The sequence below is a fragment of the Streptomyces sp. NBC_00005 genome (genome assembly GCF_045160215.1).
GTDB lineage: Bacteria > Actinomycetota > Actinomycetes > Streptomycetales > Streptomycetaceae > Streptomyces.
In genome coordinates, this window is sequence record NZ_CP108316.1 from 10,390,626 (window position 1) to 10,501,951 (window position 111,326).

The window sequence follows — 111,326 nt, forward strand, 5'->3', positions numbered from 1 at the left end:
ACCGCCGCCCTCGGCGCGGGCCTCGAAGCGTGGCTGCACGACCTGAAGACCACCGCCGAAGCCCACACCAGCGACCCGCCGCGCTCCCACTGACCGGCGACCACCAGGCCGTGTTCCTGCGTGGCGGCATTCAACTCCTCGTGCCGAAAGCTTGGTTGGGGCGGCCTTCTCTCGGGTGCCTCGTGGACGAAGGAGTGCCCGGCACCGGCGGGCGGACACTCGCAGAGGCCGGCTTCATGAGAGAGATGCGCGGGGTGCGGCCCGCGATCAGGCGGTTTTCACTGAGCTTCGGTCATGACTCGAGAATCCTGCGCTTCTGGTCCTCGAACTCGCTGTCGGTGAGTACGCCCTGGTCCTTGAGCTCGCCGAGCTGCTTGAGCTGTTCGATCTTGCTCGTCATGTCGGGGGCCGGGGGAGCGGTCGGCGGCTCGGCGGAGGGCGCCGGGGCCTCGGACTGCTGCTGGGCCGCCCAGCGTCCCTGCTGGCGGCGACTCACACGGTTCGACACGGCGGTCGCCGTTCCGGCGACGACGGCCGTGCGCGCGACTCCACGGAGGAGGCCTGGCATGGCGGTTTCCCTTCTGCTCGTCTGCTGCCGTCCGGCGCTGCTCAGTGAGCGGCTTCGCTGCTGTCGAGCGCGGCCAGGAGGGCAGGCACCGGGATCCGCCCGGAGGCGACCATCCTGGCGCCGCCACGACTCAGGGCGGCGGCGAAGGGCGCGGCCCAGCGGTTCTCGTAGACCAGGACGCCGGCGGAACTGCCGGGCTCCAGGGCGCGTGCGGCCTCCTCGACGTCGTCCTGGCCCAGGAGGCCGGAGGAAGCGCCTTCGAAGACGGCCAGGTCGAGTTGGCCGTCGCCGGTGAGGTCGGCGATCTCCATGCCGCTCACGGTGCCGTCCTCCTCCTTCCTGACGAACGTCAGGTCGAGGATGCGGATGAGGCCGCGGTCCACGAGATCGACCAGGAGGGGCAAGCCCTCGCCCGTCATTCGGTTGCCGGGGAACTCCACGACGAGGTAGTCGATCGGTCCCAGTTCTTCGACTTCGTCGCTCACGGCGTCACCTCTAGTGCTCGTGACCCTCCCCGTACACCCATTGCATCATCGGACCACTGCGCTCGCACGTCAGTGCGCGTGCGCGTTCACCCGCCTGGTCCGGTCGAGGCGAGCGCCGATGGCGTCGGCCATTGCGGCGCAATCCATCTGACGGTGTCAGCACGGACTCCGTCTCGCTGCGGCACTCGAACGCGGCCACGATCAGGCAGAGCGCGAAGGCGGTGAACGCGATCGACTGACCGGTCTCGACGCTGCCGAAGTGGGCCTGGCCGAGTTTGATCAGGCCGAGCAGACCGCACGTGATCGCCAGCCCGCCGAGCCCGCCGAGCCCGCCGAGCCCGACCGTGACCAGCACGGGCCGGGTGAGCACCGACTCCCCGTGCGGACGCGGCCTGCGGCTCATGAGGCCGGGGCTCTCCCGGTCGAAGCCGAGCGCGAAGCCGAAGGAGGCGTTGACCACGAAGTGGATCCACAGCACCTGCGTCGAGCGCCTGCAGGCACAGCAGCACGCCGTACCTGTCCTGGGCGGCGAGCCGTTGCTGATACTCCGCCGGCAACTCCACCCCGTTGCGCAGCAGTTCGGCCCCGCCCCGCTTCTTCAGACCGGCCTTGTCGCGAGGATCGAAGTCCCGGCCCAGACGGACCTTGGACCCCGGCTCCACCCTCAGCAGCTCGATGAAATCCGCGATGCGCTCGGCTCGCTCGTCCGGCATCACCGATCACTTCCTCCCGCCGGCGAGCCCTCGGCGGCAGCGCGGAGCACCTTCCGGGCCCGGCGTTCGACCAGGATCGGGACGTAGGCCCTGACTCTGGCCTGACGGAAGGAGTCGTACGCGGACCTGACCGTGGCCTCGATGACGGCCTCGGCGACCGACGGCCAGGTGCTCATCAGCCGCGTCACCATGTCGCGGACGGCCAGGATCTCTTCGGGTGAGGCGGGTGGGGGCGGCTCCGGCGGCCCTTCGGGATCCGCGTGCACCACGGGAGCGGGAGAGCGGTCTTCGACGTCGGCGGGACTCAACGTGCCGATCGAGGGCATCCCCTCGTCGACGGTCATGGCCGCACGTTCCGGCACGTCAGACCGTGCATGCCCGACGACTTCCATACCGAGCAACCTCACTTCGCACCGTCGTCTCCGAGTGGGTACCCAGACTCATTCTCGGGTTGTCCGGACAAGATCGCCCCCTGAAGCCGGTCCCGGGATCTCACAGGATCGTGGCCCTCGCGTACCGCCGTCCGCCTAGTCCGAAGCGCCCTCGGGGCGTTCGACGCACAGCGCCCAGATGACGAACCCGGAGAAGGCGATCATCACGACCGACCACAGCGGGTAGTACGGCAGCGAGAGGAAGTTGGCGATGATGATGAGCCCGGCGATGGCCACGCCCCCGATCCGGGCCCACAGCGCCGACTGGAACAGCCCCATGCTCACGATCACCGCGACGACTCCCAGGGCCAGATGGACCCAGCCCCAGCCGGTGAGGTCGAACTCGAAGACGTAACCGCGCGTCGAGACGAAGACGTCGTCCTCGGCGATCGCCATGATCCCCTGCAGGATGTCCAGCAGCCCGGCGACCATGAGTACGACGGCGGCGAAGACCGTCAGGCCCTCGGCCCAGTGCTGCTTGGCGGCATGCGGTTCAGGATGTGCGTGAGTGGCGTGTGATGCGGTCATGCCCTTGCCTCGATTCGCTGTCCTCGGTGTCGTGGGGTCGGCTCAGTGGCGTACCGGGGGGCCGTAGTCGCTCAGGACCAGTTCCTTGGCCCGCTGGAACTCCTCTTCCGTGATGTCGCCATGGGCCTTGATCTCCGACAGCCTCGCGAGCTCGTCCACACTGCTGGGCGGGCCGCCGGAACCCTTCGCCGTCTTCCGGATGTAGTCGTCGAACTCCTTCTGCTGATCCCGTGCCTGCCTGATCTCGCGCCGGCCCATGTGCTTCCCGCGGGCGATCACGTAGACGAACACGCCCAGGAAAGGCAGGACGAGGCAGAACACGAGCCAGCCCGCCTTGGCCCAGCCGCCGAGATCGTCGTCGCGGAAGATGTCGACGATGATCCGGAACAGCAGGACGAACCACATGACCCACAGGAAGAACACCAGCATCGTCCAGAAGGCACCCATCAGTGGATAGTCGTACGCGAGAGTCTCCCCACTCATCTCTCTCCTCCGTTCCGGGACGCGCCCGAACTCCGTCCCGCCCGAACTCCGTCCCGGGCGGATGCCCGGTCCGTGCCCTCTTCAGCGTGCACACGGCAATCAGCGCGCGCTTCACCCTCGGAGGGTGAGACCGGGCGGCTCGCTCAGCGGCGCGGGCCGCGGCCGTACGGCGGAGTGGTGACCGCCTCGTACCAGGCGCCGGCGGCGATCGCCGAGTAGAGCGCCAGGCCCGCCACGGCCACCAGGAAGACCGCGATGAGCCAGGACAGGAAGGTGAAGACCGGTCCGAGTGCGCCGAACCCCGACAGGCTGCGGTCCATGGCCGTGGGCATCACCGCCTGGGCGGCCCTGCTCAGCGTGGCCGTGCCGATCCCCGCGAGCAGCGCTCGGGCAGCGCGTCGCGCCGGCCGATCCGTCCGCCCAGCAACAGGTGCTGGCACCACAAGCCACAGCCCCACCGACGACAGCAGGGCCAGCGCCGGCCCGAGCACCGGGCCGAGGCCGAAGCCGTCCCGTAGCGGCGCCTGGATGAGCATGAGGGCGAGTCAGACGAGCAGCCACAGCAGCCGGCGCCAGACCAGCGCGCCGCGCAGCGGTTCCCGCGGCAGCCGCCGGCACCGTGCGCTGAACTGCGCGAATGATCCAGTTCCATGCCCTCCGCGCACTATGCGCTGACTTCCTCGTTTACGCGTACAGTCAAATTCGGATAAGTTCGTCGGTTTCATTGGCGGGCTGGCGCCCGTCGGGCGCGCTGCCCCGGACTTCGGCAGTCTCATCAGGCACGGCCGAATCTGGAGGCGGACGGCCATGACCGTACCGAGTTATCCCGTGCGCGTGGACGCGCGCCTGGATCCGCACTTGTCGCGTTGGCTGTGGCTGTTCAAGTGGGTCCTGGCCATTCCGCACTTCATCGTGCTGGTCTTCTTGTGGATCGCGTTCGCCGTACTGTCCGTGGTGGCGTTCTTCGCGATCCTGTTCACCGGTCGGTACCCGCGGCCGATCTTCGAGTTCAACCTCGGCGTGATGCGGTGGACCTGGCGGGTCAACTACTACTCCTACAGCGCGTTGGGCACCGACCGGTATCCGCCGTTCACCCTCGCCGAAGTCCCCGACTATCCGGCGCAGCTGCAAGTGCCGTACCCCGACCATCTGTCCCGCGGGCTGGTGCTGGTGAAGTGGTGGCTGCTGGCCATTCCGCACTATCTGATCGTCGGCGTGTTCGTGGGCGGCGGTGTCTGGCTCGCCGGGCGTTCCGAGACGCTCTACTACAGTTGGGCCGGCGGCGGCCTGATCGGGCTCCTGGTGCTGATCGCCGCGATCATTCTGGCGGTGACCGGTAGCTACCCAAGTGGCCTGTACAACCTGATTCTCGGCCTGAACCGGTGGGTGCTCCGGGTGGCCGCCTACACGTCGCTGATGACCGACGCCTACCCTCCGTTCCGCTTGGACTCCGGCGGTGACGATCCCGCCAACGCCGGGATCGCTGCGACCACCTCCGGGGGCGGGCCGTGACGTAGGTCCGGCTCGACCGGCGTATTCGACGCAGGCTGCGGTTCGGCCGGGACAGGACTTCAGCTTCGACGGCACCGCGTGTTCATGAGTGTTCTTCCGCTGAGTTCGCCGTCGGGACCGGCCGATCGTGACCTGGCCGGGCTGCTCGGCAGCACCGGCTGGGGATGGTGGGTGGCCGCCATCGGCGTGACCTTCCAGTGGCGTGCGATCGGCAAACAGGTCTGCCCTGTCACTGACACCGCGGGCATCCCTTTCACGTGCGCCCACCGCAAACCAGCCGGCCACCGCTGCCGTCGGCCGGGTCGACAGCCCGCTGGCGGCACTGTGCAGCGTGCGCCAAGGGCCGGAGTCGCGTGGCGCGGACGGGCGAGTTTCACAGCGGTGCCCATGTCGTCGTACAGAGGCGGTGTCACGCTTCTCTCAGTGGGTGGGGCAGGCGGGATCAACAACCAGCGCACACAAAGACCCCGTGCCGGCCTCGCGATCGCGTTCGCCGAGCGTCCGGAGCGCTCCCCGCGTGTGACACCTGCCCGTCTGTGCTGCCGGTCCACCAGACGTTCAAGCCGCTCGTGACCGGACTGTGAGCCAGTTCTCGCCTTCTCTGTGCCGCTGATCACATCGGCCGTCCCGATCCCCGGCAATTTACTAGGACGTCCTAGTATTTATTTCGTCAGTGCTCTTCTGACCCGTCCGGGAAGGCCCCCATGAGCGATCTGCATCGTCCCGTGCACCCCGTCCGTATGGTCACGGCTTCGGCCCTGTTCGACGGGCACGACGCGTCGATCAACATCATGCGGCGGATCTTCCAGTCCCAGGGCGCCGAGGTGATCCATCTCGGACACAACCGATCGGTACGAGAGGTCGTGGACGCCGCGCTGGAGGAGGACGCGCACGGCGTGGCCGTCTCCTCCTACCAGGGCGGACACGTCGAGTACTTCGAGTACCTGGTCGAGTCACTGCGCGCACAGGGAGCCGACCACGTGCGTGTGGTGGGCGGTGGCGGCGGCGTCATCGTGCCGGAGGAGATCGCCCGGCTGCGGGGGAGCGGGGTGACCATCTTCTCCCCGGAGGACGGGCAGCGGATGGGTCTGGCCGGGATGGTCAACTCGGTCGTGCGGGACTGCGACTTCGATCTGTGGGACAGCAAGCAGACCGACGCCGACGCCGTCCTCGCGGGTGACACGTTCGCGGTCGCGCGCGCGATCACCGGCGCCGAACTCGGCAAGCTGCCCGTGGAGTTCCTGGACCGGTTGCGGACCGCGGCCGCGGCGCGGACCATGCCGGTGCTGGGCATCACCGGCACCGGCGGCTCGGGGAAGTCGTCGCTCACCGACGAGTTGGTGCGCCGCTTCCGGGTGGACCAGCAGGACAAGCTGCGGATCGCGGTGATCGCGGTCGACCCGACCCGTCGCCGTGGCGGCGGTGCGCTGCTCGGCGACCGGATCCGGATGAACTCCCTGGACGGCAACCGGGTGTTCTTCCGCAGCCTCGCCACCCGAGGCAGCCGCGAGCTGCCGGAGCACCTGTCCGACGTGATCGACGTGGTCAAGGCCGCCGGTTTCGACCTGGTGATCGTGGAGACGCCGGGCATCGGACAGGGCGACGCGGCGATCGTGCCGTTCGTCGACACCTCGCTGTACGTGATGACGCCGGAGTTCGGCGCCGCCTCGCAGTTGGAGAAGATCGACATGCTCGACTTCGCCGACGTCGTGGCGATCAACAAGTTCGAACGGCGCGGCGCCAAGGACGCGTTGCGCGACGTGGGCCGTCAACTGGTCCGCAACCGCGAGGCGTTCGGCATGCGGCCGGAGGACATGCCGGTGTACGGCACCTCGGCGGCCACCTTCAACGACGACGGAGTCACCGCGCTCTACCAGCACTTGAGGACCGGCTTGGCCGGGAAGGGGCTGTCGCTGTCCGAGGGTGCGTTGGCACCGGTCGAGGTGCGCCACTCCTCCGGCATCCGGCAGGTGGTTCCCGCGGACCGGGTGCGCTACCTCGCCGAGATCACGGACACCGTCCGCGGCTACCACGCCGACACCGACCGCCTGGCCGAGGCGGCCCGGCGGGTGCAGCGCCTGGACCTGGTCAACGGTGAACTCGTAGCAGCGGGTTCGGATGCCGGGAACGTTCAGTCACTGCTGGACGACGCGCGCAAACAGCTCCCGCACCACATCTCCGAACAGATCGCCAACTGGCCCGCCGTCATGGCCTCCTACTCCGGCGACGAGCAGGTGGTGAAGGTCCGCGACAAGGAGATCCGCACCAAGCTGACCCGTGAATCCCTGTCCGGCAACAAGATCCCCCGCGTCGCCCTGCCCCGCTTCACCGACCACGGGGAGCTGGTGAACTTCTGGCGCCGGGACAACCTGCCCGGCCATTTCCCCTTCACCGCCGGGGTGTTCCCCTTCAAACGCGACGGCGAGGACCCGGCCCGCATGTTCGCCGGCGAGGGCGACCCGTTCCGCACCAACCGACGCTTCAAGCTGCTCTCCGAGGGACAGCCGGCCACGCGCCTGTCCACCGCCTTCGACTCCGTCACCCTCTACGGCCGCGACCCCGACGAACGTCCCGACATCTACGGCAAGATCGGCACCTCGGGCGTCTCCGTCGCCACGCTGGAGGACATGAAGGAGGTCTACGGAGGCTTCGATCTGGTCGCGCCGACGACCTCGGTCTCCATGACGATCAACGGGCCCGCGCCGACCGTCCTGGCGTTCTTCCTGAACACCGCCATCGACCAACAGGTCGAAAGGTTCCGCACCGCCGAGGGGCGCGAGCCGTCGACCGAAGAGGCGGCCGGCTTGCGTGCGCACGCTCTGGCCAGCGTGCGCGGCACGGTGCAGGCCGACATCCTCAAGGAGGACCAGGGCCAGAACACCTGCCTGTTCTCCACCGAGTTCAGCCTGCGCATGATGGCGGACATCCAGGAATGGTTCATCGCCCACAAGGTCCGCAACTTCTACTCGGTCTCGATCTCCGGCTACCACATCGCCGAAGCCGGGGCGAACCCCATCAGCCAGCTCGCCTTCACCCTCGCCAACGGCTTCACCTACGTCGAGGCCTACCTCGCCCGGGGGATGAGCATCGACGACTTCGCCCCCAACCTGTCCTTCTTCTTCTCCAACGGCATGGACCCCGAGTACTCGGTACTCGGCCGCGTCGCCCGCCGTATCTGGGCCGTGGCGATGCAGGAGAAGTACGGCGCGGGCGAGCGCAGCCAGAAGCTGAAGTACCACGTCCAGACCTCCGGACGCTCCCTGCACGCCCAGGAGATGGACTTCAACGACATCCGCACCACCCTGCAGGCGCTCATCGCGATCTACGACAACTGCAACAGCCTGCACACGAACGCCTACGACGAGGCGGTCACCACCCCCACCGAGGACTCCGTCCGCCGGGCCCTGGCCATCCAGTTGATCATCAACCGGGAGTGGGGCCTGGCCATGAACGAGAACCCCCTCCAGGGGTCGTTCATCATCGACGAACTCACCGACCTGGTCGAGGAAGCCGTCCTTCAGGAGTTCGAGCGGATCAGCGAGCGTGGCGGTGTGCTCGGTGCGATGGAGACCGGCTACCAACGCGGCCGTATCCAGGACGAGTCGATGCTGTACGAGCAGCGCAAGCACGACGGCACCCTGCCGATCATCGGCGTCAACACCTTCCGCAACCCCTACGCGGACACCGCCGAGCCCGGCGCCATCGAGCTCGCGCGGGCCACGGAGGAGGAGAAGCGGTCCCAGCTGGGTCGGGTGCGTTCCTTCCAGGACGGCCACCGCGACCCGGCCCACGCCGCCCTTGCCGCTCTCAAGGACGCGGCGGTGAGCGGCCGCAACGTCTTCGCCGTCCTCATGGACGCCGCGCGGGTCTGCTCCCTGCAGCAGATCACCGACGCCTTCTTCGAGGTCGGGGGCCAGTACCGCCGCAACGTCTGAGCCAACCACCACCGACGGCCACAGCACAGCCACCTCTTCAGATAGGACCTCAGATGGACCCCGTTACCCGTCTCGGCGTCGTCGGCTGCGGCCTCATGGGCTCCGGCATCGCCGAAGTCGCCGCCCGCAGCGGCATCGACGTCCGTGTCGCCGAAGCCACGCCCGACGCCGTCGAGGCCGGCCGGCGCCGTATCACCGGCTCCCTCGACCGGGCGGTACGGCGCGGCAAGCTCAGCGAGGACGAGCGCGATCAGGCCCTGGCCCGGCTCTCCTTCACCCATGATCTCGGTGATCTGGCCGACCGCCAGTTCGTTGTCGAGGCCGTCGCCGAGAACCGCGACATCAAGACCGACGTGCTGCGCGCCCTGGACAAGACGATCGAGGATCCGGCGGCCATCCTGGCCACCAACACTTCCTCCATCCCCATCGTCGACCTCGCCGTCGCCACCGAACGGCCCGGTCAGGTCATCGGCATGCACTTCTTCAACCCCGTGCCCGTGCAGCAACTGGTAGAGCTCATCCCCGCCCTGACCACCAGCCAGGAGACCGTGCAGCGCACCCGCGCCTTCGCCGAACAGGTGGGAAAGCAGGCCATCCAGGCGCCCGACCGCTCCGGCTTCGTCGTCAACGCCCTGCTCGTGCCCTACCTGCTCAGCGCGGTACGGATGGTGGAGTCGGGCAGCGCCCGCCCCGACGACATCGACCAGGGCATGGAGCTCGGCTGCGCCCACCCCATGGGCCCGCTGCGCCTGCTGGACCTCATCGGCCTCGATACCGCCCAGGCCGTGGCCGAGTCCATGTACGAGGAGTTCAAGGAGCCCCTGTACGCACCGCCCGCCCTCCTGCGCCGCATGGTCGCCGCAGGCCATCTCGGTCGCAAGAGCGGCCGCGGCTTCTACGCTTACGACGCCTGAACACCGCGGGACGGTGCGGGGCACTCCCGGAGCCGCTGTCTGCTGCCCTCTGTCGTACGTGTGGGCGCGCTCGACAGGGCCTGAGATCGCCGGCGTGGCCGAGTTCGGTGACCAGGGATGCGCCAGTGCGGACGTCTCTGGTTCACGGATGCCCGGGTCAAAGGTCATGTCCGCTGGGCGAGTTGGAGTCGTCATGGAGAGGAGCCGGGGCGACGGGCGGCCTTTGGTCTTCAGTGTCTGTCCGGCGGGACAGCTGATCACCTAGTTCCTGGATCATTGGTGTGCCAGTGGGGGCGGGGCGACCCGACGAACGACGGGTGGACACGGCTGGCACCGCGTCTGCCGAAGTCCGGCCGCAGAGGCTGGCGTTGGAGCGACCACCGCATGGAGATCAACGGGCCCGAGAGGGGGATACCTTCCACGCTCCGCGAGGAGTAGGGGTTCGACGAAGCGCAGCGTGATCCGTCCACTCTGGTGCTTCCCGAGGCGGTGGTGAACCGTTGTCCTTGGCCTCGCAGGGATTGCGGGCGCCCTCGCGTCGCCGGCCGTCGCGGGATCCGAAGTGAGCCGTGGGCCCTGGGAAGGGGCGACGCTCGCCGCTGACCCCGAGGTGAAGGTTGACGTCCGGTCTGAGGCAGGCCATCGACCGGTTCCCTCTGTTCGCCGATGGGGCACCTGCTCGCCGCCCAGGGCGCAGAACGAGCCACCGCGGACCCTGACCTCGTAAGCAGCCCATGGCCCGGGCCTTCGAGCCGGCCGGCTACGACAGCTTCGCCCGGCGCATCGACAGGTCCTGGGGCTGATCGCCCGCCTCCGTGAAGATGCGACCCTGGGAACGGAATGCGACCCTCCGGACGTCTCACCCAGGACTCCCGTGCTCGCGGCGGGTGTCGATCTCCCCATGAACCGAGTTTGGGCGAAAGGCGCATCCGATGACCGCACCCTCCCCGCACAGCACACCGGGCCCGTTCCCGGCCGCGTCGGTTCCGTCTGGGCTCGCCCAGCGGCTGCGGGACCAACTCCCCCTAGTGGCCGCAGAGGTGGAGGAGGAAGTGCGAAGACAGGTGCCTGAGTACGCGCAGCCCGCAGGGGCTTTGGAAGGCAGGCTGCGTACAGGTGTGGTGCAGGCTTTGACGCTCTTCGTCGATCATGTCGCCGACCCGGGAGGTCAGGGCGACGCGATCGCGTGTACCTACTACGAGTTGGGGTGGAACACGGCTCTGGCGGGCCGGAGCCTGGAGGCGTTCCAGTCCGCGCTGCGCGTCGGTGGACTGCATGCGTGGCGCCTGATGGGGCAGATCGCGGAGGAACTCGGGCTGGACTCGGCCGTCGTGTCGGCGTTGGGGGAGCTGGCCTTCCGTTCCGTTCACGAGGTGGCGGAGGCCGCCGCGGCGGGGTATGCCGAGGCCCGGCTGCGTGACGCCGACGAGTTGGAGCGCCGTCGGCTGCGGTTGCTCGATCTGCTCCTCGGTGAGAAGACCGCTCCGCCCAAGGCCGTCGAGGAACTGGCCCGCGGTGCGCGATGGGTCGTACCGGAGCAGGTTGCCGTGCTGGTGCTCGCGGGTGATTCGGGTGATTCACGCGGTTCGGGTGGTGGTGGCGCGGAGAGCGCGGAGTCACTTCCCGTGCCGGTGGGGGCCCTTGCCGACACGGATGCCCATCCGCCGCGGATGCTCCTTTCCGATCCCGACGGGTCCGGTCGCTTCGGGGACCGGGCGCTGGCCCTCGCGTTGGGCGGCCGACCGGCGGTGCTCGGGCCGACCGTGCCGCTCGGCGAGGCCGGGCAGTCGCTGCGGTGGGCGACGCGTGCCCTTCGCCTCGTGGAGCGCGGCGTTCTGCCCCGGCAAGGGCTGCTTCGGTGCGCCGATCACCTCCCGGCCCTGCTGCTGCACAGTGACGAGCAGTTGTTGGCCCACCTCGCGGCCCGCGCCCTCGCTCCGCTGGAGGCGGTGCCGGAGGCGCAGCGCGCACGGCTTCGCGAGACGCTGCTGGTCTGGTTGCTCGACGGGGGCAACGTTCCCGACACGGCCGCCCGTCTGCACGTCCACGCGCAGACGGTCCGCTACCGGCTGCGACAGCTGCAGAAACTCTTCGGCGACGACGCCCTGTGCGACCCCGGCACACGGCTGGAGCTGATACTCGCCCTCCAGGCGTCTGCCACCGGCTGACTCACTTCCGTTCAAGTGACGTGCCGGAGTTTGTGCCCGGATGACAAACGGGCACGGCACGCCCCTCTCACCTCGCCGCAAAGTACGACGACATTTCCTTTGCCTGCGCCCATAACACCCCAACACAGGTGGCTCATAGATTCAAAGCACCCCCTGCACAGGTGCACCATGCGCCCCACAGCAAAGGAACCACCCATGTCGAACTCCGCACAGCAGCCCGCTCGTCACCGCCGCACCGGTGGGCGTCGCACCAGGTGGGCGGTCGCGACGGTCGCGGCAGCCGGGCTCACCGTCGGAGGCACGCTGTACGCGCAGGCCGCCACCGTGACCGCCGCCGCGGCGTCATGTTCCGACGTCGACGTGTCCTTCGCCCGGGGCACGGGCGAACTGTCCGGCGTCGGCATCGTCGGCTCCCCGTTCACCAAGGCCGTGGCCTCCGCCCTGCCCGGCAAGACCGTGACGACCTACGCCGTCGACTACCCCGCCGACCACGCCCAGGCCACGGCCGGAACGGGCGCGACGGACATGAGCAAGCACGTCACCTCGCTGGCCGCGCAGTGCCCCAACACGCTCTTCGTCATCGGCGGATACTCCCAGGGCGCCAGCGTCACGGACATCGCCACCGGTATGAAGACCAGCCTCGGCTCCGGTACGGCAATCCCGGCCGAGCTCGCCCCGCGCGTCGCCGCCGTTGTCACTTTCGGCAACCCGATCCACCTCACCGGCCAGAGCATCGAGTCCGGCGCTCCGACCTACGCACCCAAGTGGGCCGACTTCTGCGCCTCCGGCGACCCGGTCTGCGGCGGTGGCGCCGGTGCGTCCCACCTCGCCTACATCTCCAACGGTGACACCGACAAGGGCGCCAAGTTCGCCGCCGAGCACGTCCTGGCGGCCAAGGGCTGACCTCCCATGCCGTGCCGCCGGCCCGGAACCCCCTCCGGGCCGGCGGCGCAACGGGCTTTCAGCTCAGGCGACCACCGCAGGTCGAGTACCTCGAAGAGGACCGTGTCGACGGACTCATGCTCCTCAGCCCAACAGCGCCTGGCTGGTACCGCCTTCGCCGCTACGCGGCGCAGCACCAGGGTGACCGGGCGCCGTGCTTCCGCCTCCTTCATCCTCTCGCTCTTGAACTCGGTGGCCAGATAGCGCACACCGGCCGTGGTCAGGGCGGCCTCGCCGATCAACACCCCGTGCGTGTCGTGTTCGGCCACCGCCGTCAGGACCTGCCGACGACTCGACCCCGGCAGATCGAGCGGGCCGGGAGACGCGTTGGCGTCGGAGCGGGCCACCGCGAGGGCGGTCTCCCCATGCCCCAGGTCGAACCCCACGACCACTGTGTCGCGCGGCCTGTTCTCAGTCGGCTTGCTCATCGGATCCCCCGTATCTGGTCGTCCGAGGCACCACGCGGCCCTGGCGCAGCACCTCCTGGTCATCACTGACGAGTGCCGGAGCTACGGTCCTGACGCTGTCCGGTGGTGCCACCGGACCGTCCGGGAGATCGAAGAGGGCTTCCGGGCCGAACTCGCCGTGCTCGCCGCGTTCGCTGTATTCCACGACGCGGATGCCGTGGCGCAACGGCAGGTCCTCGCGGAGCGCGGCGATGCGCGCGAGCGCGTACCGCCCGTCCTGCCGCAGCTGGGCGGCGAGCAGGTCGAGCAGTTCCTTGTCGTGCTCCATGGCAGGGTGCGTGGCGCGGGCCGCTCGATGCCGGCCAGGGCTCGATCGACCTCGCCCAGCGCGTCCTCAACGGCGTTGAGCAGCCGGTCCGTTCGGATCTCCACGGAGGAGCTCCGACGTACGAGCCGTCGCTCCAAGTCCCCCCGTGCGGAGGCGAACTGCGCGGCGATCCGCGGCGTGTCCATGGCTCTCCCCGCTGTCAACGGCTCGATCACGAACATGGGGCTGACGCCGATGCCGACGTCGGGATGGGTGATGCCGACGAGGAGGTACGCGTACACCTGGCAGAGGTGCCCGACACGTCCGGTCAGCTCGGTCGGCTCGACGTGGTAGACGAACTTCTGGTCCTCCTGCGGCCAGTTGGTGTCGCCGAAGGAGCCGTTGGTGGGGCCCGCCACCTTGAAGGGAATGTTGTTGTTCGCGGTGATGTCACGCACGACGATCTCCGCCTGGTACTTGCCGCCGGTCCCGAAGAGCGCCGTGCCGCACTCCGCCTCGAGGACGACCTCGAACTCGCTGGACGCCTCGACCGTTATGTCGGCGATGGTGCCCTTCGGTCGACGGGTGAACACCCGCACCAGCTCGACATCGTTCGGTCCCGTGATCTTCTCCCCTGTTTCCCCGCAGACGGCAACTGGCCCGTGGAAAGGGCGGGTTCACCGTCACTTGCCGAGGGACTCGAGGAAGGACACGCGGCGTCCGCCCAGAGGCGGGGTCAGGGTTAACCCTGGCGTGCGGGCCCCAAGGGAGGGGCCGTCCGGACGTCGGCGGATACGCTCCTTGAGTCCTTGGGCGGGAGGAGTTGCCGGGGTGCCTGGTCGAGTGAACTGGTTCTGTGCACCTTCTGTGAGCAGAACTGCAGCGTCTCATTGCTGCCTCACGTCTTAGTGAGCAGCGCGTTTACGCGTTACAGCCGCCTGAGTCGCATGGGTACTGTCCCTAGTGAGTGGCCGCACCGCCGGTTCGAGCAGCGACAGCGTTCGTTGCTGCGCGTCGAGGGCGACGCGGATACCGACCGGCATCGGCAGATTCGGGCCGGCGTGTCCGAACTCGACGTTGCCCAGGACCGGGATGTCACGGTCTCCGAGGACGTCGAGGACGATCTCGGACAGGGTTGGGGAGCCGTCGGGCGAGTCGAGCCCGTCGATCGCCTCCGGAACGCCCACGACCATGCCGGCGATCCGATCAAGAATGCCGCTGTGCCGCAGTACCTGCAGATAGTTCCACACGTACGATGCCTGGCCGCCCGCCTCCTCCCAGAACAGCACCGCGCCGTCGAAGCATTCGAGCGGTAGCGCGAAGGGCGTCGCCTGCGCCAGCGCAATGCGATTGATGACCCCGCCGACCAGCGGACCTTCGGCACGCCCGGCACGCCAGCACTCCCACGACGGACCGGCGGGCAGCACACCGATCGGCTCCGTGCCGGTCAGCAGCGTCGCGTACAGCTTCCCCAGCTCCTCCCGGCGGGCCGCGGACGCTCTCTGCCAGTGCCCACCGAGACCGGGCGTGGCCAGGTCGGCATGGAACCCGACGAGACCGGTGCGTGCGTAAAGCACCAGGTGCAGCAGCGATATGTCGCTGAAGCCGAGGATCGGCTTGGGATCGGCTCTGACCGCGTCGAAGTCGATCAGGTCGAGATATCCGAACACCGTCTGGCCACCGTCGTGCGCGACGATCGCGCGCACCTCGGGATCACGCAGCAGACCGTTGAACTCCTCCGCCATCTCGTCCGGCCGCGCAGCGCTCCACCAACGGTGCTGCCCTGCTTCGAGGAGCGGCGCGAGACGCACACGGAATCCCATCCCCTCGAGCTCGGCCGCCGCCTGCTGGAGATCGGGCGCGTATCTGGAATGGAGAGGTCCGGACAGCGCCGCGATGACGACGAGGTCTCCGGGCTCCAGAGCACGAGGCCGCAGCAGTTGAGGCAGTTCAGTAAGGGTCACCGCGGCAGTATCCCGACGCCCTCAGCAACAGGCTACGCATTTTCGATCAACTGACCTCTCCACGGAAGGATCCCTGTGCTCAATGCCGGCACGAGCCGAAGGCCGAGACCCGGTGAAAAGCGACACAGCCTGCGGGGGACACGGTCTCTGCCGACACAAGGGCCCCGGAGGCTGGGGCTGGGGCCGATCCGCCTCGCGGACAGTCGGTTGGAACGCTGACTCCGAAGACACCGAACCGACCCCACGAGGTCAAGAGGGTGGAGTTGTGCCAAGGGAGTGGCTACGCCAAGTGCCCTTTCCCTAGGATGTGTTGTCTGGCGCGCCGCCCCACGTGGTGCGGCTTGGAACTGGGGGAGACGATGGAGTCCGGAAAGAAGTTGTCCACCAAGATCGACGCTACGGTTCCGACCGCCGCACGTATGTACGACCACTACCTGGGCGGCAAGGACAACTACGCCGTCGACCGGGCCGCCTGCGAGGAACTGGACAAGGTGGTGCCCAGCACGAGGGCGCTGGCGCTGAACAACCGTCGCTTCCTGCAGCGGGTGGTCGCCACGCTGGCCCAGGACTACGGGATCAGGCAGTTTCTCGACCACGGATCCGGTCTGCCCACGCAGAACAACGTGCATCAGGTGTCGCAGCGGATCGATCCGGCCTCGCGTGTGGTGTACGTCGACAACGACCCGATGGTCCTGGTGCACGGCCGGGCTCTGCTGGACCAGAACGAGCGCACGGCCGTCATCCAGGCCGACCTGCGAGAGACCGATGAGATCTTCTCCCACCCGGACACCCAGCGTCTGATCGACTTCTCGCAGCCGGTGGCACTGCTGTTCAACTCGGTCTTCCACTGTATTCCGGACAGCGACACCGACGGACCGCTCGCGGTGGTGCAACGGGTGACCGAACGGCTCGTGCCCGGCAGCTGCCTGGTGATGTGCCAACTGGTCAGCGACGACCCGGAGGTGCGGGCGTTCGTGACCAACTTCATGGATCAGGCGACGCAGGGGCACTGGGGCCGGGTGCGCGAGGAGAAGGACGTCGCGCAGTGGTTCGAGGGGATGGACATCCTCGAGCCGGGCCTGGTCGAGGTCTCCACATGGCGGCCGGACAACGAGGTGGCGCCGCGTCAGCTCACGCAGGAGTGGACGGAGTTCGGAGGGGCGGGACGGATCCGCTGACATCGTGACGACCGTCTGCGTCTGACGGGGGCGGTTCCTGACTGTCCCTGTCACGCCGTTGGCTGCTGCTGGGCGCCGGTCTTTGCGCGACTTGAAGCGGGCGGCCCCGTCCGGGGCCGCTTGCTCTTGAAGCTGTCAAAACAAGTTCCGCTGCGCGCTGTCCGTCCGGGTCCCGAAAGGCTCAAGGTGGAGGGCCGCGGGTCAGGCCACCCCGTACCGTCCTTCGGCGGTCTCGCGGAGGCGGGTCAGGGAGTCACGAGGGTTGAGGGCTTCGTCGGCCAGCCGGTCCAGGGCCACCCGGTACTCCTCGGTCTCGTCCCGGTCCTCGAGGAACGTGGCGCTTCTGATGGCTTCGAGGTAGACGACGTCCGGCAGGTCGAGGCCGCCGAAGCGCAGATAGGTGACGGGGATGGCGGGCGCGGAGGCGTTCGTCACGTCCAGGGGCACGATCTGGAGGGTCACATGGGGCAGTTGAGCCATCGTGATCAGGTGTTGGATCTGGTCGCGCATCACCTCGCGGCTGCCCAGGACGCGCAGCAGCACCGACTCGTCGAGGATCGCCCAGAGCTGGGGCGGATCCGTGCGCTGGAGCAACTCGCTTCGCCGGGTGCGTAGTTCGACGCGGCGGTTGACCTCACGGGCGGGCGCGGAAGGCAGTCCACGCTCCACGACCGCGCGGGTGTATTCGGGAGTCTGGAGCAGTCCGGGAACGTACTGGATCTCGAAGGTACGGATGGCGTGAGCCGCTTCCTGCAGGCCGACCAGCCGGTCGAACCACTCCGGCATCAGCCGCTTGTCGAAGCGCTGCCACCACCCCGGCTCTCCCGCGCGCCGCAACAGCTGCAGCAGTACCGACGTCTCGTAGTCCTCCGCCTTGTACAGCTCCAGGAGTGCGCGGACGTCGCTCTCGGTGGGTGGCCGACGCCCCTTGCCCGCCTCGATGCGTGACAGCTTCGCCGGGCTGAACCCCACGGCGCGGGCCGCCTGTTCCTGAGCGAGGCCGGCGTCGTCGCGGATGCCCGCCAGTTGGACCCCGACCAGCATCTTCAGCAGGGTCGGGGCGGGTTCCGTGCGGTGCAGATACGGTTCGAGGCGGGAGACGCGGGGCGACTCGGAGGGCATCCTGACTCCCGGTAGGCAGGGGACGACAGGCTGCATTATCGCACTTTGACGCCTGCTGCCGCAGCTGCCGGTCGGAGCAAAGTGCCGCGGGCATCCGGCTCCTGTCACAACAGGTGGTCGAACTCGCCGTCTTTCGCACCGGCCAGGAAGGCGGCCACCTCGGCCGACGTGTAGATCAGCGCCGGCCCGTGCGGGTCACGGGAGTTGCGCATCGCCACACCTCCTTCGGCCAGGGCGGCGACCTCGACGCAGTTGCCCTCGGCATTGCTGTGTCGGCTCTTGATCCAGCGGATGCCCAGTGAACTCGCCTGCACCCCGTTGGGAATTGATGGCACTGCACTCTCCTCGTACGTGTTCCGCCACGCCGGCGACCGTCCGGCGACCCGCCCGGTAATCGTGCAGGCCCGCCTGCCTCACATGGCGCCGACTGGCTCGATCTGCATGCAATTTCCCGTGAAATTGCACGAAGTTGTCGTCGGCGTGGATAATAGCCAAGGCGTCAAGCTCCGTGCTGGCGCCCTGTCCTGACGGTCACTTCAGGAGACGCCGTGTCGTTGTCTGCGCACCCAGCACCCCGGTTCGGCCCGACTGCGCTCCCGGTGGAGCGGGCTGGGCGCGGCCCCCGGCGCACCGCGCCCAGGACCGCCAGCCTGCGGCTGTCCGGCACCGGCAGGGGATGTGCCCAGGCACGGGAGTTCACCGACCGCACCCTCGGCCACTGGGAGTTGGACCAGTGCCGTGACGACGCCCTGACCGTCATCTCCGAACTGGCCGCCAACGCCATGCTGCACGCCCGGCTGTGCGACGCGACCGATGACGACGAAGCCGTGTCCGAGGTGTGGGTGAAGCTCACCCTCCGCTCCGCGCACCTGGTCTGCGCCGTCACCGACCAGAGCGACAGCCTTCCCCGGTGCCCGGACACGGTCGGCCCGCTCCAGGAGCACGGCCGCGGCCTCCTCATCGTCGAGGCCCTGTCCCAGCACTGGGGCTGGACCCGGTACACGCCCAGGGGCAAGACGGTCTGGGCCATGCTGCCCACGGGGCTGTCCGCTGAGGCGTGCACCTGACGTGACGCCACGGCCGAGGTCCGACGCGGTCGGTGCCGGCGTGGGGGAGGGGAAGCGGGCTGTGACGCTCAGGGATGACGAGTTCGTGGCCTGGCGGGTGTCCTGGCGTGATTGGCATGTTGTTGTGGGCATCGCGCATGAGCCGGCCGTCCGAGCCGCCTACGGGTGCTCGTAGAGCTGTCCGGTGACAGCTCGCGCCTTGGCGGCTTGCTGTCCAGCCGGATGCGGGCGGTTGACACGGGTTCCTCGATCGGCCCGTCCTGAAGGGACGCCAGGGGACGCCAGGGGACGCCAGGGGACGCCAGGGGACGCCAAGAGCCGGTGGCTGCTCCGCTCATTCGCTGTCCCGGTTGATCTCGATCCGGCGAAGTGACGGCACCAGCAAGGGCACCAGCATCGCCACTGCCGCCACCGTGCCGCCGGTGACGGCGACCGCGACCGTTCCGAACGTCGCGGCGAGGAGAGGCGTGGAGAGCTGGCCGATGGGGATGGGCACGAAGGACCAGAACTCGTCGTGGGCGCCGACCCGGGAGATCAGCCGCTGCGGGACGTGGGTGTTGTGCACTGTCTCCCACACGACGGTGAAGAATTCGGAGGCCACTCCTGCCGCGAACGCCGTGGCAGCGAGCCAGAATGTGTTCGCGCCTGTGCCGAGCAGGATCAGCGGAACGGCGCCCAGCGTCATCGCGGACAGCGCGGGCACCATCGGCCGCCGTACCGTCAGCTTCACCATCACCACGCCGGCCAGCAGCGCTCCGACGCCACGCGTGCTCAGCACCAGCCCCCAGCCCTCAGCGCCGATCGTGTCGTTCGCCATCACGGGACCCAGGATCTGCCAGACGCCCATGTTGACGGCGTTGAAGACGGCGAAGGCCGAGGTCACCGTCCAGATCCAGGGCGTAGAGCTGAAGTAGCCCCAGCCCTCCCGCAGTTCACCGATCATCGTCGGGGCGCCGTCGCTGCGCGGTGGCAGGTCCGGCAGCGACATCCGGGCGAAGAACGCGGCCGCCAGGAGGAAGGACGCGGCGTCCGCGGCGATCGCCCAGCCGCCTCCGACGGAAGCGGTCAGCAGGCCGGCCGCGGTCGGGCCGAGAATGCGGGTGGCGTTCCTGACGGACGCCAGCAGGGAACTGGCCTGCTGGATCCCGCGTCCCGCCGCGAGATTCGAGACGATGCCGCGCAGCGCGGGCTTGGTCAGTCCCTGGAAGATGCCGTTGAGGGCGGACAGCGGCAGCAGGAACATCGGGTTCTGGTGGGCCAGAAGGAGGAAGGCGACGCCGGCCTGGGTGAGGCCGGCGCCCAGGCTGGTGAGGCGCAGCACGGTGTCGCGCCGGTGGCGGTCGGCGATACCGCCGCCGAGGAGGAGCGTCGCGACCATCGGAACCAGCGCCGCAGTGCTGACCGCGGACAGCCAGGCCGCACTGCCGGTGACCTGCAGGACGCCGAAGGCCAGGGCGAGCGGCGACATGGCACTGCCGGCCATGGAGATCGACTGGCCGGCAAGGAACCATCGGAAGGCAGCGGAACGTAGCGGCTGCCGGGACGCGGGGCCGGTCGTGGATACCGGTGATGCGTCGCCGTCAGGTTGCTCGGGATCTCGGTCTTCGGACGCGTCCGATGCAGGCACAAGGGGTCACCGTGTCAGCGCGTGCAGGACGCCTCAAGTGGTTTTCGCAGGGGCGGCCGTACCGCTTCGGGGGCGGCCCAGCGTGCGGGCCGCCGGCAGGCCGGGGGAGCGGACTCCATCCCTCTCTTCGGAGGGAATCCCCGCCTTTAGGCGGGGAGGGAATCCGATCTCAGGACTGCTCTGACAGTGAGAATTGGCCGTGGCATCGCCCGGAGGTTACGAAGGACGTTTTTGCTGCTGGATGTACTGACGGACGATCGACAGCGGAGCCCCGCCACATGATCCGGCGAAGTAGGAGCCAGACCAGAACCGGCCGTGCAGGATGAAGCGGTTGACGCGGCCGGTGAACTCCTGGCGCAGGTAGCGCGAGGACACGCCCTTGAGCGAGTTGACCAGGTTCGAGAGGGCGACCTTGGGCGGGTAGTGCACCAGGAGGTGCACGTGATCCTCTTCGCCGTTGAAGTCGATCAGGTCCGCGCCGAAGTCGGTGCACACGTTCCGCATGATCTCTTCGCAGCGCGTCAGCATGTCGTCGTTGAAGACTTCACGCCGGTACTTGGTCACGAAAACCAAGTGGACATGAAGGTTGTAGACGACGTGACGGCCCCGGCGGATATCGGTGTTTGGTTCCCAGCGCGGTGACATACACCAAGCGTAGTATGATCGACGGACTCGACCGGAAGGGGGTGGGCTGGATGATCCGCGCGTACACGTTCCTCATGCGGCCCACCGTGGGCCAGGCCGCTGCGCTCGCCGTGATGCTGGCCGATCACTGCTCCCTCTACAACGGAGCCTTGCAAGAACGTCGCGACGCCTACCGACACGCCTCGAAGACGAGCGTGAAGTACGGGCAGCAGTCCGGACAGCTCAAGGACATCCGGGCTTTCGACCCCGAGCGGCAGGGCCGCTGGTCCTTCTCCTCGCAGCAGGCGACACTTCGCCGTCTGGACAAGGCGTTCGCCGCGTTCTTCCGCCGGATCAAGTCCGGTGATACGCCGGGCTACCCGCGCTTTCGGGGTGTGAACTGGTTCGACACGGTGGACTTCCCCAAGGACGGGGACGGCTGCCGGTGGGATGCCACCCCGCACGACCCCGTCACCCGCGTCCGCCTCCAGGGTGTCGGGCACGTCAAGGTCAACCAGCACCGGCCGGTGGTCGGCAAGGTCAAGACCGTGTCCGTCAAGCGCGAAGGCAAGCGCTGGTACGTCGTCCTGACCGCCGAGCAGCCGCAGCCCGAGCCGCTGACCCCGACCGGCAGCTTGGTCGGCATCGACATGGGCATAGCGTCGTTCCTCACCACGTCCAACGGTGAGCACGTCGACAACCCGCGCCACGCCCGCAAGGCTGCCGCCAAGCTGGAGGCCGCACAGTGGGCACTGTCCCGGTATCCGAGCCGCAAGGCGAAGAACCGCACCAACAACCACCAGCGGGCCGTAGAGCGCGTCGCGGCCCTGCACGGCAAGGTGCGACGTCAGCGCCTCGACCACGCACACAAGACCGCGCACGCCCTGGTCGCCGAGCACGATTTCATCGCGCACGAAGACCTCAAGATCCGCAACATGAGCAAGACCGTCACACCGAAGCCCGACCCCGACAAGCCGGGCGCGTTCCTGCCCAACGGGGCCGCCGCCAAGACAGGTCTGAACCGCTCGATCGCTGACGCCGGTTGGGGGGTGTTCCTGACGATCCTGCACGCCAAGGCTGAAAGCGCCGGACGAGACGTGATCGCCGTGGACCCCCGCAACACCTCCCGCCAGTGCCCCGAATGCGGGCACACCGCGAAGGAGAACCGGCCCACACAGGAGAAGTTCCACTGCATCTCGTGCGACCACCGGGCGCACGCCGACGTCGTGGGAGCAACCAACGTTCTACGGGCCGGGCTGGTCCGTCGCGACGCCAACCCGGCTTAGCGAGAAGCCACCCCGTTTACGGGGTGGAGGAGTCACGATCGTGCTGCCGGGATTGCACGCCGGCGGTGTGTGATGCTGCGACGCGCGCCTTCCTGAGCGAGGGCGGAGTGAAGTCGGCGGGCGGAAGACTGGTGTTGGGCGTGTTGCTGTGCGCACCGGCCAGTGTCCCCGGCTGCCGGCCTGCAGCGGTGTGGCCCCATCTGCGTTGCACCTTGACGCGCTCTGAACGCGGGAGGCGACGATGCCGTACCCCTCACCGTCTGCTACCTGGCGGTGCGCACCGAGTTTTGAGGCACGCTTTACTGGGCCGCACGCAACTGCGGCCCATGCCATGACCGTCTGACAGCCAGTCGGGCCCGTCGGGGCCGTGGAGCAAGAGAGTGGGGCAGGTTGTGGGACGGCGCAAGGGCGGTATAGGGATCGCACTCGTCACGGTCGCGATGCTGGTGGGCGTGACTGCCTGCGGCGGGGGCGGCAGTGACAAGGCGAGCGGCAACGACGCAAAGGCGTCGGGAAAGCCGGCTGCGAGCGCCTCGCCCAAGCCGACAAAGCCTGCGGGCCCGCCGATGCTGCTGGATACGATCACTCCGCAGACGGGAACCACGGTCGGCGTGGCCATGCCGATCTCGGTGATCTTCACCAACCCCGTGGCGGCCAAGGCACGGGCCACGGTCGAGAAGCACATGAAGGTGAGCGCCTCGCAGCCGGTGGCCGGCGCCTGGCACTGGATGGGCGACAAGCGCGCCGACTGGCGGCCGAAGACGTACTGGCCCGCCGGTACCAAGGTGAAGATCGACGCTGACATGACGGGCGTCAGCAACGGCAACGGACGCTACGGCGTGCACAGCTACACCCACACCTTCGCGATCGGCGACGACGTGCGCGCGGATGTGTCGGTGACCGGCCACACCATGAAGGTGACACGCAACGGCAGGCCTGTGCGCACCCTGTCGATCAATGCGGGCAGTGCCGAGTATCCGACGTGGAACGGGACGATGGCCGTCATCGACAAGCAGGAGAAGGTCCACATGACCTCCTGCAGCGTCGGTATCAGTTGCGACAAGTCCAGCCCCAACTACTACGACCTGACGCTGCCCTGGGACGTCCACCTGACCCAGTCCGGCACCTACGTGCACTACTCGACGGGCGATCCCACGCCGGGCAGCGGCAGCGCCCGCGGCTCGCACGGCTGCGTCCACCTGTCCATGTCGGACGCCAAGTGGTTCTACGGCCAGGTCAAGCAGGGCGATCCCGTCACCATCACCGGCTCGTCCCGTGCCAAGGCCCCGGCCGACAACGGCTACGCCGACTTCAACCTGGGATGGGCCCAGTGGCTCGCGGGCAGCGCATCCGGAGAGGGTACGACCGCGACCCTGTGACGCACTGCGGCGGCGCCGGTCGGCCCACGATGATGGTGATCGTGAGGCCACCGGCGTTCTCGCCCTTCGAGCTGAGTCGGACGGCGACCTTGCCGATGTCGACGCCGACGGGCTGCTGGATCGCGTAGCCGATCGCGGCTGCGATTGCGGAGGACGGAATGGCCATCGCCTCGCGCCGATCGGGCGCCGCCGGTGCTTGCGGAACAACCGCTGCTACGTCGGGGAAGCGGATGTGTGGTGGCGCGATTGCCGGGGCGAAGGGCAGGGTGCGCCGGCTGCCGCACCACGATCACGGTCGTGCCTGATTGTCGAAACCACCGGCGCCCGCGCTGCCTCCGGCATCCGCCGTGGTGCCCAGCGCTCGTGCTCATCGTCCCCCGTCGCGCTGCGCTCATCAATCGGCCCTACGTCCGCCCATAGCCGAAGGCCTGACAGGCCCAACCGGGCGGCCCTCCAACCTTGCCGGCCCCGGGCTCGAAGAGATACGGCCCGCTGCGGCGGTAGCCGCGCCGTCTTCGGCGAGGCGGCTGCGCCGCTGCGCTGTGCCTGTCCAATGCCGCCAGACCTGGAAAGCGGGGTGTGAGTACCGACTTCCCCCGCGATGGAGACGGGGGTGCCAAGCGGGCGATGGTGTGGTGCCGGCCGCCCGATTGCCGTCCTGGCAAGATAGCGGCATGGAACGTGTGCTTGGAATCGGTGGATACTTCATGCGTGCCGCCGACCCGGCGGCCCTGAGCGCGTGGTACCGCGATTGCCTGGGCCTGGACGCCGATGAGAACGGCCTGTGGCGTCAGGGAGCGGGGCCGACGGTGTTCGCGACGTTCGAGTCCGAGACAGAGTACTTCGGGTCCCGCGCCCAGCAATCGATGCTCAACTTCCGGGTCGGCGACCTGGATGCGATGCTCGCGCAATTGCGCGCCAAGGGTGCGGACGTCGCCGAAGAAACTCAGGACATGGAGGCTGTCGGTCGGTTCGGCTGGGTCACCGATCCCGAGGGCAATCGCATCGAGCTGTGGCAGCCCGCCTGACCGTCTTCACGCAGGCGGTGACGTGACGGCGGACCACCAGGCCCAGTTCGCGCGCATGGCGGCCGTTGAGACGGAGGCGTCCGTGAGGCGTGCGACGAGTGACCGGTCAAGCGTGGTACCACGATGATCGACGTCGACGTCGCTGCCGGGGCGAGGCGCGCCCACTCGCGGGAGAGGGTGCCGTTGAAGCGTTCGGCCTTCCCGTTCGTTCTGGGGGTGTAAGGGCGCGTGCGCCTGTGTTTCGTGCTGGTCGCGGCGATAGCGGCGGCCCAGATCTGTGATCGGTAGCAGGTGCCCGTTGTCCGTGTGTCTGGGTCAACGAGCGAACTTCTCGATGGCGGCCGGGGTGACCGGGGTGAAGAAGTTGACGAGGTTGCCGTCGGGGTCGCGGAAGAGCAGCGACCGGTTGCCCCAGGGCATCGTGGTGGGCTCGTTGACGAAGTCGGCGACAAAGCCGGTCAGGTTCCCGTGCACGCGGTCCACGTCGTCGACGAGGAACTCGATGATCACGCTGTGGTTGTCCGCCGGGCGGGCGGAATCCGGAGCGAACAGGGGGACGGTGCGGGTGCCGGCGATCGCGAGAGTGGCGCTGGGGGTTTTGAGTTCGGCAAAGTCCTCGGTGGCCCAGGTCGCCGGCACCCCTGTGGCCTTCTCGTAGAACTCGACGAGGCGCGCGACGTCGCTGGTGATGATGCGGATCGAGGCGAAGTCCATGATGTTCTCCCAGGTTGTTGGAGCCGCTTGCACTCCGCAGGCTAGGACGAATAGTGGACAGAATCGGTCCGGTATTGCCGTTAGGCTTTGAAACATGTCTCGACCTACCGGGCGCGTGCTGACTCTCTTGGAGCTGCTGCAGTCGGGCGGCATCCGGACGGTGGCCGAACTCGCCGACCGGCTCGGCGTCGACGGGCGGACCGTGCGGCGGTATGTGGACCAGCTGATCGACCTCGACGTGCCGGTGGAGGCGGTGCGGGGCCGCTACGGCGGGTACCGACTCGCCTCCGGATACCGCTTGCCTCCGCTCATGCTCAGCGACGACGAGGCGCTCGCGGTGCTGCTCGGCTTGGTCGCCGGCCGCCGAGGTGGGCTGATGACGACGTCGGACACGGCGAGCGAGACGGCGGCGGCCAAGATCCGCAGGGTGCTGCCCGAGCGCTTGGCCCGCAGGCTCGACACGCTCCTGGAATCCCTCGCATTCACAGCTCCGCCCGGCCAGTTCGCACACCCGGACGCCGAGGTCCTGCTCACCGTCGCCGATGCGGTGCGCCACCGACGACCGGTCTCGATCAGATACACCGACCGCGACGGCCGCCGCAGCGAACGCCCGCTGCACGCGTACGGGATCGTCGCCCATTCGGGCCGGTGGTACGTCACGGGCACGGACCCCGAGATCGGCGAGGACCGGACCTTCCGGCTCGATCGCATCGCGGCCGCAAGGACCCTGCCCGGATCGTTCGAGGTACCCGCCGGACTTGATCCGGCACAGCGTGTGTTGTCAGGGTTCGCCACGGCTGAGTACCGGTATGAGGTGACCTTGCGGATCCACGGGACGGTCGACCAGATTCGCGCCCGCCTTCCGGCCAGCGTTGCGAGCCTGGAGGAACCTGCGGCCGCGGCAGGCACGGATCCGGCGACCGAACGTTGGCTGCGAGTCGAGCTACGGGCGGAAAAGCTCGACTGGTTGCCGCCGGTACTCGCCTCACTTGACCGGCCGTTCGTCATCGAGCGCCCGGATGAACTGCGCGACCTCGTCATGGCGCTCGCCGACCGCCTTGGGTCCTGCGCCCGTCAAGCCTGACAGGCCAATAGGCTCAGGGGCGATGGGGACCAATGCGCGTGTACGTTTCCGCAGTACCGCCACCGTCACCGTTGCCGCGTTCCGACTGTGGCCCAGGACGTCATCGGACGGCCGGGCTTCAAAGCCATCGCTTTGCCGCCTCGACGCTGTCCCCACCACTGGTGTTGAACGCGATGGCGGCCTGTGGCGCATGGAGGCGGATCAGGTTCACGATCTGCTCGAAGAGCGGAAGCAACTGCTCGGCCTTGCGGATCCCGCCGCCGACGACCACGACATCCCACCGGTGCTTGGTCAGGCCCGCGACGAGGGTGGATTCGGCCGATTCACCGAACACGACCAGCGTCATGGCTGCGTCGATTCCGTGCTCGCCGAACCGAGCCAGCTCCGCATCGAGAGCCGAGCGAAGGGCCTCCCCGTCGACGCCGGGTATGGCTTGCGGGTCGTAACCAACGACAAGTGCAGAAGACATACGGGCAACCTATCGGGCCCGCACCTCGGTGGCGTCTGGCGTGGAGATCAGGAAGGCTCGCGCGCATGGTCTCGGTATTGCAGAACGTGGCGATTGACTGTGCGGATCCCTATGAGCTGGCTCGGTTCTGGAGCAGTGTGACAGGCCGTCCGCTGCATCCGGAGGACAGGCCGGGTGACCCGGAGACTCAGGTGTTGCTGGCGGACGGCCCGGTGTTGCACTTCAATCAGGTACCCGAGGCCAAGACGATCAAGAACCGGATTCATCTGTGTTTGCGCCCTGAGACCTCGCGCGATCAGGAAGTGGACCGGCTGCTGGGGCTTGGTGCCACCTTTGTCACCGATCACCGGAATCCCGATGGTTCAGGCTGGGCAATCCTTGCTGATCCTGAAGGCAACGAATTCTGCGTTCTGCGCAGCGAGTCCGATCGAGCGACCATGAATTCCTGACGCTCACGCGCCGCCCGGGTCGGTTTGGTATGACAGCTTGTCACAGCCATTCGTTGATGGCCGCGACGAAGAACGGTTGCTTCGTGGCGGACAGCGAGCTTGTCGTCCCGGGCGGCCACCGCTCGGTGCCTCTTGAGGCGTTTGATGCCTCATTCGACTGCGCGGCGCTCGCGGTAGTCGGACTTGTCGAACCTCGGCGCGCGGCCACCGTGAGCGCTGAATACGCCTTGTCCGCGCGGACTTTGCGCGGCCGGGTGCGGGGCCGGCTCACCCGCGGGCGAGGTACCCGGATGCGGCTGAGCACCGCCTCGAACCGCGGGGAGTCACCCCGCTCCCCCCGGCCGCAACGGGCGAGCCACAGGGGTGTCGAGCCAGGCGGTCCGTCGGCGTCAGAGAGCGGTCGGGGCTGCGTCCAACGCCACTTCTGCCCAGATGGTCTTGCCGTGACCCGTGTAGCGCGCTCCCCAGCCGCGGGTCAGTTGGGCCACCAGAAGCAAACCGCGGCCCCCCTCGTCGTAGGTGCGGGCTCGACGTAGGTGCGGGGCGGTACTGCTGGCGTCGGAGACCTCGCAGATGAGGTGGCGGTCGTGGATCAGACGCAACTGAATGGGCGGGTGTGCGTAGCGGATCGCGTTGGTGACCAGTTCACTCACCACGAGCTCGGTGACGAAGCTTGCCTCCTCCAGGTCCCAAGCGTCGAGCTGCGTGGTGACGAGCTTGCGGGCCTGGGCCACGATGACAGGGTCGGACGGCAAGTCCCAGGTGGAGACGTGCTGGGTGTCGAGCGCCTGGGTGCGCGCGATCAGTAGCGCGACGTCGTCGGTGGGACGCGAGGTGGAGAGGGTGGCGAGCACTGTGTCGCAGACATCGTCCAGGGATTGGTCGGGATGGTCGAGCGCCCTGCACAGGCGAGCAATGCCTTCGTCGATGTCCCAGTCGCGGGATTCGATCAGGCCATCGGTATAAAGAGCAAGCTGACTGCCCTCGGGAAGGACGACCTGGGCTGCTTCGAAGGGCAGGCCACCCACTCCGAGCGGCGGGCCGGCAGGCACGTCCATGAGTTCTACGGCGCCATGCGGGCTGACCAGCACTGGGGCGGGATGGCCGGCGCGGGCCACCGTGCAGACACGCGAGAGCGGGTCGTAGACGGCGTAGAGGCAGGTGGCGCCCAGGCCTCCGGCGATCTCGGCGGCCTGGGCGGGGGCCGCGGGTCCGTCGGCTTCTGCCTCCGCTGAAAGGCGGAGGACCAGGTCGTCGAGGTGGGTCAACAGCTCGTCGGGCGGCAGGTCGATGTCGGCGAGGGTGCGGACGGCGGTCCGTAGCCACCCCATGATCGCCGAAGCCTGGACCCCGTGCCCGACCACGTCGCCGACGACCAGGGCGACCCTGGCGCTGGACAACGGGATCACGTCGAACCAGTCGCCGCCCACCTGGGCCAATGTGCCCGCAGGCAGGTAGCGGCAGGCCACCTCCACGGCGCTCTGATGGGGGAGGCGTTGCGGCAACAGGGTCTGCTGCAGCGCCACCGCGGTGTCCCGCTCACGGGTGTACTGCCGCGCGTTGTCGATGGCGACCGCCGCGCGGGCCGTGATCTCTTCGGCGAGCAGGAGATCGTCCGCTCCGAACGGCTCCGGCCGCTGGTGGCGGAGAAAGACGGCCACCCCCAGCGTGTTGCCGCGGGCCCGCAACGGCACAGCCAGGACCGAGTGGATACCGAAGACGCGGATCATTTCCTGTCGCCGAGGGTTCGCCATCGACCAGTCGGCGGCTTGCAGCTCGTTCTCGCCATGCAACACGGCGCGGCCTGTGGCCAGGCACTCGACGGTCGGGGAGTTTGCGACGTATCTGTCGATCTCACCGAGGGAGACCGCAGCCTCGGGCACACCCGGAAGCACGGACTGATGAGCGATACGACGCAGCGCTGCCGTGGACGGTATGGGGCCGGTGTCCGGCAGACGCGTCTCCTGGGGAGCCTGTGAGTCAAGAAGTAGGTCCACGGTGGCGAAGTCGGCGAATCCGGGGACGGCGACGTCTGCCAGTTCCTGCGCCGTTTGCGCCACGTTCAGAGTGGTCCCGATACGGGCGCTGGCGTCGTTCAGCAGTTGCAGTCGTTGGTGCGCCCAATACCGCTCGGTCATGTCGTGAGCCGACAGCCCCACGCCACGTATGTCGCCGCGCTCGTCGCATATCGGATTGAGCACGAGCGTCCAGGCTTGCTTGTGGGTTTCACCGGCGACCTTCACCTGGACGTCCACGCGCTCCGGTTCACCGGTGGCCAGCACTCGATGCATGCACCGTTCGACCCGGTCGAACTCCGGGTGGGCCACGATCTCCGAGTGCCGAAGCCCGCGCATGTCGTCTTCGGTGAGATCCAGGGCGCGCTGCGCGAAGTGGTTGGCCAAGCGCAGGCGGAGACGCGTGTCGTACACCTCCATCGAGCAGCATTCCGCCTGTTGGAAGGCCCAGGTGGCAAGCTTGTCGTCCTCGGGCGCGGGAGTCGTCCCGGTCACCGCGGAGACGATCAACCAGTCAGAACCGGATGCCCTTCCCAACCGGTGGTGGGCGATGAGACGGGCCCCCACTCGGTGCCCGTCCCGATGCCGCAGTCCCACGCTTCCGGTCCACCTCGGCAGAGTCGGTAGCCGATGCAGTGTCTCGACTGCGGCCTCTTCATCGAGCAGGCGGGCGGCCGAGCGGCCTACGATCTCCGCCGACGGGTAACCCAGCAGCTGCCGCGCGCCCTCGCTCCACTCGGTGACCATGCCTTCCTCGTCCACGACGGCTCTGGCCGTGAGGGCGTCGTTGATCATGCTGTCGGCCGATTCATACGGCGCGACACCCGGGGTACGTCGCTGTGCGGTCATCGTCTCGCCTCTGCCGGTGTCCCACGGATCGGCGCCGACCTCCGTCGCCTCGAGAGGTCTCCGGACCCGGCCCGATACGTCCATACTGCTACGGCGCACCCGCACATGCCCTGTGTCCTGTGCTGCTGCGTCAGAGCCCCGAGGAGCGCCGGGGCCCTGGCGTCGATGCCTCCATCGTCGGTGAACTGCGCGAGACAGGCATCGAGGCCGCGGACCGCCCCGTCGGTGATCCGGTGATCAGATGCCACCCCTTGGTGGTGCTGGCCTGCGCCGAGGCACTGGCCGCTGATCCCGACGAGTGGCACGCCGCTGCGGGACGAGGAGCCGGCGCCGCCTCAGCGAGCACATGCGTGACTGTGCCGGCGTAGTGAGCCACGACGAGGTCTGAGGCCGACTGTCGGCCCCTCACCACCTATGGGAAGGCTATCGGACACCCTATCGTTGCAGGTCAGCGGTGTTTCTCTCCTCGTGGGGCACGTTCGGGTGACCGCGTCGGTGGAGGCATGGGGGTGCTGTGCCCTTCGGGCCGATTGGCTCAGGCACGGCGAGCCTCGGTGGTGCGGGCCGCTACCGATGGACGATCGGCAGGGTGGCGATCTCGGTTCGGGCCGCCCAGCTTGTCTCATCGCGTGAAGAGGTCTGGTCATGAATGCGCTCGACGACCCGCTGTTGCAGGTTCTCGCCTCCTGGGCGAGAGATGTTTTCGAGGACGACACCGTCGGCGTCCTGTCGAGCGCGACGTGAGCGGCGCTCGGCGCGGGGAGGCGCCGGGGGACGGCCGCTACGGCGAGGCCGTCTTCCGTCCGGAACAGACGGGCGAGGGCGAGCGCATCGACTTCGGCGCCCTTGCCTACGACGACTTCACCATGGCGCGGCTGCGGGCACTCGGGGTCGGCCCGGGGTGGCGATGCCTCGACCTGGGTGCCGGCACGGGCACGGTCTCCCGCCGGCTGCTGGAAGAGGCTGGGGTGGCGAGTGTGCTCGCTGTGGATCGCGACGCGCGTTTTCTCAACGCGCGGTCCATGCCTGGGCTCGAGGTGCTGGAGGCCGACATCACTGCCCCGGACGTCGTCCCCGGCCGGTTCCGGCTCGTTCACGCGCGCTTCGTGCTGATGCACCTGCCCGAGCGCGACCGTCTGATCACAGCGTTGGCCGAACTCGTCGAGCCCGGCGGGGTGCTGGTGCTCAGCGACGCGGTCGACCTGACGAGCGACCGGACGCCCGGTACGCCGTACAACGCGGCGATGCGGGCGATGTGGCAGGGGCTGCGGGCCACTGTCGGCACCGATGTCTCCTGGGTGCCGTCGTACCCGCACCTGGTGCGTGCGGCGGGGCTCGTGTCCGTCGCTGCCGAGATCCATGTGCCGCCGCTGCTGCCGGGCAGTCCCATCAGCCGTTTCTGGGCGGACACGTGGGAGCGGAGCAGAGCAGCGATGGTCGCCACCGGCCTGGTCGACGACATGGGCGTCGACGCGGCGGTCCGTTACCTGGGCTCCGACGAATGCGCCGCCCTGTCGGCCGGCATGCTCACCGTCTGGGGATGCAAGCCCCTGGAGGGCCAGTGATGACCCGCTCCTGACCAACCCTGCAGTGACGCTCAAGGTGCCGGCGCAGGTCCGCAGGCTTGTGTCTGTAGGGATTGAGGTGTGGGCGGACCACGCCGGCGGGGACGGGCGGTCGGTGCTCAGGTGGGCTGGCGCTCGTGCCGCTGCCGGGCGGCACCTTGAGGGAGAAGGGCGTCCGACTGCCGTCCCCTTTTGTCAGGCCGCGGCGTCAGGCCGCGGCCTCACGGTCGACGGGGATGCCGAGTTGGTCGGCCACGGCGGTGAGGGCTGTTCCCAGGGGGAGCGCGACCCGGGTGAGGGCGTGCTGGTCGCCCCGGGTCGGGTCCCGGTTGACGATCAGCACCGGCTTCCCGATCTGGGCGGCTTGGCGAACGAACCGAAGCCCTGACATCACCGTCAGTGAGGAGCCCAGGACCAGCAGCGAGGCTGCCTCATGAACCAGCTTGCGACAGTGCTCGACCCGCTGTGGTGGAACGGCTTCGCCGAAGAACACCACGTCCGGTTTGAGGATGCCGCCGCAGACCGTGCAGGGCAGCACGCGGAAGTCGCCGACCTGTTCGTCGGTGAGGTCGGCGTCTCCGTCCGGGTTGATTCCGGCGGCCACCGGCTCGAAGTCCACGTTGGCCGCCTCCAGCCGCTGGGCGAGTTCGTGGCGTGGGCAGAGGGTGCCGCAGGAAAGGCAGAGGACCCGGTCCAGGCTTCCGTGGAGTTCTACGACGCCCTCGCTGCCGGCGGCCTGGTGCAGACCGTCGACGTTCTGGGTGATCACACCCGAGAGCAGGCCGTGCCGCCCGAACGCGGCCACGGCCTGGTGTCCGGCGTTGGGCCGGGCGCGGCCGAAGGTGCGCCAGCCGAGGTGGCTGCGCGCCCAGTACCGGCGCCGGGCGTGGGCGCCGGCGGTGAATTCCTGGTAGGTCATCGGGGTGTGCCGGCTCAGGCTTCCGCCCTCGCCCCGATAGTCGGGGATGCCCGACTCCGTGGAGATGCCGGCCCCGCTGAGCACCAGCACACCGCCGGTGCTGAGTGCATCGGCGACCGGCTGCAGATCCGTGGTGCCCGCAGGAAGGTCTTTGCCAGGGGTCCAACTCAGGGTGGGGCGCATGCGCATGCCGCCAGGGTACGGAACAGGCTGCCTCGCGTCGTTCTTCGCACTGCGTAGGAAGCTTGGCAGGTCCTCGAGTTGTACATGATCTGCCCTGTGGAGGTCCTCCGGAGAGGGCGCCCAACTGACGGCTCTGTTTCGAAAGATCGTGTCCCTCGGCATGGGCTCCGATCTCTGATCCCGGGCATGGGTCAGTGAAATGACATGGGAAGTGAGTCGGCCTGATCGGCGGCCAACCAGGACTCTGTCGTCGTCGGTATGACGAATTTGACCGGGGCGTTTTCCGGCCCTCGCTCAGCTCGCCACAGGTGACGGAGCGGCCCCGGAAGCGTCGGGTGGCCGGCCGCGAGACCTTCAGTCATGCTGGCGCGGGGCGGCACCCCTACCTGCGACAAGGAGGACCCTATGCCGACGGATGCGGTCGGACGATTCCTGGCAGCCCTGGACCCGGAGCACCGGAAGGTCGTTGGCGCCAGGCCGCGCGAGGAGCAGGTACGCCTTGCGGCGGCATGGGAAAGGGAACTGGAGGCGGACGACGAACTCGACACTCTCGACGAGTTGTCGCCGCCGGCGGCAGAGGCCGAGGCGGCCCGCCGCGTCCTGGACCGCGGGATCGACTAGGCCCTGCCTCTCACTGACGGTTTCGACATGAGTCGGCGTATCGGCTGTCACCCGTCCACGGGGCGCGACGAGGTTTTTGGCGACGTCGGGTGGGGTTGGCAGCGCCGGCGCACCGTCGAGTGTCTGGTGGGGAGGTTGTGTCGGCTGGTCCTCCGGGGCGACTGATCGTTTCGTTACTGCTCGTCGCGCGCGGTGGACCGTTTGGTGATCTCGGTCTTGACCGTCTCGTGCAGCTCGTCCGGCGTGAAGCCGAGGTTGCGCAGGATCTGCGCGGCCGGGCTCTCCTCGGCGCGGATCAGGCCCAGCAGTGTGTGTTCCGTGCCGACCCAGTCGTGGCCCAGGTCGGCCGACGCGCGTCGTGCCTGCTCGATGACCTCCTTGCTCTCCGGCCGGAACGGGATGTGGCCCCGCAGCGCCTTCTGTCCAGCCGGCGGCATCAATTCCTCGATCGCGTCGCGGATGCGTTGCTCCGACTCGGTTTTCGCCATCAGCAGCTCGTACGCCAGGCCCTGCCGTTCGCCGAGCAGGCCGAGCAGGATGTGTTCGGTGCCGATGAAGTCGTGCTTGTGCGTTCGGGCGGCTTCCTGCGCCAGCACGATGCCGTGTCGGTTCAGGTTGGTGAACTGCTCGAACGGGGCGGGCGTGTGGCGTTGCTGAGCGGCCTGTTTGGACACCCCGATGGCGTCGCCGATCTCGGTCCACGACGCGCCGGTCTGCTTGGCCTTGCTGACGTAGTGGTCGACGAGCTGGTCACCGAGGTCGGACAGGGTCTGGGCGCGCAGCCGCGCCTCGCTGACGCGGGCCAGTGCGTTGGCGTCGGGGAGCTCCTCGTCGAGACGGGCGATCAGGTCGGCGAGGCTGACGTCGAGTGGGCTCATGCGTCAACTTTAAATTGACGACCCCTCATCGTCAACCTGTAATTGACGCTCGTTCTGGATGTGCTCCCGCAGTGTCGAGCGATGGCTCCGGCGCAGCCTGGGCCCGATCGCGACTCACTGGATCGTTCCCCATGAACTGCGTTGTGGAGCTCGGCAGTTGGGTGTCGAGCGGACACGATTCGTCGCGTGCCTGCCGACTGGTGCCTGATGATCTGTGAGAACGGGCGACGCCGTTGCTGCCCGTCCGTCCGCCGAGGCGGTATCGGCATCCCGGCGGCTGCCTGCGGATGACCGTGCTGCGCTGCGGGGCACCGTTCACCTGGCGTGCAAGGGCGCGAGCCGGCGGGACGTTCCCGCAGAACAGGTCGGCTGTTCGCCGAGCGCGGCTACGACGACGACAATTACCGCCGACCCTCCAGGCCCGAGGCAGCCCACCGAAGATTGCCTGGGAAGACACCGCCCACGGCATTGGGTAGTTGCCCTGTCGTCATGGCTGGGCCATTAACTGATGCGAACTCCTGCGCCGCTTACACGGATGTGCGGGTCACCCGCGCGCAGCGTCACCGTGAGTTCGCCGGGTCGGCCCAGATCCTCGCCCTGGTGCAGGGTGAGGACGGCGTCTGCGGGGACCAGGCCGAGTTCCCGCGCGTACGCGCCGAACGCGGCGGCCGCGGCGCCGGTCGCCGGGTCCTCGACGACGCCGCCGACGGGGAACGGGTCACGGACGTGGAAGACGGTGGCCGACTCCCGCCACACCAACTGGACGGTGGTGAGGTCGAGTTGGTGCATCAAAGCTTCGAGGCGCGTGAAGTCGTACGCGAGGTCCGCGAGGCGAGTGCGCGTCGCCGCCGCGAGGATGAGGTGACGGGCGCCTGCGAACGCGATCCGGGGTGGGAAGGTCGGATCGAGATCGGCGTGCGGCCAGTCGAGTGCGGCGAGTGCCTCGGCGAGGTCCGCGTCGGTGATTTCCTTGATGTGCGGTTCGACGCTGGTGAGCGTGGCCCGGACCGTCCCGTTCGTCTCGGTCACCTCCACCGGTACGGTGCCGGCGCGCGTCGCGAAGACCAGTTCCCCGGGGCCGATGCGCTCGGCGAGTGCGACGGCCGCGGCGACGGTGGCGTGCCCGCAGAACGGCACTTCTGCCTTGGGGCTGAAGTACCGGATGCTGTACGCCCGCCTCTCCTGGCCGCCAAGGCCCTCCGGGGGTGCGGTCAGGAACGCGGACTCCGAGTATCCGAGGTCGGCGGCGATGGCCAGCATGTCACTGTCGTCCAGGGCGGTGGCATCCAGAACGACGCCGGCGGGGTTTCCGCCGTCCGGGGCGCTGGAGAAAGCGGTGTATCGCAGTACCTCGGGCCGTGGCGCATTCGTCGACATGGTCGTGGCAACGCGGGCCGGGCCCGCGGCTATTCCTGGACGCCGGTGGAGGCGCGATGACCCGGATGAAAGGGACGCGGGCTTCTCAGGATTGCCCCAGCGGTCCTGCTGCTGATCCCCAACGCCTGCTGCCAGGCCCTGCGCAGCGACTGGCAACAGCACTCCGATCCGTCGCCACCCGCGGCTCTCTAGCGACAACTTGGTATGGTGCGCAGGTTCACCGCTTGGAGAGTCATGTCAGCGCTCAAGCGAGAGGGGCCAGGCGAGGATGCACGCGTCAGAGGTCCCGCGTGCGGTGGCTGCGGCCATGTCGATCGCCTCATCACTTGGCCTGACCAGCGACGACGCGATCGTTCTTCATGACTCGAACAAGCTGACTCTGCGTCTGCTGCCTTGTGACGTCCTGGCCCGGGTGGCACCTGAAGCGCATCAGGTCGCACAGTTCGAAGTCGAGCTTGCTCAGCAACTCGCTGAATCCGGGTGCCCTGTGGCTGCTCTCGAACCTCGAGTTGAGCCACGCGTCTATGAGCGTGATGGCTTCGTGGTCACGCTATGGACCTACTACCAACCCTTGACACCTCAAGAGGTCTCACCAGCCGACTACGCCAATGCGCTCGAGCGGCTGCATGCCGGCATGCGCAAGCTCGATGTCCCGACGCCGCACTTCACGGATCGAGTCGAGCAGGCCCAACAGCTCGTGGCGAACCGCGACCGCACTCCGGCGCTCGCCGACGCGGACCGGGAGCTGCTCGGCGACACGCTGCGAAGCCTGCGACGCGTGATAGGCGAGCGCGGTGGCGCCGAGCAGCTGCTGCACGGCGAGCCGCACCCGGGCAACGTGCTCACCACGAAGAACGGGCTGCTGTTCATCGACCTTGAGACATGTTGCCGTGGGCCCGTCGAATTCGACCTCGCCCATGCGCCCGAAGAAGTCAGCGAGCACTATCCGGGTGTCCATCAGGACTTGCTGCGCGAGTGCCGGATCCTCGTGCTGGCGATGATCACAACGTGGCGCTGGGAGCGAGGCGACCAACTCCCGAACGGGCGCCGGCTGGGCACGGAGTGGCTCAGCCAGATCCGAGCAACACTTGATCGCGACGGCCTGGGCACCCATGGCTGATCGCGGACCTTCGAGGTCGTAGCCGGCCGGCTGTTGATGTCGATATCTACCGTGACTCCGGCCTTGGCCGGTCGTGGGCGAGATCCAGTGGCACATGACGACGGCTCGACTACCGATGCGGACTCCGTCGAGACAATGCGAACGTTGATCGACGATGACGAGGTCAGGCGCCTGCTGCCGATCATCCGCAGAGGCACCGGGTCGGTGGCGACCTGGCGGCGGGCACAGAGGGTGCTGCTGTCCGCCCTCGGCATACCCATAGCGAAGATCGCCGAAGTAACGTTCACAAAGTCGTTTTCTGCCCGGATGAGTTCGGGCTGCGCAACCTTCACCCCCACCCGGAGCGGCAGTGGCCGAATGCGGCGGCCGGCACAAGGATCCCGACCACGAGCCGAGGGCCCGCAGACGGGCGACCTGCACCCAACGGCACGGCGTCAGACACCTGTTCCGGTTTTCGGGCGAGCTGGTGCGCACCGCCGTGCGCCCAAAAGCACGTCGTGGTGCGGTCACCGAGGCGTTCGTCCCGGAGCAGACGGGGTCTCAGCGGATACAGACGTAACGCTCGTCCGTGAACGAAGTGGCGTCCGAGCTGCTGCCACCGGGACGGATGCTCCATACCTTGTCGTCCTGGCTCGCATCAAAGAAGTCGACGTAGCGGAGCGACTCTCGCCGCCGAGGTGGCCGTGTTGGGTCTGATCGACGAGTACCGGGCCAGGGTCTACCCGGTGCTGGTCGGCGGTGGCATTCCGTTCTTTCCCCGGCGCGAGCGCCGGGTGGATCTCGAACTCGTCGAGTCCCGCATCTTCAGCTCAAGAGTTGTTTACCTCCGCTACCGAGTGGCGCGCTAGGAAGTTCCGGTCGTGTCTTGCTTCCAAACCTGACCGTCAGGCCTGTGCCCTGCCGGTGTGTGCCATGCCGGTCTCGGAAGTGAGGTGCCGACGGCGCACGAGGGCGGGACCCGGGTGGCGGAACAACGTCTTGGCGCCGTTGAGGGTGGCGTTCTTGTACGCGATGGCCTTGCGTCCGGTGAGGACGACGGGTTTCGGTGACTGGTCGGCGTTGAGGAACTGGATCAGTCCGTGTCGTCGCCCCAGGCTGATGCACTCGTGGACATAGCGGTAACGGAACCGCCGTGGTTCCCGGCCGGTCAGCCGCGCGGCGATGACGTCGGCGGCCGTGGGCCCGGTGAAGCCACCGCTCCGGCAGCCCATCGCGAGCTCGGACCCCCACGCACCGGTGACGGCCGCGGCGTCACCGATCACGTAGACACCCGGATGGGACACCGACTCCAGGGTGCCGTCCACCCGGGCCCGATCCTGGCTGGTGACCGCGAGGCCGCTGACCCGGGCGAGCGCGGGGACCCGGAACCCGCCGGCCCACAGGCACAGGTCGAACGGGACGCGGTCACCGTCGTCGAGCGCCAGCTCGTCCGCGTGCACCTCCTGGACACGGGCACCGGTGCGGACCGTCACGCCCAACGCCCCGAAGGTCCGCGTGAGGTACGCCTGAGCCTTCGGCGACAACCATGCGCCCGGCCGAGCGCCGCTGACCAGCGTCACCTGTAGGGCCGGGAAGCACTCGGCGACTTCGGCGGCGATCTCGATTCCGGTCAGTCCGCCGCCGCAGACGGCGACCCGGCCCTTCCGTCGCGCGAGGACACGCAGGCGTGCGCACACCTGGGCCGCCACGTCGGTGCCGACGAGACTCCACGCATGCGTGGCGACTCCGGGCACTCCCGCAACGTCGATGTTGCTCCCCAAGGCGTAGACCAGCGTGTCGTAGGGCATGACGCGGGACTCGCCGTCCGGGACCGTCGTCACGGTCCGCTTTCCGAGGTCGATTCCGACGACCGACCCCACCACCAGACCCACCGACGTCTTCCGCAGGTATCTCGCGACGGGCACACGTTCGATCGCCTGCCCCGTCGCCAACTGGTGCAGCCGTGGACGCTCGACGAAGTCCGGAAAGGCCGTCACCAAGGTCACCGACACCTCATCGCCGCGCACCTGCCGGGCGAGCCGTTTCGCTGCCACCAGACCCGCGTATCCGGCGCCCAGCACCAGCACCTTGTGCGTCATGACGAACCTCCGCTTCCCGGTAACACTCTCGGCTCTGAGACGCAGTCACCGGGCGGTCTGTGACACACCGCGTGCTACTCGTGTCGCGTCCGGTGCGTACTGCGGCGGAGCGGATGGTCGGGTCCGGCCAGCGGTCCCAGGTGGCCGAGCTTGTCCGGATTGAGGATCGAGTGGATGGTCTGCACCCTGCCGCCGACCACGTCCACGGACAGGACGTCCAGGAGAGCGCCCGACGCGTCGCGTACGAGCACGCCGGGCTGGGCGTTCACTGTCGCGCGTTCGAGATGGAGGCCGAAGCGCTGCAGCACTGTGCTCAACGCCGCGAGCAGACGCAGGACCTTCTCGCGTCCGTACACGGGCTTCGGCAACGACGGGCCGCGGCCGCCGCCGTCGCCATATGTCACGACATCCGCGGCCAGCATGTCGACCAGGCCTTCGAGATCACCGGTCTCAACGGCTGCGAAGAAGCGTTCGGCGAGTGTCGCGCGTTTCGCGAGCGGTGCCTCGAAGCGCGGCCGCCGCGTGTTGACGCGCCGCCGCGCACGCGCCGCGATCTGACGGCAGTTGACCTCGCTCTTCCCGACGACCTCGGCGATGGACGCGTACTCGAAGTCGAACACGTCGTGCAACAGGAACACCGCGCGTTCGACGGGAGTCAGGTTCTCCAGCACGACCAGGAACGCCAGCGAGAGCGAGTCCGACAGATCCGTCGCAGAACTCTCCTCGGCCACGACGGGCTCAGGAAGCCACGTACCGAAATATCGCTCCCTGCGGACCCGGGCCAACCGGAGATGGCTGATGCTCAGCCGCGACACGACGGTCGACAGGTACGACTTCAGCGACTCGATCACGGTGCCGTCGGCGTGGGCCCGGTGCAGTCGGAGGAACGCCTCGGACACGATGTCCTCGGCGTCGGCGACGCTGCCGGTCATCCTGTACGCGATCGAGAACAGCAACGGACGGAGCCGCTGATACTCCTCGACATCGGAGCTGGAATCGATCACGGTCACATTCCCGGAAGCCGGCCGACGGCGACAGCCGCCGCGACGACCAGAACGAACGAGGTGGCCGCGACGTTGCGCGGCTCGTGGAGCCGGGCATGTGCCGCAATGGCGCCGACCATGATCACCACGAATCCCGCCGCGGCGAGCGGCGTGAGCACCGGCGCGGTGTCCGTCAGCCACGGCACGATGACGCCGACCGCGCCGAGCAGCTCGCAGGACGCGACGAACCGGAGCAACGGCACCGGGAACACAGCCACCCCCGTCTGCCCCATCTCAAGGAGCTTCTCCCTCGACTGGGACACCTTGAGTGCCCCCGAATACACGAAGACCACCGCCAGCAGCGCCTGTCCCACCCACAGTGCAACGTTCATCACGACCTCCCTGGAATCCACGTTCTCCATCGGGACGCGACAGCGGCACCGAACGTGACACCCGACACGACGGAGGTTCGGCAAAGGACACCCGCGCCATGCCTCACTTGCCGCCTTCAAGTCTGCGGACTCCAGCTCGAGGCTCCGCGTGGCGGGCGTGCCCAGCACGCGCGCGTTGATCGGTGCGGTGAGCACATCAGCCGCGTCATCCGAGCGCGCCACCCATCAGGTGGGCCGTCGGCCACTGCTCGCTGCTTCGAGCCGTGCCTTCATCGCCTCGGCCAGTGCGTGCGCGCCGGACATGGGGCGGATCATGACGAACAGTTCGTCGATCAGACCGGAATTGTCGAGGTGGAGGAAGTCGCATCCCTCGACCTTCTTGTCTCCGGCGGACGCCTGGAAGACGAGCGCCAGGTCTCGTCCGTCCGGCGAGCCGATCTCCCGGGTGTAGCGGAAGTCCTGAAGGACGTCCGCGACGGCGTACAGGAGCGGTGCGACGGCGTCGCGCCCGCGATAGGGCGTGAATACGACGGGGCTGCGGAACTCGACGTCTTCCGCGAGCAGTGTTACGGCCGTGTCGACGTCGTGACCTGCCATGGCGAGACCGAACAGATGCATGTCTACCTCCTGGGATGTCCGAACGGGGCTCAGCGGCCGGGTGTTCTTCGTATCCACTCCAGAAGACGCATCGGGGACCCCCGTCTGTGACATGTCGGCTTACGTCCCCGTCCTCCGATAGAGGTCCCGAGCCCGTTGCATACCTGCTCTCGGTACGTCACCGCAGGTCAGTCGCCTGCTTACCTTCCTCGATGTCTCTTCTGCCACTTTGAAGGCAAGGCCGCCGGTGAATGCCTGGGGGTGGTGGCCGTCTGGATGACGAAGTCCTCGTCGTCAGGGCTGAGTTGGCGGGGACGGCCTCCCGCCCACAGAGGGTTCAGACAGGACGGGCCGTTCTTGTCGAACCGGTGGATCACGTCCCGGACCGTGTCATCGGCGGCCTGCACAAGCTGGGCGATCACCGGCACCCGGTTCCCGTTGGCCGAGGCCGGCAGCATCATCGCGCGCCGATAGTGCACGGAGCTAGGAGCGTGAGTCACTGGCCGGATAGCAGTGTTGTGAGCTCAGGTGGGTGCGCGAGATCGTCTGAGGCGAAGCTGCCGGTGTCGTCTGTAGGAGGACCTCCGTGAACGTGACCGATCCTGCGCCCGCGTCGCTGCCCGCTCCGCCCTACTACGCCGTGGTGTTCACCGCGGTGCGGACTCCCGGTGACAACGGCTATGCGGAGAGCGACGAGAGGATGATGAAACTGGCTGCCGACCAGCCGGGATTCCTCGGTGTCGATTCCGCTCGCGGTGCGGACGGCCTGGGGATCACGGTGTCGTACTGGAGGGACGAGGACTCGATTGCCGCTTGGCGGGAGCACGCAGAGCACGTCCTGGCCCGTGCGCACGGACGCGAGCACTGGTACGCCTCGTTCGCGCTCCACGTGGCCAAGGTCGAGCGCGCCTACGGGTTTGTTCGCCCAGCAGATCTGTAGGTGCCAACTGCCGCCCATCTTCATGATCATTCATGCGGGGATGATGCCGGTACGTGTGATGGTGATGGACTGATCTGGACGCGCGGCCGAAGCGGCGGCATGCCGCTCACCCGCGTTCTGCCGGTGGGTCGGCCGGCCTATGGGCTGGTCGGCGGGGCGACGACCATCTCGGTGTCGGGGTTGTGGTCGATGTGTGGGGGGCCGGAGACGATCATGGTGGCCCGGGCCCACGGCTTTTCTCGCAACATGAACGGCACTTCCTCCAGCAGCCACTTCGCCACGTGCTCCCGCTGCTCGGGGGAGTCACCGTCGCGGACGGCCAACAGGCGTTCTTGCTCATCGAGGTCGCCTTGCATCCACACCGAGGCGTCCAACCAGGGGGCAAGCTCTTCGCGGATGACGCCGGTGCCCTCGACCCAGATGAGGGCGGGATCGGCGGGAATGGTGATCGATCCGGGCCGGTCGTGGGCGATCCAGGCATCGGGACGGAAGTCCACCGCCTCACCCCGGTGCAGGGGTTGCAGGATGTTCTCGACGAGCACGGCGCCCCAGTCGAAGTAGGCGTGGTTCCAGGCGATGTCGTCGGTGTGCAGGATGGCGGAATTGGCACCGCCTTGCGCAGCCGCTCGGCCAGGGTCGTTTTGCCGGCGCCGCCCCGGCCGTCGATCGCGATCACCCGCGGACGTCCGGTGACGTCGGGTGATGCATCGCGCAGTTGCCGGACGGCGTCGAGCACGGTCACTACCCGCCAGCCAACGGCCTGGGTCTCGCCTGGATACAGCCGCATCGACACCCCGTCTCCGGAGGTAAGGGCACCAGTCCGGCCTGTCCGCCGGTCGCCCGACCTTACCGACGTCAGGGCCGCGTCACGCCGCTCGCGGCGGAAGAGGCGGCGTCTCCGATGCGTCCGATGTGGGCTACGTCTCATCTGCGGGTTGTTACGCCGGATGCGCGGCTGGTGTCTCCATGCCGAGTCCATAAAACACCAGGGAGACATGATGAACGGGAACGTCCAGGTAGTCGTGATCGGCGGCGGGTACGGGGGCGTGACGGCGGCCAACAGGCTGGCTCGGCGCGATGGCGTGTCGGTGACCCTGGTCAATCCGCGTCCCCACTTCGTCGAGCGAATCCGTCTGCACCAGCTCGTGACCGGGTCCGATGACGCGACCGAGGGCTTCGGGAAGGTCATGGGCGGGAACGTCCGGCTGGTGGTCGACACCGCAACCCGGATCGACGCTGCCGAGCGCCAGGTGTCGCTGGCGGGCGGTGGCACGGTCTCCTACGACTACCTCGTCTACGCGGTGGGTAGCGGCGCCGCCGATCCCGGCGTGCCCGGAGCGGCAGAGTTCGCCTATTGGGTGTCGGACTTCGAGGGGGCGGAGCGACTGCGGTCGGCGCTGGATGCGACGCCCGCGACGGCTGCTGTGACCGTGGTCGGGGCCGGTCCGACGGGCCTGGAGACCGCCGCCGAGCTGGCGGAAGCGGGTCGCAAGGTCACTCTGGTCTGCGGTGACGCGCTCGGCCCCTCCCTGCATGCCCGGGGCCGCCGCCCGGTCGCCCGCCGGCTCGCCAAGCTGGGTGTGACCGTCCTCGAAGGTCCCCACGCGCGGGTGACGGAAGTGACACAGGACGCCGTACAGCTCGACGAGGGCCGCGAGCTGCCCAGCGCTGTGACGATCTGGACCGCGGGATTCCGTGTCCCGGACCTGGCCGCCCGCAGCGGGCTGCGCACCGACACCGAAGGCCGTCTGGTCACCGAAGCGACGCTGACCAGCGTGGACGATGTGCGCATCGTCGCTGCCGGGGACGCGGGGGTGATGCCGGACCACCCGTTCCGGAAGAGCTGCCAGGCAGCCGTGCAGCTGGGCCCGGCGGCCGCCGACACGATCCTGCGGCGGATCGCGGGGAAAACACCCTCTCCCGTCCGGATGTTCTTCGCCGGGCAGTGCCTCAGCCTCGGCCGAAACGAGGGCGTCACCCAGTTCTCCTACCCGAACGACAAGGTGAACGCGCTTCACATCAGCGGGCGGACCGGTGCCGGCGTCAAGGAGATCGCCTGCCGGTTCACCCTCAACAAGTTGGTGTCCGGGGCACGCAAGGCCAGTTCCCGCGGATCCCACAGCGACAACACCGACCGCGTGGAAGCGCCTCAGTCGGAACTCCCCACGACGCCGCCCGACACCCGACGCGTGGCCTAGTAGCCACCAAATCCCTTTGTTGGGCCGGACCGACCGGTCCGGCCCAACAAGGACCGAGCCGGAGTGACAAGCACCCAACGCCGCGGTCCCGTATGCCATGGCCGGGTCGCCGGGGCGCCATCCCACCAACCTCCTGCCCCACGTGGCCTGATCAGTGGGGAGGCTGCTGCCGACAACCCCGGCATCGGACCGGGTACATGTGCTTTACGGCCTGCTTCCGGCACATGGGGCCAACCACGAGAAAGTGAAGCGCACGACATGAACGACCACGTCACCGACCCGGCGACCGAGGCCTTCGTCGCCCACCGCGACCTGCTGTTCACCGTCGCGTACGAGATGCTCGGATCGGCGGCGGACGCCGAGGACGTCCTCCAGGAGGCCTGGCTGCGGTGGGTCAAGGTCGATCTGGAGCAGGTGCAGGACCAGCGCGCCTACCTGGTACGGATCACGACCCGGCAAGCACTCAACCGGCTACGCACCCTCAAACGGCGCAAGGAAGCCTACGTCGGCCCTTGGCTGCCCGAGCCCCTGCTCACCGCGCCGGACGTGGCCGAGGACGTCGAACTGTCCGAGAACCTGTCGCTGGCGCTCATGTTCATCCTCGAAACCCTCTCGCCGACCGAACGCGCCGTCTTCGTGCTGCGCGAGGTCTTCGACATCGGCTACGACGACATCGCGGCCGCGATCGACAAGAGCCCCGCCGCCGCACGCCAGATCTCCTACCGTGCCCGGCGGCACGTCGACGCCCGCCGGCCGCGCACATCGGTTTCCCCGGAGGAAACCCGGGCAGCGTTGAATTCGTTCCAGTCCGCGCTCGAGACCGGGGACCTGCAGGGGCTGCTCGACGTACTCGCCCCGGACGTTGTTTTCGTCAGCGACGGCGGCGGGTTCAGGCTGGCGGCCTTGCGGCCGGTCGTCGGCGCCGACAAGGTGCTCCGGTACATGGCAGGCAGCGTCGACAAGGCCGGCGGCACCTTCACCAGTGAGTCCACGACGGTCAACGGCAACCCCGGACTCCTCCTGCGCGTGGACGGCGTGATCGACGGCGTGCTGGCCTTCCACGTGGAGAACGCCCGCGTCACCGGCCTCTACTACGTCCGCAACCCCGAAAAGCTCACCCGCGTCGAGTCCGAAACCCCCCTCACCTCCCGCTGACCGTCCCCGCGCGACACGGCCGACCGAGGTGCGCGGCAAGGCAGGCGTCGCGGAACAAGCCGTTGGCCGGCGCCGACAAGCAAGCGAACCGGCCGGCAGCCGGGAACGCGCGGCGAACGAGCACGGCTTCGCCGACCCGAAGAACTGGCGCGCACTCACCAAGCTCCGTCTGAACGCGAATTACGCCACCACCCTCCTGCGCACCCTCCTCCCGACGAACGCGGAGATGAGCCGATGGCTCGACGCGGCAGACGATCACCCCGCCCCCGACTCGCATCAGCCCTACTGACCAGCGCTTTTGAAGGTGGAAACGTCTCATTGCTGAGGGTCTGCATGTCTGGCGAGGAAAGCACCGGAGCCGCATCGACCGGGCCGACCTCGTAGCTCCGACGCCTGATCGGTGAGCTTGCTCGCCGTGGAGAGGGTCTTGCCCGGTCCGGCCCGGCGCGCCGCCAGTGGGGGAGAGCGACCGAGACCGACTGAACAGCTGACAGTGTTCTTCAATCACCCGATCCGCGTGTCGATACGTGCGTCCTGACGTGTGTCCTGGAAAGGCGCATGCGCCGGACAGCGGTGACGGCGGCCATCACGGACGCCTGACTTCACCCAGCCAGAAACAGGCGCGTCCGTGACAGGCGGTGTGTGACCCGGGGAGTTGGGGGCATCCGGACTGCACGCGGTACGAGGACCTCGGCCGCCCGAAGGGACGGACCTCATGCTGGCGATCATCTCGGCGATCCTCTTCTTCCTCGCCTTCCTGATCAATGCGGCGGACATCTCGACGAACGACACCTTCACCTCGACCAACGTGATGCTGCTCGGCCTCACTGCGTTGGCCCTGCACGTGGCCGGCGTCGGCAGCGGCTGGTCCGTGCCGCGCCGTCGGCGCTGACGCCTGGTTGGTCGAAGCTGTAGGCGCCGCCGTCAGGACGTGGCGGTGCGGATACGGGCCAGGAGGGTCCGCAGCTGTTCGCGGTCCTCCTCGCCGAGCCCGGCTGTTGCCTCGGCGAGCGCGAGGCGGTCGATCGCTTCGGCCTCGCGATGGCACTGCAGACCCTTGTCGGTCAGGCGCAGCAGGAACGCACGGCGGTCGTGCGGGTGACGCACGCGCTCGGCCAGGCCGTCGCGTTCGAGGCTGTCGACGATGCTGGTCGTGGTCCGCGCCGCGACACCTGTCATCTCGCTCAAGTCCCGCATACGCAGCGGCTTTTCGGCCCGTGCGAGCATCCGCATGGTGCGCAGTCGGGCGACGGAGGCCCCGCTGGTCCGCAGCCGGGCCTCGACGAAATTGCGCAGTTGGTGGGTCGTCTCGTAGAGCTCGTCGACCAGGATGTCGCTGCTGCCTTGCACTGCCATACCGCTCCCCGTTCCACCGAAAACCCAATTCTATGAGCACTCACATAGTGAGTATGCTCAGCATGTGTTGTCGTTCCTCCGTCGGCCTCGCCGTCCCCGCCTGTCCGTCCTCCCTTTCCGCTCCTTCCACCTCCGCCAGCGCCTGGTCGTCCCCGTGATGTGCGTCAGCGTGACGTTCATCGCGATCGTCGACGGAGCGATCACCACGGTGGCGCTTCCCTCGATCGCCGACCAGTTCCGGCTGACGACAGCCGCCCTGGACGGGGTGGTCGTGGTGTACCCGGTCTGCCTGGCCATGGCCATCCCGGCCTCCGCCTGGCTGGTCCAACGCTTCGGCGGCAAGCGCGTCCTGCTTGTCGCACTCGCCGCCTTCCTCGGCTCGTCACTGCTGTGCGGCGCGGCCGCCGGCCTGGCCCAGCTCGTCGCCTTCCGCGCGGTCCAGGGGCTGTCCGCCGGTGTGCTCTTCCCGGCCTCGGCCGGCCTGCTCTACGCCACCTTCAGCTCCGCCGAACAGGTGCGCATATCCCGCTACATGATCATCCCGCAGCAGATCGCCCCGGCTGCCGCACCCATCCTCGGTGGCCTGCTGGTGGATCACCTGTCCTGGCGCTGGGTGTTCTACGTCAATGTGCCGGTGGGCCTTCCCGCCGTGCTGTTCGGAGCGCTGTTCCTGGCCGCGCACCGCGGCCATCGGCCGCCCCGATTCGACGTGGCGGGCCTGCTGCTGTGCGCGGCGGCTCTGGGGACCACGATGTTCGCCGTCTGCGAGGGTCCCAACCGCGGCTGGTCCTCCACCGCCGTGGTCACGGCCCTGGCCCTCGGTACGGTCCTGCTCGCCGCAGCCGTCACCCACCAACTGCGTACTGCCGAACCGCTCCTGAAACTGCGCCTGTTCGCGAATCGACTGTTCCGGGACACCAACCTGATCAACCTGGTCGGTCTGGTGCCCATGCTCGGCGCGATGTTCCTCGGCCCCCTCTTCCTCCAGCAGGGACAGGGCCGCACCGCCCTGGAATCCGGCACCAGCACCTTTCCCGAAGCCTTCGGCGTCCTGCTGACCGTCCAGATCGCCGGGATCCTCTACGCCCGCGTCGGCCCCCGCGTCATCATCGGCTGCGGCCTGGCAGGCGTCAGCCTGGTCATGCTTCTTTTCGCCACCTGCGACGAGCACACGAGCCTGTGGACCTTCCGCGCCTACATGTTCCTGCTCGGCGTGGCCATGGGCGGTGTCTTCATGCCGACGACCGTGGCCTCGCTCGCCACCGTCGCCCGACAGGACCTGGCCCAGGCCTCCACGCTCAACACCGTCGTACGCCAGACCGGAAGTGCCCTGGCGCCGGCCATGGTGATCACGGCTCTGGTCCTGAACACCCCGGCGGACGCTGCCCCGAACCCACCCGTCGCCGCCTACCAACACGCCTACCTGGCCCTGGCCGCCGTCGCGGCGGCGACCTCCGTCTTCGCCTTCACCCTCCCGGACGCCGCGGCCCGCGCAGCGGCAGGCGGCACCACCGCCTCGAGCCGCTCTGCGCCGCTGCGGTCGCGCAGAGCGAAAACCGAGATCCACTGACGGGTGGCTGTTCGTCGACACGGCTTCGTTCGGGGCGTACGCGGAGATCATGCAGAGCCCCGACCACCGGGACGCCAAGGCGGCCACGGCGCGCGATCAGCTGCCGGATCTGCTGGCGCGCGTCGCAGGGGTACTGGGAACCGGCGCCGCAGCCGCGGGCCTCGCGGCAGTCGCTGGGACGGCTTGAGCGACACGGCATTTCGCCCCTCCGGGCTGCCGGCTCGGTGACTCCGCGGTGATGTGTTCTGCATAGCGCCTCGTCAGGGCGCACGTCCTCTGCTGGAACCCCGCCCCACCATGACCCATGGGCGAGATCGGGCCAAAGGAATGTATTCGGGCGGACGGTCGCCCCTGCAGTCCTGACGTGCGCAAGGTGCGTGACCGCCCCGTGTCCAGCCATCGGCAGGGACTTCTGCAGTCGCTGCGGTGGCACAACGGCGAGGGCCGCAGGCCCACTTCGTCCTTCACGCAATGGCGGCTTCTCGCCCTCCGGACGTCCCAGTTCCGAATGCCAGGGGCGATGAAGATCCTGTGTGGGGAACCTGTCTAGGATCTGGAGTCTGTATGGAGAGGGAACACGTGTGAGTGAACCGGCAGGCTCCAACTGCCCGGAGTGCGGCAAACCCCGAGCAGCGGACGGCACACCGACCTGCTCCTGTGCCCGCCGAGCATCCGACATCCACCGCGAGACACGTACGGCGGAGGCGGCGGCCGCGGAGGACTTCGACCCGGTGCGCATACGGCCGTTCGTCGAGATCGACGTCAACTCCGCGTCTCTGGAGGCTGCTGCGGCCAAGAACGAGGCCGGGCGGACGCACCCTGCCGAAACCGTCGGCGTTTCGAAGGACGCCGAGGAGTCACAACAGCCGGACAACTCAGGGGAATTGGGCGGCGACGGACCTACGCCCGCCGACGAAGACGGACCGGTCCCCTCATCCCTCGATGAGCTGCCCCCGCAACTCCCGCCCGATGACGCCCCGAACCGTCGGCGACCGGCCCGAGTCCTGCTGGCCATCACCGCGGGAGCCGCCGTGGCCGTCCTGGTGACGGGCGGAATCATCGGGGGCTTCTTCTGGTACGACAGCCCTTCGCGGAACGAGTCCGTGCCCGGTGGCGTCCGGGCGGGCCTGTCGGAGGAGCGGCCGTCGGGGAACCATCCGTCGTCGGGGGACCCGTCCCGTACGGCGTCGGCGGCGCAGTCGTCCGCGACTTCGACATCCTCACCGAGCACGACTTCGAGCGGCGGCCAGGTCAGCGCGCCCGGCGCCAACGGACCGAGCGGAAATGCACCCAGCGCCACCGCCACTGCCACAGGCGCCCCCGCGCCGAGCGAATCGGGCGGCCGTGCCCCTGCCCTCCGCTACGGCGACAAGGGACCCGAGGTCGTCGAACTCCAGTTGCGGCTGCGACAGGTGGGCTACTACGACGGCGGCGCGGACGGCGACTACGATCGCCAGGTGGAGAGCGCGGTCCGTGGCTACCAGTTCACCCGCGTCATCCTCCAGGACGAGTCGGGCGTCTACGGCACGGCGACCCGAGCGTCGCTCGAATCCGAGACGACGGAGCCGTGACGCGGGCGGTGTACTGGCTGAGGTAGGCATGTTTCCCGGTGCCTGCCGATGGCGAAAGAGGTGCATCAGGGCTCCGACCTGCCTGGCCGCACGGCTTTGAGACGTTCCTGCCCTGCTGTTGAGACGGCCCCAGAACGACCTGTTCGAGCTGCTGGCCTGCCTGCACGGCTGGCTTGCCTTCGAGTGCACTCCAGGTCGTAGCGTCGCAGACACCGTGGCGAACGAGGCCCCCGCCATCCGGTGCACCACGGGATGCCGGAGGGCGGAATCCATCGCCAGATGGATGAGGGGCTTGGTGCCGCCCAACAACGAACGAGTGTGCAGGAAAGGCTGGGACACAGCATGCAGAAGCGCAGTCTGCGGGACCTCCAGGTATCGGCCATCGGCCTCGGGTGCATGGGCATGTCCGCCTTCTACGGATCCACCGACCAGGAGGAGGGGATCGCCACCATCCGGCGCGCCCTCGACCTCGGCATGAACTTCCTCGACACCGCGCAGATGTACGGGCCGCTCACCAACGAGTCGCTCATCGGCGAGGCCATCCGGGGGCATCGCGACGAGTACGTGATCGCGACGAAGTTCAACTACCGGATGGACGACGCCGTACCCGGCGACATCAGCACGGTCGGCCCACAGGACGGTTCGGCCGAGCACGTCCGAAGCTCGGTCCACGGCTCCCTGGAGCGTCTGGGGACCGACCACGTCGACCTGTACTACCAGCACCGCGTCGACCCGAACGTGCCCATCGAGGAGACGGTCGGCGCGCTGGGCGAACTGGTCGCCGAGGGCAAGGTGCGGTACATCGGGCTGAGCGAGGCGAGCGCGGAGACCATCCGGCGCGCCCACGCCGTGCACCCGATCACCGCGGTGCAGAGCGAGTACTCGCTGTGGTCGCGGGACGTGGAGGCCGAGGTGCTGCCGGCCTGCCGGGAGCTGGGCATCGGCTTCGTCCCGTACTCGCCGCTGGGCCGCGGTTTCCTCGCCGGGCGGTTCACTTCGCCGGACGAGCTGGACGCGAACGACTGGCGCCGCGAGAACCCGCGCTTCAAGGACACCAACCTGGAGGCGAACCTGCGGCTGGCCGCAAAGGTCAAGGAGATTGCCGCCGAGAAGGACGTGACCCCGGCCCAGCTGGCCATCGCGTGGGTGCTGGCCCAGGGTGAGGACCTAGTGCCGATCCCGGGCACCAAGCGCCGCACCTACCTGGAGCAGAACGCTGCCGCGGTCGACATCGCGCTGACCAAGGACGACCTGGCACGCATCGACGCGGAGCTGCCGGAGGCATCGGGTGAGCGGTATGACGAGGCGGGGATGCAGTCCGTCAATCGCTAGCCGGGGCGCGGAAGTAGCTGCCGGATTGTGCCGTCGGCATCGGCATCGGCATCGGCGTTCCACGCTCCCGCTCTTGCCCGAGAGGGACGGCTGGGTGCGCATCCGCGTCGAGGCGTTCGGCCTCAACCGCTCGGAACTGAAACTCCGGCCGGGAGTGAGCGTGGGCGTGGCCTTTCCTCGGGTGCCGGGTGCCGGGTGCCGGGTGCCGGGTGCCGGGTATCGAGGCGGTCGGCACCGTCGACGGGGCCCCGGCCGGCAGCGGGCTGACTCTCGGGCAGAAGGTCGTCGCAATGATGGGGGACATGGGGCGCACTTACGACGGCGGCTGTGCCGAGTACACGTCGGTGCGGCTGTCCCAGGTCATCCCCGTCGATACCGACCTGCCCCGGGAGGTGCTGGGCGCCCTGCCGGAGATGGTGCAGACCGCCTACGGCTCGCTCACCGTCGGCCTGGACATGAGGCCCGGTCAGTCCATGCTGATCCGCGGCGGCACCTCCTCGGTGGGCCTGGCAGCCGCCGCGTTGGCCGCCTGGCGCGGCGCTACGGTACTGTCCGCCACCCGGCAGGCCGGACGCCTCGCTTTGCTGAAGGAGCACGGTGTCGACCACCCGCACGGCACGGCCTGCTTCGGCAGCCACTCCAACCAGTGGACGGTGCGGGACTTCTCCGCGAACGAGTATCTGCCGAAGGGGGTGCGCCTGGCGGGCTACTTCAGCGACGCCGGCGACCTGCCTCGGGAGGCCTTACAGGAGATCCTCGACGCGGTTGCGGCCTGCCCGACTGGCCTTGCCCGTGGACCGTGTCCACGGCGGCCTGGAGCCGGTGCCGCGGGCCCACGACGACATTGAGCACGACCGCGGCACCGGCAAGTTCGTTGTCCGTGTCCGGCATTGGGGTCTGTTTGAAAGGTTGCTCAAGGTCGTGGAACGACCTCGGCGTGGCTCGTGGCGATCCGACAGACCAACAGTGGGGGCGGCCGGAGCCGCTGTTGCCGCCGATACCTGCTATGGGGCTTCCGCCCCGGGACCGTCGTCAGGTGTTCGACGGCATCTGGTGACGGGCACGCACCGGCTCGCCTTGGCGATACCTGCCAGAGGAGACTGCCGAGGGTGCTCTGGTCGGAGCTGTTGAGGACACGCCGGACCTACGACTTCCTGGCGGTGGCCTCCATCAGGTCACGCTCGAGTATGTGGTGTGTCGACGAGCCGATCGCCGGACAGCAGTGTGCCGGCCTGCTTTACGTGCTGCAGCACGGGTGAGACCTCCATACTTTGCAGGCCGGCCAGAGAGCCGATGCGATCCGAGGTGAATTCGAATAGTTCGTCCAGGTCCCGGCAGTGCGCGACAGTGTGGATGTTGTAGGGACCGGACACGGCTGCGGCGAAGGCGATCTCGGGTTGCTGCGCAAGTGTGCGTCCGACCTTCTTCACTGCCGACGGATGCACGCGCAGCCACAGGTTCGCCCGAGCGTGGTAGCCCAGAGCGGCTGCGGCGATCTCGACATCGATGTGGAGGACGCGGTGCAGGAGCAGGGTGTTGAGGCGGCGTGATACGCGCCCTGGCGTGGAATCCGCCGCCGCGGCGAGGTCGACGAGACTGGCGCGACCGTCTGCGGCGAGAGTGAGGAGAATCGTCTCGTCCTCATCGGTGAGATGCACAGGATCGCGTGCGACGACCGGGGACTCAGTGAAAGGGGAACCGTCGCTCCCGAGCATGGCTTCCTGCTGCGGGGTCAGCGTGCCTTCCAGGGCGGCCCAGTAGTGGCCGCGGCCTCCCATGAACTGACGCAGCATGGCGAAGGCGTTGATGTCGAGCACCGCCGCAGTGCGCGGGAGCCGTTGGCCGAGGAGGTCCTCGCGCTGTTGTCGAGTCCGTGACTGGGTCGCGCAGGTGATCTCGCAGCCCGCTGCGCTCAGGGCTACCCAGTTGACGTCGTCGCGTTTGGCGAGTGCGTCAGCGATCGCTGCGACGCTGCCGGGGCGGCAGCGCAGCCGCACCAGCCACCTGCTCTGTCCCAGCGCCCCCGGGTTGACCACGCCGGCGACGCGGATGACGCCATCGGCGCGCAGGCGCCGATACCGGCGATTGACGGCACTTTCGGTGAGGCTGAGCGCTACCGCCATCGAAGCGAAAGATGCCCGCGGAGCGATCTGCAGAGCCCGAATGATTCGCACATCATCGGGCTGCACAGTGACGGATTCAGACACTGGTGCATCTGTCATGGGGGAATTCTACAAAAGGGTTCCTTCGACTCGCCCCGGCAACAGCACGGCGGACAGACTTGCCACGCACATGCGAAGAGCCACAGCGGAAGCACCGACCGACGCGGCCCCGGGGACTCGGTGACGGACGCACGAGATGAACTCACCACGCAAAGAACGGAGATGACGCTGTATGTCATCGACTGCCACAGACCAGAACGCGCCGACCGCTTTGATCATCGGGGCCTCGCGCGGCCTCGGTCACGCGATGGCGGCCGAATTCCTCGACAGGGGTTGGAACGTCATCGGCACAATCCGCGACACCACTGCCCGAACGCCCCTGCATGATCTCGCAGACCGAGCTGATGGGCGCGTCACCGTCGAGCATCTCGACATCAACGAGCCCGACCACCTGGCACCCCTGCACAAGCGTCTCGCGCAACGCCAACTCGACCTGCTCTTTGTCAACGCAGGCATCACGAGCAACGAGCAGACACCCATCGGCGCGGTTCCGACGGCCGATTTCATCGAAGTGATGATCACCAACGCCCTTGGTCCCATACGCGGTATCGAAGCGCTCCAAGACCTCGTTTCTCCCACCGGACTCATCGGAGCGATGTCGTCGGGGCAAGGCAGCATCACGAACAACACGACCGCAGGCCGAGAGGTCTACCGGGGAAGCAAAGCGGCATTGAACATGTTCATGCGCAGCTTCGCGGCCCGGCAGGCCGAGACGCAGCGCGCCTTTGTCCTCCTGGCGCCAGGCTGGATTCGCACCGCACTCGGGGGGCCGGACGCACCGTTCACCATCGAGGAGAGCGTCCCGCTGTTGGTGGACGTCCTGCTGTCCCGACTGGGCACTACCGGCCTGGCGTATCTGGACCGCTCGGGCCAAACCGTGCCCTGGTAAGGCCGGTAAGGCCCATGGCGGACGGCCGGATGAGAATGCCCCGGCCCACCACTCTGCCTTCGTGGCCACTCGCCGCTTCATGTCACCTGAAGTGGCCGAACGTTCTGATGCCTGACGGCCCGTCGGAGCGGGACGGGCCCCGGCGGGGGAGGCGCCTGGGGGCACGAGTTCGGCTCAGCTCCGCATGGCTGTCGAAGGACTACGAGTACCTGCGCGCCTGCTCGGAGAACGCCATCTAACTCTCCATAGCCCTGCTCCTTGTGCGCCGCCTCGCAGGACCAGCCCGCTGACAGGTCTTTCAGACGTCCTCCTGACCTGGCCCTGTGGATCCTTCGAGCTCAAACGAGCGGCGGGCGCTGAGCGGGCGGCACCGGAGTACGGTGGCGGTACCGAGCGCACCTCGCACGCCGTCAGCCGTTTCGGCGTCGCCCTCGGGGAACGGCAAGGCCGGAGCACATCGCGTCCGGTCGGAAATGAGCCGCCCCACATGAGCCTGATGAGCCTCGGAGTACTCGCCTCCTCCCACAAGGAGAACGAGTTCCGACTGCCGTTGCACCCCCGCCACCTCGACCGGATCGCCCCGGACATACGGGAGAGGATCTTCCTCGAACAGGGCTACGGCCGACGGTTCGGCGTGGCCGACGACGCGCTGCGACCACTCGTGGCCGGTCTGCGCTCCCGCGAGCGACTCCTCGCCGAGTGCGACGTCGTGCTGCTGCCCAAACCGATGCACGACGATATCGCCGCGCTGCGCGAGGGCCAGGTGCTGTGGGGATGGCCGCACTGCGTGCAGGACGAGAAGATGACGCAGATCGGCATCGACCGACGGCTGACCCTGATCGCCTGGGAAGCCATGAACCACTGGACCTCCACGGGCGCCTTCAGCGTCCATGTGTTCCACAAGAATAACGAGCTCGCCGGCTACTGCTCGGTGCTGCACGCCCTCCAGCTCGGCGGGCTGACCGGCCACTACGGCCGCCGCCTGCGCGCGGTGGTCATCAGCTTCGGCGCCACGGCGCGCGGGGCGGTCACCGGCCTGGGCGCCATGGGGGTCACGGACGTCACGGTGCTCACCCAGCGCGCCGCCGCGGCGGTGGCCTCGCCGATGCCCTCGGTCGTGATGGCCCACTTCGAGGAGCAGGACGACGATCCGTCGCGCCTGCGGGCCGTCACCGCGGCCGGTTCCATGCCGCTGGCGGAGTATCTGGCCGGGTTCGACGTCATCGTCAACTGCGTCCTGCAGGACACCGACGCGCCGCTCATGTTCGTCACCGACGAGGAACTGGCCCTCTTCCGGCCGGGAACCTTCTTCATCGACGTCGCGTGCGACGAGGGCATGGGCTTCGCATGGGCCCGCCCGACCACCTTCGGCGAGCCCATGCCCTCAGTGGGGTCGGGCTGCCACTACTACGCGGTGGATCACAGCCCGTCCCACCTGTGGAACTCCGCCACCTGGGAAATCAGCGAAGCGCTCCTTCCCTACCTGCGCAAGGTCATGAGCGGCCCCGCGGCTTGGGACACCGACGTCACGATCAGAAAGGCCATCGAGATCCGCGACGGCGTCGTCCAGAACCCGAAGATCCTCTCCTTCCAGCACCGGTCAGCCACCTACCCCCACGCTCCCGAGATCCCGGCGACTGCGCCGAGCGCAGAGGTCTAGGGTCAATGCCGTTGCGTTAGCTTGCGGGCGTACGCTGAAGTTCAGTGGTCCCGGGGGTGGTTCGGGTGGCTGCAAGCGTCTCTGAGTTATCGGGTTTAGGCCTGCTGACCTGGGTCTATCCGCCAGGTCTGGTGGATCGGGTGGTGGCTGCCTGTGGTCGTGTGGAGCAACGCAAGCGCCTGCTCCCGGCCCGGCTGGTGGTGTATTTCGTGCTGGGGCTGGCCCTGTTCTCGCCCGCTCCGTATCTGGACGTGATGCGGCATCTGGTCGAGGGACTGCGCGGCCTGCGCCTGCTGGGCACCTGGCATGTCCCGGCGAAGTCGTCGCTGTTTCGGGCCCGGCAGCGGCTGGGCCCGGAACCACTGCGGGTGCTGTTCACCACGACCGCGAAACCGATGGGCACCGAAGCCACCCCGGGCGCCTTCTGGCGCGGACTGCGGCTGCTGGCGGTGGACGGGACCTGCTGGGACGTCGCCGACAGCCCGGCCAATGAGGCTGCCTTCGCACGCCCCGGAAACACCCGCGGCCACGACAAAAGCGCCTTTCCCCAGGTGCGGATGGCCTGCCTGGTGGAGGTCGGCACGCACCTCGTACTGGACGCCGAACTCGCCGGCTGCCGCACCGGGGAAGTGACCTTGGTGAGCCGTCTGCCCCGTTCCTGCGGCCCCGGGCAACTGGTCCTGGCCGACCGCGAGTTCCTCGGTGTGCCGTTGTGGCGGTCCTTCACCGCCACCGGCGCTCAGCTGCTGTGGCGGGTGCCCGCCAACCGGGTCCTGCCTGTCGAGCGGCAGTTGCGGGACGGGTCCTGGCTTTCGCGCATCCACGCCCACACCGATCCGGCCCACACCGACCCGGTCACCGTGCGGGTAATGGCCTACCGGCTGAACGGCACCGGCCATGCTGCCGAGGGCTACCGGCTGGTGACCAGCCTGCTCGACGCCCGCCGCTATCCCGCCCGCCAGCTGGCCGCGCTCTACCAGGAGCGCTGGGAAGTAGAGAGCGTCTTCGCCGAGATCAAGACCCATCAACGCGGAGCCCACGTCGTCCTCAGCAGCAAAACCCCCGACGGCGCCCTGCAGCAGATCTGGGCACACCTGCTGGTCCACCACGCCCTGCGCGAACTGATGGTGAGAACGGCCGCGACCCGGGGCCTGGACCCCGACCGGATTTCCTTCACCGAAACTCTGCGCTCCGCCCGACGCAGTGTGACCGTCACGCCGGGCAGTTTTTCCCCCTGACCTCCTGGTCAGAACGCTCGTCCTGCTCCAGCACGACCTACTCGAACGACTCCTGCCGGCCAGACGCCTGCGCAGCCAGCCCCGCGTCATCAAACGCAAGATGTCCAACTACCGGCTCAAACGGGCCGAACACCACACCTGGCCCCAACCCACCCGAACCGGCACCCGAGCAATCACCATTCAACGACCCCAACCGGCAAACCCGTAACGCAACGGCATTGGGTCTAGGGTCCGTCTTCAAAGATCATCGGGTGGTGGATCATGGTGAGGTGATACGCCGTCATGAACTCACCGATCAGGAGTGGGAGTTACTCAGCTCCGCTGATACCGCGGGCTGCGACGGGCCGGCCGCGGGTGCCGGACCGGCAGGTCATCAACGGGATGGTTTACAAGATCCGGACCGGGATCTCCTGGCGTGACCTGCCGGGAACGCTACGGCCCATGGCAGACCGTCTACACCCGCTTCCGCCGTTATGCCCTGGACGGCGTATTCACCCAGCCCTGCAGCAGATCCAAGCTGGTGCGGACGCGGTCGGCGACATCCACTGGCTCGTCCAGATCGACTCCACCATCGTCCGCGCCCACCAGGATGCCGCCGCCATCGGCCGAAAAGGGGGCGCCAGCGGCAGGATGAACCGGACGATCACGCCCTCGGCCGATCCCGAGGAGGCCTGACCACCAAAATCCACCTCGCCTGCGACGGTCGCGGGCGGCTTCTCGCGATCCTGGTGACACCTGGCCAACGTCACGACAGCATCTGCGCACGCCCCCTCCTGGAACGCATCCGGGTCCCGCGCACGGGCCCGGGCCGACCACGCTGCAGGCCCGACCAAGTCATCGCGGACAAGGCTTACAGCTCCCGAGGCTTCCACGCCTGCCTGCGCCGACGCGGCATCGCGCACACCATCCCGGAGAAGACCGACCAGCAGCGACACAGGCACAACCGCGGCCGCCGCGGCGGGCGACCACCGGCGTTCGACCCGCAGATCTACCGCCAATGCAATGTTTGAAGACGGACCCTGGCACAAGGTCATGCCCATGGCGTAGGCACGCCGAAGCGGACGGAAAACGTCGGGCGGGCGGGGACCGCGGTCCCCGCCCGCCCGACGCGTTCACGGCTCATGGTCTGCGGATCAGATGCGCGTCGGTGCGGTCGGCGATGTCCTCCGGGGTCACACCCGGCCCGCATTCCACGAGTGCGAGGCCCTCCGGCGTGACATCGAGGACGCCGAGGTCGGTGATGATCCGGTGGACGCAGCGTTCACCGGTCAGCGGGAGGGTGCACTCCTTGACGATCTTCGGGCTGCCGTCCTTGGCGGTGTGCTCCATGAGCACGATGACGCGTCCGGCGCCGTGGACCAGGTCCATGGCCCCGCCCATGCCCTTGACCATTTTGCCGGGGATCATCCAGTTGGCCAGGTCACCGGCCGCCGACACCTGCATGGCGCCCAGCACTGCGGTGTCGATGTGCCCGCCCCGGATCATGCCGAAGGACAGCGCCGAGTCGAAGACGGAGGCACCGGGCAGGACGGTGACCGTCTCCTTGCCCGCGTTGATCAGATCCGGGTCGACCTCGTCCTCGTACGGATACGGGCCGGTGCCCAGGATGCCGTTCTCGGAGTGCAGGACCACATGGATGTCCGGCGGGAGGTGGCCGGGAATCAGTGTGGGCAGGCCGATGCCGAGGTTGACGTAGGAGCCGTCGGTGAGTTCGGCGGCGGCACGGGCGGCCATCTGGTCACGGTTCCAGCTCACGATCGTACGGTCCTTTTCTCGATGTGCTTGTCGGCGGCCTGAGTTGCCGTCAGCTCTACCAGTCGCTGGACGAAGATGCCTGGCACATGAACCTCTTGGGGTCTCAACTCACCCGGTTCCACGAGCTCTTCGACCTCGGCGACCGCCACGCGCCCGGCCGTGGCGGCGAGGGGGTTGAAGTTGGCGGACGCCTTGTGGAAGACCAGGTTTCCGTGCCGGTCGCCGCGCCAGGCCCGGACGAGGGCGAAGTCGGTGTTGATGCTGTGCTCCAGCACGTACGTACGGCCGTCGAAGTCGCGGGTCTCCTTGGCCGGGGAGGCCACGGCGACCGTGCCGTCGGGCGTGTAACGCCAGGGCAGGCCGCCGTGTGCGACCTGGGTGCCCACACCGGCAGGGGTGTAGAAGGCGGGAATGCCCGCGCCGCCCGCACGCAGCCGCTCGGCCAGGGTGCCCTGCGGCACCAGTTCCACCTCCAGTTCGCCGGAGAGGTACTGGCGGGCGAACTCCTTGTTCTCACCGACGTAGGAGCCGGTGACGCGGGCGATCCGGCCCGCCGACAGCAGGACTCCCAGCCCGCGCCCGTCGACTCCGCAGTTGTTCGACACGACCTCCAGGCCGGTGGCGCCCTGGGCGTGGAGGGCCTGGATGAGTACGTCGGGGATGCCGCTGAGGCCGAAGCCGCCGACGGCCAGCGAGGCGCCGTCTGGGATGTCGGCGACCGCCTCCGCGGCGTTCGCGCGGACCTTATCCATGGAGCGAGGGCCTTTCTGGTGTGCGTTGTCGCTGGTTCAGGCGTCTGCGCGTAGGGCGTCCGAGATCGACTTGGTGCCGCCGTGCGCGGTGAGGCCGCCGTCGACCGGGATCTCCGCCCCCGTGATGAAGGACGCGTCGGAGGACAACAGGAACACCACGAGCGGCGTGATGTCGTCGACGGTCCCGGTGCGGCCGAGCGGTGTCTCGCTGAGGTTCGCCTCCCGGAACGCGGGCGAGGCGGAGGCGGTCATGTCGGTCTCGACGAAGCCGGGGTGGATGGTGTTCACGCGAATGCCGCGCGGTCCCAGTTCCATGGCGGCGGTCCTCGACAGGCCGCGCAGCGCCCACTTGCTGGTCGTGTAGGCGACGGGGTAATGGGCGGTGAGTGCCGCCGACGAACCGACGTTCACGATCGACGTACCCGGGCACATCAGCGGCGTCAGGTGCTGGATGCCCAGGAGCGGTCCGGTGACGTTGACCGCGTGGACTCGGGCCATGTCCTCGGGACGTACGTCGTCGATCCGGGCCCGCCAGGTGACGCCCGCGTTGTTGACCAGACCGTGCACCTGGCCGTACGACTCCCGCAGTTCAGCGGCGAGTTCGGACCAGTCCTTCTCGCTCGTGACGTCGAGGCGGTGGCAACCCGGTGCCTGCGCCACGTCGGTGGCGATCACCCGGGCGCCCTCGCGGATCAGGGCCTCGGCCTCCGCCGCACCCTGGCCGCTCGCCGCGCCTGTGACCACGACGACCTTGCCCAGGAGCCGCTTCGGGTGGAGATCGCTGGTCACGGCCTCTCCCTGGAGCGGCTTCGGGCGACCGGGACCGGCACGGGATCAGGACCGGCCACCACGGTGTTGGAGACGCTGCCGATGCCCTCCACGGTGAGGGTGACCGTGTCGCCGGGCTTCAGCGGTGCCGGCTCCCGCTTGCCTCGTACGCCCCAGAGCTCCGCCAGGCAGCCGCCGTTGCCGCAGGTGCCGGAGCCGAGGATGTCGCCGGGGCGCACCCAGGTTCCGCGGGAGGCATAGGCGACCATCTCCTCGAAGGTCCAGCTCATGTTGGACAGCAGGTCCTTGCCGACGACCTTGCCGTTGATCTCCGCCGTCAGCGCGAGGTGCAGGAAACCGTCCGCGTCGCGGTGCTTGTCCAGCTCGTCGGCGGTGACCAGGTATGGGCCCAGGGTAGTGGCGGTGTCCTTGCCCTTGCAGGGGCCGAGGCCCACCTTCATCTCGGCGGACTGCAGGTCGCGGGCGGACCAGTCGTTGAAGACGGTGTAGCCGATGATGTGGTCGCGGGCCTGCTCGGGGGTGAGGTCGCGGCCCGCCTTGCCGATGACGGCGGCGACTTCGAGTTCGAAGTCGAGCACGCTCGACCCCGGGGGCATGGGGATGTCGTCGTGCGGGCCGTACACCGCGTAGGGGTTGGCGAAGTAGAACGTCGGGGCCGCGTACCACCGTTCGGGCACACCGGCCGCTCCGTCCACGGACCGCCGTACGCCCTCGACGTGCTCCTCGAAGGTGACGAAGTCCCGCACGGTGGGCGGCTGGAGCGGGGGCAGCAGTCGTACGTCGGAGACGTGTGGGCCGGCCGGGACATCGAGCATCACGGAGCCCGCGTCGAGCAGTTGGGGCAGGCCGCCGCCCTCGGCGAGCAGGCCGGTCAGGGAGCTGACGCCGGGCAGGGGGTAGAGCGTGCCGTCCTCTGCGACGACGGCCACCTGGCGTCGGTTGCGGTACTCGTACGTGGCGAAACGCATGGGGAGAGGTCCTGTCGGCGGGAGGGCGGGTGGAACGAAGCCGGGGACGCGGCGGGGAGTCAGGGCATGACAGGGCTGCCGCGCCCCCGGCGACTGGGGGCCTGGCCGGTTACACCGGCGGGGCGACGAACACGCCGCGGTCGACGTCGTTGAACGACTCCTTGGCGACGAGTTCGTTCATCGGGTTCGCGGTGCCCCACTGGTCGGTGACCTCGGGCTTGGAGAAGTCGTAGACGTGCGGGTGCCAGGTGTCCTCGTCGAGGAGCTCCAACTCGGTGGTGTATTCGACGGTGTTGCCGTGCGGGTCGAGGAAGTAGGTGAACGTGTTGTCACCCGCCATGTGCCGGCCCGGACCCCAGACCTTCTGGAAGCCGGCCCGCATCACCCGGCCTGAGCCACGCATGTACTCGTCCAGGCCGCGCATCTCGAAGGAGACGTGGTGCAGCGAGGTGTGCGGGCCCTTGGCGATGGCCATGGAGTGGTGCTGGTTGCTGATCCGCATGAAGTGCATGACGTCGCCGACGTACGGCGAGCTGAGCGTGTCGGAGTGCCGGAAGCCGAGGTGGCGCTCGTACCACTCGCGGGTCGTGTCGAGGTCGGGGGAGTTGAGGACGACGTGCGACAGCTTGACCGGGATCGACTCCTTCTCCTCGATCTTGCGGTGCTGCCGTACGTCGACGTCGGCGGAGACCTCGATGGTGCGGCCGTCGATGTCGAAGAAGCGGAAGCCGTAGCCGCCACCGGGAGTGTCGACCTCGCCCGGCTGGGAGATCAACTGCACGCCGCCCGAAAGGAGTTGTTCGGCGAGGGTGTCGACGTCGGTGGTGCTCGCGGCCCCGTACGAGACGAGGTCCAGGCGCTTCTCGTCGGCTTTGCGCAGCCGTACGACGTATTGTTCGGGGCTGCCCTCGGCGGCGAGGAAGGCGATGCCGGAGTCCTCGGCGACTTTGGTCAGGCCCCAGACGCCGGCGTAGAAGTCGAGTTGCTTGTCGTAGTCGGGCACGGCGAGGTCGACGTGCCGCAGGTGGGTGAGCAGACGCATGGGGGGTCAGTCCTTCCGGAGGAGGGCGGCGGCGTTGCCGCCCCGGACGGCGTGGAAGTCGGGGTCGGGCAGGCCCGCGGCGCGCAACGCGTCCAGCGGGTCGTCGGTGCCCATGTCGAAGGGGAAGTCGGAGCCGAGCAGGACTCGGTCGGCGCCCGCGGCACGCACCAACTCCCGCAGCACGTGCGGGTCGTGGACGAGGGAGTCGAAGTACAGCTGCTTCAGATAGCTGCTCGGTTCCCGTGCGCAGTCATGGGCGTCGAAGCGGGTGCGCCAGGCGTGATCGGAGCGGCCGATGTGGGTGGGCAGATAGCCGCCGCCGTGTGCCGCGATCAGCTTCAGGCTCGGGTGGCGGTCCAGGACGCCGGAGAAGATCAGGTGGGAGAGGGCGGCCGCGTTCTCGGTGGGCTGGCCGACGGTGTTGGACAGGTACCACTGGTCCAGGCGCTCGTCGAGAGTGCAGCCGAAGGGATGCAGGAAGACGAGCGCGCCGGTCTCCTCCGCGCGGGTCCAGAAGGGCTCGTACGCGGGGTCCGACAGTTCGCGGCCCGGTGCGTGCGAGGAGATCTCCACACCCAGCAGCCCCTGCTCCAGCGCGTCGTCGAGCAACTTGACCGCACGTTCGGGGTGTTGGAGCGGTACCAGGCCGAGGCCGCGCAGCCGGTCGGGGGCCTTCGCGCAGTGCGCGGCGGTGCCTTCGTTGGCCAACCGGCAGGCGCGGTCGGCGAGTTCGGGTCCGGCCCAGTAGTGGTAGTGCGAGGGTGAGGGGCTCACCAGCTGCACGTCCACACCCTGCGCGTCCATGGCCGCCAGCCGCACGGTGACGTCGGTCAGTCTCGGCACGCGCGCGCCGACCATGGGCCCGTTGACGGCCAGGGCCGCCGGGCCGTTGCGGCGGGCGTCGAGGGCGCGGGCCTCGGCGAGACCGGGGTGACCGGCCACGGCCTCCTCGACCTCGGGCAGCAGGAGGTGGGCGTGGACGTCGATCGTCGGCACGGAGGATGCGCTGGCGGTCATGGGCGCTCCTTGAGAAGGTTCAGGGTGCGGCCGACCAGCCCGGCCATGTCGGCGTCGCGCACGCCGTCGAGCTGCCACTGGCCGATCTGCACGGATGCCTCGACGACGGTGCGCACCCGGGGGATGCGGCGGTCGTGATAGGCCTGGAACAGCTCGTCGTCCCAGTCCCGTCCGCCGCTGAGCAACTCGGCGAGGACGAGGGCGTCCTCCAAGGACATCGCCGCGCCCTGGGCCATGGTGGGCGGGCAGCAGTGGGCGGCGTCGCCGATGAGCACGACCCGGCCCCGGTGCCAGGAGCCCTCGACCAACAGGCGGTCGAACCAGGTGTAGTTGACCTTCTTCGGGTCGGTGATGTGCTCGGTGATCTCCGGCCAGGCGCCGCCGTAGCTCTGCGCCAGGCGGCGCATCTCGTCGGCGTAGGTGACCGGGTCGATGGCGGCGCGGTCGCGGCACGCCTCGACGACGTAGGCGTAGATGGTGCTCTCGCTGGTGGGGCAGTAGCCGGCGATGTAGGCGGGGCCGCCGTAGGCGAGGTCGGTGCGTGTCACGCTCTCGGGCCGTGGGGCGGCGATGCGCCAGATGGCCATGCCGGTCGGCTCGGGTTTGTCGGTGATGCCGATCGCGGCACGGGTGGCCGAGCCGAGCCCGTCGGCGGCGATCACCAGGTCGTAGCGGCCGGTCGTGCCGTCGCTGAAGCGCACCGAGACACCGTCGGCGTCCTGGTCCAGGGTCTCGGCGATGGTGCCCAGGCGCACGCCGGCGCCGGAGGCCCAGACCGCGTCGATGAGGATCTGCTGCAGCTGGGGGCGCTGCATGCCGAGGGTGGCGGGCAGATCCTTCCCGCCGGTCTGGATGTCCTCGGCGACGAACAGGACGCTGCCGTCGGGTGCGGTCACGCCGAGCGAGCCGAAGGCGTACCCGGAGGCCTCGACCTGTTCCCACACGCCCAGCTCGCGCAGGACGCGCAGGGCGTTGCCCTGGAGGGTGATGCCGGAGCCGGTGGTGGCGTTCCAGTCGGGCCTGGCCTCGATCAGGTCGACGGCGATGCCGGCGCGGCGCAGCAGGACGGTGACGGCGTTCCCTGAAGCACCGCCGCCGATGACCAGGACGATGGGGGTCCCCCCGCTCGAGCGAAGTCGAGAGTGGGGGAGGGTGGTGAGGCTATCAGCCATGTAGGGGATACCTCCCGGGTTGGGCCGCGCGACTTCGGGCGGCGGGGGTGCGGCTCTCGCCCGCTGGGAGGGCGGACCAGGGGTGGGGACGGGGTGCGGGCCGGATGCGCCGCTGCTGTCCGGGGAAGGGCGCATCCGGTGACTGAACGAATCGGCCGAGCGGGCTACTTGACGGCGATCGGGTTGACCGGGGAGCCGACGGCTCCGGTGATGGGCAGGGGTGCGGCGGTGAGCCAGAACTCGTACACGCCGTCCTCGGCGCAGTCGGCGGCGAGGGCGTCGAGGTCCCACATCTCGCCGATCAGCAGGCCCATGTTGGGGATGACGACCTGGTGCAGTGGCTGGAAGGCATGGTCGAACTCGTTGGGCCGGACCTCGAAGCCCCAGGTGTCGGTGGCGATCGCGGCGTTCTCGGTGCGGTGCAGCCAGCCGGCGGTGGTGAACGACAGCCCGGGCGCGGGCCCGCCGGCGTAGTCGCCCCAGCCGTCGCGCTTGGCGCGGGCGAGGTGACCAGTGCGGACGAGGACGATGTCGCCCCGGCCGATGCTCACGCCGTGGGCCTCGGCGGTCGCGTTCAGGTGCTCCTCGGTGATCGCGAACCCGTCGGGCAACTCGCCGTCCGTGCCGATGACTTGGCCCGCGTCGAGCAGGACGCCCCGTCCGGCGACGTACGGCGCCATGTGCTCGATGCCGGTGACGAGGTCGCCGTCGGAGGTGACGACCTTGTCGGCCCGCCGTCCGTTCCAGGCGAAACCGTGGTCGAAGATGTGGCCGAGCCCGTCCCACTGAGTGGAGCACTGCAGCGGCATCGCGATCACGTCGTCGGCGCCGCCGATGCCGTGCGGGAAGCCCTGGTTGCCGAGGGCGGCGTCGGTGCCGGTGTCGAGCATGGTGTGCACGGGGTTCGTCCTGCGCCGCCAGCCCTTCTGCGGCCCGTTCATGTCGAAGCGCTGCGACAGCGAGAAGCTGACGCCCCGCCGGACCAGTGCGGCGCCCTCGCGGCGCTTGGCCTCGTCGAGGAAGTTCAGGGTGCCGAGCACGTCGTCCTCGCCCCAACGACCCCAGTTGGAGTACGCCTTGGCGGCTTCGGCGATCGCGCCCTCCGGGTCGCCGCGGTCCAGGCTCATGCCGACACCTCGGCCACACAGCGGGTGCGCTGCGCGCCCAGGCCGGTGATGGAACCCTCCATGACGTCGCCGTCGCGCAGCAGACGGCCCCAATGGATGCCGTTTCCTGCCGGGCTGCCGGTCAACACCAGGTCGCCGGGCAGGAGTTGTGCCGTCTGCGAGATGTACGACACCAGCCGCGCGATGCCGAAGAGCATGTCCTTGGTCGACTCGTCCTGCATGGTCTCGCCGTTCAGCTTCAGCGTGACCCGCAGGTCACCCGGGTCGGCGATCGACTCGGCCGGCACGATCCACGGTCCGAGCGGGGTGAAGCCGGGCGCGTTCTTGGAGCGCAGCCAGTCGGTGCCGATGGCCTTCATGTCCCGGCGGAAGACGGTGGCCCGGTCGGTGAGGTCGTTGGCGATCGTGTACCCGGCGACGTACTCAAGGGCCTCCTCCACGGTCACTCGATAGACGGGCCTGGCGATGACGGCCGCCAACTCCAGCTCCCAGTCGGGCTGTTCGGCCCAGGAAGGGAGCACGACATCGTCGTGGGGACCGGCGATGGTGCTCGGCAGCCCGATGAACACGTACGGCAGGTCCTCGGCCGCCCGGCGGTCCATCACCGCGGCGATCTCCGCGCGCGCCTCCTCGACCGTGCGGGGGTCGTCGGGGGAGCGGTGGGCGACCTCCAGGTCGATCACGTGCTGCCGGTAGTTGGCACCGGACTGGAAGATCTGGCGGGGCTCGATGGGAGCGTGCACCCGCAGTCCCTCCAGTGGCCGCCAGTCGAGGGTGTCGTCGTCCGCGAGGGAGCGCAGGACGGGGAGGGTCTCCTCCCACCGCTCCACCACGGCGCGCATGCCGGACGGCGCCCGGTCCAGGGCGCTGCTCAGATCGAGTACGTGCTCCTTGACCAGGAGGCCGGGGAACGGATCCTCGTCCCGAGCGGAGAACGTGCCGAGCGCGAGCGGGCCGGCAGGTTGCGCGAGGGTTGCCATCAGATTTCCTCCTGCTGGGTTGCGGTCTACTCTGGCCTCTATCGACCAATCACGGAAATCAATCCTGTGGATATGCCTAATCCACCGCGTGGATGACCCTCGCTCGTATGGGTGGTGCCTGGTGAACCTGTCTCGACTCGACCTCAATCTGGTCCTCGCGCTGCGCGCGCTGCTGGAGGAGCGCAACGTCACCCGGGCCGGTGAGCGCGTCGGGCTGAGCCAGCCCGCGATGAGCGCGGCGTTGTCCCGGCTGCGCCGCCATTTCGACGACGAACTGCTCGCCCGCACCGGCAACAGCTACGAACTGACACCGCTCGGTGTCGCCCTGCGCGATCGCAGCGCCACCGCGTGCGACCTGCTGGAACGGGTCTTCTCCAGCCAGGCCGACTTCGATCCGGCCGCGGAGAGCCGCGAGTTCACCCTGCTCGCCTCCGACTACGGAGCGGCCGTGTTCGGTGCCGCGCTCGCCCGCGCCCTGCACCGGGAGGCGCCCGGCGTCCGGCTCACCTTCCAGCACTCGACACCTGCGGCGGTGGAGAACACCGCCACCGTGCTGAGCACCGTCGACGGTCTGCTGCTGCCGCACGGCATCATCGACGGCTTCCCCGCTGTCGATCTCCACCGGGACCGTTGGCTGTGCCTGGTCGCCGACGACCATCCGGAGATCGGTGACGAACTCACCCTCGACCAGCTGTCGCGCCTGCCCTGGGCGGTGTACCAGCGCCCCTACGACGCCCCGGCCGCCCGTCAGCTCAGCATGCTCGGCATCAGCCCCCGCGTGGAGGTCTCGGTGCAGACCTTCCAGCTGCTGCCCCACATGGTCGAGGGCACCCGCCGGGTCGCGATGATCCAGGAGCGCCTGGCACGCAAGGCGGTCCGTTCCGCCGCCGTGCGTGTCCTTCCGTGCCCCTTCGAAGCGGTACCGGTGCAGGAGGCGATGTGGTGGCATCCGGTGCACGCCCAGGACGCGTCCCACATCTGGCTCCGTCAGAAGGCGGCCGAGGTAGGCGCAACGCTCACAGCGACTCCATGAGGGCCGCAGAGCCGTATCGATGTGCGGCTCCGCCGCCCGCCCGGCCGGCGGCCGGAGCGTCTTGGGGCAGTGCGCAGGCGCAGTGTCACCCTCTACAAGGTGCTGGCGGCTTTGATGGTGCTCGCGGCTGCCGCCCTGGTCGTCACGCACACCACCTCCCTGCTCACGCTCGCGGTACCGCTGTGGGCCAGGTCGGTGCCGCTCAGGCCAGTTGCTCCGGCAACGGCCTTGGATCAACGGTCCCCGCCCGACGCCGGGCCGCCAGCAACCCGGCCGCGACGAGCGCGGCGACCAGCCCCAGCACGCCCACCGCCCCGGCCAGACTGCCGACCACCGACTCCCCGGCGAGCAGCACGAGCGGGCAGACGAACTCGCCCCCGAAGAAGGCCGCCATCCACAGCCCCGTGCCGCGGCCGCGGTCCTCGAACGCCAGCCGGGACATAGCGCTGGTGAGGAGAGCGGGCAGCAGCATGCCGGTGCCCACGCAGTTGACGACCGCCCCGACGACCAGCAGCGGGGCGTTCCCTGCGAGGAACATCACCACGAAGCCGACGGCGCACACCGCGAGAACGGCGGGCAGCATCAGGTCGGGAGAGCGCTTGAGACGCGCGAAGGTGACCGCGCCGCCCACGGTGGCGGCACTGGCGATCGCGGTGGCCAGCCCGATGACCCCGGAGTTCTCCACCCCCAGGTCGTCGAGCAGGTACGACATCTCGACCGGGACGGTGTAGAAGACCATCGCCCCGAAGAAGGTGAGGGCGCAGATTCCCGCCAACTGACGCCAAGGGAAGGGGCGTTGACCTGCGACCTCGGTCGAAGTGTCCTCGGTGGCCGCGCGGGGCTCGGGGTTGGCCAAGGTGGTGGCCATCAGCGGGGCGAGCATCAGGCTCACGGCGTACACCCAGAACGGCACCCGCCAGCCGGCCGATCCGGCGGCGCCGCCGAGCACGAAGAAGACGGTGGCCGACGCGGAGGCGCACATGGTCTGCAGGGCGAGGTACTTCACCCGCCGGTGGCCGGAGTAGTAGTCGCCGATCAGTGTCGTGCAGCACGTCATGATCGCGGCCTCGGTGACACCGACGAGCGCACGGCTGACGATGATCGCCCCCAGCGAGTCCAGCCAGAGCGGGGCGGTGCCGAACACGGCGTACAGCAGGGTCGCCACGATCAACAGCCGCTTGCGGCCGAGCCGGTCCACGATGACCCCGGCGAACGGGGCCAGCAGGGCCAGCGCCAGTGCGGGAACGGTCAGTGCGAGCGGCACCAGGGCCTTGACGCCGGGGACCGTCTCGAAGTGATCCTGCATCTTCGGCAGGACGGGGGCGATCAGCACCGCCCCGAGGATCGGCAGACAGCTGCCGGCCATCAGCAGGGTCACGCGCAGCAGATGGGCCGGACCTGAGACGGAAACGGGTGACGGAGCGGGATCGCCGACCGCGGTGGGGGAGGGCGACGGAACGGAACCGGGCATGGCGACTCCAGGGACGGTGTACAGGAGCGGGCATGCCTGGCACTGGCGCCGATGGCGCACGGCATGCTGAGGACGGCCGCACACCGGCGGCTGGTCCGGACAGCGGCGTGCGGGTAGGGACGACTATGGGCCGTCAGGCGCCCGGTCGCCATCCTCCGCGCGATCCGAATCTTCTATCCCGCCCATCCACGTCATGGATGAGCCACGCCCGCACTCCGGGCCCGGGGTGCCTTGTGCGCATGCTGCGGAGCGGTTCCGCCGTCGTCATCACGGCCGAACCGCTCCGCAGCAGGGTGAGCAGCGGTCAGAAGGTGCCGGGGGTGCGGCCGAGCGAGCCGTCGGGGTCGCCGGGGTCGACACCCTTGACCTGGCCGAAGTAGAGCTCGACCTGGGAGCGGAAGCGTTCGACCTCGCTACGGTTCGACATGAACTTCGCGAAGGCCTTCGGGTCGGTGTTCTTGTACGACGCCAGCGGCTGGAGTCCGGCCGGCGGGGCGACGTCCTTGCGCACGGACCCGGTCCAGGTGGCGATGGCGTTCTTCTGCGTGTTCTGCGAGTTCATCCAGCTCATGAAGAGCTTGGCGCCGGCCTTGTGCGGAGCCTGCTTGAAGATCGCGCCGCGCTGGGTCCAGGAGTTGAAGCGCTCGGTGCTGGAGAAGACCTGGGTGCCGTTGGGGCGGGCGTCGCCGCCGACGGCGATGGAGGCGAGGTAGTCCCCGCCGGCCACGCCCGCGGCCGAGCCCGGGACGCCACGGATCAGCTTCGGGTTCTGTGCGACCAGCTTGGCCAGGTAGTTCCAGCCGTACTTGTCCACGATCTGCTGGTAGCCGAAGAGGACCGCGTCGTCGTCGTTCGGGTAGGTCAGGACCAGCTTGTTCTTGTACTCGGGCTTCAGCAGGTCCGTGCCCTTGAAGTCGCCCGCCTTCGCGGGGATCTCCTTGTTGTTGACGAGGTAGGAGAAGGCGCCGTAGAAGACGCCCGTGAAGTAGCCGTCCTTGTCCTTGGCGTTGGCGAACACCTTGTCCCAGCCGACCGGCTTGTACTTGAGCAGGTCGCCGTCCTTCTTCCAGCGGTCGAAGTCCTGGCTGGTCTGGAGGATCGTGGCGTCGGCGACCAGGTGGCCGGTGGCGAGTTGGTTGTCGATCCGGGCGTCGTGGTACTTGCTCAGGTCGGTGACCAGGTGCGGCTTCACATCCGGGAACTGCTGCTCGAAGGCCTGGGAGAGGGAGTTCCACTGGCCGGGGGCGTCGCCGCCGATGTAGACGGTGACCTTGCCGCCCTCGGCCTTCGCGGCCTTGTAGAGGGCCTGGAGTTGATCCTGCTCGGAGGCGGTGGTGTGCCTGTGCGCCGTGGTGTCGGCCATGGCGGTCGTGGCGACGGCGGTCAGGGTCAGGGCGGTGATGATGGCCGCGCCGATCAGCTTGTTCCGGTGCTTCATGGCGATGTGCTACCTCTCGGGGTCCGAGCATTCGTTTGAGATTTCAAACGTTGCGTTGCGCTGCACGCTACGCCTGCAGTTTGAAGATTCAAACAATCCTCGCCTGGAGTGTGACCATGCACACGTGCTGAGCGTCTGAAGATCACCCGCAGTCGGCTCACTCGTGCTGGCTTGACACATTCCGATATCGGCATACGATGGCGCCCATGGCACGAGCAGCGACGACGTCAGACGTCTTCAACGCGATCGCCGAGCCGCAGCGCCGGGAGATCCTGGTACTGCTGCGGGCGGGTGAGCGGCCGGTGACCGAGTTGGCCCGGGAGCTGGGGATGACCCAGCCGGGGGCGTCCAAACACCTGCGGGTGCTCCGGGAGGTCGGGCTGGTGCGGGACCGCAAGGCAGGCAAGCAGCGCCTGTACGGCCTCGACGCCCGCGGGCTGCGACCGGTCCACGAGTGGACCGGCGGGTTCGAGCGGTTCTGGAACGAGAGCTTCGACCGGCTGGACGCATACGTGCAGGACCTCAAGCAGGCACGGCAAGAGGAGTGACCGATGGCAGCGACAGGACGAGACGCGTCGACGCAGTCAGCGACGGCCGACCGCGAGGTCGTGATCTCCCGGGTCATCAGTGCCCCGCGGGAGCTGGTGTTCGAGGCGTTCACCGAAGTCCGGCACCTGTCGCGATGGTGGGGACCGGAGGGGTTCACCACCACCACGCGGGCGTTCGAGTTCGGCGTGGGCGGGGTGTGGGACTTCGTGATGCACGGACCGGACGGAACGGACTACCAGGAGTGGATCTCCTGGACCGAGATCACCCCGCCGGAGAGGATCGCGCTGCTGCACGGTGAGTCCCGCGGCGACCCGAACGCCTTCGAGTCGGTCCTCACGTTCGCGCCCGACGGCGCGGCGACCCGGATCGAGATGCGCACGTTGTTCCCCACCAAGGAGCTGCGCGACGAGGCGGTCGAGAAGTACCACGCGATCGAGGGTGGCCGGCAGACCCTGGGCAACCTGGCTGCCTACGTCACCGAGATCGTTCGGAAGGGAGTTGGGGACTGATGGCCGGAAAGGTGTTCTTCAGCGTGACGATGTCGCTGGACGGGTTCGTCGCGCCCGAGGAGCGCGTGGACGACCCGGATGCGCAGCGCTGGACGGCGCAGTGGATGGAGCTGCAGCAGTGGATATTCCCGCTGCGGTTCTTCCGGGAGAACCTGAAGCTCGGCGAGGGCGGCGAGGAAGGACGCGACAACGACATCGCGCGGGAGACGTTCGAGCGCACCGGCGCGAGCGTCATGGGCAAGCGCATGTTCGACCTCGGCGAGCAGGCGTGGCCGGAGGAGGCGCCGTTCCACACGCCGGTCTTCGTCGTGACGCACGAGAAGCGTGACCCCTGGGAGCGGCCGGGCGGGACCACCTTCCACTTCGTCAACGACGGCATCGAGACCGCGCTCGCCCAGGCTCGCGAGGCCGCCGGCGACCGAGACGTCCGTATCGCGGGCGGCGGCGCAACAATCCTGGAGTACGTGAACGCCGGCCTGATCGACGAGTTCACGATCGCGCTCTCACCCGTGCTGTTCGGCTCCGGAATCCGCCTGTTCGAGGACGTGGACGCGGGCCGCGTGGCCCTGGAGCCGGTCCGCGCGGAGCCGACGCAGCGGGTGACTCACCTGACTTACGCAGTCCGGGAGCGGTAACTTTCTCGACCTCAGCGCTCCTCTGTCGAGGTCAGCAGCGCGGTGAGATCCTCGACGCTCTGAGCGTCAGGAGAGGCGAGCGTTCGGGCCGCGATTTCGGCCGCACGCTCCTCCGGGAGGGGCCTCACGGTGTTGTCGTGGAACTTCCTCGCCACCGTCAGGCTTCGCCGGCGAGTCACCAAGGGCCCCGGCTCCCGTGCCGCCGGTGCTCGCGATGGCGTTCAAGCTCATCGAATCAGCACAGACCCGGTGGCTCAACGCGTAGAGGCGGTCGCCGGGGCGAGCCGTTGTCGTCCGTGTGCGGGGCTCAGTGTTGTGTCGCCGGGCGCGTGGCACGGTTCTGTGGTCGCGTTTTGGTCAGTCCGTGCTCCACGGCCCTGAGCAGGGTGAGGGCCGCGTCGAGGTGTTCGGTGTCCTGGCCCGCGGCTTCGGAGACGGTCGCGGCCCATTCCTGTCGGACGAGGGTCGTGTTGCTGCGTCCGCGCTCGGTGGAGTGGACCGTCACCCCGCGACCGTCGCCCGAGTGGGCGCGCCGCTCGATGAAGCCCTTGCGCTCCAGCCCGCCCAGGACGGTGGAGAGGTTGGTGCGCTGGAGCCCGGTTGCGGCGGCGATGCGGCTGGGCGGCGCTTCGGGGTCGCCCTTCAGGTAGCGCATCACCATGCCCTCGGACTGCGACAGGTGGACGGCCTGCTCGTCCGTGTAGCGGCGGAACTGGATCTCCCGGCTGATGATCAGTACGAGGTCGGCCAGTTCGGCCCACCGTGGCTCGTGGTCCGGCCCTGCTTTCGGGCCTGTCGGGTGCGCTTGGTCCTCCATCACGGTCCCAGGGTACGGGGTTGCCGCCAATTGGTTATGAGGGCATACTCCTTATGTACTCATAGTTATGAGTACATAACCTCTGCTCTTCTGGAGTCGTCATGACGACAACCACCTCCTCACCGGCCAGGGCGGCCGCGCTGTCGCCCCATGCCACGGCCCGCGCCGGCGGGCTGCACCCGGCCGGAGTGTTCATCCTGCTGGCGGGCGCATTCCTGCCGATCATGGACTTTTTCATCACCAACGTGGCCCTGCCCAGCATCGACGCCTCCCTGCACGCCTCCGCGTCCTCGCTGGAGCTGGTGATCGCCGGGTACGGCGTCGTGTACGCCACCCTGCTCGTCCTCGGCGGCCGGCTGGGCGACCGCTACGGCCGCCGCCGCGTCTTCCTCAGCGCGCTCGTGGGCTTCGTGCTGGCGTCGCTGGCCTGCGGTGTCGCCCCGAGCGTGGGTGCGCTGATCGCCGCCCGCCTCGTCCAGGGCGCCACCGCCGCGCTGCTGATCCCCCAGGTGCTGGCGACCTTCCACCAGGTCCTCGAAGGGGAACGCAAGTCCCGTGCCGTGGCCCTGTACGGGGCCACCTCCGGCATCGCCGCCGTGGTCGGACAACTGGTGGGCGGCCTGCTGGTCAGCGCCGACATCGCCGGTACCTCCTGGCGGCCGATCTTCCTGGTCAACGTGCCCATCGGCGTGGTGGTGCTGATCGTGGCGGCCCGGATCGTGCCCGACACCCGCTCGCACCACCCCGTCGGCATCGACCTGCCCGGCACCGTGCTCTTCGCAGCCACCCTGACCGCCCTGCTGGTTCCGCTGACCGAGGGCCACTCCCTGGGCTGGCCGTGGTGGACCTGGCTGCTGCTCGCCGCCGCGGTCGTACTCGGCGCCGCCACCTACGTCGTGGAGAAGCGCGCCGAGCGGCGCGGCGAGGTCCCGCTGCTGCCGCCGTCACTGCTGCGCCTGCCGTCGATGTCCCGCGGCCTGGTCATGGTGTTCGCCTTCAGCATCGGCTTCGGCGCGTTCATGTTCGTCTTCGCCCTCACCGTCCAGAACGGCCTGCACGCCAACGCCCTGCACGGCGGCCTGGCGATCCTGCCGATGGCCCTGCTGTTCTTCGCCGGCTCGCTGTTCGCGCCGCGGCTCATCAGTCGGTTCGGCAGGGCGGCGCTGTCCGCCGGCGCCGTCGTCCAACTCGCCGGACTGGTCTCCCTGGTGTGGGTCCTGCTCGTGAAGTGGCCGCACGTCAGCCTGTGGGACATGGCCGTACCGCTCGCCCTGGCCGGGGCCGGGCAGTCGATGCTGTTCGCCGGCCTGTTCCGCAGCGTGCTCGCCGACGTTCCCGCCCACCTGGGCGGCATCGGCAGCGGCGCGCTGATCACCCTGCAGCAGAGCGGACTCGCCCTCGGGGTGGCCACGCTCGGCACCCTCTACATCAGCCTCGCACCGCACGGCGTCTCGCACGCCTTCGCCGGAGTCGAGTACGTGCACATGGGCATCGTCGCCCTCCTCGCGATCGGCGCCGCCGCCCTCCCGCGCTTCACCGCCTCGGCGCCGGCTGCCACGCCGGTCGTCGACGCCTGAACGCGCCCCTTATGAAGAGGGAGCAGTGATGAGTCTTCTCGACTTGTCGCGATGGCAGTTCGCCATCACCGTGATGTTCCACATGACCTTCCCGGCGATCACCGTCGGCCTGTCGATCTTCCTGTCGGTCGTCTACGGCCTGTACTGGCGTACCGGCAGGGCGGTCTACCTGCAGATGTTCCGGTTCTGGCGGCGCATCTTCGCCGTCGGCTTCGCGATCGGCGTGGTCGCGGGTGCCGTCATCACCTTCCAGATGGGTCTCAACTGGGGTGTGTACGGGGCGAAGACGGGCCCGATCATCGGGCCGATCATCGGCATGGAGGTCGTGACGGCCTTCTTCGTCGAGGCCGGCTTCATCGGCGTCCTGCTCTACGGAGACGGTCGCGTCCGCAAGGGCACGATGTTCGTGTCCACCGTGATGGTGTCGCTGGGCACGGTCCTGTCGTCCACGTGGATCATCGCGGCGAACTCGTGGATGCAGACGCCCGCCGGATTCAAGGTCGTCCACGGCCAGTTCGAGCCCACGGACTGGATGCGTGTCATCTTCAACCCGTCGTTCATCTGGCGCTGGCCGCACATGCTGGCCGCCGTGCTGATCTCGGCGAGCTTCTTCGTCGCCGGGATCTCGGCCTGGTACCTGGTCAAGGGGCGCGCGAAGGGCTTCGCCCGCCGCTCGATGTCGATCGCGCTCGGGATCGCCGCGCTGCTGATGCCCGTTCAGCTCTATCTCGGGGACAACGTGGCCGGGCATGAACTGCCCTACCAGCTGTCCAAGTTGGAGGCGATCGAAGGCAACTGGGACAACGGGAACACTGGCTTCGTCCTGTTCTCCATCCCGGATCAGCAAGCCGCGCGGAACATCGCCGAGCTCGACATTCCCTGCCTCGGCAGCTACATCGCCAAGGACCTCACCTGCAAGACGGCCATGCCCGGCCTGAAGCTCACCCCGGCCGCCGACCGGCCGGACATGGCCGCGACCTTCTGGGGCTTCCGCGTCATGTTCCTGGCGGCCGTGCTGATGTTCGGCACGGTGTTCGCTGCCACGGTCCTGCGCATGCGCAACCGCCTGTGGACCGCGCGCCGCTTCCACCGGTTCGTCCTCTGGACGACACCGGCGGGGATCCTGGCCATCCTCGGAGGCTGGGTCACCGCCGAAGCGGGACGGCAGCCGTGGATCGTCTTCGGCCAACTCCGCACCTCGGCCGCGGTGTCCCACCTGGCCCCCGGCGAGGTCCTGTTCTCGGTGATCGGCTTCTCCGTGCTCTACCTGATCATGCTGGTGGCCTACGTCGCCTACATCGTCCGCACCATGCGCATCGGCCCGGAACGCGACGATCCCCGACACGAACCTCCACCACAGGCCGGTCCCCTTCCGCTTGCGGGGCTGTCCGCATCGCTCGCCCCGAAGGAGGTGGCGGCGCGATGACCACCACCCTCTGGTCGGCGACCGTACTCCTCTGCCTCCTGATGTACGTCGTGCTCGACGGCTACGACCTCGGCATCGGCATCGGCACCCTCTTCGAACGCGACCCCGCCCACCGACGGCACATGCTGGAGTCCGTCGCGGTGGGCTGGGACGGCAACGAGACCTGGCTCATCCTCCTCGGCGTCGCACTCTGGGCGGGCTTCCCCCTGGCCTTCGGCACGCTCCTGCCGCACGCCTATCTGCCGGTGATCGTGGTGCTGTTCTCCCTCGTCGTGCGCGGCGTGAGCGTCGAGATGGCGTCCCAGGCGCCGCCGGCTCCCCGCTGGACCACCGCATTCGGTGTGGCGTCGCTGCTGGCCGCGTTCGCGCAGGGCTTCGCCCTGGGGACCCTGACCTCGGCAGTACATCTGCGGGGTGAGGTGTACACCGGTTCGGCCTTCGGGGCCTTCAGCTGGTTCTGCGTGCTGTCGGGGCTCACCGTCACGGCCGGGTACACCGCTCTCGGGTACGCCTACACCAAGCACAAGTCGACCGGGCTGCTGCGGGAGTCGGCGGCACGACGGGGTGCCGTCGCCACGGCGGTCGGGGGAGTGCTGCTGGTCGTCCTCGTGTTCGCCGTCGACTCCACCGCCGCACCGCTGAACCTCGACAGCCCCGGGCGTGCCTTCGCGTTCGCCGTCCTGCTGCTGTTCGCCGCCGGGGGAGCGGGCACCTCGCTCGTCACGTTCCCGTGGAAGCGGCAGTCCGGGGCGGCGGACCTCCTGCCGCTGGGCGGGCTCGTGATCGCCACGGTGTCCGTGTTCCTTGCCCTGGGCGTGGCCCGTTATCCGGTGCTTCTGCCGCCGGGTCTCACCGTCGACAGCGCGGCCGGCCCGCACTCCACGATGGTCTTCATCCTCGTCGGCATCGGTCTGAACATGCCGCTGGTGCTGGCGTACAACGTGTTCGCCCACCGGGCCTTCGCCGGGAGGTTCGACACCGAAGGAGCGCACTCATGACCGCCCGAAGCTCACTTCTCACGCCGGTCCGTGTCGTACTTCGTCTGCTTGCCGCGGTCGCGTGGACCGTGCTGGGTCTGCTCGCCTACTTCGTGTGTCAGGGGATGTTCGGCGGCTATGCGCAGATCCACTCGCAGCTGCTCACCACCCTGGGCATGATCGCCATCGCTCTGACCGGTGGGATCACGTGGATCGTCGACGAGCGGCGCCCTCATGACGACGAATGAGATGTACGAGAGGGACGGGACGGGTGAGCCGAGCGCCCCCGGACAGCGGCAGCACGACGACACCTGGCTCACCGCATCCGCCGCGCCCGGACGACACTGGTTCCTCCTGTCGGGCACCCTCCAGACACTGGAAACGCTGTTCACGATCACCCGTTGGGGCGCCCTGGCCTGGACGGCCCAGGCAGTGATGGACGACCGGGCAGGCGCGCACGAGACATGGGGCCTGGCGGCCTTCGCCGTCGCGAGCGTGCTGGCGGTGGGCGCCGGCTGCTCTGCGGGCACGCTCGCCGAGCGGGGCGCACGTGCCGTCGCGACCGGCCTGCGGCAGCAGTTGACGGGCGCTCTGCTGCCGACTGCCGGGCGGATCAGCCAGACCGGCCCGGCCGAGGCCGCGTGGGCGATGGTAGATCTGGCTGACGACGTCGCCGACTTCCACGCGCAGACCGTGCCCCTGAGCTACTCGGCACCGCTGTCGATGATCGCCGTACTGGCGGTCACGGCCGCGGTGCACTGGCCGGCCGCGATCGTGCTCGTCCTGACCACCGCGCTGCTTCCCCTCAACATGCGCCTGGCAGGACTGTTCGCCCAGCACGGCGCGGACCGGCAGGCAGCCGCGACCCGGTACCTGAACGCCGTCGTCCTCGACAGCTTCCGCGGCATACGGACCCTGCGCGAGCTCGGTGCGGTCGGGCGCCGCGGACGAACCCTGACCACGGCCGCCGAGCGGCTGAACAAGGCGACGATGAGCGTGCTGCGCCGGGCCTTCCTGTCCGGGATGATCATGGACGTCGTCATCACGTTCTCCATAGCGGTGAACGCCACCTACATCGGCCTCTCGCTGCTCGGCTATGTGCAGGTGCCGCATGCCCCGCACCTCACGCTCTTCACCGGCCTGTTGGCGCTGCTCGTCTGTCCGATGTACTTCGCCCCGATGCGGGCCAGGGCCTCGGTCTTCCATGTGCGGGAACGCGCGACGGTCGCGGCCGGCGCCATCCAGGCCATCGTGCAGGACACCCCCGCCGAGGTGATCCGGGCGCCCCGTCCGCAGCCGACCGAGCCGGTCGGTGTGTCGCTGACGGCAGTCCGCTTCCGCTATGGCGGCGCCGACCAGGACACCCTCAGCGCCGACGCCGAGTTCGCACCGGGCACCTGGACCGCGATCACTGGTGCCTCCGGTTCCGGCAAGAGCACGCTGCTGTCGCTGATCGCCGGCCTGCGTCAGCCGTCGGCCGGACAGGTCCGGTGGCAGACCTCGTCCGTAGGGCAGGCACCGGCTCTCGGCGGATGCGCCTGGGTCGGGCAGCAGACCGTGCTGCTGGACGCGACCGTCCGGGACAACATCCGTCTCGGCCGTCCGGACGCCGCCGAGCGGCAGATCCAGCAGGCGGTCGTGGCCGCCGGCCTGAGCGTCGTGATCGAGGGCCTCCCCGAGGGACTCAACACCCGTCTCGGTGAGGGCGGTTGGGGTGTGTCGACCGGTGAGGCCCGCCGGATCGCCATCGCCCGCGCCTTTCTGCGCGGAGCCCGGCTGTGGCTGCTCGACGAGCCGACCGCCCACCTCGACGCGGACAGCGAACGCGAGGTCGTCGAGGCCCTGCGGCGGGCCACTGACGGCTGCACCGTCATCGTCGCCACCCACTCCTTCCCCCTGGCCGCCGCGGCCGACGCCGTGTTCGCGATCGACGACGGCCTCCTGCACGACGCGAGGCTGGTGAACGCGCGATGAGTGGCAGCAGCCGTAGCCCGAACGTCCATGGCCGGCGGGCGCGTTCCCTCGCGGCCGGCGGGCTGACACTCGCCGTCGTCGCCGAACTGTCCTCCGCCGGGCTGCTCGGCCTGTCGGGCTGGTTCATCAGCGCCTGCGCCGTCGCCGGGGCGGCCACGTTCAGCTCCTTCTCCTACGTCGCCCCCAGCGGCGGTGTGCGTGCCTTCGCCCTGGCCCGCGTCGCCGGCAACTACAGCAAGCGGCTGGTGTTGCACGCCGCCGCCCTGCGCCGGGTCGCCACCGCTCGGGCCGGTCTCTTCGACCGTGCCGCGGCCACCGGCCGGGCACAGGAGGACGGCCTGTGGTCGGGTGAACTGCTCGACCGCAGCATGGCCGACGCCGACAGCGCCGGGATGGCACTGATCGAGTCCACAACCCGCTTCGCCGTCACCGCGGCGCTGACCACCGGTGCTGTCATCGCCGTCGGGGCGTCCACGTCCCTCGCACCGGCCGCCGTACTCGCGGCAGGCGTCGTCCTCATGGCGGTGATCGCCCACCGTACGCCCGGTACCACCCGCGAAACCGAGCAGCACACCCGCAAGGCACTGCGCGGCGAACTCGTTACCGCCGTCGACGCATGGACGGAACTGGCCTCGCTCGGCGCCGCGGAGCAGCTCGCGGCGCGCACGACAGCGAGGTTCACCCGACTCGACTCCGCGCGGGAAGCGGCCGGTCGGCGCAGGCACCGGACCACTCTGGCCACCGGCCTGATCGGCGCGGCCACACTGATCGCCACGGCGGTCACCGGCAGCGCACCGGGTGCCCCCACGTTCGTGTTCGTCGCCCTGCTGTCTCTCGGTGTCCTGGCCCAGGCCGAGCAACTGGCGAACGCCGCCCAAGCCCGAGCCACCGCGAAGGCCGCACACCGCAGGCTCACGAGCGTGCCGCTCACCGCGAACGACCCCACCATTGCGCAGATACGGTCATGGCGCACCGAGCAGGACATCGGCTTCGCCGACTACCTCCTTCCGCCAATGGCCCTCCGGCCGGGGCGCGTTCTCGGTGCCACCGTCGCCCGCGGCGCGATGCTCGTCGTCACCGGCCGCTCCGGCAGCGGCAAGAGCACCCTGCTCCGAACCCTCGCCTCGTCGCTGCGGCAAGCGACCGAAGGCCGTGGCGGTCGGCCCGCCGTCGTGGCCGTCGCCGCCGACGACCACCTCTTCACCGGCACACTCGGATCCAACTGGCGCCTCGCCAACCCCGCCCTGACAGACAACGACGTCGACGCACGCCTTGCCCAACTCTGGCTGAACGACAGCGGATTGACCGCCACAACACCCGTCGGCCCCGGCGGGAGGCAGCTCTCCGGCGGGGAGCTCCGCCGGGTCTATCTGGGCCGGGCCCTGGCCCTGAACCCGCACGTACTGATCGTCGACGAACCGACCACGGGCCTGGACGACCGAACCGCCCGACACGTACTCGGCATCCTCACCAACCTGCCCGACACCACCGTCGTCATCGCCCTGCACGCCGTACCGGCGTGGCTTGAGTCGTCCGGGCAGGTGACGCAGCTGCCGCTCGACCACCCGGGACCGTAAATTCCGCACCTCCCAGGAAGGCACCATGACCACAGCACAACTCCGCGATGTGCTCGCCGACCCCCATTGCGGGCGGCCGGACGCGACACAGGCCGAGGCGGAGCTCCAGTCCCGCTTCGAACCGGCCCTGATGTTTGTCGACCGGCTCTACTCGGCCGCCCTGCGCATGACCTGCCATCCGGCCGACGCCGAGGACCTCGTCCAGGAGACGTACGCCAGGGCCTACATGTCATTCCACCAGTTCCGCGAGGGCACGAACCTCAAGGCATGGCTGTATCGCATCCTCACCACCACCTTCCTCAACTCCCGCAGCAGCCAGCGGCGTCGGCCGCAATACGACGGCACGGCGGAGATGGACGACTGGCGGCTGGCCCGTGCCGAGTCGCACACGTCCACAGGCCTGCGTACGGCCGAGTCCGAAGTGCTCGACCACCTGCCCGAAGCGGACGTCAAGGCGGCATTGCAGGCCATCCCCGAGGGCTTCCGCATCGTCGTGTACCTCTTCGACGTCGAGGGCTTCACCGTTCGGGAGATCGCCGACTTCATGCGGACCCCCGTCGGCACGGTGCTGTCCCGGCTGCACCGAGGGCGCACGCAGTTGCGCTCGCTGCTGGCGGGCTACGCCCGTGAGCACAGGCTCGTACCGGCGGCCCGGTGCCGGCGCGGCGAGCGGAAGCGATGTGGCCACGCATGACCAACAGGAAGATCCTCAGTCGCGGCGCCACGAACTCCCCGTCCGCGGCCGCCTCAACCGCAAGCCTTACTCTTGTCCCGCCTCAGCCGGCCGGGCGTGCGCGGGGTCTCCTCGCGGTTCTCGCCTGCCTGACGGCAGTCGGCCCGCTCGCCATCGACATGTACATACCCGGCTTCCCGGCGATGAGCCGCACGTTGCACACCAGCAGCCCCGCCATCCAGCTGACGCTCACGGCCTTCCTGGCCGGCGTGGTCGTCGGCCAGATCGTCATCGGGCCCGTCAGTGACAGCCTCGGCCGGCGGGGACTGTTGATCGCCGGCTGCGCCGGATTCGCCCTCGTAGCCCTGGCCTGCGCGTTCGCCCCCGGCATCGGCGCGCTCATCGCCGCCCGTTTCATACTGGGATTCGTCGGCGCCGCCGGCATGGTGCTCGCGCGGGCCGTGATCACCGATCTCTTCCACGGCCCGGAGGTGCCCCGGCACTTCGCCCTGCTCTCCCAGATCATGAGCGTGGCCCCCGTCATCGCCCCCGTCATCGGCGGGGCGATCCTGTCCGTGTCCACCTGGCGGGCCGTCTTCGGCGCACTCTGCCTGGCCGGGGTACTCCTGCTCGTCGCGGTGCTGGTGAAGGTGCCCGAGTCCCTTCCACCGGAGCGCCGCCACAAGGGCGGCCTCGTGGGGACGTTCGGCGCGATGGGCCGCCTGACGCGCAACCGGCCCTTCATGGGCTGCGCCCTGGTGCTCGGCCTGGCCTCGGCCGCACTGTTCGCCTACATCAGCGGCTCCAGCTTCGTCTTCGAGCGTATCCACGGCGCCTCCCCGGTCGTGTACTCGCTCATCTTCGCCGTGAACGCGATCGGCATGCTGCTGGCCGGAGCCCTCTTCAGCAGACTGAGTCACCGGGTGAGCATGAACGCACTGCTGACCGCGGCGGTTGCCGTGTGCCTCGCGGGAACCCTCGCACAAGTGCTGCTCACCATGACCCTGGGAGAGAGCTTCGCCGCGAGCTGGATCTGCCAGTTCGTGGTCCTGTGGGGGATCGGCATGCTCCTGCCGGCCACCATGACCCTCGGCCAGAACCTGGGCCGCGCCGCGCCCGGAGCGGCGTCCGCCTTGCTCGGGGGAATGCAGTTCCTCTTCGGCGCGGTCGCCTCGCCTGTGGTGGGTCTCTTCGGCGAGACCAGTTCGCTGCCGATGTCCCTGGTCATGCTCGTATCCGCCGCCCTGGCAGCCCTGGCCCTCATCGTCCTTGTCCGCCCGCGGGCTGTCACTCCGTCAGGACCCGACATGGTTATGGACTCATAATGATTATGAGGCTATAGTTATTAGGTCATAGTCGCATGGCTGGCGGGTAACTCGCCCAGGACCGGACGTCGTTCCGCAGCGACAGTGCGACCGCCGTACCCAATCACGCGAAAGTGGACGAATCGAGGCTTGGCATGAATCAAGGCACGGAACCCACGGGAAGTTCGACACGACGTCAGCTGCTGCGAGCCGCGGCAGTCGGAGGGACGGCTGCCGCCGCGGCGTCACTGCTGCCCACCAGTGCATGGGCCGACACCCGGGCACGCGGCGGCGCCCAGTACGTCGCGGGAGTCGACGTCATACCCGACGCCTCTCACGCCACCAACGCCCTGGTGACGCACATCCGCGGCTACTACCAGGCGAAGAGCGACAAGAACCTCGACTGGCAGATGTCCTACTTCTCCCGCGAGCAGTTCACCTACATCGACGCGATCCTCGGCTGGCACTGGTACGCCTGGGAGGACATGCACAAGGCGCTGGCCGGGTGGTACCCGACATGGCCGGCGGACAGCAAGTCCTACCCCACCCGGCTGCTCGGGGACACGACCAGCGCGATCCTCGTCTTCACCGACACCCCCGGCATGTTCGGCCCTGGCCAGGTCCGCAACTTCGGCGCGGTGAACTTCGACCGCCACGGCAGGATCGAGCGCTGGGTCGACTACTGGGACTCCAGGCAGTTCGGTGTGTCCGATTGGCAGAAGGAGCAGGAACCGCCGAACCAGTGGCCGACCGACTTCCGGGAGTCCACGGTCGGGGAAACCGCCTCACCGCTCATGCGCCGAGTCGCCGCCGCCCTCGCGGAGGCGCTGCGAACGAATGACATCGCGGCCGCGATGGATCTGTTCTCGTCCGACGCCGTCTTCGAGGACGTGCCGGCGCATATCCAGATCACCAGCAAGGCGAGCATCCACGCGTACCTGACGAAGGCCGGCTCGGCGCTCCCGTACGTCGGTGCCGGCACCGGCGTACGACACGTGCTCGGCAACGATGTCGGAGGAGGGTACGAATGGACTGCGTCGGGCGGCCCGGTTCCCCGAGGCATCACCGGTATCGAACTCGACCCGTGGGGCAGGATCGAGCGCTTCACCGCCGTGTGGAACGGCGCCTACGCCGACGACGCACTGCTGACCCTGCTGGCGCGGAAGGCGATCGAGCGATGACCTGAGCGTCCGACTCGGAGTCTCCAGGGCTGACTCGACGTCCTGTGGTCAGGCGGAGTGGCCGGTCACGGCCGACCTCGGCGGCGGTGTTTGGCCCCCGGCCGAGAAGCCGGACGGGCTTGTGCATGGCAGTCAACCCGAGGGCGACGGAGCTCCTTGCCTGGCCCAGAACGCGACGCTCCCGGAGGCAGGCGGCACCCTCAATCACCGCCTGCCTCCGCTGCACACACCGCACGCGCTGTTCAGGGCCTCGGCGCGGTTCGAGACCCGCCGGGCGGTGTCCGGTTGCGGTGTGCGGTTCGTGACCCTGCGCCAGAAAGCGCCGTGCGCGTGGCCGTAACACCTCGTCGACCAACTTCGAGTACCCCCGACAGAACGGGGATCGCTGGGTGCTCAGTCGTGGTGCTCGACGATCCCGACCGTCAGCCGGCCCAGGCCGGTGATCTCGGATTTCAGGAGATCTCCTGGCTTCATCCACTGGCCGGTTGCGAGACCCACACTGCAGTGGGGGTGCCGGTGCAGACGACACCGCGAAGCCCAGGTGGTCAATCGCCTGGAACAGCAGAATGTCGATCTGAGAACGTCCCTGGAGGAACGCGACGCCGAACTGGAGGCTGCCCGGGAAGCCAACCGGCAGTTGACCAGGGCCCTCAACCAGCGCGAATGATCTGGTCGTCAGCCAGGAACCACTCCCGAGATCAGTTCCCGCACGCGCGTTTCGATCGCGTCGCGGATGGGGCGGATGGCCTCGACGCCCTGCCCGGCCGGGTCGTCAAGCTGCCAGTCGAGGTACCGCTTGCCGGGGAAGACGGGGCAGGTGTCGCCGCACCCCATGGTGATCACGACGTCGGATGCCTGGACGGCTTCCACGGTGAGGATCTTCGGGGTTTCGGCGGAGATGTCGATGCCGGCCTCGCTCATCGCTTTGACCACGGCCGGGTTGACGGTGTCGGCGGGGGCCGAGCCGGCAGAGCGGACCTCGACGCGGTCGCCCGCGAGGTGGGTGAGGAAGGCGGCGGCCATCTGGGAGCGGCCTGCGTTGTGGACACAGACGAACAGCACCGACGGGCGCGAGGGGGAAGTGCTCATGGCGGGTGACCTTCTCGTGGTGTGGTCAGGAGGAGACAGGTTCGGGTTCGCTGCCCGGGATGCTGATCTCGCGTGGAGCCGGAGTGGGGTACCGGCCGTAGACGGCGGCCACGATGCCGAGCCCGAGCACAGCGCCGATCAGTTGGGCGGCGATAAACGGGGCGACGGAAGCCGGCGCGATCCCGGCGAAGGTGTCGGTGAAGGCCCGGCCGATGGTCACCGCCGGGTTCGCGAACGACGTGGAGGAGGTGAACCAGTAGGCGGCCCCGATGTAGGAGGCCACCGCGGCCGGGGCGAGCGCGGCGCGGCCGATCCGGCCCAGGCCGAAGACCAGCAGGATCAACCCGGACGTGGCGACAGCCTCGCCCAGCCACAGGTGGCCGGCCGAGCGGTCCTGGGTGGAGAACTTCGCCAGTGGCTCGCCGAACATGGCGTCGGCCAGGACCGCGCCGCCGATCGCCCCCGCGATCTGGGCGGGCACATACGCAGCGACGTCCCGCGGGGTGATCCCGTCTGGATTGTGGCGTTCGGTGAACCAGGCGGCGAGGGTGACGGCCGGGTTGAAGTGCGCGCCGGAGACCGGCCCGAACACAGTGATCAGCACGCTCAGGCCGAAGACGGTAGCGAGGGAGTTGGCGAGCAGTTGTACGCCGACGTCGTGCGACAGGTCGGTGGCCTGGATGCCGGAGCCGACCACCACCGCCACCAGCAGCCCGGTCCCGATCGCCTCCGCGGCGACGCGACGGCCGAGCGCAGCGTTCACGCGCCGGCTCCGGCGGGCTGGGCAGTGGTCAGGAACGCAGCGAGCCGGTCCAGTGCGCCGGGCAGCACCCAGTAGTACACCCAGGTGCCACGCCGCTCGCAGTCGATGAGTCCGGCCTGTCGCAGCAGCTTGAGGTGGTGGGAGATCGTCGGCTGGGACAGGTCGAAGGCCGGGGTCAGTTCGCATACGCAGACCTCGCCGCCCGTGCCCCGTGAGGCGATCATCGACATCAGGCGCAGCCGGACCGGGTCGCCCAGTGCCTTGAAGACCTTGGCCAGGTCGGCCGCCTGGTCCTCGTTCAGTGGCGCGGCGGACAGGCCCGGGCAGCAGGCGGCGTCCTGGCCGATCACCTCAAGCTCTTGTTTCGACATGCCTCTATGTTGACGTTTTTCGATCCAGGGCGCAAGGTTGAATCAATGAACGTCAATACAAGCCGTTCCGGGGCCGTGCCGCGCCCCGCCATCCGGGAGTGAGTCATGAGCGAGCAGTCCACCGACCTGCGCGAAACCGTCCGCCAGCGGTACGCCGCGGCGGCCGTGAAGGTAACCGAGGGCGCCACCGCCTGTTGCGGACCACAGCCGGTCGAGGTCGACGAGACCTTCGGCTCGACCCTGTACGCAGCCGACGAGCGCGACACCCTGCCCGCCGAGGCGGTCGCCGCCTCCCTCGGCTGCGGCAACCCCACCGCCGTCGCCGAACTCCGCGAGGGCGAGCGCGTCCTCGACCTCGGCTCCGGCGGCGGCATCGACGTCCTGCTCTCCGCTCGACGCGTCGGCCCCAACGGCAGGGCGTACGGGCTGGACATGACCGACGAGATGCTCGCCCTCGCCCTGGCCAACGCCGCGAAGGCGGGTGCGACGAACGTCGAGTTCCTCAAGGGCACCATCGAGGCAATCCCGCTGCCCGCGAGCACCATCGACGTCGTCATCTCCAACTGCGTGATCAACCTGTCTATCGACAAGGCAGCTGTCTTCGCCGAGACCTTCCGCGTGCTCAAGCCCGGCGGCCGCATGGGTGTCTCCGACGTCGTTGCCGAGGACACCCTCACCACCGGACAGCGGGCCGAGCGCGGCGACTACGTCGGCTGCATCGCCGGTGCCCTGTCCTTCGCCGAATACCGCGCGGGTCTGGAAGCGGCCGGCTTCACGGACATCGAGATCACCCCGACCCACGCGGTCGCCGACGGCATGCACTCCGCCATCGTCCGCGCCGGCAAGCCCGCCACCGCAACCGTCCCGGACACCGCCGCGGGGGCAGCGACGGACAGCTCGTGCTGCGGCGTCAACGACTGCTGCACGTCGGCCGAGCAGGCGGCCGACCCGTCCGTCACTGTCGCAGAGGCCAAGAGCGCCGCTGGATGTGCCTGCCCGAGCTGAAGACGCAGTCCCTGCAGGACGGCGCCATCGCTCGATTCAGCGCGGGCACGCTGGCGGTGACGCAGTTCCAGCACTGCGATCGGGGTGTTCTTGGTATCGGTGGCGAAGCAGGTCAAGCGCATGCCGTCGGCGTCGGTGAAGCGCAACTGGGCGCCGGGATGCGGGCGTTGCGGACGACCAGCCGCATCCCCTTGGGCCGGCCTTGAGGCAGTCTCCGTCGAGTTCGGCCACCCAGGCGCTGTCGCGGATTTGGCCGCCGGGTTCGACGGCCACCGTCCAGGCCGAGGCGGGCACCTTCAAGACGGCTGCTGACGGGTGGCTTTGGGGGTGGGTGCGGATCCTTTCGCCGGTCGTGGTGCGGTCATGTCGAGCAGGAGCAGAGCGTCGTGGTCGGGGCTGCCGGGTTCGGCGGTGTAGACGCCGATGCGCTGGCCGGGAGTGCCTTCTACGTGCAGGGACTGGGATGTGAGGGTGAGCGTGCCGACCTGGGGGTGGTGGAACGTCTTGTGTGCGGGCTTGCGTCCGGTCACCTCGTAGCGCTCCCAGAGTCCGGCGAAGTCGGGGCTTTTCAGGAGGAGTTCGCCGACGAGGTTGGTGAGATCGGGGGCGTCGGGGGCGGTTCCTGCTATGGCGCGCAGGCGGGCGACGCAGGCGGTGATCTGCCGGTCCCAGTCGGGGAAGAGGCCCTGGGCTGAGGGGTGCAGGAAGAGGTAGCGGGCGAGGTTGCGGTGTTTGACCGGCCAGTCGTCCAGGCCCGCGTAGAGGGCGAGGCCGCCGGGGTTCCAGGCGAGCATGTCCATGCTGCGGCTGATGACGTACGCCGGGTTCGGGCGGAGCGATTCCAGCAGCAGCTTGAGGTGGGGGCGCACGGTTCGGCTGGGAGCGGGCGGGGGTTCGGGGGTGTAGCGGGCAGCTCGGGCTGCGAGCTCGCGCAGGTGCTGGTGTTCTTGGTCGTCCATGTGCAGGGCGCGGGCGAGCGCGTCGAGGACGGCGGGGCTGGGGCGGGTTTCCTTGCCGCGTTCCAGGCGTACGTAGTAGTCGATGCTGATGCCGGCGAGGGTGGCCAGTTCCTCGCGGCGCAGCCCGGGGGTGCGGCGGATGCCGGCGCCGACGGTGAGGCCGACGTGTTCGGGGCTGGTCTGGGTGCGGCGGGCGCGCAGGTAGCGGCCCAGCTCGGCGCCCTCGCTGTGCGCGCTCTCGGATGCCATGTCTCCAGTCTCACCCGCTCAGTACCTGCCGCGCAGGCGAGAGGGGGGCCCTGTCGTTACCCCTGAAGAGCCCGCCCTGCCACAGCCGCGCGATCCGGGCGAGGGTGAATGAGTAAGAGACGCCGGTACCCCGGCCCGCCCCAGCCACCGTAGGCACGACCTGCCGGGCCGGGCGGAGCGAGGGTGTCGGGCGACGCCACGAACCGGAGAGGGCGAGATGCGCTACATCAAGCTGCGTGACCTGGAGGTTTCCCGGATCGGTCTCGGCGCGATGGGCATGTCCCACGGCTACACCGGCTCCGGCACCGATGAGGCGGAGTCGATCAGGACCGTGCACCGGGCGCTGGAGCTGGGTGTCACGCTCATCGACACCGCCGAGATCTACGGGCCCTACACCAACGAGGAGCTGCTGGGCCGGGCGTTGAAGGGGCGTCGGGAGAAGGTGGTGCTGGCCACGAAGTTCGGCCTGGTCTCCCACGCCGGTGACGGCGCGTGGAACCTGGATTCCGGCCCGGCCAACATCCGTACCGCCGTCGAGGGCTCCCTGAAGCGGCTGGGCACCGATCACATCGACTTGTACTACCAGCACCGGGTGGATCCGAACACGCCGATCGAGGAGACCGCCGGAGCGGTGGCCGAGCTGATCAGCGCGGGCAAGGTGCGCGCCTTCGGCCTCTCGGAGGCCGGCCCGGACACGATCCGCCGCGCGCACGCCGTCCAGCCGGTCACCGCGGTGCAGTCGGAGTACTCCCTGTGGACGCGGGGGATCGAGGAGCGCGTCCTGCCCGTGCTGCGGGAGCTGAACATCGGCCTGGTGCCCTTCTCCCCGCTGGGCCGCGGTTTTCTGACGGGCACCGTCCGCTCCACCGACCAGTTCGACGAAGGCGACTTCCGACGCGACAACCCGCGCTTCACCGGCGAGAACTTCCAGCGCAACCTTGCAATCGCCGACGAGGTGCAGACCCTGGCCGCCCAGGTCGGCGCCACGCCCGCGCAGGTGGCCCTGGCCTGGCTGCTGGCCCAGGGCGACGACATCGCCCCGATCCCCGGCACCAAGCGGGTCGGCCGCGTCGAGGAGAACACTGCCGCCGACGCCATCACGCTGACCGGGGACCAGCTGGGCAGGCTCAGCAGCCTGCCGCCCGCCTCGGGTGACACCCACACCGAGGCCCAGGCGCAGATGCTCGAACGCTGATCATCCGCGCCGCTCAGCACGACCCCCGTTTGGAGTAGTCCCTCTTATGCGTGCAGCAGTGATGTACGGGGCCGGAGACGTCCGCGTCGAGGACCGGCCCGACCCGAAGATCGTCAAGTCGACCGATGCCGTGGTGCGCACGGTGGCCGCGTGCGTGTGCGGCAGCGATCTGTGGCCCTATCAGTCGATGCCCGCCACCGACACCGGCCGCCCCATGGGGCACGAGTTCCTCGGCGTCATCGAGGAGACCGGCGCGGACGTGACCGGCCTGAAGACCGGCGACCTGGTCGTCGCCCCGTTGACCTACAGCGACAACACCTGCGACTACTGCGCCAAGGGTGTGCACATCTCGTGCCGCAACGGCGGCCGGTACGGCTTCGACGGCGTCGACGGCGGTCAGGGCGAGGCCGTCCGCGTCCCGTACGCGGACGGCACCCTGGTGAAGCTGCCGGTGGCCGCCGACTCCGCGTTGTTGCCGTCCCTGCTGGCGTTGTCGGATGTGATGACCACCGGGCACCACGGCGCGGTCACTGCCGGCGTCGGCCGCGGGGACGCGGTGCTTGTGGTCGGGGACGGCGCGGTCGGCCTGTGCGCGGTGATCGCCGCCAAGCGGTTTGGTGCCGAGCGGATCGTGCTCGCCGGCCGCCACGAGACGCGCACCGACCTGGGCCGCGAGTTCGGCGCCACCGACGTCGTCGCCGAGCGCGGCGAGGAGGGCATCGCCCGCATCCGCGAGCTGACCGGCGGCGTGGACAAGGTGATCGAGGCCGTCGGCACCCGGCCGGCCCTGGACACCGCCCTGGGGGCAGTCCGGGACGGCGGCACCATCAGCCGCCTGGGCGTCCCGCAGTACGAACAGGGACCGATCGGCCCGGCCGAGTTCATGCGCAACATCACGTTGACCGGCGGCGCCAGCCCCGCCCGCGCCTACATCGAGCAGCTGCTGCCCGACGTCCTCGAGGGCACCATCACCCCCGGCCGCGTCTTCGACCGCACCTTCCCCCTCGACCAGACGCCGGACGCCTACCGGGCCATGGCCGACCGCCAGGTCCTCAAAGGCCTCATCACCCCCTGACCGCCGCCACCCCACCCCACCTCAGCAAGGAACATCCCCATGCAGTACGTGACCTTGAACAACGGTGTCGAGATGCCGCTCCTCGGCTTCGGCGTCTATCAGATCCCCGCCGAGGACACCGAGCGCGCCGTCTCCGACGCGCTGGCCGCCGGCTACCGCCTGCTGGACACCGCCTCCGCCTATGGCAACGAGGAGGCCGTGGGCCGCGCCATCAAGTCCAGCGGCATTCCGCGCGAGGAACTGTTCGTCACCACCAAGCTGTGGGTCCAAGATGCCCCGGCCGAGGACAACACCCGCCGCGCCTTCGAGTCGTCGCTCGACAAGCTGGGCCTGGACCACCTCGACCTGTACCTGATGCACCAGCCCTTCGGCGACGTCTACGGTCAGTGGCGCGCCATGGAAGAGCTCAACCGCGAGGGCCTGGCCAAGGCGATCGGTGTCGCCAACTTCTACCCCGACCGGCTGCTCGACCTGAGCGTCAACAACGAGATCACCCCGGCGGTCAACCAGATCGAGACCCACCCGTTCTTCCAACGCGCCGACTACCAGGACCTCATGCGCGAGCACGGAGTGCAGATCCAGTCCTGGGGCGGCTTCGCCGAGGGCAAGAACGACCTGTTCACCAACCCGCTGCTGGCCGAGATCGGCAAGGAGTACGGCAAGTCGGTGGCGCAGGTGGTGCTGCGCTGGCTCACCCAGCGCGGCGTCGTCGCCATCCCCAAGTCCGTGCGGCCCGAACGGATGGCGGAGAACTTCGACGTATTCGACTTCGAGCTCACCGACGAGCAGATGGCGCAGATCGCCACCCTGGACACCGGCAGCTCGCTGTTCTTCGACCACCACGACCCGGAGATAGTCACCTGGCTCGCCAAGCGCCGCCTCGACGCATGACCCCCGCCCCACGACGACGCGCCCTCCTGCGCGCCACCGTGATGACCGGAATCGGCGCCGCAACCGGAGCCCACCTCACCGGCTGGTCCTCGCCTGCGAGGCAGGAGAGCGAGCGTCGGACGGGGTCCCCGGGGGAAGGGTGTTGCTGGTGTACTTCTCGCGTCCGGGCGAGAACTACTACTACGGCGGACGCACCACCCTGCAGGTCGGCAACACAGCGGTCCTGGCGCGCAAGATCAGCAGTCTCATACGGTGCGACGTACACCGTATCGAGGCTGGCAGACGTGGCAGACGTGGCAGACGTGGCTGACTTGGGGCGAGGCACTCGGGATGTCCTGCGCGTCGAGCAGCGGAAGGTCGATGCCGCCGTCCGTGCGTCGCAGGTGGTAGGCGGGTTCCTGTCGTCGGCCGGGTGACGTCGAAGCGTCCTCACGCGTCGATCACGAGGTCCTCCAACGGCTTTGAGCAGCACAGGAGGATCTTGTTCTGGGTGATCTCGCGTGCACGGATGCCCCCGTTGTGCTGCATGTCCACCGAGCCGGTGACCAAGGTCGTCTTGCAGGTACCGCACATGCCCTGCGCGCACGAGGCCGGCAGACTGAGCCCGGCTCGGGACGCGGCCGCGAGCAGCGAGGTGTCCTCGTCGCACTCGATCGTGCGCCCGCTGCGGGCGAACTCGACCTTGAAACCGGCGCCCGTAGGGGCGGCAGGCGAGGTGTCGGCCTGCTCGGTCAGTGTCTCGAAGGTGAAGCTCTCCTCGTGGTAGTGGTCCATGTCGAGGTCCGCGTCCGACAGCATGTGCCGTACGGCGGCCATGTAGGGGGCGGGTCCGCAGGTGAAGACCTCCCGGTCGACGAAGTCCGGCGCGACCTGCCGGAGCGTCTCGATGGTCAGCCGGCCGCGGTATCCGCCCCAGGGGGCGTACGGGCGGTCCTCCTCGCAGATGTGGACCACCCGGATGTTCGGCGCTGTGGCGGCGATGAGGTCGAGTTCGTGGCGGAAGACGATGTCCGCGGGAGTGCGGGCACTGTGCACGAACACCACGTCGGCGGGGTCGGCCAGGTCGTACAGCGTCCTGGTCATCGACATCGACGGCGTCACTCCGACGCCCCCGGACAGAAAGAGGTACTTGGGTGCCGGATGCCGGGCCGTGGAGAAATCGCCGAGCGGGCCGTGCGCCCGCACGGTGTCGCCCGGCCGCAGGTGGTCGTGCAGCCAGTTCGACACGAGTCCGCCCGGAACGCGCTTCACGGTGATCGAGAGCAGGAAGGGGCGGGTCGGCGGTGAGGAGATGGTGTAGCAGCGCTGCACCGGCCGGCCGTCGATGTCGAGGGTCAGCGTCAGGAACTGGCCCGGGTCGTGCCGGAACAGCCGGGGTTCGGCGTACTCGAACACGAACGTGGTGACGTCGTGCGTGAGCGGGTGGACCTGACGGCATACCAGCAGTTCTTCGGTCTCGCTCATCGCTGCCGCTCCAGGTGTGACAGGTGCGCCTTGAGCCGGGTCACGTACCAGTTGACGAACGCCTCGACCTGCTTCTCCGTCGGGCCGTACGGGCCCGGCAGGTAGGCCGGGCTGCTGATGCCCTGGTGGGCGCGGGCGACGAACACCGCGTCCTGGTCGTTCGTGGCCTTCCACACCTTCGTCAGGGTGTCGAGGTCGTAGTCGATCCCCTCGACGGCGTCGGGGTGCACGAGCCAGGTGGTGCGGACGAGGGTGCGGTCCGGGCCGAGCGGGATCACGGAGAAGGTGATCGCGTGGTCGGCCATGAGATGGAACCAGGAGTTGGGCTGCAGGTGCAGGGACAACCGGCCCAGGCGGGCCGTGGGGAAGTCCGCCAGCAGGCGCCTGCACGCGGCCGTGCCGTCCGGGGTGTAGGACTCTCCGGCCAGGTCGAGGGGTTCGCGCTGGATGCGGAATCCGGTGGGGCGGGTGTCCAGTTCCTCGATCTCGGCGTAGGGCAGGCCCAGTGATTCGTAGGTCTTGCGGGCCTCGGCGTCGGCCACCAGGAAGCGCTCGTAGGCAGGGCGCAGCGCGGGCGGGAGGTCCTTCTCCTGGTAGCCGTAGATGGGGAAGTAGCAGGCCTGGAGTTCGGGATGGCCCACGCAGTGGTAGCACTCCCGGTTGTTCTCCATGGTCAGCTTCCAGTTGCCGTTCTCGACCAGGTCGATCTGCGTGGCGACCTTCGCCCCGGCCAGGTTGTGCGGTGCGAGGTACGGCTCGATGCGGGCGGCGACCTCGTCGAAGTCCGCGGGCGGTTCGGTGGCCAGGCAGATGAAGACCAGCCCGGCCACCGTGCGCACGTGCACGGACCTCAGCCCGAAGCAGGACGGGTCGAAGCCGGGCGCCTGGGACTCGGCGTGCAGGAGTTTGCCGTCCACGCCGTAGGTCCACCGGTGGTAGCCACAGACGATGTTGCCCACCGAGCCGCGCTCCTCGCCCAGGATGCGCGCGCCGCGGTGGCGGCAGACGTTGTGGAAGGCCCGTACGTCCTCGTCGTCGTCGCGGACGACGATGACCGAGTACGGCCCGATGGTGACCGTCACGTAGTCGCCGGGCTCGGGAAGTTCGGCCTCGGCGGCGACGAACAGCCAGTGCCGGGCGAAGACGGCCTCGATGTCGAGGCCGAAGAACTCCTCGTCGACGTAGAACGGGGCTTCGAGGCTCTGTCCGACGGCTCGCCGGGCAACCAGGCCGCCGGCGTCGGGTGTCGCTTGCTGCATCTCATCTCTCCGGTACGACTGGGGAGTTGACGTGAGGACGGTAGTGCTCAGACCGGCAGGCACAGCCGCAGGGCGTCGTAGATCGCGGCGTGGATGTTGCGGGCGGCGACGGCGTCGCCGATGCGGAACAGCTGGTAGGTGCCCGCCTCGTTGCGGACCACGACCTGTTCCTCGTGCGCCAGCAGGGCGCGGTGGTCGACCTCGCCGAGGTTGGTCGAGCCGGGGAGCAGCTCGACGTACAGCTCGTCCGTCGGCAGGGTCCCGTGCTCCACGATCACGTGGTCCACGATCCGCTCGGTCTCGGCCTCGGTGTACTCGCTGTAGAGGATGGCGGCCAGCCGTCCCTCCCTGGTGCGGCGCACGGAGCGCAGCCGCTGGGCGAGCGTGGTGGTGACGCCGCGGGCCGTGAACGCCCGTAGGTAGGCAGGGGAGTTCATGCTGCCGACGTCGGGGGCGAGGGTGCGCTCCGGGGTGACGTACTCGATCCGGACGCCGGGCTGCGCCGTGAGGACCTCCACGGCGTCCATGGCCGGGTAGCCTCCGTGGTCGTCGTAGACCAGGATCTCGCCCCGCGGGCGCCGCAGCGATCCGGTCATCACGTCCCAGGTGTCGGCGACCAGACCCTCGCCGGCGGCGAGGAAGCTGCGGTTGGGGGTGCCTCCGGTGGCGACGATCACGAGGTCGGGGTGTTCGGCGAGGACGTCGCCGGCCTCGGCGTACGTTCCCACGCGCAGGTCGACGCCGAGATGCTTGCACTCGGCCAGGCGCCAGTCGACGATCTGGATCAGGTCGCCTCGGCGCGGATTCGACGCGGCGAGCCTGATCTGCCCGCCGGCCTGGTCGCTCGCCTCGAACAGGACGACGTCGTGGCCGCGTTCGCCGAGTACGCGCGCCGCTTCCAGGCCGGCCGGACCTCCTCCGACGACAACTGCCTTCCTGTGGCGGCCGGTTGTGGGGGAGATGAGGTGCGGGACATGGAGCTCCCGGCCGATGGACGGGTTGTGAATGCACTTGGTGTCGCCGGAGTCGTAGATCGCGTCGAGGCAGTAACTCGCCCCGACGCAGGGCCGGATGCGGTCCTCCTGGCCGGCCTTGACCTTGGCGACCAGATAGGGATCGGCGATCTGCGCGCGGGTCATGCCCACCAGATCCAGCAGCCCTTCTCGCAGGGCGTGCCGCGCGGTGGCGACGTCGGCGATACGTGCCGCGTGCATCACGGGGATCGCGAGCCGGCGTTTGATCTCGCCGGTGAAGTCCAGGAAGGGCCCCAACGGGGTGCCGATGGACGGGATGGCCTTCGCCAAGGACGCGTCGCTCTCGATGGTGCCGTGGATGGCGCTGATGAAGTCGATGCCGTCGGCGGCGTACTGCTCGGCGGCAGTGAGCGCCTCGTCGAAGGCGAGACCGGGGCGACCGCTGGGGAGCGCCTCGTCCAGCGACATCCTGATGCCCACGAGGAAGTCCGGGCCCACCGCCTCGCGGACGGCCCGGATCACCCGGCGGGGAAACGCCATGCGGTTGTTCAGGCTGCCGCCCCACTCGTCGTCGCGGTGGTTGGTGGCGGGGGACAGGAAGCTGTCGAGAAGGTGGCCGTACGCCTCCAGTTCGATGCCGTCGAGGCCGCCTTCTCGGCAACGGAGTGCTGCGGCGGCGTAGTCGGCGACGATCCGGTCCAGGTCCCACGCCTCGGCGGCCTTCGGGAAGGCACGGTGGGCGGGTTCGCGCAGCGGTGAGGCGGACACCACCGGAAGCCAGTCGCCGGTGAAGTTGCTGGTACGGCGGCCGAGATGGGTGACCTGGCACATGACCGCGGCCCCGGCTCGGTGCACGTCGTCGGCGAGCCGGCGCAGCCACGGCACGATGTCGTCGCGGTACAGGAGCAGGTTGCCGAACGCGGGCGGGCTGTCGGGGGAGACCACCGCCGAGCCGCCGATCATCGTCAGGCCCACTCCGCCCCGCGCCTTCTCCACGTGGTAGGCGCGGTAGCGGTCCTTGGGCATGCCCTCGTCGCCGAACGCCGGTTCGTGGGAGGTGCTGACCACGCGGTTGCGCAGGGTGAGGTGCTTGAGCCGGAAGGGCTGGAGCAGGGGGTCCAGGGTGGGTGAGGGCACAGCAGCTCCTCGGGGAAGCTCCGAACGGACTGTTTCGCTATGCGAAACAGAACCGCGATACGAGACAAATGGTGGGGCTGGGAATCCCCAGCCGTCAAGTGCCTCTGCTGTGCTCGCCCTGCGCGGCGCTCAGCCGCGCTTCACGTACCCGCGGCGCCAGGAGATCTTCGCGGCGGCAGCCATCAGCTGTTCCGCGAGGTCGGGAACGGTGTCCTCGTTGATGCGGAAGGTCGGCCCGGACAAGGTCACGGCCGCGATGACCTTGCCGTCCAGGGCCCGGATCGGGGCCGCGATGACGGCCAGCCCGATCTCGTGCTCCTCGCTGGTGGTGGCGTAGCCCCGCTCGCGGATCACCTTGAGCTCCGCCGTGAGACGCGCCGGGTCGACGATGGTGTGCGGGGTGTACTTCTCCGGCCCCTTCGCGAAGATCTCCGCGACCTGGTCGGGGGTCATGTGCGCCAGGAAGAGCTTGCCCGCCGCGGTGGCGTGCATCGGTGTGCGCCTGCCGACCCAGTCGATGCTTGTGATCGCAGCCGCGCCGATCGCCTGGTCGATGCTGATCACGTCGTGCCCGTCGTGGATCGCCACGTTCACGGTGTCACCCGCGGCAGCGGCCAGTTCCTGGCAGACAGGACGGCTCAGCAACGACAGGTCGTTCACCTTGCTCGCCCCGGCCGCGAGTTCGACCATCGTGTATCCGATGCGGTATCGCCCGCGTTCAGTGTCCTGCTCGACCAGGCCCCGTGACTCCAAGGTCGCCAGCAGCCGGAACACGGTCGACTTGTGGACGCCCAGTTCCTCGGCGATCTCGGTCACGCCGCTCGGGCCCTGCTTGGCCAGCACCTGCAGGATCGACACCGCCCGGTCGACGGACTGCACCGAGTGATCACGTGGGCGGCTGCCGTTGCTGGTCATGGCGGAAGAGTAGCCGAGCGGCAGACGCCGCCCGCGAGCCCCTGGCCACCTGCTTTCGCCCCGGCGTCACGGCCGCATGGTGCGCCTTCCCGTGATGACAGGCCGTGGTCAATTCGCCCTTTCCTCCAAGCAAGTGCCTTGACGGGTCGTCCGGAGCAGGGACATGGTACGTACCGCATTGCACATCCATTCCGCCTTGCGAAACGCCCGACTTCACTCCACGGGATGCGCGCGGACGCGGGATGACCGACACCCGGCACCGACGGCTCCACCAGCGGTGCCGGCCTTTCGGGTCGTGCGGGTCGCGAGTGCGCGCCACCCGCCTTGCTGCGTCATTCCAGGCCCAGCAGCTCCGCCAGATTCCCGCCCAGGACCCGCTCGCGGACCTCGCCGGGCGGTATGACCCGTTCCACCGTTGCACGGGACAGGAGGGGGTCGCCGTAGGGGGCGTCCGAGCCGAAGAGGGTGCGGGTGGGGAGCTCGCGGATGGCCAGGCGGACGGCGAAGATGATGTTGGCCGTGGACAGTTCCAGGTAGATGTTCGGCGTGGCGCCAGCCAGCTCGATCGCCTCCATCCAGTTGGCTCCGGCCAGTTGGCTGATCACCAGCGGCACCTTCGGATAGCGGGCCGCCAGGCCGGCCAGAGTGCGCAGATCCGCTGCGGTCGTGGGGGCGTAACCGTGGACGACCACCGGGAGGCCGGCATGGTCGTGCGCCGCCCGGAGCACCGGCTCCACCAGGACCGCCTGGTTCGGGGGCGGAGTGAGCTCCCCGATGCCGTGCAGCCCGCGGCCCACCACTTCGCGCTCCACCCAGGCCGCGGTCTCGGCGGCGGGGCGGCCCAGGGGGACGGAGCCGAAGCCCAGGAAGCGGTCGGGATGTGCGGCCAGGGCCTCGTCCAGCTCCCGCCACGCCGTGGCGTAGCCGTCGTCCTCGGCTGCGTTCGCGCCGCCACCGGTCCCACCCGCCAGCGCGCGGTCCAACACGCTCATCTCGTACCGGAGGGAGGCCAGGTCCGTCGCCCGCTCCGGGTGCGGGCGGGTGGGGAACAGGACCGTACGCTCCACGCCCGCGTCGTCCAGCGCGGACAGGTGGACGACAAGTGGATCGTGGACGTGACTGTGGGCATCAATGATCATGTGCGCCTTCCAGAGGAGCGGGCCGTCGGCGGAATGCGGGCGGCGGCGGCCAGTGTTGATCCCTGACACCGTTGGAAGGTCAAGCGAGAGGGAGAGTCCGTGCTGATCGGGGAGCTGGCCGAGCGGACGGGGACCAGCGAGCGACTGCTGCGCCACTACGAACGGGCGGGGCTGCTGCGGCCCGAGCGGCTGCCCAACGGCTATCGCACCTACGCCGACTCCGACGCCGCCACCGTACGGCGTATCCGCGCCCTCCTCGCGGCCGGGCTGCCCACTCGCGTCATCCGACAAGTGCTGCCGTGCACCACCGGGGCGGCGGCCGTGCTGCCCTGCCCCGGCGTGCTCGACGCGCTCCGCCATCAGTTGCGCGAACTCGAGCAGCGCTCCGCCGAGCTCGCCGCGGCCCGCGAAGTGCTGCGCGAGACCATCGCCGGTGCGGAGAGCCGGGATGCGGATGCCGATCAGCGCAGGAACGCGTCACAGCAGCCGGACATTTGAAGACAGGCCGCCCCGCCGGTGTGAAGGCGCCGGCCATGTGTATGCCGGCGCTGGCGCTCGAAGACGTGGTGGGGCAACTGCCGTGCCCGGTCGGGGAGTTTGACCCGCTCCGGCGGGGGCTTCGACCGTCCCTGGCGCTCGCCGCGCGGCAAGCCCTTGATGGAGAGCGGAAGTTCGACGTTGGTGCGTGAGGATCTCGCCGGGAGCGACGTCATAGTCCACCCGATCCAGCAGCCGAGGACACTGTTCGTGACCATGTCGACGGCGGGAGGAAGATCTGCCGGCGCCTGCCGTTCCGGGGGAGGTGTGCCAGGCGCTGCAGGGTGCGATCCGCCGCGGAGCCGGTACCAGTTCGCCACCACGGCTCAGAGGGCCGGCCGTCACATGGCACCGTCAGCGGCTCCGTTCTCCTGGGCGGAGAAGTTCCACGTTTCCGCAATGTGAGACCTGTCCGGAAGTTATTGACCGACGGGGTGGGCGTCTGCTCAACTCACGTTTCATGACCCCGCGCGTGGATTTGACTCGGAGGCGCCACATCGACCTGGCGCATGTCTCCAGCGCGTTCTGTTGTCGTTGATCCGGAAGGCGTGTCGCTGATCCGCAAGGCGGCTCTCGGCAGCGGCCGGTGTGTGCCCAAGGCGCAATCCGGAAGGGGCGGTGCGAAGCCTCCGCCTCAGCGGTGTCTCGTCTGAGGGGCCGCCGTATCCACCGCACGATCGCCTCTTTCCCCCGCCCCTCTCTCCGTTCCTGCTCTCCCTCTGGGGAGAGGTATGTGTGGGACAACTCGAGGTCGGCGCGGGGATGGGCCGTCGGCTGCGCGCCGAGGGCCTGGCGTGCAAGTGGCGCGGGCCTGGCGGGACTTCCGCAGGACACCCCGGTCAGCGGCCGCTGACCGGCCCGGTCGCACGACTTCCACCACGCAGTTCGACCTTCGTCCGGCACTCCCATCGTGGGCCTACGCAGCCCACGGGGTGCGCCGTGGCCAGAGAGGACTTCTGGGCTTCGTTCGTCGGCTACTTGAGGTTGAGTGCGTCCCCGGCCGACACCTTCAGCGACGTGGTCGTGGTGCCGGGGAAGTACCAGCGCCAGCTGCCTGCAGAGGTGACGGTCACCTTGGTGGTCAGCTTTCCGGCGTCGCCCGTCGTCACGGTCTTGACCGTGTTGTAGTGGGCGGCGCCTTTCTTCCTGAACTGGAGCTTGACCTGCTGTCCGGTGAACCCGTGGTACTTGAGGTCCTCCCAGTTGGCCCGCGACAGCTTGCCGGTGACGGTCACCTTGGCGCCCTTGGCGACCTTCTCGGGCGCGATCACCGTGGTGAGCTGGGCGGCCCGCTTGACCTTGTACTCGGCGATGTGGTCGGAGATCCAGTAGTCGCCGTCATTCGCCTTGACGGTGGCGTTGACCTGCCAGATGCCGGCGACCTTGTTGGTGTCGATGTCGTCGCTGTCGGCGATCCAGGCGGGGTCGATGGTCATCGTGGCCCGGCACACCGAAGTGGTCGCGCTCTTCTTCGTGCAGGACGAGTCGTCGTTCCAGGTTGCGAAGGTGTAGGCGTTCGTCTTGTTGAAGGTGCTGACGTGCGTGAGCCCCTTCACCCCCGAGTTGTCCTTGATGGTGATGTCGATCGGGTAGCGGATCGTCTTCGCCGTACCCACGATGACGTTGCCGCCGCCGTTGACGACGGTCTTCACCACCCGGATGTCGCCCCGCCCCTCCGCGTGCGCTCCGGTCGCCGTGGTCAGCACCAGGGCCGCCGCCCCGCCGGCCGCGGCCCAAGTCGTTCTGCCTCTCATGATCCTCCCCTTGTCGTGTGCGTGCCAGGAGAGGCTATGTGATCAGGGACCTTTCACGCCGTTCGGTTTCCAGGCTGCCGGAACCGTCTGCCCGCCATCGTTCCTGCGCATCGCCTCAAACGGGTCTTCCACCACAGCACACCCCAAATGGCCAAGATGTGACGTTGGGAGAAGGTGCCTTTGTAGCCGAGACGACCGTCTTCGCAGCGTGTGAGCTGCTCGACCGCCCAAAGGTGTACATCTTCCCGTGGCGTTGCAATTTTCGGTCTATGGCCGTAGTGAGGAGGCAGGCGCTACGAGGGGTTTGCCGACTGAGTGAAAGAGGAAGCGGCGATAATGCAGTCGTTGATTCGTTGGTGAGCGAACCAGATTGAATAGTCGCGGGGTTGGAAGAGAGAACAAGTGCTTAGTACTCCAGCTGTAGATCGTGATCTTCATGTCTGGGATGCGGCTTGTCGCCGGTAGTTGACCGGTGCGTGATCGTGCCTGGTGGCGGCGGCGCCAGTCGGACCAGGCAAGCCGGTGGGCCGCGTCGCGGACGGGCCGGATGACGAGTGCGATGAACAGGCGGCAGATCTCGTTGCAGGACAGCGGGATCAGGTCGTCCGGCGTGGGTCGGTGTGAGTGTTCGTCGGCGCGGACGACGGCGAGGAAGGCGTGGGCCAGCATCGCGAGGGTGACCCAGCGGGCCCAGGAGGGGTAGCGGCGGACCTGGTGTTCATCCAGTCCGGCCAGTCCTTTCTCCGTTTGGAAGGTCTCCTCCACCCGCCATCTGGAACCCGCGACCTTGACCAGGGTGGCCAGGGATGCCGGCGTGGTGGAGTGGCAGCGGTAGTAGGCGAGTTCACCGGTGCTGCGGTTGCGGCGGATCAGCAGCTGGTGGTGACCCGCGGCCGGCTCGGCGAGGTCGATGACGGCCCAGTCGTCACTTCTCGGAAGGGGCCAGGCTGGTGTTCTTGACCTGCTTCGCGAGCCCGGGTCGTACCTTGATCAAGTCGGCGCTGATCGGGTCATGGAAGTACTTCTTGTAGAGCGTGAGGTATGTGCCGTCGTCGATCATCGCGTTGATCTGGGCGTCGATGTCCTTGCGCAGCTTCGGGTCGCCCTTCTTCCGGATGGGGAAGGCAGTGCCCTGGAGGTTGTCTACCTTGACGGCGACGCGAATCGGTTGCTTTGTGAGGTATTCGTCCGCGCTGGCAGAGCTGAGAAGGACTGCTTCGACGCCTCCGGAGCGGAGCTGGCCGATGAGCCCGGTCTGGTCCTTGAACTTCACCGTGCGCGCCTTCGGCATGAGCTTGGCCGTGAGGTCCTCCGCTATCGAGCCGCTGACGATGCCGACCCGCTTGCCGTCGAAGTCCGACAGCTTGGTCTGCTTGCCGGTCTTGATGGTCAGGACATCGGTGATGCCCCAGTAGTACGGGGTGGTGAAGTCGACCTCCTTTTCGCGCTCGGGGGTGGCTATGACGCCGGCGACGCCGACGTCGTACTGCTCGGCGGGCAGTCCGGCGAGCAGGCCCAGGAGGTTCGTGGTCTTGTACTCGACCTTCATGCCGAGGCGCTTGGCGACCTGGTTCATCAGGTCGACGGCGAATCCGCTGGGCTTGCCCGACTCGTCGGCGACTGCGAAGGGCGGCTGCTCGGACTGGGTTCCGGCGGTGATCACACCGGACTTGACCAGGTTCTTGTACTTGGCTGCTTTGGAGTCTGCGGCATCGCTTCCGCCGCCACAGGCGGTGAGGGGGAGCAGCAGAGCGGTGGTGACGGCGCCGACGAGCAGCGATCTACGGGGTGTGCGCATGGCTAGGACTTTCTGTGCTGGGTGGGCGGTTCAGAGGATTTGGGAGAGGAATTGGCGCAGCCGGGGGTGTTCGGCGCTCTCGAAGATCCGGTCGGGTGTGCCGATCTCGGCGAGGCGGCTGTCGCACATGAAGGCGACGCGATCGGCGGCCTCCCGGGCGAAGCCCATTTCGTGGGTGACGACGGCCATGGTCATGCCGCCGGATGCGAGGTCCCGCATCACGACGAGTACGTCCTTGACCAGTTCGGGGTCGAGCGCGGAGGTGGCCTCGTCGAAGAGCATCACCTCCGGCTCCATGGCGAGAGCGCGGGCGATGGCGACGCGCTGTTGCTGCCCGCCGGAGAGCCGGCTGGGGCGCTGGTCGGCGAGGGCGGCGAGGCCGACCTGGTCGAGGCGGCGCCGTGCGATCTCGCGGGCCTGCTCGCGGCCCATGCCCTTGACGGAGGTCAGGCCGAGGGTGACGTTGCGCTCGACGCTCATGTGCGGGAAGAGGTTGAAGTGCTGGAAGACCATGCCGATGCGGGAACGGGCGGCGTCGACATCGGCCCGCGGGGAGGTCAGGCAGGTTTCGCCGAGCCAGATCTCACCGCAGTCGGGCGTCTCCAGCAGGTTCAGGCACTTCAGCAGGGTGGACTTGCCCGAGCCGGACGGGCCGATCACGCAGAGGGTCTCTCCGCGCCGCACATCGAGGGTGACCTCGCATACCACGGTGTTGGAGCCGTAGCTCTTGCTGAGCCCTTTGACCTGCAGGGCGGCGGGGGCGTCCGGTGTCCAGGGCGCGGCTTTTGGTGCAGCTTTGGGCAGGGGGGCGACCGGGTTCGGGCCGGCGGTGGCGGGGTTCATCGGGCTTCCCTTCCGGTGGCTCCAGCAGTCTGGAGCGGGGTGTCGGGCAGGTCCGGATCGACGGGGGTCGGGGTTTTGCCGGGGCGCGGGCCCTCGCGCAGCCGCTTGTCGAGGTAGTTGACGAGGTAGGTCATGGGGATGGTCAGCGAGAGGTAGCAGATGCCCGCGGCGATCAGGGGTGAGGAGTTGTAGGTGCGGGCGACCTCCTCCTGGGCGATGAAGTACAGCTCGCGCTGCCCGACGGCGAGGCCGAGGAGGTAGACCAGTGAGCTTTCCTTGATGTCCTTGATGAACTGGCCGGCCATGGCGGGCAGTACGCGGCGGATGCCCTGCGGCACCACGACCAGGCGCATCGCTTTGAGATAGCTCAGGCCGAGGCTGCGGGCCGCCTGCAACTGTCCGGGGTCGACGCTCTGGACGCCGGAGCGGAAGATCTCCGCGGTGTAGGCGCCGGAGATGATGCCGATCGCCAGGATCGCGTAGCCGAAGGGGTCGGTGCCGAAGGGCCGTAGGCCGGCGGCGGGCAGGCCCACACCGACCAGCATCACCGTGATGATCACTGGAAGGCCGCGGAAGACATCGACGTAGATCCGGGCGGGAAGCCGCACCCACCAGCGGTTCGACAGGAGCAGCATCGTGGCCGCCAGAGCGATGACGACTCCGAGCACGATGGCCCCTGCGGCGATCGTCAACGTGTTCAGCAGGCCCTCGGAGATCAACCGCGGAAACGTCCGGGCGATCAGACCCCAGTCGAAGAACGTGTCGGCCAGAGCATTCGAAGCCAAAGAGACAGGGGACGAGAGGGTCATCACGACTCCTGACCAGGCGCGAAGGAAGAAACGGAGGCGTGGAACTCCGAGTGGACCGCCCCATCACCGTCATCGACGGCGCGAAGGTCAGGTATGTGCGGCACAGCGGCGCGGGGAACAGCCGGCTCGCCTCGCTGACGGCGATACCGAAGCCGACGATGAGGACTGTGGGCGGCGGAAAGGTTACGAAGTTCCCGGAACGCCGTGTGCAAGGCTCTCGACTGGGGCTCAGTCGGCTGTGACTGGACGAGGGTGGAACTCACGGGGACCTCCTTGTGTGGTGGGAGAGGGAGCGCACGGCCGTCTTGCGGAGCACCGTGCCAGGACGGTGCTTCGTGAGGACGCCATCACGCAGTACGGGGCGGCCGTTGACGAGGACGTGACGAGTGCCCACGGCATAAGACAGCGGTGCGTCAAAGGTGGCGGTGTCGCTGACCGTCTCGGGATCGAAAACGGCGAGGTCGGCGACCATTCCTTCGCTCAGGATGCCTCGGTCGGTGAGGCCGAGGCGAGCGGCGGGCAGCGCGCTCATCTTGCGGACGGACTCCCGGAGCGTGAGGACCTGGCCGTCGCGGGTATACCGGGACAGGACCCGGGCGAACGTACCGAAGTGACGGGGGTGGGGGGTGCCGTCGGTGGCGGTGTCCAGTACCCAGCTGTCACTGGCGACTGCGCTGCGGTGGTGGCGCAGCACTGTTTCCACATCCGCCTCGGACATCGCATGGTTGACCATCCAGACCAGGGCCTTGTGCGCGCGCAGTACGTCGAGGGATGCCTCGGCCGGATCGCGGCCAGTGGCGGCGGCGATGTCCTGGACCGTGCTTCCCACCCACGAGGAGTAGCGGCCCGGCGGCATCGAAGCGATGACGGTGCTTTCGGGAAGGAAGGTGTGTCCGGTCTTCGCCCGGAGCTCCGAAGCGATCGCCTCGCGGGTCTTCGGGTTCTCCAGTCGGGCGAGGAGCGCGTCGCGACCGCCGTCCAGCGCCCAGTCGGGAAGGCGCGAGGTGAGCCGGGTGGAGGAGGCGGCGTAGGGGTAGACATCGCACGCCACGTCCACTCCTTCCGCGACAGCGGAGTCGATGAGGGTCAGCGCCTCGCGCACCTTGCCGTGGTTGGCGGGGCCCAGGGCCTTGAGGTGCGAGATCTGTAGGCGCACGCCGCTGCGTCGGGCGGTTTCCAGAGCTTCGGTCACGGCCTCGACGAGATGGTCGCCCTCGTCGCGTATATGGGTGCTGTAGAGCAGTCCGGCCTGCCGAGCCTCGGTGGCCAGCGCCACGACCTCGTCGGTGTCGGCGAACGACCCGGGGGCATAGATGAGTCCGGTGGACAGACCGAACACCCCCTGTTCGGCAGCCCTGGCGAGGAGCTTGCGCATGAGGGCGGTCTCGTCGGCTGTCGCGGGGCGCCGTTCGGTGCCAACAGCGGCCACGCGGAGGGCCGCGTGGCCGACGAGGGCGGCGAGGTTGACGCACGGTTCGGCCTCCTCCACCGCGCGTGCGAATCCGTCGAAGTCCTCCCAGGGCATGTCGGCGGTGCTGAGGTTGCCGCGTGCGAGCGTGGTGTGCCACGCGTGTCGCCGCTCGGGGGTGATGGGGAAGGGGGAAGCGCCGCAGTTGCCCGTGACGATGGTGGTGACGCCCTGTCTGATGCACGTTTCGGCGCTGGGCGCGTCGCACACGGTGTAGTCGGCGTGCGAGTGCAGGTCGACAAAGCCGGGCGCGACGACGTGGCCGGTGCAGTCGAGTACCTCCCGTGCGGTGGCGTGAGGCGTGGCCCGTCCGAGGAAGACGATGCGGTCGTCCCGGATGCCGACATCTGCCCGTCGGACCGGGCCGCCGGTGCCGTCGATGACGGTACCGCCGACGGCGAGTACATCGAATTCGTTCAACTTTCTTCCTTCGCAGTGGAGTTGGGTTCGGGTACCGACAACGAAGCCGAGTGTCGGTGTGGCGATCAGTCCCGCTACCGCAACGGCGTAGGGTGCCGCCTGCTTGGCCGCGGGCAAACGGCGAGCGGGTGTCGTCGCAACCTCGGTCAGTGCCACGATCGGGCTTCTGTCTGTACACATCGCGCGGGGGCCGGGGTGCCCGCGTGGGCCGGGGTGCTGTCCACGTCACTGAAGAGGAGTGCGTCTGCCTGGTCGACGCCGCTTTCCGCCAGGATCTCGACGAGGGTCTGTTCCGGGCGGACCGCGGCGAACCGTATGTCCGATTCGCGTGTGGTAAAGCCGTGTACGGCGGGCCGGGCGAGACTGTTGTACGACCAGGGGGAGGAGAAGTAGTAACCGCCGGTGTCCAGCAGCACCACGACGTCCCCAGGTGCCAGTTCGGGCAGCTTGCGTCCGCGGGCTACGAGGTCCCCGGCGAAACAGCACGGGCCCGCGACATCCTGGACCCGCTCCGGAGCAAGCTTGGGCCTGCCGTCGGAGTCGTACACCGCGATCCGCAGCGGCCACGCCTCCGGCATGAAGACGGTGCGGGTGGCGATGTGCGCGCCCGCGTGTGTCAGCGCGATGCGGCGGCCGCCGGCGTCTTTGGTGTACTCCACGACCGCGGCCGTGAAGCCGTTCTTGGCGACCAGTGAACGACCGAACTCGGTTACCAGGTCGTAGCGCCCGCCCAGGAGTTCGGGAACGGAGGCGCGCAGCTGCCGGACGTAGTCCGCGTAGGTCGGGCGGATCTCGTCGTCGTCGAAGTTGACCGGCAGGCCGCCGCCGATATCCAGACTGGTCACCTGCTGCCGGCCCGCCATCGCGTTGATCTCCTCGGCGAGTTCGTACGCGGCGCGCACTCCCTGGCCGATGAGTTCCAGGGAGCAGCCTTGCGAACCGACGTGCACGTGCAGCCGAGTGAGCCAGGGCCGCTCGGCGAAAGCCTTGAGGATGCGCTTTCGTGCTCCGGCATCTCGCAGTGGCACGCCGAACTTCGAGCTGAGCGAGGCGGTGCTCATCGCGTCGATGGCTCCGGCGCCGACCTGTGGGTTGATCCGCAGCCCGAGCACCGAGGTGCTCTCGCTCACAGCGAGTAGTTCGCCGATGCGGTCCAACTCGGGAAAGTTGTCGGCGTTCACCGCCACTCCCAAGGCGAGCGCGTCGGCCAGCTCGGCACGGGTCTTCGCGGGTGAGTCCAGCACGATGCGTTCCGGTGGGAAGTCGGCAGCGACGGCCTGGGCGAGTTCGCCCGGGCTGGCGACCTCGCACCCCATGCCGGACCGGGCGAGCAGGCGCAGTACGGGGACCAAAGGCGCGGCCTTGGCGGCGAACGTGTGCAGCACTGGCGCGTCGCCAAAGGCTCGTTGGAGGTCGCGCACGGACTCCTGGATCCCGTCGGCGTCCAAGAATCCCGCCGCCACATGGGCGGGGCCGATCAGACCGGCCCGCACCGCCTCGCGGACAGCTCGGTCACGCTGCTGTCGACGGCCGTCAGTGTCTTGATCGACTTGTGTGATCCTCACGATCTCGGACCTCCTCGGTGCCCCCAGAGTGTTTGGGCCACCAGAATCGGCAGGCTTCGTGGAACGACTCCCGATACGCAGCATTCCGTCACGACAGGCGAATGGTGGCCTATACGCAGCTCGTACACGGTGATAGGAAGAGGCATGCCGCACGATTCCGTCGATGAGAAAGACCTGGAGCTGATCAATGCGCTCCAGCTCTCGCCGCGCGCCTCCTGGGCTCAGCTGGCCGGGGCGCTCGCGCTCGATCCGGTGACTGTGGCACGCCGCTGGGAGCGGCTGGCCGAGGCGGGACTGGCGTGGGTCACCTGTGTGGCCGGCACGGCCCTGCACAGCGAGTTCTGCATGGTGTACATCGAGATCGATTGCGTTCCCGGCCGGCTGGACGACATTGCCACCGCGTTGAGTGCCGAGCCCCACGTGCGCTACGTCCACCACCTCACAGGCATGTACGGGCTGCTGGTCGTGGCGACGTTGCGCACATCCGCGGAGGTGTCGGCGTACCTGCGCGGCACGCTAGGGCAGCTGTCCGGTGTCCGGGCGTATCGAGCGGAGGTACGGACCATGGGCTACGGCGAGCCGAGCCGATGGCGTCTGCGCAGCCTCGAACTGTCACAGCGACGCGCATTGGGACTGGCCAGTACACCGTCCACCACGGTGGGAGGTGCCCGGATGGACGCTGTGGACCAGAAGCTGTTCCGGCTGCTGCACGAGGACGGCCGCATGTCCTACACCGCGATCGCCGACCGCGCCGGGATCAGCGAGCCAACCGCGCGCCGCCGCGTCAAGCGCCTGCTGACCAGCCGGTTGCTCCGGCTACGCTGCGAGATGGCGCAGTCCCTGTCGGGCTGGCCGCACTCGGCCGTACTGTGGGCGAGCGTGGCACCGCAGCACATGGAGTCCACGGCACGCGCGCTTACGGCGCTCCCTGACGTACGCCTGTGCTGCGCCCTTACCGGAGAGCGGAACCTCCTGCTGATGGTCTGGCTGCGATCGCTCGGAAATCTGCCGCAACTGGAGGCGACGATCACAGAGCGCTCTCGAGATCTCTCCATCGTGGACCGGGCCGTCTGCCTGCACACCGTGAATCAGATGGGCCGACTGCTCGACAGCGAGGGGCGCAGCGTCGGGTATGTGGCGCCCAATGTGGGGGACTTCCTGGACGCCTGAAAGGCCATGGAAGACGCCTGGGAATCTGGAGCGGGCGTTGAAGAAGTGACCACGAAATGTGCGTCCGTGTAGGCCGCCAAGAGCCGCTCGAGCCAGTCCCGCGTAGCACTCCGCTGCTCTTGGGGGACCTCGTCGATGCCGTCGACCAGGACGAGTGCCTCGCCTCTGGCGAGTACGTCATCGGCCCAGCCCTCCGGCTGCGAGGCGGCCAGGGGGCTCCGACCGCGGACAGGAAATCCTGCGGCTCCGGAAGGGGCCCACGCCGCACCGGCGTCCGCAGGGGCAGGACGAACGGAATCCGCCCCCGCCAGTCGCCCAGTTCCTTCGGCAGTTCATCGCGTGCCGTGGCGACAGCCAGCCATTGCAGCAGCGTTGTCTTTGCGCTGCCGGCGAGCCCTCGCACAAGTACCCGTCGGCAGTCGGCCAACGCGTGCTCCGCACGCTTCACGACAACGGAGGGGCCGATCATCCGTTTCCTCGCTGCCTACAGGCCAGGCCGTCGGCTGCTCCCCCAGTTCCAAGCTCAAGTGCGCCGCGTCCAGCGGCCAATGCGCACGTTCTGGGCGACCCAGGTCCAGCCCTACTACAGTCAGTTGGGAATGCCGCCTGTGGATCGTGATCTTGCTGGTGAGGGCCGGTGCGGGAACGGGTGCGGCCACCGTTGATCATCGTGACTTGTGTGGAGTAACGATGAGACGGTGGCCGCAGGGCACAGCATAGATCCCGTCCGTTGGCGGGAGGCGTTCGAGGTGGCCATGGGCCGAATTGCGGGCCGGTTCGCCCGGGTCGAACCACGGCTGCGGGCCGGGCGGTTGGTGCTGGGCCTGCTGTCGGACCTGCCGAGGAAGAACTGCTGGACGATCGCGGAGTGGGTCGGGGAGAGCAGCCCGCACGGCATGCAGCATCTGCTGTGCCGAGCCGCATGGGATGCCGATGCCGTCCGTGATGACGTGCGCGAATACGTCGTCGAGCACCTCCATGACAAGGCCGCGGTCCTGGTGGTCGACGAGACCGGCGACGTGAAGAAGGGCACCCACACGGTCGGGGTCCAGCGCCAGTACACCGGAACGGCCGGACGGATCGAGAACTCCCAGGTCGCGGTCTACCTCGTCTACGCCGGGATGCGCGGGCACGCGGCGGTGGACCGGGAGCTGTACATCCCGCGCTCCTGGACGAGCGACCCGGACCGCTGCCGGGCAGCCGGACTCGGCGAGGACACCGTCTTCGCGACCAAGCCGGAACTGGCCCGCACGATGATCGAACGGTTCCTGGACGCCGGACACCACGTCGGCTGGGCCACCGGGGACGAGGTCTACGGCGGCAGCCCGAAACTCCGTACGGCTCTGGAGGAACGCGGCATCGGCTATGTCCTCGCGGTGGCCTGCTCGGCCGAACCACCCACCGGCGCAGGCAAGTTCCGCGCCGATGCCCTGGCGGCGAAGGTGCCGAAGCGGGCCTGGCAGAAGCTCTCGGCCGGGCGCGGCGCGAAGGGGCAGCGGTTCTACGACTGGGCCGTCATCGACCTCGCCGAGCCGGCCGCGGGTCACCACCAGCTGCTGATCCGCCGCAACCGCAGCACCGGTGAACTCGCCTACTACCGCTGCCACTCCACCACGCCGGCATCCCTGGCCACCCTGGTCAAGGTCGCGGGTTCCAGATGGCGGGTGGAGGAGACCTTCCAAACGGAGAAAGGACTGGCCGGACTGGATGAACACCAGGTCCGCCGCTACCCCTCCTGGGCCCGCTGGGTCACCCTCGCGATGCTGGCCCACGCCTTCCTCGCCGTCGTCCGCGCCGACGAACACTCACACCGACCCACGCCGGACGACCTGATCCCGCTGTCCTGCAACGAGATCTGCCGCCTGTTCATCGCACTCGTCATCCGGCCCGTCCGCGACGCGGCCCACCGGCTTGCCTGGTCCGACTGGCGCCGCCGCCACCAGGCACGATCACGCACCGGTCAACTACCGGCGACAAGCCGCATCCCAGACATGAAGATCACGATCTACAGCTGGAGTATTAGCACTCCAGCGTAGATCGTTACGGTTCGTGTGAGACGCTCCTGCCCAGCCACGGCATCAGGTTCCGTTGCGCGGCCCTCAGCACCTCACCTGGGGGCAGCTCATCGGCTCGCTCGATCACAACGAGGCCCCATTCCTTCCGACCGACTGTGCCAAGTGTCACCGCACGTTCGCGCAGCAGGTACTTCACCGCAGACGCGACGTCCGTCACCGGCGGGCTTACCTCGTACCTGGCGAGCTTTCCGACATACCGGTCCAGCCACTGCTCCCCTTCCCTCCTCGCGGCCCGGGACAATGCGGCCTCGGCATTCCCATCGAGAAAGACCATGACCGGGCAGAGGGGTGCGAGCACCTCTGTGAGGTCGGCCATGAACGCGTCGATCGTCTCTTCGCCGTGCCCCATGGCCAGCAGTGTCGGCACGAACGGCATCAGGGCGTCCGCGATCACGACGTCATCGCCGCTGGCCAGAGCTGAATCAACGAACTGGGCAGTTGTCGCGATCAACGTCCCCAGGTCGACGGCGCCGGTCGTCTTGAAAGCCTCGGCCACAGCAGCGAACTGCGGCCTGGTCAAGATCTCTTCCTCGCGGAAGTGGTCCACCCGCAGTCCTGCATCGGCCA

The 111,326-nt window shown here is 68.7% G+C and carries 104 protein-coding genes and 10 pseudogenes (2 of these 114 cut by a window edge); 54 read left to right on the forward strand and 60 right to left on the reverse strand.

Going from position 1 to position 111,326, the window contains the following annotated elements:
• Positions 1 to 93 carry the end of an SRPBCC family protein gene (locus OG303_RS47420; RefSeq protein WP_405877832.1) on the forward strand. It extends 558 nt beyond the left edge of the window, so the window shows 93 of its 651 coding nt (coding positions 559-651); its start codon lies beyond the left edge, outside the window; its stop codon occupies positions 91 to 93.
• 199 nt (positions 94 to 292) lie between these two features.
• Here OG303_RS47420 and OG303_RS47425 read toward each other — a convergent pair whose 3' ends face one another.
• The 7 genes and pseudogenes from OG303_RS47425 to OG303_RS47455 all read right to left on the reverse strand — a co-directional run bounded on the left by OG303_RS47425 (position 293) and on the right by OG303_RS47455 (position 3,744).
• A complete protein-coding gene (locus tag OG303_RS47425) occupies positions 293 to 568 on the reverse strand; it encodes an SHOCT domain-containing protein (RefSeq protein WP_405876256.1) in 276 nt (91 codons plus the stop codon).
• 41 nt (positions 569 to 609) lie between these two features.
• The gene (locus OG303_RS47430; RefSeq protein ID WP_405876257.1) at positions 610 to 1,053 is read right to left on the reverse strand and encodes a DUF6325 family protein; all 444 of its coding nucleotides are present in this window, start codon (positions 1,051 to 1,053) and stop codon (positions 610 to 612) included.
• 154 nt (positions 1,054 to 1,207) lie between these two features.
• Positions 1,208 to 1,534: pseudogene (locus OG303_RS47435) on the reverse strand (cation transporting ATPase C-terminal domain-containing protein); the annotation flags it as partial.
• 231 nt (positions 1,535 to 1,765) lie between these two features.
• Positions 1,766 to 2,110 (reverse strand): three-helix bundle dimerization domain-containing protein, encoded by a 345-nt coding sequence (locus OG303_RS47440; RefSeq protein ID WP_405876258.1) that lies wholly within the window; start codon positions 2,108 to 2,110, stop codon positions 1,766 to 1,768.
• A gap of 183 nt (positions 2,111 to 2,293) precedes the next feature.
• Positions 2,294 to 2,725 carry a hypothetical protein gene (locus OG303_RS47445; RefSeq protein ID WP_405876259.1) on the reverse strand — a complete coding sequence of 144 codons (432 nt, stop codon included), beginning with the start codon at positions 2,723 to 2,725 and terminating at the stop codon, positions 2,294 to 2,296.
• A gap of 42 nt (positions 2,726 to 2,767) precedes the next feature.
• Positions 2,768 to 3,208, reverse strand: coding sequence for an SHOCT domain-containing protein (locus OG303_RS47450; RefSeq protein ID WP_405876260.1), 441 nt, complete (start codon positions 3,206 to 3,208; stop codon positions 2,768 to 2,770).
• A gap of 143 nt (positions 3,209 to 3,351) precedes the next feature.
• Positions 3,352 to 3,744 (reverse strand): hypothetical protein, encoded by a 393-nt coding sequence (locus OG303_RS47455; RefSeq protein WP_405876261.1) that lies wholly within the window; start codon positions 3,742 to 3,744, stop codon positions 3,352 to 3,354.
• A 271-nt stretch (positions 3,745 to 4,015) separates the two neighbouring features.
• Between OG303_RS47455 and OG303_RS47460 the strand changes: the two genes are divergently transcribed.
• The 5 genes from OG303_RS47460 to OG303_RS47480 all read left to right on the forward strand — a co-directional run bounded on the left by OG303_RS47460 (position 4,016) and on the right by OG303_RS47480 (position 12,640).
• Positions 4,016 to 4,720, forward strand: a complete 705-nt coding sequence (locus OG303_RS47460) for a DUF4389 domain-containing protein (protein ID WP_405876262.1) — start codon at positions 4,016 to 4,018, stop codon at positions 4,718 to 4,720.
• Positions 4,721 to 5,424: 704 nt separating this feature from the next.
• On the forward strand, positions 5,425 to 8,655 hold the full coding sequence (gene icmF, locus OG303_RS47465; RefSeq protein ID WP_405876263.1) for a fused isobutyryl-CoA mutase/GTPase IcmF: 3,231 nt from the start codon (positions 5,425 to 5,427) through the stop codon (positions 8,653 to 8,655).
• A gap of 53 nt (positions 8,656 to 8,708) precedes the next feature.
• Positions 8,709 to 9,569, forward strand: coding sequence for a 3-hydroxybutyryl-CoA dehydrogenase (locus OG303_RS47470; RefSeq protein ID WP_405876264.1), 861 nt, complete (start codon positions 8,709 to 8,711; stop codon positions 9,567 to 9,569).
• A 932-nt stretch (positions 9,570 to 10,501) separates the two neighbouring features.
• Entirely contained in the window at positions 10,502 to 11,737 is a 1,236-nt protein-coding gene (locus OG303_RS47475) for a helix-turn-helix domain-containing protein (protein ID WP_405876265.1), read from the forward strand.
• 195 nt (positions 11,738 to 11,932) lie between these two features.
• Positions 11,933 to 12,640 carry a cutinase family protein gene (locus tag OG303_RS47480; RefSeq protein WP_405876266.1) on the forward strand — a complete coding sequence of 236 codons (708 nt, stop codon included), beginning with the start codon at positions 11,933 to 11,935 and terminating at the stop codon, positions 12,638 to 12,640.
• Here OG303_RS47480 and OG303_RS47485 read toward each other — a convergent pair.
• From OG303_RS47485 to OG303_RS47495, 3 genes are all read right to left on the reverse strand, one after another.
• Entirely contained in the window at positions 12,568 to 13,107 is a 540-nt protein-coding gene (locus OG303_RS47485; RefSeq protein WP_405876267.1) for a hypothetical protein, read from the reverse strand. The genes OG303_RS47480 and OG303_RS47485 overlap by 73 nt on opposite strands.
• Before the next feature lie 81 nt (positions 13,108 to 13,188).
• Positions 13,189 to 13,986: a hypothetical protein gene (locus OG303_RS47490; protein WP_405876268.1), complete on the reverse strand. Its 798-nt coding sequence runs from the start codon at positions 13,984 to 13,986 to the stop codon at positions 13,189 to 13,191.
• A gap of 312 nt (positions 13,987 to 14,298) precedes the next feature.
• Entirely contained in the window at positions 14,299 to 15,357 is a 1,059-nt protein-coding gene (locus OG303_RS47495) for an LD-carboxypeptidase (RefSeq protein WP_405876269.1), read from the reverse strand.
• A gap of 359 nt (positions 15,358 to 15,716) precedes the next feature.
• Here OG303_RS47495 and OG303_RS47500 point away from each other — a divergent pair, with 359 nt between their 5' ends.
• The gene (locus tag OG303_RS47500; RefSeq protein ID WP_405876270.1) at positions 15,717 to 16,535 is read left to right on the forward strand and encodes an SAM-dependent methyltransferase; all 819 of its coding nucleotides are present in this window, start codon (positions 15,717 to 15,719) and stop codon (positions 16,533 to 16,535) included.
• A 201-nt stretch (positions 16,536 to 16,736) separates the two neighbouring features.
• Here the strand turns inward: OG303_RS47500 and OG303_RS47505 are convergent, their stop codons facing one another.
• A complete protein-coding gene (locus OG303_RS47505) occupies positions 16,737 to 17,657 on the reverse strand; it encodes a helix-turn-helix domain-containing protein (RefSeq protein ID WP_405876271.1) in 921 nt (306 codons plus the stop codon).
• A gap of 104 nt (positions 17,658 to 17,761) precedes the next feature.
• A complete protein-coding gene (locus OG303_RS47510; RefSeq protein ID WP_405876272.1) occupies positions 17,762 to 17,992 on the reverse strand; it encodes a DUF397 domain-containing protein in 231 nt (76 codons plus the stop codon).
• 219 nt (positions 17,993 to 18,211) lie between these two features.
• Here OG303_RS47510 and OG303_RS47515 point away from each other — a divergent pair, with 219 nt between their 5' ends.
• Positions 18,212 to 18,724 (forward strand): ATP-binding protein, encoded by a 513-nt coding sequence (locus OG303_RS47515; protein ID WP_405876273.1) that lies wholly within the window; start codon positions 18,212 to 18,214, stop codon positions 18,722 to 18,724.
• A gap of 334 nt (positions 18,725 to 19,058) precedes the next feature.
• On the opposite strand, the gene OG303_RS47520 is transcribed toward OG303_RS47515, so the two are convergent.
• Both OG303_RS47520 and tnpA read right to left on the reverse strand, forming a co-directional pair.
• A complete protein-coding gene (locus OG303_RS47520; RefSeq protein ID WP_405876274.1) occupies positions 19,059 to 20,351 on the reverse strand; it encodes an MFS transporter in 1,293 nt (430 codons plus the stop codon).
• Between the two features lie 216 nt (positions 20,352 to 20,567).
• Positions 20,568 to 20,996 carry an IS200/IS605 family transposase gene (tnpA, locus tag OG303_RS47525; RefSeq protein WP_405876275.1) on the reverse strand — a complete coding sequence of 143 codons (429 nt, stop codon included), beginning with the start codon at positions 20,994 to 20,996 and terminating at the stop codon, positions 20,568 to 20,570.
• A 50-nt stretch (positions 20,997 to 21,046) separates the two neighbouring features.
• Here tnpA and OG303_RS47530 point away from each other — a divergent pair, with 50 nt between their 5' ends.
• The 3 genes from OG303_RS47530 to OG303_RS47540 all read left to right on the forward strand — a co-directional run bounded on the left by OG303_RS47530 (position 21,047) and on the right by OG303_RS47540 (position 24,668).
• A complete protein-coding gene (locus tag OG303_RS47530) occupies positions 21,047 to 22,261 on the forward strand; it encodes an RNA-guided endonuclease InsQ/TnpB family protein (RefSeq protein ID WP_405877834.1) in 1,215 nt (404 codons plus the stop codon).
• A 380-nt stretch (positions 22,262 to 22,641) separates the two neighbouring features.
• Positions 22,642 to 23,640 carry an Ig-like domain-containing protein gene (locus OG303_RS47535; RefSeq protein ID WP_405876276.1) on the forward strand — a complete coding sequence of 333 codons (999 nt, stop codon included), beginning with the start codon at positions 22,642 to 22,644 and terminating at the stop codon, positions 23,638 to 23,640.
• Between the two features lie 674 nt (positions 23,641 to 24,314).
• A complete protein-coding gene (locus tag OG303_RS47540) occupies positions 24,315 to 24,668 on the forward strand; it encodes a VOC family protein (RefSeq protein ID WP_405876277.1) in 354 nt (117 codons plus the stop codon).
• 158 nt (positions 24,669 to 24,826) lie between these two features.
• Here OG303_RS47540 and OG303_RS47545 read toward each other — a convergent pair.
• Positions 24,827 to 24,907: pseudogene (locus tag OG303_RS47545) on the reverse strand (integrase core domain-containing protein); the annotation flags it as partial.
• 76 nt (positions 24,908 to 24,983) lie between these two features.
• Positions 24,984 to 25,382, reverse strand: coding sequence for a VOC family protein (locus OG303_RS47550; RefSeq protein ID WP_405876278.1), 399 nt, complete (start codon positions 25,380 to 25,382; stop codon positions 24,984 to 24,986).
• A gap of 94 nt (positions 25,383 to 25,476) precedes the next feature.
• On the opposite strand from OG303_RS47550, the gene OG303_RS47555 reads away from it, so the two are divergent.
• Positions 25,477 to 26,466, forward strand: a complete 990-nt coding sequence (locus OG303_RS47555; RefSeq protein ID WP_405876279.1) for a helix-turn-helix transcriptional regulator — start codon at positions 25,477 to 25,479, stop codon at positions 26,464 to 26,466.
• A 118-nt stretch (positions 26,467 to 26,584) separates the two neighbouring features.
• Here OG303_RS47555 and OG303_RS47560 read toward each other — a convergent pair whose 3' ends face one another.
• Positions 26,585 to 26,935: a hypothetical protein gene (locus tag OG303_RS47560; protein ID WP_405876280.1), complete on the reverse strand. Its 351-nt coding sequence runs from the start codon at positions 26,933 to 26,935 to the stop codon at positions 26,585 to 26,587.
• A 65-nt stretch (positions 26,936 to 27,000) separates the two neighbouring features.
• On the opposite strand from OG303_RS47560, the gene OG303_RS47565 reads away from it, so the two are divergent.
• Positions 27,001 to 27,384, forward strand: coding sequence for a VOC family protein (locus tag OG303_RS47565; RefSeq protein WP_405876281.1), 384 nt, complete (start codon positions 27,001 to 27,003; stop codon positions 27,382 to 27,384).
• A 389-nt stretch (positions 27,385 to 27,773) separates the two neighbouring features.
• On the opposite strand, the gene OG303_RS47570 is transcribed toward OG303_RS47565, so the two are convergent.
• Entirely contained in the window at positions 27,774 to 30,248 is a 2,475-nt protein-coding gene (locus OG303_RS47570; protein ID WP_405876282.1) for a SpoIIE family protein phosphatase, read from the reverse strand.
• A 740-nt stretch (positions 30,249 to 30,988) separates the two neighbouring features.
• Here OG303_RS47570 and OG303_RS47575 point away from each other — a divergent pair.
• Positions 30,989 to 31,813, forward strand: coding sequence for a class I SAM-dependent methyltransferase (locus OG303_RS47575; protein ID WP_405876283.1), 825 nt, complete (start codon positions 30,989 to 30,991; stop codon positions 31,811 to 31,813).
• Between the two features lie 208 nt (positions 31,814 to 32,021).
• Here the strand turns inward: OG303_RS47575 and OG303_RS47580 are convergent, their stop codons facing one another.
• A complete protein-coding gene (locus tag OG303_RS47580) occupies positions 32,022 to 32,921 on the reverse strand; it encodes an NAD-dependent protein deacetylase (protein WP_405876284.1) in 900 nt (299 codons plus the stop codon).
• A gap of 399 nt (positions 32,922 to 33,320) precedes the next feature.
• On the opposite strand from OG303_RS47580, the gene OG303_RS47585 reads away from it, so the two are divergent.
• Positions 33,321 to 33,536, forward strand: a complete 216-nt coding sequence (locus OG303_RS47585; protein ID WP_405876285.1) for a hypothetical protein — start codon at positions 33,321 to 33,323, stop codon at positions 33,534 to 33,536.
• A 173-nt stretch (positions 33,537 to 33,709) separates the two neighbouring features.
• Here the strand turns inward: OG303_RS47585 and OG303_RS47590 are convergent, their stop codons facing one another.
• Entirely contained in the window at positions 33,710 to 34,414 is a 705-nt protein-coding gene (locus tag OG303_RS47590; protein ID WP_405876286.1) for a Clp protease N-terminal domain-containing protein, read from the reverse strand.
• Between the two features lie 501 nt (positions 34,415 to 34,915).
• On the reverse strand, positions 34,916 to 35,791 hold the full coding sequence (locus tag OG303_RS47595; RefSeq protein WP_405876287.1) for a PhzF family phenazine biosynthesis protein: 876 nt from the start codon (positions 35,789 to 35,791) through the stop codon (positions 34,916 to 34,918).
• 268 nt (positions 35,792 to 36,059) lie between these two features.
• Here OG303_RS47595 and OG303_RS47600 point away from each other — a divergent pair, with 268 nt between their 5' ends.
• The 3 genes and pseudogenes from OG303_RS47600 to OG303_RS47610 all read left to right on the forward strand — a co-directional run.
• The gene (locus OG303_RS47600; protein ID WP_405876288.1) at positions 36,060 to 36,911 is read left to right on the forward strand and encodes a phosphotransferase enzyme family protein; all 852 of its coding nucleotides are present in this window, start codon (positions 36,060 to 36,062) and stop codon (positions 36,909 to 36,911) included.
• A 135-nt stretch (positions 36,912 to 37,046) separates the two neighbouring features.
• Positions 37,047 to 37,359, forward strand: a pseudogene (locus tag OG303_RS47605) (hypothetical protein); the annotation flags it as partial.
• A 208-nt stretch (positions 37,360 to 37,567) separates the two neighbouring features.
• Positions 37,568 to 37,759, forward strand: a pseudogene (locus OG303_RS47610) (dihydrofolate reductase family protein); the annotation flags it as partial.
• Between the two features lie 36 nt (positions 37,760 to 37,795).
• On the opposite strand, the gene OG303_RS47615 reads toward OG303_RS47610, so the two are convergent.
• The 5 genes and pseudogenes from OG303_RS47615 to OG303_RS47635 form a co-directional block, all read right to left on the reverse strand.
• On the reverse strand, positions 37,796 to 38,989 hold the full coding sequence (locus OG303_RS47615) for an NAD(P)/FAD-dependent oxidoreductase (protein ID WP_405876289.1): 1,194 nt from the start codon (positions 38,987 to 38,989) through the stop codon (positions 37,796 to 37,798).
• Positions 38,990 to 39,063: 74 nt separating this feature from the next.
• The gene (locus OG303_RS47620; RefSeq protein ID WP_405876290.1) at positions 39,064 to 39,993 is read right to left on the reverse strand and encodes an RNA polymerase sigma-70 factor; all 930 of its coding nucleotides are present in this window, start codon (positions 39,991 to 39,993) and stop codon (positions 39,064 to 39,066) included.
• Positions 39,994 to 39,995: 2 nt separating this feature from the next.
• Positions 39,996 to 40,364 (reverse strand): DoxX family protein, encoded by a 369-nt coding sequence (locus OG303_RS47625; protein WP_405876291.1) that lies wholly within the window; start codon positions 40,362 to 40,364, stop codon positions 39,996 to 39,998.
• 225 nt (positions 40,365 to 40,589) lie between these two features.
• Entirely contained in the window at positions 40,590 to 40,982 is a 393-nt protein-coding gene (locus tag OG303_RS47630) for a nuclear transport factor 2 family protein (RefSeq protein WP_405876292.1), read from the reverse strand.
• A gap of 239 nt (positions 40,983 to 41,221) precedes the next feature.
• Positions 41,222 to 41,446: pseudogene (locus OG303_RS47635) on the reverse strand (transposase); the annotation flags it as partial.
• Positions 41,447 to 41,547: 101 nt separating this feature from the next.
• On the opposite strand from OG303_RS47635, the gene OG303_RS47640 reads away from it, so the two are divergent.
• Positions 41,548 to 41,901 carry an antibiotic biosynthesis monooxygenase family protein gene (locus tag OG303_RS47640; protein ID WP_405876293.1) on the forward strand — a complete coding sequence of 118 codons (354 nt, stop codon included), beginning with the start codon at positions 41,548 to 41,550 and terminating at the stop codon, positions 41,899 to 41,901.
• A gap of 137 nt (positions 41,902 to 42,038) precedes the next feature.
• On the opposite strand, the gene OG303_RS47645 is transcribed toward OG303_RS47640, so the two are convergent.
• Positions 42,039 to 42,443, reverse strand: coding sequence for a hypothetical protein (locus OG303_RS47645; protein WP_405876294.1), 405 nt, complete (start codon positions 42,441 to 42,443; stop codon positions 42,039 to 42,041).
• Between the two features lie 456 nt (positions 42,444 to 42,899).
• Here OG303_RS47645 and OG303_RS47650 point away from each other — a divergent pair, with 456 nt between their 5' ends.
• The 4 genes from OG303_RS47650 (at position 42,900) to OG303_RS47665 (ending at position 46,146) form a co-directional block, all read left to right on the forward strand.
• On the forward strand, positions 42,900 to 44,099 hold the full coding sequence (locus OG303_RS47650) for an NAD(P)/FAD-dependent oxidoreductase (protein WP_405876295.1): 1,200 nt from the start codon (positions 42,900 to 42,902) through the stop codon (positions 44,097 to 44,099).
• Between the two features lie 258 nt (positions 44,100 to 44,357).
• On the forward strand, positions 44,358 to 45,254 hold the full coding sequence (locus OG303_RS47655) for an RNA polymerase sigma-70 factor (protein ID WP_405876296.1): 897 nt from the start codon (positions 44,358 to 44,360) through the stop codon (positions 45,252 to 45,254).
• A 28-nt stretch (positions 45,255 to 45,282) separates the two neighbouring features.
• A complete protein-coding gene (locus OG303_RS47660; RefSeq protein ID WP_405876297.1) occupies positions 45,283 to 45,543 on the forward strand; it encodes a hypothetical protein in 261 nt (86 codons plus the stop codon).
• Between the two features lie 426 nt (positions 45,544 to 45,969).
• Positions 45,970 to 46,146: a hypothetical protein gene (locus tag OG303_RS47665; RefSeq protein WP_405876298.1), complete on the forward strand. Its 177-nt coding sequence runs from the start codon at positions 45,970 to 45,972 to the stop codon at positions 46,144 to 46,146.
• A 32-nt stretch (positions 46,147 to 46,178) separates the two neighbouring features.
• Here OG303_RS47665 and OG303_RS47670 read toward each other — a convergent pair whose 3' ends face one another.
• Positions 46,179 to 46,610 carry a MarR family winged helix-turn-helix transcriptional regulator gene (locus OG303_RS47670; RefSeq protein WP_405876299.1) on the reverse strand — a complete coding sequence of 144 codons (432 nt, stop codon included), beginning with the start codon at positions 46,608 to 46,610 and terminating at the stop codon, positions 46,179 to 46,181.
• 157 nt (positions 46,611 to 46,767) lie between these two features.
• Between OG303_RS47670 and OG303_RS47675 the strand changes: the two genes are divergently transcribed.
• The 5 genes from OG303_RS47675 to OG303_RS47695 all read left to right on the forward strand — a co-directional run bounded on the left by OG303_RS47675 (position 46,768) and on the right by OG303_RS47695 (position 51,931).
• Entirely contained in the window at positions 46,768 to 48,180 is a 1,413-nt protein-coding gene (locus tag OG303_RS47675) for a DHA2 family efflux MFS transporter permease subunit (RefSeq protein WP_405877836.1), read from the forward strand.
• 49 nt (positions 48,181 to 48,229) lie between these two features.
• Positions 48,230 to 48,367, forward strand: a complete 138-nt coding sequence (locus OG303_RS47680; RefSeq protein WP_405876300.1) for a hypothetical protein — start codon at positions 48,230 to 48,232, stop codon at positions 48,365 to 48,367.
• A gap of 394 nt (positions 48,368 to 48,761) precedes the next feature.
• Positions 48,762 to 49,751, forward strand: a complete 990-nt coding sequence (locus OG303_RS47685) for a peptidoglycan-binding protein (protein WP_405876301.1) — start codon at positions 48,762 to 48,764, stop codon at positions 49,749 to 49,751.
• 342 nt (positions 49,752 to 50,093) lie between these two features.
• Complete coding sequence (locus tag OG303_RS47690; protein WP_405876302.1) at positions 50,094 to 51,083, forward strand: aldo/keto reductase; 990 nt, start codon at positions 50,094 to 50,096, stop codon at positions 51,081 to 51,083.
• 209 nt (positions 51,084 to 51,292) lie between these two features.
• The gene (locus tag OG303_RS47695; protein ID WP_405876303.1) at positions 51,293 to 51,931 is read left to right on the forward strand and encodes a hypothetical protein; all 639 of its coding nucleotides are present in this window, start codon (positions 51,293 to 51,295) and stop codon (positions 51,929 to 51,931) included.
• 327 nt (positions 51,932 to 52,258) lie between these two features.
• On the opposite strand, the gene OG303_RS47700 is transcribed toward OG303_RS47695, so the two are convergent.
• Positions 52,259 to 53,305 carry an Lrp/AsnC family transcriptional regulator gene (locus OG303_RS47700; protein WP_405876304.1) on the reverse strand — a complete coding sequence of 349 codons (1,047 nt, stop codon included), beginning with the start codon at positions 53,303 to 53,305 and terminating at the stop codon, positions 52,259 to 52,261.
• Positions 53,306 to 53,477: 172 nt separating this feature from the next.
• Here OG303_RS47700 and OG303_RS47705 point away from each other — a divergent pair, with 172 nt between their 5' ends.
• From OG303_RS47705 to OG303_RS47730, 6 genes and pseudogenes are all read left to right on the forward strand, one after another.
• A complete protein-coding gene (locus OG303_RS47705; RefSeq protein ID WP_405876305.1) occupies positions 53,478 to 54,194 on the forward strand; it encodes an SDR family NAD(P)-dependent oxidoreductase in 717 nt (238 codons plus the stop codon).
• Positions 54,195 to 54,681: 487 nt separating this feature from the next.
• Positions 54,682 to 55,854, forward strand: coding sequence for a N(5)-(carboxyethyl)ornithine synthase (locus tag OG303_RS47710; RefSeq protein WP_405876306.1), 1,173 nt, complete (start codon positions 54,682 to 54,684; stop codon positions 55,852 to 55,854).
• 65 nt (positions 55,855 to 55,919) lie between these two features.
• Positions 55,920 to 57,092, forward strand: a complete 1,173-nt coding sequence (locus OG303_RS47715; protein ID WP_405868176.1) for an IS4 family transposase — start codon at positions 55,920 to 55,922, stop codon at positions 57,090 to 57,092.
• A 282-nt stretch (positions 57,093 to 57,374) separates the two neighbouring features.
• Positions 57,375 to 57,515, forward strand: a pseudogene (locus OG303_RS47720) (transposase); the annotation flags it as partial.
• 18 nt (positions 57,516 to 57,533) lie between these two features.
• Positions 57,534 to 57,767, forward strand: coding sequence for a hypothetical protein (locus OG303_RS47725; protein ID WP_405877915.1), 234 nt, complete (start codon positions 57,534 to 57,536; stop codon positions 57,765 to 57,767).
• A gap of 8 nt (positions 57,768 to 57,775) precedes the next feature.
• Positions 57,776 to 58,102 carry a transposase gene (locus tag OG303_RS47730; protein ID WP_405877839.1) on the forward strand — a complete coding sequence of 109 codons (327 nt, stop codon included), beginning with the start codon at positions 57,776 to 57,778 and terminating at the stop codon, positions 58,100 to 58,102.
• A gap of 109 nt (positions 58,103 to 58,211) precedes the next feature.
• Here OG303_RS47730 and OG303_RS47735 read toward each other — a convergent pair whose 3' ends face one another.
• The 9 genes from OG303_RS47735 to OG303_RS47775 all read right to left on the reverse strand — a co-directional run bounded on the left by OG303_RS47735 (position 58,212) and on the right by OG303_RS47775 (position 66,694).
• The gene (locus OG303_RS47735; RefSeq protein ID WP_405876307.1) at positions 58,212 to 58,847 is read right to left on the reverse strand and encodes a CoA transferase subunit B; all 636 of its coding nucleotides are present in this window, start codon (positions 58,845 to 58,847) and stop codon (positions 58,212 to 58,214) included.
• On the reverse strand, positions 58,844 to 59,599 hold the full coding sequence (locus OG303_RS47740) for a CoA transferase subunit A (RefSeq protein WP_405876308.1): 756 nt from the start codon (positions 59,597 to 59,599) through the stop codon (positions 58,844 to 58,846). Before OG303_RS47740 ends, OG303_RS47735 begins: the two co-directional genes overlap by 4 nt.
• Positions 59,600 to 59,635: 36 nt before the next feature.
• Positions 59,636 to 60,388 (reverse strand): SDR family NAD(P)-dependent oxidoreductase, encoded by a 753-nt coding sequence (locus tag OG303_RS47745; RefSeq protein ID WP_405876309.1) that lies wholly within the window; start codon positions 60,386 to 60,388, stop codon positions 59,636 to 59,638.
• Positions 60,385 to 61,356, reverse strand: a complete 972-nt coding sequence (locus OG303_RS47750; RefSeq protein WP_405876310.1) for a fumarylacetoacetate hydrolase family protein — start codon at positions 61,354 to 61,356, stop codon at positions 60,385 to 60,387. Before OG303_RS47750 ends, OG303_RS47745 begins: the two co-directional genes overlap by 4 nt.
• A gap of 109 nt (positions 61,357 to 61,465) precedes the next feature.
• On the reverse strand, positions 61,466 to 62,398 hold the full coding sequence (locus OG303_RS47755; RefSeq protein WP_405876311.1) for a VOC family protein: 933 nt from the start codon (positions 62,396 to 62,398) through the stop codon (positions 61,466 to 61,468).
• A gap of 6 nt (positions 62,399 to 62,404) precedes the next feature.
• Positions 62,405 to 63,415, reverse strand: coding sequence for an amidohydrolase family protein (locus tag OG303_RS47760; protein ID WP_405876312.1), 1,011 nt, complete (start codon positions 63,413 to 63,415; stop codon positions 62,405 to 62,407).
• On the reverse strand, positions 63,412 to 64,587 hold the full coding sequence (locus OG303_RS47765) for an FAD-dependent oxidoreductase (protein WP_405876313.1): 1,176 nt from the start codon (positions 64,585 to 64,587) through the stop codon (positions 63,412 to 63,414). Before OG303_RS47765 ends, OG303_RS47760 begins: the two co-directional genes overlap by 4 nt.
• Positions 64,588 to 64,751: 164 nt before the next feature.
• A complete protein-coding gene (locus OG303_RS47770; protein ID WP_405876314.1) occupies positions 64,752 to 65,714 on the reverse strand; it encodes a cyclase family protein in 963 nt (320 codons plus the stop codon).
• On the reverse strand, positions 65,711 to 66,694 hold the full coding sequence (locus tag OG303_RS47775; protein WP_405876315.1) for a fumarylacetoacetate hydrolase family protein: 984 nt from the start codon (positions 66,692 to 66,694) through the stop codon (positions 65,711 to 65,713). The genes OG303_RS47770 and OG303_RS47775 overlap by 4 nt, the downstream gene beginning before the upstream one ends.
• A gap of 121 nt (positions 66,695 to 66,815) precedes the next feature.
• Between OG303_RS47775 and OG303_RS47780 the strand changes: the two genes are divergently transcribed.
• Positions 66,816 to 67,727 carry a LysR family transcriptional regulator gene (locus tag OG303_RS47780; protein ID WP_405876316.1) on the forward strand — a complete coding sequence of 304 codons (912 nt, stop codon included), beginning with the start codon at positions 66,816 to 66,818 and terminating at the stop codon, positions 67,725 to 67,727.
• Between the two features lie 202 nt (positions 67,728 to 67,929).
• Here the strand turns inward: OG303_RS47780 and OG303_RS47785 are convergent, their stop codons facing one another.
• Positions 67,930 to 69,198: an MFS transporter gene (locus OG303_RS47785; RefSeq protein WP_405876317.1), complete on the reverse strand. Its 1,269-nt coding sequence runs from the start codon at positions 69,196 to 69,198 to the stop codon at positions 67,930 to 67,932.
• A gap of 304 nt (positions 69,199 to 69,502) precedes the next feature.
• Entirely contained in the window at positions 69,503 to 70,636 is a 1,134-nt protein-coding gene (locus tag OG303_RS47790) for an ABC transporter substrate-binding protein (protein WP_405876318.1), read from the reverse strand.
• A gap of 206 nt (positions 70,637 to 70,842) precedes the next feature.
• On the opposite strand from OG303_RS47790, the gene OG303_RS47795 reads away from it, so the two are divergent.
• The 3 genes from OG303_RS47795 to OG303_RS47805 are packed head-to-tail and all read left to right on the forward strand — an operon-like array spanning position 70,843 to position 72,329.
• Positions 70,843 to 71,184, forward strand: coding sequence for a helix-turn-helix transcriptional regulator (locus OG303_RS47795; RefSeq protein WP_138643695.1), 342 nt, complete (start codon positions 70,843 to 70,845; stop codon positions 71,182 to 71,184).
• Positions 71,185 to 71,187: 3 nt separating this feature from the next.
• Positions 71,188 to 71,694, forward strand: coding sequence for an SRPBCC family protein (locus OG303_RS47800; RefSeq protein WP_405876319.1), 507 nt, complete (start codon positions 71,188 to 71,190; stop codon positions 71,692 to 71,694).
• Positions 71,694 to 72,329 carry a dihydrofolate reductase family protein gene (locus OG303_RS47805; protein ID WP_405876320.1) on the forward strand — a complete coding sequence of 212 codons (636 nt, stop codon included), beginning with the start codon at positions 71,694 to 71,696 and terminating at the stop codon, positions 72,327 to 72,329. Before OG303_RS47800 ends, OG303_RS47805 begins: the two co-directional genes overlap by 1 nt.
• A gap of 307 nt (positions 72,330 to 72,636) precedes the next feature.
• Here the strand turns inward: OG303_RS47805 and OG303_RS47810 are convergent, their stop codons facing one another.
• Complete coding sequence (locus OG303_RS47810; RefSeq protein ID WP_405877841.1) at positions 72,637 to 73,146, reverse strand: MarR family winged helix-turn-helix transcriptional regulator; 510 nt, start codon at positions 73,144 to 73,146, stop codon at positions 72,637 to 72,639.
• A 101-nt stretch (positions 73,147 to 73,247) separates the two neighbouring features.
• Between OG303_RS47810 and OG303_RS47815 the strand changes: the two genes are divergently transcribed.
• The 9 genes from OG303_RS47815 to OG303_RS47855 all read left to right on the forward strand — a co-directional run bounded on the left by OG303_RS47815 (position 73,248) and on the right by OG303_RS47855 (position 83,835).
• Complete coding sequence (locus OG303_RS47815; RefSeq protein WP_405876321.1) at positions 73,248 to 74,723, forward strand: MFS transporter; 1,476 nt, start codon at positions 73,248 to 73,250, stop codon at positions 74,721 to 74,723.
• Positions 74,724 to 74,751: 28 nt separating this feature from the next.
• Positions 74,752 to 76,149: a cytochrome ubiquinol oxidase subunit I gene (locus OG303_RS47820; protein ID WP_405876322.1), complete on the forward strand. Its 1,398-nt coding sequence runs from the start codon at positions 74,752 to 74,754 to the stop codon at positions 76,147 to 76,149.
• Complete coding sequence (locus tag OG303_RS47825; protein WP_405876323.1) at positions 76,146 to 77,147, forward strand: cytochrome d ubiquinol oxidase subunit II; 1,002 nt, start codon at positions 76,146 to 76,148, stop codon at positions 77,145 to 77,147. Before OG303_RS47820 ends, OG303_RS47825 begins: the two co-directional genes overlap by 4 nt.
• Positions 77,144 to 77,374: a hypothetical protein gene (locus tag OG303_RS47830; RefSeq protein WP_405876324.1), complete on the forward strand. Its 231-nt coding sequence runs from the start codon at positions 77,144 to 77,146 to the stop codon at positions 77,372 to 77,374. Before OG303_RS47825 ends, OG303_RS47830 begins: the two co-directional genes overlap by 4 nt.
• On the forward strand, positions 77,361 to 79,100 hold the full coding sequence (locus tag OG303_RS47835; RefSeq protein WP_405876325.1) for an ABC transporter ATP-binding protein/permease: 1,740 nt from the start codon (positions 77,361 to 77,363) through the stop codon (positions 79,098 to 79,100). Before OG303_RS47830 ends, OG303_RS47835 begins: the two co-directional genes overlap by 14 nt.
• On the forward strand, positions 79,097 to 80,677 hold the full coding sequence (locus OG303_RS47840; protein WP_405876326.1) for an ATP-binding cassette domain-containing protein: 1,581 nt from the start codon (positions 79,097 to 79,099) through the stop codon (positions 80,675 to 80,677). The genes OG303_RS47835 and OG303_RS47840 overlap by 4 nt, the downstream gene beginning before the upstream one ends.
• Before the next feature lie 25 nt (positions 80,678 to 80,702).
• Positions 80,703 to 81,371, forward strand: a complete 669-nt coding sequence (locus OG303_RS47845) for a sigma-70 family RNA polymerase sigma factor (RefSeq protein ID WP_405876327.1) — start codon at positions 80,703 to 80,705, stop codon at positions 81,369 to 81,371.
• Positions 81,368 to 82,675 carry a multidrug effflux MFS transporter gene (locus OG303_RS47850; RefSeq protein ID WP_405876328.1) on the forward strand — a complete coding sequence of 436 codons (1,308 nt, stop codon included), beginning with the start codon at positions 81,368 to 81,370 and terminating at the stop codon, positions 82,673 to 82,675. Before OG303_RS47845 ends, OG303_RS47850 begins: the two co-directional genes overlap by 4 nt.
• Before the next feature lie 134 nt (positions 82,676 to 82,809).
• Complete coding sequence (locus tag OG303_RS47855; RefSeq protein ID WP_405876329.1) at positions 82,810 to 83,835, forward strand: nuclear transport factor 2 family protein; 1,026 nt, start codon at positions 82,810 to 82,812, stop codon at positions 83,833 to 83,835.
• 675 nt (positions 83,836 to 84,510) lie between these two features.
• Here OG303_RS47855 and OG303_RS47860 read toward each other — a convergent pair.
• Genes OG303_RS47860 through OG303_RS47870 form a run of 3 tightly spaced genes read right to left on the reverse strand, consistent with a single transcriptional unit; the run spans position 84,511 to position 86,058 of the window.
• Positions 84,511 to 84,924 carry an arsenate reductase ArsC gene (locus OG303_RS47860; RefSeq protein WP_405876330.1) on the reverse strand — a complete coding sequence of 138 codons (414 nt, stop codon included), beginning with the start codon at positions 84,922 to 84,924 and terminating at the stop codon, positions 84,511 to 84,513.
• A 25-nt stretch (positions 84,925 to 84,949) separates the two neighbouring features.
• Positions 84,950 to 85,687, reverse strand: a complete 738-nt coding sequence (locus tag OG303_RS47865) for an aquaporin (protein WP_405876331.1) — start codon at positions 85,685 to 85,687, stop codon at positions 84,950 to 84,952.
• A complete protein-coding gene (locus tag OG303_RS47870; protein WP_405876332.1) occupies positions 85,684 to 86,058 on the reverse strand; it encodes an ArsR/SmtB family transcription factor in 375 nt (124 codons plus the stop codon). The genes OG303_RS47865 and OG303_RS47870 overlap by 4 nt, the downstream gene beginning before the upstream one ends.
• A gap of 105 nt (positions 86,059 to 86,163) precedes the next feature.
• Here OG303_RS47870 and arsM point away from each other — a divergent pair, with 105 nt between their 5' ends.
• Positions 86,164 to 87,063, forward strand: coding sequence for an arsenite methyltransferase (gene arsM, locus OG303_RS47875; protein WP_405876333.1), 900 nt, complete (start codon positions 86,164 to 86,166; stop codon positions 87,061 to 87,063).
• Positions 87,064 to 87,098: 35 nt separating this feature from the next.
• On the opposite strand, the pseudogene OG303_RS47880 reads toward arsM, so the two are convergent.
• Both OG303_RS47880 and OG303_RS47885 read right to left on the reverse strand, forming a co-directional pair.
• Positions 87,099 to 87,366, reverse strand: a pseudogene (locus OG303_RS47880) (IS1380 family transposase); the annotation flags it as partial.
• The gene (locus tag OG303_RS47885; RefSeq protein ID WP_405876334.1) at positions 87,360 to 88,271 is read right to left on the reverse strand and encodes a helix-turn-helix transcriptional regulator; all 912 of its coding nucleotides are present in this window, start codon (positions 88,269 to 88,271) and stop codon (positions 87,360 to 87,362) included. The gene OG303_RS47885 and the pseudogene OG303_RS47880, both read right to left, overlap by 7 nt.
• 217 nt (positions 88,272 to 88,488) lie before the next feature.
• Between OG303_RS47885 and OG303_RS47890 the strand changes: the two genes are divergently transcribed.
• Genes OG303_RS47890 through OG303_RS47900 form a run of 3 tightly spaced genes read left to right on the forward strand, consistent with a single transcriptional unit; the run spans position 88,489 to position 91,432 of the window.
• Entirely contained in the window at positions 88,489 to 89,466 is a 978-nt protein-coding gene (locus OG303_RS47890; RefSeq protein WP_405876335.1) for an aldo/keto reductase, read from the forward strand.
• Positions 89,467 to 89,512: 46 nt separating this feature from the next.
• A complete protein-coding gene (locus OG303_RS47895; RefSeq protein ID WP_405876336.1) occupies positions 89,513 to 90,541 on the forward strand; it encodes a zinc-binding dehydrogenase in 1,029 nt (342 codons plus the stop codon).
• A gap of 39 nt (positions 90,542 to 90,580) precedes the next feature.
• A complete protein-coding gene (locus tag OG303_RS47900) occupies positions 90,581 to 91,432 on the forward strand; it encodes an aldo/keto reductase (RefSeq protein WP_405876337.1) in 852 nt (283 codons plus the stop codon).
• A 429-nt stretch (positions 91,433 to 91,861) separates the two neighbouring features.
• Here the strand turns inward: OG303_RS47900 and OG303_RS47905 are convergent, their stop codons facing one another.
• From OG303_RS47905 to OG303_RS47925, 5 genes are all read right to left on the reverse strand, one after another.
• Positions 91,862 to 92,896 carry a 2Fe-2S iron-sulfur cluster-binding protein gene (locus OG303_RS47905; protein ID WP_405876338.1) on the reverse strand — a complete coding sequence of 345 codons (1,035 nt, stop codon included), beginning with the start codon at positions 92,894 to 92,896 and terminating at the stop codon, positions 91,862 to 91,864.
• Positions 92,893 to 94,155 (reverse strand): SRPBCC family protein, encoded by a 1,263-nt coding sequence (locus tag OG303_RS47910; protein WP_405876339.1) that lies wholly within the window; start codon positions 94,153 to 94,155, stop codon positions 92,893 to 92,895. Before OG303_RS47910 ends, OG303_RS47905 begins: the two co-directional genes overlap by 4 nt.
• A 47-nt stretch (positions 94,156 to 94,202) precedes the next feature.
• Positions 94,203 to 96,266, reverse strand: a complete 2,064-nt coding sequence (locus OG303_RS47915) for an FAD-dependent oxidoreductase (protein WP_405876340.1) — start codon at positions 96,264 to 96,266, stop codon at positions 94,203 to 94,205.
• Positions 96,267 to 96,395: 129 nt separating this feature from the next.
• Positions 96,396 to 97,181 (reverse strand): IclR family transcriptional regulator, encoded by a 786-nt coding sequence (locus OG303_RS47920; RefSeq protein ID WP_405876341.1) that lies wholly within the window; start codon positions 97,179 to 97,181, stop codon positions 96,396 to 96,398.
• Between the two features lie 332 nt (positions 97,182 to 97,513).
• On the reverse strand, positions 97,514 to 98,320 hold the full coding sequence (locus OG303_RS47925) for an amidohydrolase family protein (protein WP_405876342.1): 807 nt from the start codon (positions 98,318 to 98,320) through the stop codon (positions 97,514 to 97,516).
• Between the two features lie 99 nt (positions 98,321 to 98,419).
• On the opposite strand from OG303_RS47925, the gene OG303_RS47930 reads away from it, so the two are divergent.
• A complete protein-coding gene (locus OG303_RS47930) occupies positions 98,420 to 98,818 on the forward strand; it encodes a MerR family transcriptional regulator (RefSeq protein ID WP_405876343.1) in 399 nt (132 codons plus the stop codon).
• A 1,013-nt stretch (positions 98,819 to 99,831) separates the two neighbouring features.
• Here the strand turns inward: OG303_RS47930 and OG303_RS47935 are convergent.
• The 7 genes and pseudogenes from OG303_RS47935 to OG303_RS47965 all read right to left on the reverse strand — a co-directional run bounded on the left by OG303_RS47935 (position 99,832) and on the right by OG303_RS47965 (position 107,514).
• A complete protein-coding gene (locus OG303_RS47935; RefSeq protein WP_405876344.1) occupies positions 99,832 to 100,611 on the reverse strand; it encodes a hypothetical protein in 780 nt (259 codons plus the stop codon).
• A 434-nt stretch (positions 100,612 to 101,045) separates the two neighbouring features.
• Positions 101,046 to 101,535 (reverse strand): annotated as a pseudogene (locus OG303_RS47940) (IS701 family transposase); the annotation flags it as partial.
• 1 nt (position 101,536) lies between these two features.
• Positions 101,537 to 102,409, reverse strand: a complete 873-nt coding sequence (locus OG303_RS47945) for a substrate-binding periplasmic protein (protein ID WP_405876345.1) — start codon at positions 102,407 to 102,409, stop codon at positions 101,537 to 101,539.
• Positions 102,410 to 102,439: 30 nt separating this feature from the next.
• The gene (locus OG303_RS47950; protein ID WP_405876346.1) at positions 102,440 to 103,252 is read right to left on the reverse strand and encodes an amino acid ABC transporter ATP-binding protein; all 813 of its coding nucleotides are present in this window, start codon (positions 103,250 to 103,252) and stop codon (positions 102,440 to 102,442) included.
• Entirely contained in the window at positions 103,249 to 104,037 is a 789-nt protein-coding gene (locus OG303_RS47955; protein ID WP_405876347.1) for an amino acid ABC transporter permease, read from the reverse strand. The genes OG303_RS47950 and OG303_RS47955 overlap by 4 nt, the downstream gene beginning before the upstream one ends.
• A gap of 283 nt (positions 104,038 to 104,320) precedes the next feature.
• Positions 104,321 to 105,949, reverse strand: coding sequence for an amidohydrolase family protein (locus OG303_RS47960; protein WP_405876348.1), 1,629 nt, complete (start codon positions 105,947 to 105,949; stop codon positions 104,321 to 104,323).
• Between the two features lie 146 nt (positions 105,950 to 106,095).
• A complete protein-coding gene (locus OG303_RS47965; protein WP_405876349.1) occupies positions 106,096 to 107,514 on the reverse strand; it encodes a diaminopimelate decarboxylase in 1,419 nt (472 codons plus the stop codon).
• Positions 107,515 to 107,658: 144 nt separating this feature from the next.
• Here OG303_RS47965 and OG303_RS47970 point away from each other — a divergent pair, with 144 nt between their 5' ends.
• A complete protein-coding gene (locus OG303_RS47970) occupies positions 107,659 to 108,684 on the forward strand; it encodes an Lrp/AsnC family transcriptional regulator (protein WP_405876350.1) in 1,026 nt (341 codons plus the stop codon).
• A 271-nt stretch (positions 108,685 to 108,955) separates the two neighbouring features.
• Here OG303_RS47970 and OG303_RS47975 read toward each other — a convergent pair.
• A pseudogene (locus tag OG303_RS47975) lies at positions 108,956 to 109,153 on the reverse strand (NACHT domain-containing protein); the annotation flags it as partial.
• A gap of 286 nt (positions 109,154 to 109,439) precedes the next feature.
• On the opposite strand from OG303_RS47975, the pseudogene OG303_RS47980 reads away from it, so the two are divergent.
• Positions 109,440 to 110,679: pseudogene (locus tag OG303_RS47980) on the forward strand (IS701 family transposase).
• A gap of 45 nt (positions 110,680 to 110,724) precedes the next feature.
• Here the strand turns inward: OG303_RS47980 and OG303_RS47985 are convergent.
• Positions 110,725 to 111,326, reverse strand: the 3' portion of a protein-coding gene (locus tag OG303_RS47985) for a hypothetical protein (protein WP_405876351.1). Its footprint extends 79 nt past the window's final position; 602 of the gene's 681 nt are visible here — the last part of the coding sequence; the start codon falls outside the window, past its right edge; it ends in the stop codon at positions 110,725 to 110,727.

What these genes read in the sequence shown, in the direction of transcription:
- OG303_RS47425 (WP_405876256.1), bottom strand. Translation starts at nt 568, where the DNA reads ATGCCAGGCCTCCTCCGTGGAGTCGCGCGCACGGCCGTCGTCGCCGGA.
- OG303_RS47440 (WP_405876258.1), bottom strand. Translation starts at nt 2,110, where the DNA reads ATGACCGTCGACGAGGGGATGCCCTCGATCGGCACGTTGAGTCCCGCC.
- OG303_RS47445 (WP_405876259.1), bottom strand. Translation starts at nt 2,725, where the DNA reads ATGACCGCATCACACGCCACTCACGCACATCCTGAACCGCATGCCGCC.
- OG303_RS47450 (WP_405876260.1), bottom strand. Translation starts at nt 3,208, where the DNA reads ATGAGTGGGGAGACTCTCGCGTACGACTATCCACTGATGGGTGCCTTC.
- OG303_RS47455 (WP_405876261.1), bottom strand. Translation starts at nt 3,744, where the DNA reads ATGCTCATCCAGGCGCCGCTACGGGACGGCTTCGGCCTCGGCCCGGTG.
- OG303_RS47460 (WP_405876262.1), top strand. Translation starts at nt 4,016, where the DNA reads ATGACCGTACCGAGTTATCCCGTGCGCGTGGACGCGCGCCTGGATCCG.
- icmF (WP_405876263.1), top strand. Translation starts at nt 5,425, where the DNA reads ATGAGCGATCTGCATCGTCCCGTGCACCCCGTCCGTATGGTCACGGCT.
- OG303_RS47470 (WP_405876264.1), top strand. Translation starts at nt 8,709, where the DNA reads ATGGACCCCGTTACCCGTCTCGGCGTCGTCGGCTGCGGCCTCATGGGC.
- OG303_RS47475 (WP_405876265.1), top strand. Translation starts at nt 10,502, where the DNA reads ATGACCGCACCCTCCCCGCACAGCACACCGGGCCCGTTCCCGGCCGCG.
- OG303_RS47480 (WP_405876266.1), top strand. Translation starts at nt 11,933, where the DNA reads ATGTCGAACTCCGCACAGCAGCCCGCTCGTCACCGCCGCACCGGTGGG.
- OG303_RS47485 (WP_405876267.1), bottom strand. Translation starts at nt 13,107, where the DNA reads ATGAGCAAGCCGACTGAGAACAGGCCGCGCGACACAGTGGTCGTGGGG.
- OG303_RS47500 (WP_405876270.1), top strand. Translation starts at nt 15,717, where the DNA reads ATGGAGTCCGGAAAGAAGTTGTCCACCAAGATCGACGCTACGGTTCCG.
- OG303_RS47505 (WP_405876271.1), bottom strand. Translation starts at nt 17,657, where the DNA reads ATGCCCTCCGAGTCGCCCCGCGTCTCCCGCCTCGAACCGTATCTGCAC.
- tnpA (WP_405876275.1), bottom strand. Translation starts at nt 20,996, where the DNA reads ATGTCACCGCGCTGGGAACCAAACACCGATATCCGCCGGGGCCGTCAC.
- OG303_RS47530 (WP_405877834.1), top strand. Translation starts at nt 21,047, where the DNA reads ATGATCCGCGCGTACACGTTCCTCATGCGGCCCACCGTGGGCCAGGCC.
- OG303_RS47540 (WP_405876277.1), top strand. Translation starts at nt 24,315, where the DNA reads ATGGAACGTGTGCTTGGAATCGGTGGATACTTCATGCGTGCCGCCGAC.
- OG303_RS47550 (WP_405876278.1), bottom strand. Translation starts at nt 25,382, where the DNA reads ATGGACTTCGCCTCGATCCGCATCATCACCAGCGACGTCGCGCGCCTC.
- OG303_RS47555 (WP_405876279.1), top strand. Translation starts at nt 25,477, where the DNA reads ATGTCTCGACCTACCGGGCGCGTGCTGACTCTCTTGGAGCTGCTGCAG.
- OG303_RS47560 (WP_405876280.1), bottom strand. Translation starts at nt 26,935, where the DNA reads ATGTCTTCTGCACTTGTCGTTGGTTACGACCCGCAAGCCATACCCGGC.
- OG303_RS47565 (WP_405876281.1), top strand. Translation starts at nt 27,001, where the DNA reads ATGGTCTCGGTATTGCAGAACGTGGCGATTGACTGTGCGGATCCCTAT.
- OG303_RS47570 (WP_405876282.1), bottom strand. Translation starts at nt 30,248, where the DNA reads ATGACCGCACAGCGACGTACCCCGGGTGTCGCGCCGTATGAATCGGCC.
- OG303_RS47580 (WP_405876284.1), bottom strand. Translation starts at nt 32,921, where the DNA reads ATGCGCATGCGCCCCACCCTGAGTTGGACCCCTGGCAAAGACCTTCCT.
- OG303_RS47585 (WP_405876285.1), top strand. Translation starts at nt 33,321, where the DNA reads ATGCCGACGGATGCGGTCGGACGATTCCTGGCAGCCCTGGACCCGGAG.
- OG303_RS47590 (WP_405876286.1), bottom strand. Translation starts at nt 34,414, where the DNA reads ATGAGCCCACTCGACGTCAGCCTCGCCGACCTGATCGCCCGTCTCGAC.
- OG303_RS47595 (WP_405876287.1), bottom strand. Translation starts at nt 35,791, where the DNA reads ATGTCGACGAATGCGCCACGGCCCGAGGTACTGCGATACACCGCTTTC.
- OG303_RS47600 (WP_405876288.1), top strand. Translation starts at nt 36,060, where the DNA reads ATGCACGCGTCAGAGGTCCCGCGTGCGGTGGCTGCGGCCATGTCGATC.
- OG303_RS47615 (WP_405876289.1), bottom strand. Translation starts at nt 38,989, where the DNA reads ATGACGCACAAGGTGCTGGTGCTGGGCGCCGGATACGCGGGTCTGGTG.
- OG303_RS47625 (WP_405876291.1), bottom strand. Translation starts at nt 40,364, where the DNA reads ATGAACGTTGCACTGTGGGTGGGACAGGCGCTGCTGGCGGTGGTCTTC.
- OG303_RS47630 (WP_405876292.1), bottom strand. Translation starts at nt 40,982, where the DNA reads ATGCATCTGTTCGGTCTCGCCATGGCAGGTCACGACGTCGACACGGCC.
- OG303_RS47650 (WP_405876295.1), top strand. Translation starts at nt 42,900, where the DNA reads ATGAACGGGAACGTCCAGGTAGTCGTGATCGGCGGCGGGTACGGGGGC.
- OG303_RS47655 (WP_405876296.1), top strand. Translation starts at nt 44,358, where the DNA reads ATGAACGACCACGTCACCGACCCGGCGACCGAGGCCTTCGTCGCCCAC.
- OG303_RS47665 (WP_405876298.1), top strand. Translation starts at nt 45,970, where the DNA reads ATGCTGGCGATCATCTCGGCGATCCTCTTCTTCCTCGCCTTCCTGATC.
- OG303_RS47670 (WP_405876299.1), bottom strand. Translation starts at nt 46,610, where the DNA reads ATGGCAGTGCAAGGCAGCAGCGACATCCTGGTCGACGAGCTCTACGAG.
- OG303_RS47675 (WP_405877836.1), top strand. Translation starts at nt 46,768, where the DNA reads ATGTGCGTCAGCGTGACGTTCATCGCGATCGTCGACGGAGCGATCACC.
- OG303_RS47680 (WP_405876300.1), top strand. Translation starts at nt 48,230, where the DNA reads ATGCAGAGCCCCGACCACCGGGACGCCAAGGCGGCCACGGCGCGCGAT.
- OG303_RS47690 (WP_405876302.1), top strand. Translation starts at nt 50,094, where the DNA reads ATGCAGAAGCGCAGTCTGCGGGACCTCCAGGTATCGGCCATCGGCCTC.
- OG303_RS47700 (WP_405876304.1), bottom strand. Translation starts at nt 53,305, where the DNA reads ATGACAGATGCACCAGTGTCTGAATCCGTCACTGTGCAGCCCGATGAT.
- OG303_RS47705 (WP_405876305.1), top strand. Translation starts at nt 53,478, where the DNA reads ATGTCATCGACTGCCACAGACCAGAACGCGCCGACCGCTTTGATCATC.
- OG303_RS47710 (WP_405876306.1), top strand. Translation starts at nt 54,682, where the DNA reads ATGAGCCTGATGAGCCTCGGAGTACTCGCCTCCTCCCACAAGGAGAAC.
- OG303_RS47725 (WP_405877915.1), top strand. Translation starts at nt 57,534, where the DNA reads ATGGCAGACCGTCTACACCCGCTTCCGCCGTTATGCCCTGGACGGCGT.
- OG303_RS47740 (WP_405876308.1), bottom strand. Translation starts at nt 59,599, where the DNA reads ATGGATAAGGTCCGCGCGAACGCCGCGGAGGCGGTCGCCGACATCCCA.
- OG303_RS47750 (WP_405876310.1), bottom strand. Translation starts at nt 61,356, where the DNA reads ATGCGTTTCGCCACGTACGAGTACCGCAACCGACGCCAGGTGGCCGTC.
- OG303_RS47755 (WP_405876311.1), bottom strand. Translation starts at nt 62,398, where the DNA reads ATGCGTCTGCTCACCCACCTGCGGCACGTCGACCTCGCCGTGCCCGAC.
- OG303_RS47760 (WP_405876312.1), bottom strand. Translation starts at nt 63,415, where the DNA reads ATGACCGCCAGCGCATCCTCCGTGCCGACGATCGACGTCCACGCCCAC.
- OG303_RS47765 (WP_405876313.1), bottom strand. Translation starts at nt 64,587, where the DNA reads ATGGCTGATAGCCTCACCACCCTCCCCCACTCTCGACTTCGCTCGAGC.
- OG303_RS47770 (WP_405876314.1), bottom strand. Translation starts at nt 65,714, where the DNA reads ATGAGCCTGGACCGCGGCGACCCGGAGGGCGCGATCGCCGAAGCCGCC.
- OG303_RS47775 (WP_405876315.1), bottom strand. Translation starts at nt 66,694, where the DNA reads ATGGCAACCCTCGCGCAACCTGCCGGCCCGCTCGCGCTCGGCACGTTC.
- OG303_RS47785 (WP_405876317.1), bottom strand. Translation starts at nt 69,198, where the DNA reads ATGCCCGGTTCCGTTCCGTCGCCCTCCCCCACCGCGGTCGGCGATCCC.
- OG303_RS47790 (WP_405876318.1), bottom strand. Translation starts at nt 70,636, where the DNA reads ATGAAGCACCGGAACAAGCTGATCGGCGCGGCCATCATCACCGCCCTG.
- OG303_RS47795 (WP_138643695.1), top strand. Translation starts at nt 70,843, where the DNA reads ATGGCACGAGCAGCGACGACGTCAGACGTCTTCAACGCGATCGCCGAG.
- OG303_RS47800 (WP_405876319.1), top strand. Translation starts at nt 71,188, where the DNA reads ATGGCAGCGACAGGACGAGACGCGTCGACGCAGTCAGCGACGGCCGAC.
- OG303_RS47805 (WP_405876320.1), top strand. Translation starts at nt 71,694, where the DNA reads ATGGCCGGAAAGGTGTTCTTCAGCGTGACGATGTCGCTGGACGGGTTC.
- OG303_RS47810 (WP_405877841.1), bottom strand. Translation starts at nt 73,146, where the DNA reads ATGGAGGACCAAGCGCACCCGACAGGCCCGAAAGCAGGGCCGGACCAC.
- OG303_RS47815 (WP_405876321.1), top strand. Translation starts at nt 73,248, where the DNA reads ATGACGACAACCACCTCCTCACCGGCCAGGGCGGCCGCGCTGTCGCCC.
- OG303_RS47820 (WP_405876322.1), top strand. Translation starts at nt 74,752, where the DNA reads ATGAGTCTTCTCGACTTGTCGCGATGGCAGTTCGCCATCACCGTGATG.
- OG303_RS47825 (WP_405876323.1), top strand. Translation starts at nt 76,146, where the DNA reads ATGACCACCACCCTCTGGTCGGCGACCGTACTCCTCTGCCTCCTGATG.
- OG303_RS47830 (WP_405876324.1), top strand. Translation starts at nt 77,144, where the DNA reads ATGACCGCCCGAAGCTCACTTCTCACGCCGGTCCGTGTCGTACTTCGT.
- OG303_RS47835 (WP_405876325.1), top strand. Translation starts at nt 77,361, where the DNA reads ATGACGACGAATGAGATGTACGAGAGGGACGGGACGGGTGAGCCGAGC.
- OG303_RS47840 (WP_405876326.1), top strand. Translation starts at nt 79,097, where the DNA reads ATGAGTGGCAGCAGCCGTAGCCCGAACGTCCATGGCCGGCGGGCGCGT.
- OG303_RS47845 (WP_405876327.1), top strand. Translation starts at nt 80,703, where the DNA reads ATGACCACAGCACAACTCCGCGATGTGCTCGCCGACCCCCATTGCGGG.
- OG303_RS47850 (WP_405876328.1), top strand. Translation starts at nt 81,368, where the DNA reads ATGACCAACAGGAAGATCCTCAGTCGCGGCGCCACGAACTCCCCGTCC.
- OG303_RS47855 (WP_405876329.1), top strand. Translation starts at nt 82,810, where the DNA reads ATGAATCAAGGCACGGAACCCACGGGAAGTTCGACACGACGTCAGCTG.
- OG303_RS47860 (WP_405876330.1), bottom strand. Translation starts at nt 84,924, where the DNA reads ATGAGCACTTCCCCCTCGCGCCCGTCGGTGCTGTTCGTCTGTGTCCAC.
- OG303_RS47870 (WP_405876332.1), bottom strand. Translation starts at nt 86,058, where the DNA reads ATGTCGAAACAAGAGCTTGAGGTGATCGGCCAGGACGCCGCCTGCTGC.
- arsM (WP_405876333.1), top strand. Translation starts at nt 86,164, where the DNA reads ATGAGCGAGCAGTCCACCGACCTGCGCGAAACCGTCCGCCAGCGGTAC.
- OG303_RS47885 (WP_405876334.1), bottom strand. Translation starts at nt 88,271, where the DNA reads ATGGCATCCGAGAGCGCGCACAGCGAGGGCGCCGAGCTGGGCCGCTAC.
- OG303_RS47890 (WP_405876335.1), top strand. Translation starts at nt 88,489, where the DNA reads ATGCGCTACATCAAGCTGCGTGACCTGGAGGTTTCCCGGATCGGTCTC.
- OG303_RS47895 (WP_405876336.1), top strand. Translation starts at nt 89,513, where the DNA reads ATGCGTGCAGCAGTGATGTACGGGGCCGGAGACGTCCGCGTCGAGGAC.
- OG303_RS47900 (WP_405876337.1), top strand. Translation starts at nt 90,581, where the DNA reads ATGCAGTACGTGACCTTGAACAACGGTGTCGAGATGCCGCTCCTCGGC.
- OG303_RS47905 (WP_405876338.1), bottom strand. Translation starts at nt 92,896, where the DNA reads ATGAGCGAGACCGAAGAACTGCTGGTATGCCGTCAGGTCCACCCGCTC.
- OG303_RS47910 (WP_405876339.1), bottom strand. Translation starts at nt 94,155, where the DNA reads ATGCAGCAAGCGACACCCGACGCCGGCGGCCTGGTTGCCCGGCGAGCC.
- OG303_RS47920 (WP_405876341.1), bottom strand. Translation starts at nt 97,181, where the DNA reads ATGACCAGCAACGGCAGCCGCCCACGTGATCACTCGGTGCAGTCCGTC.
- OG303_RS47925 (WP_405876342.1), bottom strand. Translation starts at nt 98,320, where the DNA reads ATGATCATTGATGCCCACAGTCACGTCCACGATCCACTTGTCGTCCAC.
- OG303_RS47935 (WP_405876344.1), bottom strand. Translation starts at nt 100,611, where the DNA reads ATGAGAGGCAGAACGACTTGGGCCGCGGCCGGCGGGGCGGCGGCCCTG.
- OG303_RS47945 (WP_405876345.1), bottom strand. Translation starts at nt 102,409, where the DNA reads ATGCGCACACCCCGTAGATCGCTGCTCGTCGGCGCCGTCACCACCGCT.
- OG303_RS47950 (WP_405876346.1), bottom strand. Translation starts at nt 103,252, where the DNA reads ATGAACCCCGCCACCGCCGGCCCGAACCCGGTCGCCCCCCTGCCCAAA.
- OG303_RS47970 (WP_405876350.1), top strand. Translation starts at nt 107,659, where the DNA reads ATGCCGCACGATTCCGTCGATGAGAAAGACCTGGAGCTGATCAATGCG.